120 protein-coding genes and 1 riboswitch (2 of these 121 only partly in view) are annotated in these 110334 nt (G+C 66.3%); of the genes, 67 read left to right on the forward strand and 53 right to left on the reverse strand.

Translation table 11 applies throughout. The features are described from left to right. Window positions 1-1353, reverse strand: partial view of a threonine--tRNA ligase gene (thrS, locus tag VIL42_04650; protein ID HEY8592140.1) — the 5' portion only. The gene continues 657 nt to the left of window position 1, outside the view; 1353 of the gene's 2010 nt are visible here — the first part of the coding sequence; it begins with the start codon at window positions 1351-1353; its stop codon lies off the left edge, out of view. Window positions 1354-1471: 118 nt separating this feature from the next. Between thrS and VIL42_04655 the strand changes: the two genes are divergently transcribed. The 3 genes from VIL42_04655 to VIL42_04665 are packed head-to-tail and all read left to right on the forward strand — an operon-like array spanning window position 1472 to window position 3061. Continuing rightward, complete coding sequence (locus VIL42_04655; GenBank protein HEY8592141.1) at window positions 1472-1885, forward strand: hypothetical protein; 414 nt, start codon at window positions 1472-1474, stop codon at window positions 1883-1885. After that, a complete protein-coding gene (locus tag VIL42_04660; protein ID HEY8592142.1) occupies window positions 1885-2100 on the forward strand; it encodes a helix-turn-helix transcriptional regulator in 216 nt (71 codons plus the stop codon). Before VIL42_04655 ends, VIL42_04660 begins: the two co-directional genes overlap by 1 nt. A 31-nt stretch (window positions 2101-2131) precedes the next feature. Next, window positions 2132-3061, forward strand: coding sequence for an alpha/beta hydrolase (locus VIL42_04665; protein HEY8592143.1), 930 nt, complete (start codon window positions 2132-2134; stop codon window positions 3059-3061). A 6-nt stretch (window positions 3062-3067) separates the two neighbouring features. Here VIL42_04665 and VIL42_04670 read toward each other — a convergent pair whose 3' ends face one another. Both VIL42_04670 and VIL42_04675 read right to left on the reverse strand, forming a co-directional pair. Then, window positions 3068-4039, reverse strand: a complete 972-nt coding sequence (locus VIL42_04670; protein HEY8592144.1) for an aldo/keto reductase family protein — start codon at window positions 4037-4039, stop codon at window positions 3068-3070. Between the two features lie 55 nt (window positions 4040-4094). Next, window positions 4095-4736, reverse strand: a complete 642-nt coding sequence (locus tag VIL42_04675) for an SGNH/GDSL hydrolase family protein (GenBank protein HEY8592145.1) — start codon at window positions 4734-4736, stop codon at window positions 4095-4097. 68 nt (window positions 4737-4804) lie between these two features. On the opposite strand from VIL42_04675, the gene VIL42_04680 reads away from it, so the two are divergent. From VIL42_04680 to VIL42_04700, 5 genes are read left to right on the forward strand one after another with little or no spacing between them, the layout of a single operon-like run. Next, the gene (locus tag VIL42_04680; GenBank protein ID HEY8592146.1) at window positions 4805-5560 is read left to right on the forward strand and encodes an alpha/beta hydrolase; all 756 of its coding nucleotides are present in this window, start codon (window positions 4805-4807) and stop codon (window positions 5558-5560) included. Next, window positions 5557-6243, forward strand: a complete 687-nt coding sequence (locus VIL42_04685) for a hypothetical protein (GenBank protein HEY8592147.1) — start codon at window positions 5557-5559, stop codon at window positions 6241-6243. The genes VIL42_04680 and VIL42_04685 overlap by 4 nt, the downstream gene beginning before the upstream one ends. A 5-nt stretch (window positions 6244-6248) precedes the next feature. Continuing rightward, window positions 6249-6668, forward strand: a complete 420-nt coding sequence (locus VIL42_04690) for a VOC family protein (protein ID HEY8592148.1) — start codon at window positions 6249-6251, stop codon at window positions 6666-6668. Beyond that, entirely contained in the window at window positions 6668-7387 is a 720-nt protein-coding gene (gloB, locus tag VIL42_04695) for a hydroxyacylglutathione hydrolase (protein HEY8592149.1), read from the forward strand. Before VIL42_04690 ends, gloB begins: the two co-directional genes overlap by 1 nt. A gap of 46 nt (window positions 7388-7433) precedes the next feature. After that, window positions 7434-7856 carry a hypothetical protein gene (locus VIL42_04700; GenBank protein ID HEY8592150.1) on the forward strand — a complete coding sequence of 141 codons (423 nt, stop codon included), beginning with the start codon at window positions 7434-7436 and terminating at the stop codon, window positions 7854-7856. Here the strand turns inward: VIL42_04700 and VIL42_04705 are convergent. Genes VIL42_04705 through VIL42_04715 form a run of 3 tightly spaced genes read right to left on the reverse strand, consistent with a single transcriptional unit; the run spans window position 7853 to window position 12336 of the window. Continuing rightward, a complete protein-coding gene (locus tag VIL42_04705; GenBank protein ID HEY8592151.1) occupies window positions 7853-9607 on the reverse strand; it encodes a long-chain fatty acid--CoA ligase in 1755 nt (584 codons plus the stop codon). The two genes, VIL42_04700 and VIL42_04705, sit on opposite strands and share 4 nt — an antisense overlap. Then, window positions 9604-11301 (reverse strand): gamma-glutamyltransferase, encoded by a 1698-nt coding sequence (ggt, locus tag VIL42_04710; GenBank protein ID HEY8592152.1) that lies wholly within the window; start codon window positions 11299-11301, stop codon window positions 9604-9606. Before ggt ends, VIL42_04705 begins: the two co-directional genes overlap by 4 nt. Window positions 11302-11310: 9 nt before the next feature. After that, window positions 11311-12336 carry a quinone-dependent dihydroorotate dehydrogenase gene (locus VIL42_04715; GenBank protein HEY8592153.1) on the reverse strand — a complete coding sequence of 342 codons (1026 nt, stop codon included), beginning with the start codon at window positions 12334-12336 and terminating at the stop codon, window positions 11311-11313. Window positions 12337-12420: 84 nt separating this feature from the next. Between VIL42_04715 and VIL42_04720 the strand changes: the two genes are divergently transcribed. From VIL42_04720 to VIL42_04760, 9 genes are all read left to right on the forward strand, one after another. Then, window positions 12421-12825, forward strand: a complete 405-nt coding sequence (locus VIL42_04720) for an SUF system Fe-S cluster assembly regulator (protein HEY8592154.1) — start codon at window positions 12421-12423, stop codon at window positions 12823-12825. Continuing rightward, a complete protein-coding gene (gene sufB / locus VIL42_04725; protein ID HEY8592155.1) occupies window positions 12822-14291 on the forward strand; it encodes a Fe-S cluster assembly protein SufB in 1470 nt (489 codons plus the stop codon). Before VIL42_04720 ends, sufB begins: the two co-directional genes overlap by 4 nt. Next, window positions 14291-14584 carry a DUF1330 domain-containing protein gene (locus tag VIL42_04730; protein ID HEY8592156.1) on the forward strand — a complete coding sequence of 98 codons (294 nt, stop codon included), beginning with the start codon at window positions 14291-14293 and terminating at the stop codon, window positions 14582-14584. The genes sufB and VIL42_04730 overlap by 1 nt, the downstream gene beginning before the upstream one ends. After that, the gene (gene sufC, locus VIL42_04735; protein HEY8592157.1) at window positions 14584-15414 is read left to right on the forward strand and encodes a Fe-S cluster assembly ATPase SufC; all 831 of its coding nucleotides are present in this window, start codon (window positions 14584-14586) and stop codon (window positions 15412-15414) included. Before VIL42_04730 ends, sufC begins: the two co-directional genes overlap by 1 nt. Window positions 15415-15499: 85 nt before the next feature. Then, window positions 15500-16246 carry a SufD family Fe-S cluster assembly protein gene (locus VIL42_04740; protein ID HEY8592158.1) on the forward strand — a complete coding sequence of 249 codons (747 nt, stop codon included), beginning with the start codon at window positions 15500-15502 and terminating at the stop codon, window positions 16244-16246. Next, window positions 16243-17436 (forward strand): cysteine desulfurase, encoded by a 1194-nt coding sequence (locus tag VIL42_04745; GenBank protein HEY8592159.1) that lies wholly within the window; start codon window positions 16243-16245, stop codon window positions 17434-17436. Before VIL42_04740 ends, VIL42_04745 begins: the two co-directional genes overlap by 4 nt. A gap of 7 nt (window positions 17437-17443) precedes the next feature. Then, on the forward strand, window positions 17444-17902 hold the full coding sequence (locus VIL42_04750) for a DUF59 domain-containing protein (protein HEY8592160.1): 459 nt from the start codon (window positions 17444-17446) through the stop codon (window positions 17900-17902). Continuing rightward, window positions 17902-18261 (forward strand): iron-sulfur cluster assembly accessory protein, encoded by a 360-nt coding sequence (locus VIL42_04755; GenBank protein ID HEY8592161.1) that lies wholly within the window; start codon window positions 17902-17904, stop codon window positions 18259-18261. Before VIL42_04750 ends, VIL42_04755 begins: the two co-directional genes overlap by 1 nt. 38 nt (window positions 18262-18299) lie before the next feature. Next, entirely contained in the window at window positions 18300-18572 is a 273-nt protein-coding gene (locus VIL42_04760) for a hypothetical protein (GenBank protein ID HEY8592162.1), read from the forward strand. A 57-nt stretch (window positions 18573-18629) separates the two neighbouring features. On the opposite strand, the gene VIL42_04765 is transcribed toward VIL42_04760, so the two are convergent. Continuing rightward, window positions 18630-20906, reverse strand: coding sequence for a S8 family peptidase (locus tag VIL42_04765; protein ID HEY8592163.1), 2277 nt, complete (start codon window positions 20904-20906; stop codon window positions 18630-18632). Between the two features lie 114 nt (window positions 20907-21020). Here VIL42_04765 and VIL42_04770 point away from each other — a divergent pair, with 114 nt between their 5' ends. The 3 genes from VIL42_04770 to VIL42_04780 all read left to right on the forward strand — a co-directional run bounded on the left by VIL42_04770 (window position 21021) and on the right by VIL42_04780 (window position 23593). After that, a complete protein-coding gene (locus VIL42_04770) occupies window positions 21021-21692 on the forward strand; it encodes a pyrimidine 5'-nucleotidase (GenBank protein ID HEY8592164.1) in 672 nt (223 codons plus the stop codon). Continuing rightward, window positions 21689-22513, forward strand: coding sequence for a 2,3,4,5-tetrahydropyridine-2,6-dicarboxylate N-succinyltransferase (dapD, locus tag VIL42_04775; GenBank protein ID HEY8592165.1), 825 nt, complete (start codon window positions 21689-21691; stop codon window positions 22511-22513). The genes VIL42_04770 and dapD overlap by 4 nt, the downstream gene beginning before the upstream one ends. Window positions 22514-22663: 150 nt before the next feature. Further along, window positions 22664-23593 carry a DMT family transporter gene (locus VIL42_04780; GenBank protein ID HEY8592166.1) on the forward strand — a complete coding sequence of 310 codons (930 nt, stop codon included), beginning with the start codon at window positions 22664-22666 and terminating at the stop codon, window positions 23591-23593. Here VIL42_04780 and VIL42_04785 read toward each other — a convergent pair. Beyond that, window positions 23565-24116 (reverse strand): TlpA disulfide reductase family protein, encoded by a 552-nt coding sequence (locus tag VIL42_04785; protein ID HEY8592167.1) that lies wholly within the window; start codon window positions 24114-24116, stop codon window positions 23565-23567. The two genes, VIL42_04780 and VIL42_04785, sit on opposite strands and share 29 nt — an antisense overlap. Window positions 24117-24162: 46 nt before the next feature. Between VIL42_04785 and VIL42_04790 the strand changes: the two genes are divergently transcribed. Then, the gene (locus VIL42_04790; GenBank protein ID HEY8592168.1) at window positions 24163-24492 is read left to right on the forward strand and encodes a hypothetical protein; all 330 of its coding nucleotides are present in this window, start codon (window positions 24163-24165) and stop codon (window positions 24490-24492) included. A 4-nt stretch (window positions 24493-24496) separates the two neighbouring features. Next, complete coding sequence (galU, locus tag VIL42_04795; GenBank protein ID HEY8592169.1) at window positions 24497-25357, forward strand: UTP--glucose-1-phosphate uridylyltransferase GalU; 861 nt, start codon at window positions 24497-24499, stop codon at window positions 25355-25357. Here the strand turns inward: galU and VIL42_04800 are convergent. After that, the gene (locus tag VIL42_04800; GenBank protein HEY8592170.1) at window positions 25354-25920 is read right to left on the reverse strand and encodes an HNH endonuclease; all 567 of its coding nucleotides are present in this window, start codon (window positions 25918-25920) and stop codon (window positions 25354-25356) included. The two genes, galU and VIL42_04800, sit on opposite strands and share 4 nt — an antisense overlap. A gap of 183 nt (window positions 25921-26103) precedes the next feature. Here VIL42_04800 and gluQRS point away from each other — a divergent pair, with 183 nt between their 5' ends. The 10 genes from gluQRS to VIL42_04850 all read left to right on the forward strand — a co-directional run bounded on the left by gluQRS (window position 26104) and on the right by VIL42_04850 (window position 33084). Then, window positions 26104-26952 carry a tRNA glutamyl-Q(34) synthetase GluQRS gene (gluQRS, locus tag VIL42_04805; GenBank protein ID HEY8592171.1) on the forward strand — a complete coding sequence of 283 codons (849 nt, stop codon included), beginning with the start codon at window positions 26104-26106 and terminating at the stop codon, window positions 26950-26952. Between the two features lie 9 nt (window positions 26953-26961). Then, a complete protein-coding gene (locus VIL42_04810; protein HEY8592172.1) occupies window positions 26962-27168 on the forward strand; it encodes an HIG1 domain-containing protein in 207 nt (68 codons plus the stop codon). A gap of 4 nt (window positions 27169-27172) precedes the next feature. Next, complete coding sequence (locus VIL42_04815) at window positions 27173-27733, forward strand: cob(I)yrinic acid a,c-diamide adenosyltransferase (GenBank protein HEY8592173.1); 561 nt, start codon at window positions 27173-27175, stop codon at window positions 27731-27733. A gap of 77 nt (window positions 27734-27810) precedes the next feature. Further along, complete coding sequence (locus VIL42_04820; GenBank protein ID HEY8592174.1) at window positions 27811-28434, forward strand: flavodoxin family protein; 624 nt, start codon at window positions 27811-27813, stop codon at window positions 28432-28434. Beyond that, a complete protein-coding gene (egtB, locus tag VIL42_04825; GenBank protein HEY8592175.1) occupies window positions 28431-29663 on the forward strand; it encodes an ergothioneine biosynthesis protein EgtB in 1233 nt (410 codons plus the stop codon). Before VIL42_04820 ends, egtB begins: the two co-directional genes overlap by 4 nt. Further along, window positions 29617-30606 carry an L-histidine N(alpha)-methyltransferase gene (egtD, locus tag VIL42_04830; protein HEY8592176.1) on the forward strand — a complete coding sequence of 330 codons (990 nt, stop codon included), beginning with the start codon at window positions 29617-29619 and terminating at the stop codon, window positions 30604-30606. Before egtB ends, egtD begins: the two co-directional genes overlap by 47 nt. A 24-nt stretch (window positions 30607-30630) precedes the next feature. Then, entirely contained in the window at window positions 30631-30933 is a 303-nt protein-coding gene (locus VIL42_04835; protein HEY8592177.1) for a YggT family protein, read from the forward strand. Next, window positions 30930-31817, forward strand: coding sequence for a bifunctional methylenetetrahydrofolate dehydrogenase/methenyltetrahydrofolate cyclohydrolase FolD (folD, locus tag VIL42_04840; protein HEY8592178.1), 888 nt, complete (start codon window positions 30930-30932; stop codon window positions 31815-31817). Before VIL42_04835 ends, folD begins: the two co-directional genes overlap by 4 nt. Further along, a complete protein-coding gene (locus tag VIL42_04845; GenBank protein ID HEY8592179.1) occupies window positions 31814-32455 on the forward strand; it encodes a hypothetical protein in 642 nt (213 codons plus the stop codon). Before folD ends, VIL42_04845 begins: the two co-directional genes overlap by 4 nt. Continuing rightward, window positions 32452-33084, forward strand: coding sequence for a MarC family protein (locus tag VIL42_04850; protein HEY8592180.1), 633 nt, complete (start codon window positions 32452-32454; stop codon window positions 33082-33084). The genes VIL42_04845 and VIL42_04850 overlap by 4 nt, the downstream gene beginning before the upstream one ends. On the opposite strand, the gene VIL42_04855 is transcribed toward VIL42_04850, so the two are convergent. Continuing rightward, on the reverse strand, window positions 33081-34904 hold the full coding sequence (locus VIL42_04855; protein ID HEY8592181.1) for an AcrB/AcrD/AcrF family protein: 1824 nt from the start codon (window positions 34902-34904) through the stop codon (window positions 33081-33083). The two genes, VIL42_04850 and VIL42_04855, sit on opposite strands and share 4 nt — an antisense overlap. Window positions 34905-34977: 73 nt before the next feature. Here VIL42_04855 and VIL42_04860 point away from each other — a divergent pair, with 73 nt between their 5' ends. Together VIL42_04860 and VIL42_04865 are read left to right on the forward strand one after the other, a co-directional pair. Continuing rightward, window positions 34978-35394, forward strand: a complete 417-nt coding sequence (locus VIL42_04860; GenBank protein HEY8592182.1) for a GtrA family protein — start codon at window positions 34978-34980, stop codon at window positions 35392-35394. Continuing rightward, a complete protein-coding gene (locus VIL42_04865) occupies window positions 35394-36122 on the forward strand; it encodes a class I SAM-dependent methyltransferase (GenBank protein HEY8592183.1) in 729 nt (242 codons plus the stop codon). The genes VIL42_04860 and VIL42_04865 overlap by 1 nt, the downstream gene beginning before the upstream one ends. On the opposite strand, the gene VIL42_04870 is transcribed toward VIL42_04865, so the two are convergent. The 6 genes from VIL42_04870 to VIL42_04895 form a co-directional block, all read right to left on the reverse strand. Continuing rightward, a complete protein-coding gene (locus tag VIL42_04870) occupies window positions 36056-37075 on the reverse strand; it encodes a glycosyltransferase family 2 protein (GenBank protein ID HEY8592184.1) in 1020 nt (339 codons plus the stop codon). The two genes, VIL42_04865 and VIL42_04870, sit on opposite strands and share 67 nt — an antisense overlap. Continuing rightward, complete coding sequence (locus tag VIL42_04875; GenBank protein ID HEY8592185.1) at window positions 37075-38628, reverse strand: hypothetical protein; 1554 nt, start codon at window positions 38626-38628, stop codon at window positions 37075-37077. The genes VIL42_04870 and VIL42_04875 overlap by 1 nt, the downstream gene beginning before the upstream one ends. An 80-nt stretch (window positions 38629-38708) precedes the next feature. Further along, the gene (locus tag VIL42_04880) at window positions 38709-40508 is read right to left on the reverse strand and encodes a hypothetical protein (protein ID HEY8592186.1); all 1800 of its coding nucleotides are present in this window, start codon (window positions 40506-40508) and stop codon (window positions 38709-38711) included. Window positions 40509-40587: 79 nt separating this feature from the next. Beyond that, a complete protein-coding gene (locus tag VIL42_04885) occupies window positions 40588-42102 on the reverse strand; it encodes a glycosyltransferase family 39 protein (protein ID HEY8592187.1) in 1515 nt (504 codons plus the stop codon). A gap of 10 nt (window positions 42103-42112) precedes the next feature. Continuing rightward, window positions 42113-42535 carry a GtrA family protein gene (locus VIL42_04890; GenBank protein ID HEY8592188.1) on the reverse strand — a complete coding sequence of 141 codons (423 nt, stop codon included), beginning with the start codon at window positions 42533-42535 and terminating at the stop codon, window positions 42113-42115. After that, window positions 42535-44052 carry an NAD(P)/FAD-dependent oxidoreductase gene (locus tag VIL42_04895; protein HEY8592189.1) on the reverse strand — a complete coding sequence of 506 codons (1518 nt, stop codon included), beginning with the start codon at window positions 44050-44052 and terminating at the stop codon, window positions 42535-42537. The genes VIL42_04890 and VIL42_04895 overlap by 1 nt, the downstream gene beginning before the upstream one ends. Before the next feature lie 151 nt (window positions 44053-44203). Here VIL42_04895 and VIL42_04900 point away from each other — a divergent pair, with 151 nt between their 5' ends. After that, window positions 44204-44773 (forward strand): calcium-binding protein, encoded by a 570-nt coding sequence (locus VIL42_04900; protein HEY8592190.1) that lies wholly within the window; start codon window positions 44204-44206, stop codon window positions 44771-44773. A gap of 30 nt (window positions 44774-44803) precedes the next feature. Here the strand turns inward: VIL42_04900 and VIL42_04905 are convergent, their stop codons facing one another. The 4 genes from VIL42_04905 to VIL42_04920 are packed head-to-tail and all read right to left on the reverse strand — an operon-like array spanning window position 44804 to window position 48667. Then, on the reverse strand, window positions 44804-46078 hold the full coding sequence (locus VIL42_04905; protein ID HEY8592191.1) for a cyclopropane-fatty-acyl-phospholipid synthase family protein: 1275 nt from the start codon (window positions 46076-46078) through the stop codon (window positions 44804-44806). 47 nt (window positions 46079-46125) lie between these two features. After that, complete coding sequence (locus VIL42_04910; protein HEY8592192.1) at window positions 46126-46974, reverse strand: oxygenase MpaB family protein; 849 nt, start codon at window positions 46972-46974, stop codon at window positions 46126-46128. 4 nt (window positions 46975-46978) lie between these two features. Next, window positions 46979-48154: a 23S rRNA (adenine(2503)-C(2))-methyltransferase RlmN gene (gene rlmN / locus VIL42_04915; protein ID HEY8592193.1), complete on the reverse strand. Its 1176-nt coding sequence runs from the start codon at window positions 48152-48154 to the stop codon at window positions 46979-46981. 18 nt (window positions 48155-48172) lie between these two features. Next, a complete protein-coding gene (locus tag VIL42_04920; protein ID HEY8592194.1) occupies window positions 48173-48667 on the reverse strand; it encodes a hypothetical protein in 495 nt (164 codons plus the stop codon). A 189-nt stretch (window positions 48668-48856) separates the two neighbouring features. Between VIL42_04920 and VIL42_04925 the strand changes: the two genes are divergently transcribed. From VIL42_04925 to VIL42_04950, 6 genes are all read left to right on the forward strand, one after another. Continuing rightward, window positions 48857-50227: a glycosyl transferase family protein gene (locus VIL42_04925; GenBank protein ID HEY8592195.1), complete on the forward strand. Its 1371-nt coding sequence runs from the start codon at window positions 48857-48859 to the stop codon at window positions 50225-50227. Beyond that, a complete protein-coding gene (locus VIL42_04930; protein ID HEY8592196.1) occupies window positions 50224-51087 on the forward strand; it encodes a hypothetical protein in 864 nt (287 codons plus the stop codon). The genes VIL42_04925 and VIL42_04930 overlap by 4 nt, the downstream gene beginning before the upstream one ends. A 253-nt stretch (window positions 51088-51340) precedes the next feature. Continuing rightward, window positions 51341-52255 carry a sulfite exporter TauE/SafE family protein gene (locus VIL42_04935; GenBank protein HEY8592197.1) on the forward strand — a complete coding sequence of 305 codons (915 nt, stop codon included), beginning with the start codon at window positions 51341-51343 and terminating at the stop codon, window positions 52253-52255. Between the two features lie 44 nt (window positions 52256-52299). Then, window positions 52300-53019, forward strand: coding sequence for a TIGR02186 family protein (locus VIL42_04940; GenBank protein HEY8592198.1), 720 nt, complete (start codon window positions 52300-52302; stop codon window positions 53017-53019). Window positions 53020-53095: 76 nt separating this feature from the next. Further along, window positions 53096-54778, forward strand: a complete 1683-nt coding sequence (locus VIL42_04945; GenBank protein ID HEY8592199.1) for a DUF87 domain-containing protein — start codon at window positions 53096-53098, stop codon at window positions 54776-54778. Window positions 54779-54898: 120 nt separating this feature from the next. After that, window positions 54899-57340: a DUF305 domain-containing protein gene (locus tag VIL42_04950; GenBank protein ID HEY8592200.1), complete on the forward strand. Its 2442-nt coding sequence runs from the start codon at window positions 54899-54901 to the stop codon at window positions 57338-57340. Here VIL42_04950 and VIL42_04955 read toward each other — a convergent pair. Beyond that, on the reverse strand, window positions 57337-58434 hold the full coding sequence (locus VIL42_04955; protein ID HEY8592201.1) for a M23 family metallopeptidase: 1098 nt from the start codon (window positions 58432-58434) through the stop codon (window positions 57337-57339). The two genes, VIL42_04950 and VIL42_04955, sit on opposite strands and share 4 nt — an antisense overlap. A gap of 85 nt (window positions 58435-58519) precedes the next feature. Between VIL42_04955 and VIL42_04960 the strand changes: the two genes are divergently transcribed. Genes VIL42_04960 through fdxA form a run of 3 tightly spaced genes read left to right on the forward strand, consistent with a single transcriptional unit; the run spans window position 58520 to window position 61652 of the window. After that, the gene (locus tag VIL42_04960) at window positions 58520-61024 is read left to right on the forward strand and encodes a DEAD/DEAH box helicase (GenBank protein HEY8592202.1); all 2505 of its coding nucleotides are present in this window, start codon (window positions 58520-58522) and stop codon (window positions 61022-61024) included. Then, window positions 61021-61317, forward strand: a complete 297-nt coding sequence (locus VIL42_04965) for an RNA-binding S4 domain-containing protein (GenBank protein HEY8592203.1) — start codon at window positions 61021-61023, stop codon at window positions 61315-61317. Before VIL42_04960 ends, VIL42_04965 begins: the two co-directional genes overlap by 4 nt. Beyond that, window positions 61314-61652 (forward strand): ferredoxin FdxA, encoded by a 339-nt coding sequence (gene fdxA / locus VIL42_04970; protein HEY8592204.1) that lies wholly within the window; start codon window positions 61314-61316, stop codon window positions 61650-61652. The genes VIL42_04965 and fdxA overlap by 4 nt, the downstream gene beginning before the upstream one ends. Window positions 61653-61815: 163 nt before the next feature. Here the strand turns inward: fdxA and VIL42_04975 are convergent, their stop codons facing one another. From VIL42_04975 to cysD, 3 genes are all read right to left on the reverse strand, one after another. Further along, window positions 61816-62592, reverse strand: a complete 777-nt coding sequence (locus tag VIL42_04975) for a MipA/OmpV family protein (GenBank protein ID HEY8592205.1) — start codon at window positions 62590-62592, stop codon at window positions 61816-61818. 72 nt (window positions 62593-62664) lie between these two features. After that, the gene (gene cysN, locus VIL42_04980; protein ID HEY8592206.1) at window positions 62665-64587 is read right to left on the reverse strand and encodes a sulfate adenylyltransferase subunit CysN; all 1923 of its coding nucleotides are present in this window, start codon (window positions 64585-64587) and stop codon (window positions 62665-62667) included. Continuing rightward, a complete protein-coding gene (gene cysD, locus VIL42_04985; protein ID HEY8592207.1) occupies window positions 64587-65510 on the reverse strand; it encodes a sulfate adenylyltransferase subunit CysD in 924 nt (307 codons plus the stop codon). Before cysD ends, cysN begins: the two co-directional genes overlap by 1 nt. Window positions 65511-65605: 95 nt before the next feature. Here cysD and VIL42_04990 point away from each other — a divergent pair, with 95 nt between their 5' ends. Continuing rightward, window positions 65606-66115, forward strand: coding sequence for an EF-hand domain-containing protein (locus VIL42_04990; GenBank protein HEY8592208.1), 510 nt, complete (start codon window positions 65606-65608; stop codon window positions 66113-66115). Window positions 66116-66122: 7 nt separating this feature from the next. On the opposite strand, the gene VIL42_04995 is transcribed toward VIL42_04990, so the two are convergent. After that, a complete protein-coding gene (locus VIL42_04995) occupies window positions 66123-66431 on the reverse strand; it encodes a hypothetical protein (GenBank protein ID HEY8592209.1) in 309 nt (102 codons plus the stop codon). A gap of 59 nt (window positions 66432-66490) precedes the next feature. Continuing rightward, window positions 66491-66599, forward strand: a riboswitch (TPP riboswitch). Between VIL42_04995 and thiC the strand changes: the two genes are divergently transcribed. Both thiC and VIL42_05005 read left to right on the forward strand, forming a co-directional pair. Next, window positions 66595-68481 carry a phosphomethylpyrimidine synthase ThiC gene (gene thiC, locus VIL42_05000; protein ID HEY8592210.1) on the forward strand — a complete coding sequence of 629 codons (1887 nt, stop codon included), beginning with the start codon at window positions 66595-66597 and terminating at the stop codon, window positions 68479-68481. Its footprint overlaps the riboswitch before it by 5 nt. Next, a complete protein-coding gene (locus tag VIL42_05005) occupies window positions 68478-69032 on the forward strand; it encodes a hypothetical protein (GenBank protein HEY8592211.1) in 555 nt (184 codons plus the stop codon). The genes thiC and VIL42_05005 overlap by 4 nt, the downstream gene beginning before the upstream one ends. Before the next feature lie 165 nt (window positions 69033-69197). Here the strand turns inward: VIL42_05005 and VIL42_05010 are convergent, their stop codons facing one another. Continuing rightward, window positions 69198-70832, reverse strand: a complete 1635-nt coding sequence (locus tag VIL42_05010; GenBank protein ID HEY8592212.1) for a sensor histidine kinase — start codon at window positions 70830-70832, stop codon at window positions 69198-69200. Window positions 70833-70956: 124 nt separating this feature from the next. Here VIL42_05010 and VIL42_05015 point away from each other — a divergent pair, with 124 nt between their 5' ends. Continuing rightward, entirely contained in the window at window positions 70957-71472 is a 516-nt protein-coding gene (locus VIL42_05015; GenBank protein HEY8592213.1) for a GNAT family N-acetyltransferase, read from the forward strand. 74 nt (window positions 71473-71546) lie between these two features. Here the strand turns inward: VIL42_05015 and VIL42_05020 are convergent, their stop codons facing one another. Beyond that, entirely contained in the window at window positions 71547-71981 is a 435-nt protein-coding gene (locus tag VIL42_05020) for a nuclear transport factor 2 family protein (protein HEY8592214.1), read from the reverse strand. Between the two features lie 323 nt (window positions 71982-72304). Between VIL42_05020 and VIL42_05025 the strand changes: the two genes are divergently transcribed. Then, window positions 72305-72787, forward strand: a complete 483-nt coding sequence (locus tag VIL42_05025; GenBank protein ID HEY8592215.1) for a cupin domain-containing protein — start codon at window positions 72305-72307, stop codon at window positions 72785-72787. A 3-nt stretch (window positions 72788-72790) separates the two neighbouring features. Here VIL42_05025 and VIL42_05030 read toward each other — a convergent pair whose 3' ends face one another. The 5 genes from VIL42_05030 to VIL42_05050 all read right to left on the reverse strand — a co-directional run bounded on the left by VIL42_05030 (window position 72791) and on the right by VIL42_05050 (window position 74454). Then, the gene (locus VIL42_05030; GenBank protein HEY8592216.1) at window positions 72791-73141 is read right to left on the reverse strand and encodes a DUF1810 family protein; all 351 of its coding nucleotides are present in this window, start codon (window positions 73139-73141) and stop codon (window positions 72791-72793) included. A 14-nt stretch (window positions 73142-73155) separates the two neighbouring features. After that, the gene (locus VIL42_05035) at window positions 73156-73500 is read right to left on the reverse strand and encodes a hypothetical protein (protein ID HEY8592217.1); all 345 of its coding nucleotides are present in this window, start codon (window positions 73498-73500) and stop codon (window positions 73156-73158) included. Between the two features lie 126 nt (window positions 73501-73626). Continuing rightward, entirely contained in the window at window positions 73627-73806 is a 180-nt protein-coding gene (locus VIL42_05040) for a hypothetical protein (protein ID HEY8592218.1), read from the reverse strand. Window positions 73807-73815: 9 nt separating this feature from the next. Then, window positions 73816-73950 (reverse strand): hypothetical protein, encoded by a 135-nt coding sequence (locus VIL42_05045; GenBank protein HEY8592219.1) that lies wholly within the window; start codon window positions 73948-73950, stop codon window positions 73816-73818. Window positions 73951-74082: 132 nt separating this feature from the next. Further along, window positions 74083-74454, reverse strand: coding sequence for a hypothetical protein (locus tag VIL42_05050; protein ID HEY8592220.1), 372 nt, complete (start codon window positions 74452-74454; stop codon window positions 74083-74085). Window positions 74455-74671: 217 nt separating this feature from the next. Between VIL42_05050 and VIL42_05055 the strand changes: the two genes are divergently transcribed. Then, the gene (locus tag VIL42_05055) at window positions 74672-75238 is read left to right on the forward strand and encodes a hypothetical protein (GenBank protein HEY8592221.1); all 567 of its coding nucleotides are present in this window, start codon (window positions 74672-74674) and stop codon (window positions 75236-75238) included. After that, complete coding sequence (locus VIL42_05060) at window positions 75235-75789, forward strand: DUF1993 domain-containing protein (protein HEY8592222.1); 555 nt, start codon at window positions 75235-75237, stop codon at window positions 75787-75789. The genes VIL42_05055 and VIL42_05060 overlap by 4 nt, the downstream gene beginning before the upstream one ends. Before the next feature lie 16 nt (window positions 75790-75805). Here the strand turns inward: VIL42_05060 and VIL42_05065 are convergent, their stop codons facing one another. Continuing rightward, on the reverse strand, window positions 75806-76000 hold the full coding sequence (locus tag VIL42_05065; protein ID HEY8592223.1) for a hypothetical protein: 195 nt from the start codon (window positions 75998-76000) through the stop codon (window positions 75806-75808). 252 nt (window positions 76001-76252) lie between these two features. On the opposite strand from VIL42_05065, the gene VIL42_05070 reads away from it, so the two are divergent. Then, window positions 76253-76660, forward strand: a complete 408-nt coding sequence (locus VIL42_05070; GenBank protein HEY8592224.1) for a MerR family transcriptional regulator — start codon at window positions 76253-76255, stop codon at window positions 76658-76660. Window positions 76661-76699: 39 nt separating this feature from the next. Here the strand turns inward: VIL42_05070 and VIL42_05075 are convergent, their stop codons facing one another. The 5 genes from VIL42_05075 to VIL42_05095 all read right to left on the reverse strand — a co-directional run bounded on the left by VIL42_05075 (window position 76700) and on the right by VIL42_05095 (window position 79163). Beyond that, entirely contained in the window at window positions 76700-77233 is a 534-nt protein-coding gene (locus tag VIL42_05075) for a peroxiredoxin (GenBank protein HEY8592225.1), read from the reverse strand. Window positions 77234-77312: 79 nt separating this feature from the next. After that, window positions 77313-77498, reverse strand: a complete 186-nt coding sequence (locus VIL42_05080; GenBank protein ID HEY8592226.1) for a PspC domain-containing protein — start codon at window positions 77496-77498, stop codon at window positions 77313-77315. 290 nt (window positions 77499-77788) lie between these two features. Continuing rightward, on the reverse strand, window positions 77789-78652 hold the full coding sequence (locus tag VIL42_05085; protein HEY8592227.1) for a glucose 1-dehydrogenase: 864 nt from the start codon (window positions 78650-78652) through the stop codon (window positions 77789-77791). 5 nt (window positions 78653-78657) lie between these two features. Next, on the reverse strand, window positions 78658-78870 hold the full coding sequence (locus tag VIL42_05090) for a hypothetical protein (GenBank protein HEY8592228.1): 213 nt from the start codon (window positions 78868-78870) through the stop codon (window positions 78658-78660). 53 nt (window positions 78871-78923) lie between these two features. Further along, window positions 78924-79163: a hypothetical protein gene (locus tag VIL42_05095; GenBank protein ID HEY8592229.1), complete on the reverse strand. Its 240-nt coding sequence runs from the start codon at window positions 79161-79163 to the stop codon at window positions 78924-78926. Window positions 79164-79270: 107 nt separating this feature from the next. On the opposite strand from VIL42_05095, the gene VIL42_05100 reads away from it, so the two are divergent. The 3 genes from VIL42_05100 to VIL42_05110 are packed head-to-tail and all read left to right on the forward strand — an operon-like array spanning window position 79271 to window position 83318. Then, the gene (locus VIL42_05100; protein HEY8592230.1) at window positions 79271-81091 is read left to right on the forward strand and encodes an ABC transporter ATP-binding protein/permease; all 1821 of its coding nucleotides are present in this window, start codon (window positions 79271-79273) and stop codon (window positions 81089-81091) included. 56 nt (window positions 81092-81147) lie between these two features. Then, on the forward strand, window positions 81148-82911 hold the full coding sequence (gene recQ, locus VIL42_05105; protein ID HEY8592231.1) for a DNA helicase RecQ: 1764 nt from the start codon (window positions 81148-81150) through the stop codon (window positions 82909-82911). Further along, complete coding sequence (locus VIL42_05110) at window positions 82911-83318, forward strand: TIGR01244 family sulfur transferase (protein HEY8592232.1); 408 nt, start codon at window positions 82911-82913, stop codon at window positions 83316-83318. The genes recQ and VIL42_05110 overlap by 1 nt, the downstream gene beginning before the upstream one ends. Here the strand turns inward: VIL42_05110 and VIL42_05115 are convergent. The 5 genes from VIL42_05115 to VIL42_05135 are packed head-to-tail and all read right to left on the reverse strand — an operon-like array spanning window position 83315 to window position 86194. Then, complete coding sequence (locus tag VIL42_05115) at window positions 83315-83521, reverse strand: DUF2007 domain-containing protein (GenBank protein ID HEY8592233.1); 207 nt, start codon at window positions 83519-83521, stop codon at window positions 83315-83317. The genes VIL42_05110 and VIL42_05115 overlap by 4 nt on opposite strands. After that, entirely contained in the window at window positions 83518-84060 is a 543-nt protein-coding gene (locus VIL42_05120) for a DUF924 family protein (protein ID HEY8592234.1), read from the reverse strand. The genes VIL42_05115 and VIL42_05120 overlap by 4 nt, the downstream gene beginning before the upstream one ends. Next, window positions 84057-85478, reverse strand: coding sequence for a metalloprotease TldD (tldD, locus tag VIL42_05125; GenBank protein ID HEY8592235.1), 1422 nt, complete (start codon window positions 85476-85478; stop codon window positions 84057-84059). Before tldD ends, VIL42_05120 begins: the two co-directional genes overlap by 4 nt. Next, the gene (locus VIL42_05130) at window positions 85475-85678 is read right to left on the reverse strand and encodes a zinc-finger domain-containing protein (GenBank protein ID HEY8592236.1); all 204 of its coding nucleotides are present in this window, start codon (window positions 85676-85678) and stop codon (window positions 85475-85477) included. Before VIL42_05130 ends, tldD begins: the two co-directional genes overlap by 4 nt. A 42-nt stretch (window positions 85679-85720) precedes the next feature. After that, window positions 85721-86194, reverse strand: coding sequence for a DUF4402 domain-containing protein (locus VIL42_05135; protein HEY8592237.1), 474 nt, complete (start codon window positions 86192-86194; stop codon window positions 85721-85723). Between the two features lie 163 nt (window positions 86195-86357). On the opposite strand from VIL42_05135, the gene VIL42_05140 reads away from it, so the two are divergent. From VIL42_05140 to VIL42_05150, 3 genes are read left to right on the forward strand one after another with little or no spacing between them, the layout of a single operon-like run. Then, window positions 86358-87284 (forward strand): ABC transporter ATP-binding protein, encoded by a 927-nt coding sequence (locus tag VIL42_05140; GenBank protein ID HEY8592238.1) that lies wholly within the window; start codon window positions 86358-86360, stop codon window positions 87282-87284. Continuing rightward, window positions 87281-88861, forward strand: a complete 1581-nt coding sequence (nadB, locus tag VIL42_05145; protein ID HEY8592239.1) for an L-aspartate oxidase — start codon at window positions 87281-87283, stop codon at window positions 88859-88861. Before VIL42_05140 ends, nadB begins: the two co-directional genes overlap by 4 nt. A 43-nt stretch (window positions 88862-88904) precedes the next feature. Beyond that, window positions 88905-89441: a phosphatase PAP2 family protein gene (locus VIL42_05150; protein ID HEY8592240.1), complete on the forward strand. Its 537-nt coding sequence runs from the start codon at window positions 88905-88907 to the stop codon at window positions 89439-89441. Between the two features lie 19 nt (window positions 89442-89460). Here the strand turns inward: VIL42_05150 and VIL42_05155 are convergent, their stop codons facing one another. Beyond that, window positions 89461-89895, reverse strand: a complete 435-nt coding sequence (locus tag VIL42_05155) for a hypothetical protein (GenBank protein HEY8592241.1) — start codon at window positions 89893-89895, stop codon at window positions 89461-89463. Window positions 89896-90028: 133 nt separating this feature from the next. On the opposite strand from VIL42_05155, the gene polA reads away from it, so the two are divergent. Together polA and VIL42_05165 are read left to right on the forward strand one after the other, a co-directional pair. Then, complete coding sequence (polA, locus tag VIL42_05160) at window positions 90029-92863, forward strand: DNA polymerase I (protein HEY8592242.1); 2835 nt, start codon at window positions 90029-90031, stop codon at window positions 92861-92863. After that, window positions 92860-94431, forward strand: a complete 1572-nt coding sequence (locus VIL42_05165) for a lipopolysaccharide biosynthesis protein (protein HEY8592243.1) — start codon at window positions 92860-92862, stop codon at window positions 94429-94431. Before polA ends, VIL42_05165 begins: the two co-directional genes overlap by 4 nt. A gap of 12 nt (window positions 94432-94443) precedes the next feature. Here VIL42_05165 and purH read toward each other — a convergent pair whose 3' ends face one another. The 4 genes from purH to VIL42_05185 are packed head-to-tail and all read right to left on the reverse strand — an operon-like array spanning window position 94444 to window position 99628. Continuing rightward, window positions 94444-96030 (reverse strand): bifunctional phosphoribosylaminoimidazolecarboxamide formyltransferase/IMP cyclohydrolase, encoded by a 1587-nt coding sequence (purH, locus tag VIL42_05170; GenBank protein HEY8592244.1) that lies wholly within the window; start codon window positions 96028-96030, stop codon window positions 94444-94446. 17 nt (window positions 96031-96047) lie between these two features. Continuing rightward, entirely contained in the window at window positions 96048-97700 is a 1653-nt protein-coding gene (locus VIL42_05175; GenBank protein ID HEY8592245.1) for a heparinase II/III family protein, read from the reverse strand. Next, window positions 97697-98359 carry a ribulose-phosphate 3-epimerase gene (rpe, locus tag VIL42_05180; GenBank protein HEY8592246.1) on the reverse strand — a complete coding sequence of 221 codons (663 nt, stop codon included), beginning with the start codon at window positions 98357-98359 and terminating at the stop codon, window positions 97697-97699. The genes VIL42_05175 and rpe overlap by 4 nt, the downstream gene beginning before the upstream one ends. Window positions 98360-98377: 18 nt before the next feature. Beyond that, window positions 98378-99628 carry an RsmB/NOP family class I SAM-dependent RNA methyltransferase gene (locus tag VIL42_05185; GenBank protein HEY8592247.1) on the reverse strand — a complete coding sequence of 417 codons (1251 nt, stop codon included), beginning with the start codon at window positions 99626-99628 and terminating at the stop codon, window positions 98378-98380. 28 nt (window positions 99629-99656) lie between these two features. Between VIL42_05185 and VIL42_05190 the strand changes: the two genes are divergently transcribed. After that, window positions 99657-99824: a DUF1674 domain-containing protein gene (locus VIL42_05190; protein ID HEY8592248.1), complete on the forward strand. Its 168-nt coding sequence runs from the start codon at window positions 99657-99659 to the stop codon at window positions 99822-99824. Here the strand turns inward: VIL42_05190 and VIL42_05195 are convergent. Further along, window positions 99821-100798 (reverse strand): NAD(P)H-dependent glycerol-3-phosphate dehydrogenase, encoded by a 978-nt coding sequence (locus VIL42_05195; GenBank protein ID HEY8592249.1) that lies wholly within the window; start codon window positions 100796-100798, stop codon window positions 99821-99823. The two genes, VIL42_05190 and VIL42_05195, sit on opposite strands and share 4 nt — an antisense overlap. Beyond that, window positions 100795-101826, reverse strand: a complete 1032-nt coding sequence (gene tsaD, locus VIL42_05200) for a tRNA (adenosine(37)-N6)-threonylcarbamoyltransferase complex transferase subunit TsaD (protein ID HEY8592250.1) — start codon at window positions 101824-101826, stop codon at window positions 100795-100797. The genes VIL42_05195 and tsaD overlap by 4 nt, the downstream gene beginning before the upstream one ends. A 51-nt stretch (window positions 101827-101877) precedes the next feature. Between tsaD and hemC the strand changes: the two genes are divergently transcribed. From hemC to VIL42_05225, 5 genes are all read left to right on the forward strand, one after another. After that, complete coding sequence (hemC, locus tag VIL42_05205) at window positions 101878-102792, forward strand: hydroxymethylbilane synthase (protein HEY8592251.1); 915 nt, start codon at window positions 101878-101880, stop codon at window positions 102790-102792. Then, on the forward strand, window positions 102789-103451 hold the full coding sequence (locus VIL42_05210; GenBank protein HEY8592252.1) for a uroporphyrinogen-III synthase: 663 nt from the start codon (window positions 102789-102791) through the stop codon (window positions 103449-103451). The genes hemC and VIL42_05210 overlap by 4 nt, the downstream gene beginning before the upstream one ends. Continuing rightward, window positions 103451-104242, forward strand: coding sequence for a hypothetical protein (locus VIL42_05215; protein HEY8592253.1), 792 nt, complete (start codon window positions 103451-103453; stop codon window positions 104240-104242). Before VIL42_05210 ends, VIL42_05215 begins: the two co-directional genes overlap by 1 nt. A gap of 122 nt (window positions 104243-104364) precedes the next feature. Further along, on the forward strand, window positions 104365-105462 hold the full coding sequence (locus VIL42_05220; GenBank protein ID HEY8592254.1) for a serine hydrolase: 1098 nt from the start codon (window positions 104365-104367) through the stop codon (window positions 105460-105462). Further along, a complete protein-coding gene (locus tag VIL42_05225) occupies window positions 105437-106075 on the forward strand; it encodes a 2OG-Fe(II) oxygenase (protein ID HEY8592255.1) in 639 nt (212 codons plus the stop codon). Before VIL42_05220 ends, VIL42_05225 begins: the two co-directional genes overlap by 26 nt. Before the next feature lie 54 nt (window positions 106076-106129). Here VIL42_05225 and aceB read toward each other — a convergent pair whose 3' ends face one another. From aceB to aceA, 3 genes are read right to left on the reverse strand one after another with little or no spacing between them, the layout of a single operon-like run. Continuing rightward, window positions 106130-107698: a malate synthase A gene (aceB, locus tag VIL42_05230; protein HEY8592256.1), complete on the reverse strand. Its 1569-nt coding sequence runs from the start codon at window positions 107696-107698 to the stop codon at window positions 106130-106132. Beyond that, complete coding sequence (locus tag VIL42_05235) at window positions 107695-107892, reverse strand: hypothetical protein (protein HEY8592257.1); 198 nt, start codon at window positions 107890-107892, stop codon at window positions 107695-107697. The genes aceB and VIL42_05235 overlap by 4 nt, the downstream gene beginning before the upstream one ends. A gap of 11 nt (window positions 107893-107903) precedes the next feature. After that, window positions 107904-109181, reverse strand: a complete 1278-nt coding sequence (gene aceA / locus VIL42_05240; GenBank protein HEY8592258.1) for an isocitrate lyase — start codon at window positions 109179-109181, stop codon at window positions 107904-107906. Window positions 109182-109307: 126 nt separating this feature from the next. On the opposite strand from aceA, the gene VIL42_05245 reads away from it, so the two are divergent. Continuing rightward, window positions 109308-110334: the 5' portion of a short-chain fatty acyl-CoA regulator family protein gene (locus tag VIL42_05245; GenBank protein HEY8592259.1), read on the forward strand. Its footprint extends 392 nt past the window's final position; the window shows 1027 of its 1419 coding nt (coding positions 1-1027); the start codon lies at window positions 109308-109310; its stop codon lies off the right edge, out of view.

Here is a 110334-nt window from a genome sequence, read left to right on the forward strand (position 1 = left end):
GTTGTCGGGGCGAAGCGCCAGCTTCACGGCATAAGTGAAGCCGAAATCCTTGTAGACGCGGTCGGCGAGCGCGCAGAAGGCCCGCACTTCATCGACGATCTGGTCCTCGCGGCAGAAGATGTGCGCATCGTCCTGCGTGAACTGGCGCACGCGCATCAGCCCGTGAAGCGCGCCGTGCGGCTCGTTCCGGTGGCAGCTGCCGTTCTCGTACAGCCGCAGCGGCAGGTCGCGATAGCTGGTGATGCCCTGCTTGAAGACCAGCACGTGCGCCGGGCAGTTCATCGGCTTCAGCGCCATCAGGTCGGCCTGGCCCGAAAGCACCGGCGCGTCCTCGTCCGTGCCCGGAATCTCGTCCGGCACGATGAACATGTTCTCGCGATATTTGCCCCAGTGGCCGCTCTTCTCCCACTGCCGCGCGTCCATCAGCTGCGGGGTCTTGATCTCCTGGTAGCCGGCCTCGTCGATGCGGCGGCGCATATACTGCTCGAGCTGGCGCCAGATCATGTAGCCGTTGGCATGCCAGAACACCGACCCGTGCGCCTCGGCCTGGAGGTGGAACAGGTCCATCTCCTGCCCGAGCTTGCGATGGTCGCGCTTGGCCGCTTCCTCGAGCCGGACGAGATGAGCGTCGAGCTGCTTCTTGTTGAGCCAGGCCGTCCCGTAGATGCGGCTCAGCATCCGGTTCTTGGGATCGCCGCGCCAATAAGCGCCGCTGACCCGCGTCAGCTTAAACGCCTGCGGGTCGAGCTTGCCGGTCGAGGCGAGGTGCGGACCGCGGCAGAGGTCGATCCACGCGGTGTCCGCATGTCCCGAACGGTACATGGTGATCGGCTCGCCCTCGGGCAGCTCCATCACCCATTCGGCCTTGAACCGCTCGCCCTGCTTCTCGAACAAGGCGCGCACGTCCTCGCGCTTCCACACTTCGCGGATGAGCGGCTCGTCGCGGGCGATGATCCTGCGCATCTCTTCCTCGATCGCCGGAAGCTCTTCCTCGGTGAACGGCCCATGCTCGGCGGTCGGGGCAAAGTCGTAGTAGAAGCCGTCGTCGGTCGCGGGGCCAAAGGTGATCTGCGTGCCGGGGAACAGGTTCTGCACCGCTTCGGCGAGGATGTGCGCAAAGTCGTGCCGCACCAGCTCGAGCGCGTCGGCTTCGTCCTTGGACGTGATCAGCGCCAGGCTCGCGTCGCCCTCGAACGGGCGCATGATGTCGCGGACCTCGCCGTCGACGCGCGCGGCAAGCGCGGCCTTGGCGAGCCCCGGCCCGATCGCCGCGGCGACATCCGCGGGCGTCGAACCTTCCGGCATCTCCCGAACCGACCCGTCGGGGAGCGCGATCTTGAACATTTTGGTCATCGCACCGGCATGTAGCGCTGCGGCCCGTTGGCCTCAACCTAAGTAGACGTGGAAAGCTCCCTTGACATCCGCAAGAGTATCAGTAAAGCTACCTTTACTTAGTGGAAAGGAAGCTTACGTGTCCAACTCGAACCCCGCCCAGCGGCGCTACACCATATCGGTGCTGCTGTTGTCCGTGGCCTACATGCTGATCCTGTTCGGGGTGATCACCTTCTTCAAGAACAGCAACCCGCGGGGCGCGTCAGCCTACGTCGCGGCCGTCCTGCCGGCGCTGCCGATCATCGGCATCTTCTTCGCCATGGGCCGCTACCTCATCGACGAGCAGGACGAATATGTCCGCATGCTCGTCGTCCGTCAGACTTTGTGGGCCAGCGGCTTCGCGCTGAGCATCGCCACGATCTGGGGCTTTCTCGAGAATTTCGATTTGGTCGGCCATGTCGATGCTTATTACGCAGCCGTGCTCTGGTTCGGCGGGCTGGGTATCGGCTCGCTGATGAACCGCCTGACCCTCGGCTCCAGCGGCCGCTGCTGATGGAAAATCGCCTCAAGGTCCTGCGCGCCGAGCGCAACTGGAGCCAGCAGGACCTCGCCGAACGGCTCCAGGTCTCCCGCCAGAGCGTGAACGCGATCGAGACCGGCAAGTACGATCCCTCGCTGCCGCTCGCCTTCCGCATCGCCGAACTGTTCGAGCTCGGCATCGAAGAAATCTTCGTCTCCCCCACCCGGCGAAGCTCCAAGGCCATCTAGGCCACTCAACCACTCACTACAGGAGGAACTTATGCGTCTTTGCGCACTGATGCTTTGCGCCCTCGCGGCGTCCACGCTCGACTGGTCCGCGCCTGCTCATGCAGCGGCCAAGGCAGCCGCCGCGAGCCAATTCGCACCGTCGCGGTTCAGCGTCGTCGTCGAGGGCAAGGGCCCCCACGTCATCTTCATCCCCGGCCTGTCGAGCACGCGCGACGTCTGGGCGGCGAGCGTCCAGGCCCTGAAGTCGAAATACCGCCTGCATCTCGTGCAGCTGAAAGGCTTCGGCGAGGAGGCCGGACCGAATGCGTCCGGACCGGTCCTCAAACCCTTCGTCGAAGAGCTCGCGGCCTATATCGAGGCCAACAAGCTGAAGTCGCCGGCTATTGTCGGCCATTCGATGGGCGGACTCGCTGCACTGATGCTGGCCGCGGAGCACCCGCGTGCCGCCGGCAAGCTGATGATCGTCGACGCCTTCCCGTTCATCGGCCCGGTGTTCGGCGCGCCGGATGTCGCGACGATCACCCCGCGCGCCGAGCAGATGCGCTCCATGGTGCTCGCCCAGGCCGCCAAGGTGACGCCGGCATTCGGCAAGCCGGCGGACTGCCCGGCGACACTCCCCGCACCCGCCAGGATCGTCGGCAACATGACCAACAGCGCGGTTGGCGCCTGCATCATGAAGCATGGCGCGACGGCATCCGACATGCGCGTCGTCGCTCAGGCCATGTACGACGACATGCTCACCGACATGCGCCCGCGCCTCAAGGACATCGCCGTGCCGGTCACCATGCTTTACCCGCAGGACGACCGCCTGGTGACGAAGGAAGAAGCGGACAAGCTCTATGCCGAAAGCTATGCCGGCACGCCAAAGCTGAAGCTGGTGCGGATCCCCGGCAGCTACCACTTCATCATGCAGGACCAGCCCGCATTGTTCGAAGAGCAGCTGAAGGCGTTCCTGCGCTAGTCGGCGCTACTGCCCGAGCGCTGCCCCGATGATCGCTTCGGCCCGGCTGAACAGCTGCGTGTCGACGGTCACGCCGGACGCTGCCGCATTTTCCCGCACCTGTTCGGGGCGCGACGCACCGATGATCGCCGAGGCGACGTTCGGCTCGCGAAGCACCCAGGCAAGCGCGAATTGCGGCAGCGTCAGGCCGGCTTCCTCGGCGATCGGCTTCAGCTGCTGCACGGCCCGAAGCACTTGCGGTTCGAGCAGCCGGTCCATGAAGCCGCTCATCTCGCTGCTGGCCGCGCGCGAGTCCTTGGGCGGCGGCGCATCGGGATCGTACTTGCCGCTCAGCACGCCCTGGCCGAGCGGCGACCAGACGATCTGCGAAATGCCGTTGGCCGCGCATAGCGGGATGACCTCGTCTTCCGGCTCGCGCCACAGCAGTGAATATTGCGGCTGGCTCGAGACGAACTTGGCAACACTTGTCCCGAGCGTCGACGAGGGGCCGGTCATCTCGATCGCCGCCTGGATGCGATCGGCGGGCCATTCCGAAAAGCCGATGTAGCGCACCTTGCCGCTGTCCACCGCCCGGGTCAGCGCCTCCATCGTCTCCTCGAGCGGCGTGTCCCAATCATAACGGTGACACTGATAAAGATCGATGACGTCGGTCTGCAGCCGCTTCAGCGACGCATCGAGCTGCTTTTCGACCTGCGCGCGCGATAGCCCGCGGTCGGTGTCGCTCATCGGGAAGAACAGCTTGGCCGCCAGCACGTAGCTGTCGCGCGGCCGCCCCTTCAGCGCTTCGCCGAGGAACGTCTCGGCGGCACCGCGGCCATAGACGTTCGCGGTATCGATGAAATTGATGCCCTGCTCGAAGGATTCGTCGAGGCAGGCGCGCGCCTTGTCCGCTTCGACGCCGACGCCATAGGTGAGCCAGGATCCCAGCGAAATCTCGGAAACTTCGAGGTCGCTGTCGCCGAGCTTGCGATATTTCATGGCCGTTCCTCCTGAACCTGTGGTCGACGCCAGCTAGGCCGCCTGCCGCACCGCATCAATCTCGGCTCGCCACGACAACCGACCGTTTGGGCAAGTGCGGAAGCTCCGCCGCCAAGGCGGCAATGGCGGCTGCGATCTTGTCGCCGCCCTGCTCCGAAGGTTCGATCGGGTTCGCATAGTCGCTCGGCTCGCTGCAGATCAGTCGCAGGTCGATCAGTGGCAAACCGCGGCTGAAGGCGGCGCGGGTAATCACATCGTTGAAAAGCGACAGGGCCGCCGTGATGACCGTTCCTTCGGGAGGCGGGAAATTCGCATCGTAGATCGTGCATAGGGCCGCCGGAACTCCGGTGGCGGCCAGTTGCTCGACCAGCCGCGCATAGCCATCGCGGAACGCGGCCTGCGCCTCGGCAAGCATCATCACCGCCTCGCCCACCGACGTGCTGCGCTTCTGTAGCAGGTGCGCTTCGCCCAGCGCGTCATTGCCGCCGGCGCTCACCACCAGCAATGTCGCATCGGCCGGCAGCCGCCCCAGCTGCGACGAGACGCCTGCGACCACCGCTCCGTCGACTGCGAGAAGGCTGGCACGCGAGTCGCTCGGCAGCTTCGAACGCAGCTGGCGGACCACGTCCGGCGCCCCGCCGACATAGGCGGCATTGTCGAAGATGGAATCGCCGAGAAGGATGATGTGACCTGACATGAGCAGTGCCTAACTCCTCAAGTGGTGCCCCTGTTCACCGCCGCCACGCCTTGGCCTAAGCGGGGCGCATGATCGCAAGTGCAGCCGACCCCGAGACCTTCAACGTGAATGGTCGATCGATCGCATACCGCGCGAGGCCGGGCTCTTCCCCGACATTGGTCTTCCTGCCGGGCTATGCCTCGGACATGGAGGGCACCAAGGCGCTCGCGCTCGACGGCTTTGCGCAAGAGCGCGGCTCGTCGATGCTGCGCCTGGACTATTCCGGGACGGGCTCCAGCGCCGGCCGATTCGAGGACGGCACCCTCGCGCTTTGGCTCGAGGAAGCGCTTGCCGCGGTGGACGAGCTGACCGACGGTCCGCTGATCCTGGTCGGCTCCTCGATGGGCGGGTGGATCGCGCTTCATCTGGCGCTGCTCAGGCCCGAGCGCGTCCAGGCCCTGGCCGGGATCGCCGCCGCGCCGGACTTTACCGAATGGGGCTTCGGCCCGCCGCAACGCGCGATGCTGGAGCGCGAAGGCCGGCTCGGCCAGCCCGATCCCGAAGGCCGCGCAACGCCGCATCTGATGACCCAGGCGTTCTGGCAATCGGGCCAGGCGCTCCGGCTCCTCGACGGAGAGATCGCTATCGACTGCCCCGTCCGGCTGATCCACGGCGAGGACGACCGCGACGTCCCGCTCGACGTCGCCTTCCGCACGATGCGCGCGCTGCGTTCATCCGATGTCCAGCTGAACGTCATCAAGGGCGGCGGTCACCGCCTGTCGGAATCGCATGAGATCGCTGCGATCCTGCACACCGTCGAAGGCCTGCTGGAGCGCCAACCTTGATCCTTCTTCTTGCCGCCGCCGTCGCCGCAGCCGCGCCGCAAACGGCCAAATGCCCGGACCTCGTCACTCCCGAAGCGCTCGTCTGCCGCGCCCTCAGCGCGCAGTCGGGCGGCGATCCCGCCGGCGCCGCACGCGCGTTCGAAGAAGCGGCGAAGGCTGCCTCCGACACCGACCCGGCCACGGCGCGCCTGTGGGCGGCAGCCGGCAATATGTGGATCGCGGCGGACCAGCCCGGGAAGGCGGCCGTCGCGCTGGACAAGGCGCTGGCGATGCGCGGCCTCGTTGCCGAGCAGCGCGGCGAAGCGCTTCTCGACCGCGCCCGCGCAGCCGAGGCGCAAGACGATCTCAAGACGGCCCGTGCGAAGCTCGACGAGGCGGGACAGACCATCTCCGCAGATCCCTTCTACTGGTATTTTGCCGCGGCGCTGGCGATCCGCGAAGGCGACGGCAATGCCGCGCAGACGGCGATCAACAAGGCGCTGGCGCTCGCGCCGGGCGATCCGACCATCTTGTTCGAAGCCGGCCACGTCGCCCATTTCCGGGGCGAGACCGACAAGGCGCGCAGCTACTGGATGCGTGCGGCGGGCAGCGACAATGGCGAGATCGGCAAGGCTGCGGCGAAGGCGGTCGAAATGCTCGGCGTGACGCCGGTCGTGAAATCCGGCGTGACGCCGCCTAAATAGGCGCGATGCGCTTCCTCCATTCCATGCTGCGGGTCGCCGACCCCGACGCCACCCTCCGCTTCTTCAACCTGCTCGGCCTCGAAGAGCGCCGACGCATGGAGAATGAAGCGGGCAAATTCACCCTCATCTTCCTCGGCGTCCCCGGCGACGAAGGCGGCGAGGTCGAGCTGACCTACAATTGGGGAAAGGACGAGCCCTACGGCGGCGGCCGCAACTTCGGCCATCTCGCCTATCAGGTCGACGACATCTACGAGACCTGCCAACGACTCATGGACGCGGGCGTGACGATCAACCGCCCGCCGCGCGACGGCCGCATGGCCTTCGTCCGCAGCCCCGATAACATCTCCGTGGAGTTGCTTCAGAAAGGCCAGGCGCTCGCCCCGGCCGAGCCCTGGGCATCGATGCCGAACACGGGCGAGTGGTAGTGCTGGAGATCGTCCCCGTCTCGGCATTTTCCGACAATTACATCTGGCTGGTCCACGATTCCGACAGCGGCGAGACCGCGGTGGTCGATCCCGGCGACGCCGCCCCGGCGCTTGCCGAGGCGGAGCGGCGCGGCTGGACCATCGGCCAGGTCTGGAACACCCACTGGCACCCGGACCACACCGGCGGCAACCTCGCGATGAAGGATGCGACCGGCACGGTCATCTCGGGACCTGCCGGCGAGCGGATCCCGGGGCGGGACGCGGTCCTGCGCGAAGGCGATGAAGTGCGGCTGGGGCAACATCGCGGACGGATCGTCGAAGTGCCGGGCCACACGCTCGACCACATTGCCGTCGTCTTCGACGAAGAGCGGGTGGCGTTCGTCGGCGACACCTTGTTCGCCATGGGCTGCGGCCGGTTGTTCGAAGGCACGCCGGAGCAGATGTACGGCTCGCTGCAGCGGCTCGCCGGCTTGCCGGACGACACGAAGCTCTATTGCGCGCACGAATATACGCTCTCGAACGCCCGCTTCGCCGCCCATGCGGAGCCGGAGAACACGGCCATTGCGGAGCGCGTCCGAAACGTCGAGCAACTGCGCGCACGAGGCGAAATCACGCTGCCGACCACGATCGCGCAGGAACGGGAGACGAACCCCTTCGTTCGTTCTTCCAGCGTCGCTGAGTTTGCGGCGCGCAGGGCCGCCAAAGACAGCTTCAGTTAAGCCTTAGCGGGGCTGGATGCGGCGGATCAGAATCGGGAGATTGGAGATGAGGAAGTTCGCGTTGCTCGTGGTCGGAGCGTCTCTCGGCGCGTGCACGGCGGCGCCGCCCTCGCCTTACCCCTATGGATATGCCGGCACTTCGCCGATCAACGACCCGCGTCTGGGCCAGCTGCTTGCCGGCCGGGTTGCGGGCCAGCCTCGCCAGTGCCTCAACGCTTCGCGATCGGCGGACCTCCTCCCGGTGGCAGGCAATTACGTCGCCTACCGCGACCTCGGCACCATCTACGTCAGCCGGACGGACGGGATCTGCGACACCCGGCGTAGCAGCAACACGCTGGTGACCAGGTCTGTCGGCCTGTCGTCGGGCCCCTGCCGTGGCGACACCGCTTATGTGGTGGATTCCGGTTCAGGGATGACCGTCGGCAGCTGCACGTTCGGCGATTTCGTCCCTTACGACCGCGCCCGCTAGCTCCGGTAAAGCGCGTCTAGCCTCGGCGCATATTGCTTCGAGATGACGTGCCGCCGGATCTTCAAAGACGGCGTCAGCTGCTCGTTTTCGATCGTGAAGCCCTCGTCGGCGAGCACGAAGCGCCGCACCTTCTCGATCACGGACAAGTCCGCGTTCACGCGGTCGACCGCTTTCTGGAGCCGCTGCTGGACGTCGGGCTTGCCGGCGATCTCCGGATCGGGAACCAGCAGGGCGACGAGGTGCGGGCGGCGGTCGCCATAGACCATTGCCTGGGCGATCTCAGGCTGCAGCGTCAGCATGCCTTCGACGCGCTGCGGCGAGACATTGTCGCCCTTGTCGTTGACGATCAGGTCCTTCTTGCGGTCGGTGATAACGATCCGGCCCTTGTCGTCGAAATGGCCGACGTCGCCCGTCGCAAGCCAGCCGTCGGGGCTTAGCACCCGCTCCGTTTCTTCCGGGTTGCGCCAATAGCCGTGCATGACCAGCTCGCCGCGGACCATGATCTCGCCGTCCTCGGCGATCCGCACTTCGGTGTCCTTGATCGGCGGCCCGACGGTCTCCAGGCGGATGCCGACGCTCGGCCGGTTGGCGCTGATCACCGGCGCCGCCTCGGTCTGGCCATAGCCCTGCAGGAAGGTGATCCCGAGCGACTGGAAGAAAATGCCGATCTCGGGATTGAGCGGTGCGCCGCCCGACACCCAGGCCTTGGTGCGGCCGCCGACCTTTGCGCGCAGCTTCTTGCGCAAGGTCATTTCGAGGATGCGGTCCATCGGCACGTTCCACGGCTTCAAGCGCCCTTCATATTTCTCGGCGCCGATCGCCATCGCCCGCTTGAAGAGATAGTTCGAAATGCCGCCGCTGCCTTCCAGCCCCTTGAGGATGCGGCTGCGAAGCATTTCGAACAGCCGCGGCACGACGATCATGATCGTCGGACGCGTCTCCTCGATGTTCGCGGCGAGCTTCTCCAGGCTCTCGGCATAATAGATCTCGGCGCCGAGCCCGATCGGGAACATCTGCCCGCCGGTATGCTCGAGCGCATGGCTCGCCGGCAGGAACGACAGGAACACCTCGTCGGCCCAGCCGAAATCGCTGGAGATGACGTCCGTCGCGCCCGCGACATTGTGCAGGATCGCGCCATGGTGCTGCATCACGCCGCGCGGCGCGCCGCCGGTGCCGCTGGTGTAGATGATGCAGGCGAGATCGCGGCGGCCGACGCTCTTCATCCGCTGGGCCAGCGCTTCGACATCGCTCTTGCCGCCGGCCAGCGTGCTCCAATCGTGGAATGCGACCCAATCAGGCGCCTGGATCGCCCGCAGCGGCTCCATCGACACCACATGGTGGCAGTCGGCGGAAGTCAGCACCGCCGGCACCAGATTCTTCGCCAGCTTCTGGTTCGACACGATGACCGCCCGCGCGCCCGAATCGCCGAGGATGTGCGCGTGGTCGCGGGTGGTGTTCGTCGTGTAGGTCGGCACCGTGACGCAGCCCGCGGCCATGATGGCGAGGTCGGCGATCAGCCATTCCGGCCGGTTCTCGCTGACCAGGCAGACTCGATCGCCCGGGTGGAGCCCCATCGCCTTGAGCGCATCGGCAAGCGACGCGACCTGCCGCGCCGCCTCGGCCCAGCTGATCGAGCGCCATTCCCGTTCGCGCTTCGCCCACAGGAAGGGCGCGTCGCCTTTCTCCCGTGCGCGAGTGAGGAACATCTCGACCAGATTGTCGAAATGCTCGAGCTGCCGAGCCTGCTTCATTGTGCGACCGCGACCCCCTCGCTGCGCGGGTCGGCACCGCCCGACCAGCTTCCATTGACCAGTCCCACCGCATTCGCCTTGAACGTCATCGGCGATTGCGTGCGCACGTCGGCATGGCCGAGCGCTCTGAGCTGCGGGATCATCGTTTCCAAAGTGGTGCCGCTCTCGACGAAGACCGTGTCCCCCGGCGCGAAGATCGTCGGCAGTGCGATCGCTTCCTGCGGCGTCATCTTGAAGTCCGTGTAGCCGATGATCGCCTTGATCACCTGCGCCGGAATGGTCGATCCGCCGGCAGCGCCCACGGTCAGCACCGGCTTGCCCTCAGGTCCATAGACGATGGTCGGCGCCATCGAGCTGCGCGGCCTTTTGCCGCCCTCAACCCGGTTGGCCACGGGACAGCCGTCCTTCTCCGGAACGAAGCTGAAATCCGTCAGCTCATTGTTGAGATAATAGCCGTTCACCATCAGCCCCGACCCGAACACGCTCTCGATCGTCGAGGTTTCCGACGCGACATTGCCCCAGCGGTCCACCACCGAGAAATGCGAAGTGCCGCGCTCCACCTGGGCCGGCGGCGGGCAGGTGGCCGGCGCGCCGGCAGGCACGCCTGCGACGACACTAGCCATCGTCGATGTCGGCGAGATCAGCGCCGAGCGCGCGGCGAGATAGGCAGGGTCCGCCAGTCCGGCGAGCGGCACGCGCACGAAGTCCGGATCGCCTATATATTTGTCGCGGTCGGCATAAGCGAGCCGCTCGGCTTCGGCGAGCAAGTGCCATGCGGTCGGCGACTGCGGCCCCAGCGCCGCGAGGTCGAACCGCTCCAGCATCTTCAGCGTAGCGAGAACGATAAAACCGCCCGACGAGGACGGGCCCATCCCGCACACCCGGTAGGAGCGATAGGTGCCGCACACCGGCGGCCGCGGCTTGGCCTCGTAGCTCGCGAGATCGCGCGCGGTCATCGGCGCCGGATTGTGCGCCGCGCCGGAGACGGCGGCAGCGACAGCCTGCGCATTCGGCCCGACGTAAAAGCTGTCCGGCCCCCGACGTGCAAGCTGCTCCAGGAAGCGGGCGAGCGCCGGGTTCTTGATCGTCGCGCCCACCGGCTTCGGGCTTCCGTCCGGCAGATAATAGATCGCCCGCGCCTCGGCCGTCAGGCCGCCGATTGCGCGCCCGCGCTCCAGCGTCGCGTGGAACCGCGGCGTGACCGTGAACCCGTCGCGCGCCAGCCGGATGGCCGGCTGGAACAAGGCCGCCCAGTCGAGCTTGCCGTAGCGCTTGTGGGCCAGCGCCATCATCCGGATGTTGCCCGGCACGCCGACGCTCCTGCCGCCCGGCTGCGCGTCGCTGAAGGCCATCGGCTGGCCGTTCACCAGCCACCAGTCGGGCCGCGCCGCCGCCGGCGCTTTCTCGCGCCCGTCGAAGGTGACCGGCTCTGCGCCGGCTTTCGAATATACCAGGTAACCGCCGCCGCCGATGCCGGAGCTTTGCGGCTCGACCACGGTCAGCGCCAGCATCGTCGCGAAGGACGCGTCGACAGCATTGCCGCCCTTGCGCAGGATTTCGGCGCCGGCCTCTGCCGCCCGCGGATCGGCCGCGCTGACCATCCCTGAAGCGGCAGTCTGCGCCGGCCGCGCCGAGGCATTGGTGCCCGAAAGTGCCAGCGCGCCGGCAAGCAGAAGCGAGTGAAGGGTCCGCATCAGGTGGCGCTACCTTGTGCCAACCGCCTCGGCAATGTTGGCCATGCCTTCGCGCTCCAGCCGCTCCGCCAGGCCGAGCGCGATCCGCCTCGCGATCCCCGACCCATGATAGACCATCGCGCTGTACAGCTGCACCAGGCTGGCGCCGGCGCGGATCCGCTCCCACGCGTCGTCTGCGGTGGCAATCCCCCCGACCCCGATCAGCGGAATCTCCCCGCCGCTCGCCGAGCGGAAAGCGCGCAGCGCCTTCACCGCCAGCGGCTTCAACGGCGCGCCCGAAAGCCCGCCACTCTCCCCGCGATGCTTGGACTTCAGCGGTGGCCGCGACACAGTCGTATTGGCGACGATGATGGCGTCGATTCCCTCATCGCTCGCCACCCGCACGATCTGCTCGGGTTCATGCTCTCCAAGATCCGGCGCCACCTTCAAAAAAATTGGCGGCCCACCGTTCCCCCGCGCCTCCCGCACCGCCGCAAGCAGCGCCTTCAGCGCCCCCTCGTCCTGCAGCTGGCGCAGCCCCGGCGTGTTCGGCGAACTGATGTTGATCGTGAGGTATCGCGCGACTGGGCTCATCGCCCGCACCCCTTCGGCATAATCGGCGATCCGGTCGGCGCTGTCCTTGTTAGCGCCGATATTGACGCCGATGAGCCCCGTCACCCGCCGCAGCCGCGCGAACGCTGCCTGCTGGCCCTCATTGTTGAAGCCCAAGCGGTTGATCACGGCCGCGTCCTCGACCAGCCGGAACATCCGCGGCTTTTCATTGCCCGGTTGCGGCCGTGGCGTCAGTGTCCCCACCTCGACGAAGCCGAAGCCGAGCCCCAACATCTGCGCCGGAACCTCGGCATTCTTGTCGAACCCCGCCGCAAGCCCGACCGGGCTCGGGAACTCGAGGCCCCCGACAACCGAGCGAAGGGACGCCGGGAAAGGCGCCGGGCGTCGCGCCGGTAGCCGCTTCAGCGTCGCGATCGTCGCGCCATGCGCACGCTCGGCGTCGAGCGCGAAAGCGGCGGGGCGGATGAGCGGATAAAGACGCATCGCCGAGCGCCTAGACTATTCCGGCGCGAAGGTTGAGTTTCCCGGTGCAACGCACTAAATCGGACTGGAAAGCTCCGAATAGCCATGCGTCTTACCCACCTCGCCGATTATGCGGTCGTGATGATGACCGCCGCCGCCCGCAGGGGCGAAGGCGAACGGCTGTCCGCGACCGAGCTCGCCGAGGAAACCGGCGTGCCGCTCCCGACCGCGCAGAAGCTGATGGGCAAGCTCGCCGCCGCGGGCCTGCTCGACAGCGTGCGCGGCGCCGGCGGCGGCTTCACGCTCGCGCGGCCCGGGCAGCAGATCAGCCTCGCCGACATCATCGAAGCGGTCGAGGGCCCGATCGCCATGACCCAGTGCAGCGGCTCGGACGAAAGCTCGGACTGCGCACTCGATGCGCACTGCCGTGTGAAGCCGCACATGAACATCGTCAGCAACGCCGTCCGCGGCGCGCTCGGCGCCGTCAGCCTCACGGAACTGGCACGATGACAGACGACGTCGCCAACGCCGAAATCCGCGAGAAGATCGCGCAGGATTACGAATGGGGCTTCGTCTCCGACGTCGAGCAGGAGTTCGCGCCCAAGGGTCTCAATGAGGACACCGTCCGGTTCATCTCGGCCAAGAAGAAGGAGCCCGAGTGGATGCTCGAGTGGCGCCTCAGGGCCTATCGCGCCTGGCTGGAGATGGAGGAGGTCAGCTGGGCCAAGCTCGACATCCCGGCGATCGATTTCCAGGACGCTTATTATTACGCCGAGCCCAAGAAGAAGCCGACGCTCGCGTCATTGGACGAGCTCGATCCGGAAATCCGCCGCACCTATGAAAAGCTCGGCATTCCGATCGAGGAGCAGAAGGTGCTCGCCGGCGTCGAAGGCGCGCGCAAGGTCGCGGTCGACGCAGTGTTCGACAGCGTCAGCGTCGCGACCACCTTCCGCGAGGAACTGTCGAAGGCGGGCGTCATCTTCCTGTCGATCTCGGAAGCCATCCGCGAGCATCCGGAGCTGATCCGCAAATATCTCGGCTCGGTCGTTCCGCAGCGCGACAATTACTTCGCCTGCCTAAACAGCGCGGTCTTCTCCGACGGTACCTTTGTCTACATCCCTGAGGGCGTCCGCTGTCCGATGGAGCTGTCGACCTACTTCCGCATCAATGCCGAGAATACCGGCCAGTTCGAGCGTACTTTAATCGTCGCCGACAAGGGCAGCTACGTCAGCTACCTCGAAGGCTGCACCGCGCCGATGCGCGACGAGAACCAGCTCCACGCCGCGGTCGTCGAAATCTTCGCGCACGAGGACGCGGAGGTGAAATACTCGACGGTCCAGAACTGGTACCCGGGCGACGCCGAAGGCAAGGGCGGCATCTTCAACTTCGTCACCAAGCGCGCGCTATGCAGTGGCGACCGCTCGAAGGTCAGCTGGACCCAGGTCGAGACCGGCAGTGCGATTACCTGGAAATATCCGAGCTGCATCCTCAAGGGCGACGGCAGCGTCGGCGAATTCTACTCGGTCGCACTGACCAACAACCGCCAGCAGGCGGACACCGGCACCAAGATGATTCACATCGGCGCCAACACCCGCTCGACGATCGTCAGCAAGGGCATCAGCGCCGGCCGCAGCGACAACACCTATCGCGGCCTCGTTCGCGTGCTCCCGAAGGCGGAGAACGTCCGCAATTTCACGCAGTGCGATTCGCTGCTGCTCGGCGACCAGTGCGGCGCGCACACCGTGCCCTACATCGAGGTCAAGAACCCGACCGCGACCATCGAGCATGAAGCGACGACGTCGAAGATCAGCGAGGACCAGCTCTTCTACGCGATGAGCCGCGGCCTCGATCAGGAAGCCGCGGTCGCGCTGATCGTCAACGGCTTCGCCCGCGAAGTGCTCAAGCAGCTGCCGATGGAATTCGCGGTCGAGGCGCAGAAGCTGCTCGGCATCAGCCTCGAAGGGAGCGTCGGCTGATGGCGCGCGCCCTTGTCGTCGCCAACATCCGCTTCAAGGATCGCGCTCGCTACGATGCCTATGCAGCGGCCTTCCCTGCCGTGTTCGCAAACAGCGGCGGGAAGATGCTCGCGGCGGACGAAGCACCGCAACTCGAAAGCGGCGACGGCTCGGGCGTCGACAAGATCGTCGTCATGCGGTTCGACAGCGAGGAAGCGGCGCGCTCCTTTCTCAACTCTCCTGAATATGTGCGGATCGCCGAAGACCGCGATGCCGGCGCGGACGTGACCGCGTGGATTGTGAAAGCTTTTTGATGCTCCAGATCAACAACCTCCAGGCGACGGTCGCTGACAAGCCGATCCTCAACGGCATCACCCTCGATGTGCCGGCCGGCGAAGTGCACGCGATCATGGGGCCGAACGGCTCCGGCAAGTCGACGCTGGCCTACGTGCTCGCCGGGCGGCCGGGCTATGAAGTGACCGGGGGGTCCGTGATGTTCACCACTTCCGTTCGCCCTGAGCCTGTCGAAGGGCTGTCCTTCCCTTCTGAAGGCAAGAGCGAGGACAGTGCTTCGACAAGCTCAGCACGAACGGTGGATCTGTTGTCCCTCGAACCGCACGAGCGCGCCGCCGCGGGCCTGTTCCTCGGCTTCCAGTACCCGGTCGAAATCCCCGGCGTGTCGTACCTGCAGTTCCTGCGCGAAAGCCTCAATTCGCAGCGCCGTGGGCGTGGCCAAGCGGAGCTGTCAGGCGGTGAGTTCATCAAGCTCGCGCGTGCGCAGGCTGCGGAACTCGGCATGGACGTCGAAATGCTCAAGCGCCCCGTCAACGTCGGCTTTTCCGGCGGCGAGAAGAAGCGCGCCGAGATGGTCCAGATGGGCATCATGGACCCGAAGTTCGCGATCCTCGACGAAACCGACAGCGGCCTCGACATCGATGCGCTGAAAGCCGTCGGCGCCGGCATCAACCGCATCATGCGCGCCCCCGGCAAGGGCGTGCTCCTCATCACTCACTATCAGCGCCTGCTCGACTATGTGCAGCCGGACCGCGTCCACGTCCTTCGCGCCGGCCGCATCGAACGCAGCGGCGGGCCGGAACTGGCGCTGGAGCTCGAACGCGAAGGCTATGCCGAGGTCGCGGCTTGATGAAACGCCTGAACAAGAGCGCTCACATTGAGCTTGTCGAAATGCGGGCGCTCGCCCTTCGACAAGCTCAGGGTGAGCGCGGTTGGTGCCAGTGACCGCACCCTTCCCTACCCACGCCCATGAGGACTGGCGCTACGCCGACCTCGACGCGCTGAAGCCCGTATGGGAGCAGTTCGCCGAGCCGGTGACGGTGGTCGTTGCGCCGGGAGAAAGCCTCGAGGAAGTGTGGCTGCCGGTCGCCGACGAGGTCCAGGTCCGGCGCGTCCAGCTCTCGCTCGGCGAAGGTGCGCGCGCTCGCATCTTTGCGCTGAACAACGCCCCGGTTTACGGCCGCGTCGAGCTTGAGGTCAGCCTTGCGACAAGCGCCGATTTCGAACTGTACGGCGCCAATATCGGCGGCGGGCTTTCGACGAACGAGTTCGTCACCAAGGTACGCCACCTCGGCCCCAACGGCCGCTCGCGCCAGACCATCCGCTCGGTGCTTAACGGCAAGGCTACCGGCTCCTATCTCGGGAAGGTCGAGGTCGCGCGCGGCGCCCAGCAAACCGACGGCGAGCAATCGATCAAGGCGATGCTCCTCGACCGCGGCGCCACCGCCAACGCAAAGCCCGAACTCGAAATCTACGCCGACGACGTGAAATGCGCCCATGGCGCCACCGTCGGCGAGCTCGACCCCATGCAGCTCTTCTACGCCCAGAGCCGCGGCCTCGACCCGGCAAGCGCTCGCGCGCTCCTGCTCGAAGGCTTCATCATGGGCCTGTGGGATAGCGCCGCGCACGCGGACGCGATTGCCGAGGCGGCCCGTGACGCGCTGCGCAAGGTGGTCGCATGAACGCGCCAAGCCGCATCAACGCGCGCCTGAACGTGCGCGACCAGTTCCCCGGGATCGGGGACTGGCATTATCTCGACAGCGCCGCGACCGCGCAGAAGCCGCAGGCGGTGATCGACGCCATCGCGCAGGCCTATGGACCCGATTACGCGACCGTCCACCGCGGGGTGTACCAGCGCTCGTCCGACATGACCGGCCGCTATGAAGCCGCGCGCGCCGCCGCAGCGTCGCTGATCGGCGGAAAGCCGGAAGAGCTGGTCTTCACTCGCGGTGCGACCGAGGCAATCAACCTGGTCGCCCAGTGCCTTCCGAAGAACGGCCGGACCCGGGTGCTCCTCTCGCAGCTCGAGCATCACAGCAACATCGTCCCGTGGCAGCTCGCCGGCTTCGAAGTGGACGTCGTGCCGCTGACCGCGGACGGGCAGATCGACCTCGACGCCGCGGAAGCGATGCTGACCGAAGAACATTCTATTGTAGGATTCGCCCACGTATCCAACGTCTTGGGTTCGATCCTCGACGCTCGCCGAGCGGCGGAGATCGCCCATTCCAAGGGCGCGCTGCTGTTGCTCGACGGCTGTCAGGCGGTGCCCCGATTGGCCGTGAACATCGCGTCCCTGGGCGCGGACTTTTACGCCTTCTCCGGGCACAAGCTTTACGGCCCCACCGGCATCGGCTGCCTTTGGGGGCGGGCCGAGCTCCTGGCGCAAATGGCGCCCTGGCAGGGCGGCGGGGCGATGATCGAAAAGGTCACATTCGAAGGCTCGACCTACCTCGACGGACCCGCGCGGTTCGAAGCCGGAACGCCGCACATCGTCGGTGCGATCGGCCTGCACGCAGCCATCGACTGGGCGAGCCATCTCGGGTTCGACGCCATCCATGCCCATGAATCGGCGCTCGTGTCGGAATGCCGCGCGGCGCTTTCGGCCATGGGCGGCGTGACGCTCTACGGTCCCGAGGACAGCGCCGGAATTGTCAGCTTCAACGTCGATGGCGTGCATCCGCACGACACCGCCACCATATTGGACGATGCGGGCGTCGCGGTCCGCGCCGGCCACCATTGCGCCCAGCCTTTGATGCGGGTGCTCGGCGTCGAGGCGACCGCTCGGGCGAGCTTCGCCGCGCATAGCGACGAGAGCGACATCGAGGCGCTCGTGCGCGGCATCGAGCAAGTAAAACGGATTTTCGCCAGGTGATTTCGAGATGAGTGAGGAACGGAAGATCGAAATTGTCGAAACCGACAAAGCCGACACACCTCCCCGGGCCCGCGTGTCGCCGGAGTTTGAGCGCAAGCGCGACTATCTCGCCGGCTTCCTCGCCGGCGAGACCGAGACTCAGCCTGCGGGCGAGATCCCGAACGAAGAGCTGCGCGACGCGGTCATCGAGGTGATGAAGTCGATCTATGATCCCGAGATCCCGGTCGACATCTACGAGCTCGGCCTGATCTACGACGTCGCGATCAGCGAGGATGGCGACGCGACAATCACGATGACGCTCACCACGCCGCATTGCCCCGTCGCCGAATCGCTGCCGCAGGAAGTCGAGCTACGAGCGCTTGCCGTACCGGGCATCCGCGACGCGGTCGTGAACCTCGTCTGGGATCCGCCTTGGGACCCGTCGAAGATGAGTGACGAGGCGCGGCTCGAATTGGGAATGCTGTGATGACGACCGAAGTGAAGACCCGCGCTCGTCCGGCCGCGATCAACCTCACCGCGGCGGCGCAAGCGCGCATATCCGACCTCATGGCCCGCGCACCCGAAGGCGCCATCGGGGTCAAGCTGTCGACCCCACGCCGCGGCTGCTCGGGCCTCGCCTATTCGGTCGACTATGTGACCGAAGAGCAGAAGTTCGACGAAAAGATCGAAACGCCCGGCGGCACATTCTACGTCGACGGCGCCTCGGTCCTTTACCTGATCGGCTCGACCATGGACTGGCGCGAGGACGATTTCACCGCCGGCTTCGTGTTCGACAATCCGAACGCCAAGGGCGCTTGCGGCTGCGGCGAAAGCTTCACCGTCTAGTCCTTGAGTGCTATTCTCCGCGCCACAGGAGGTAGGCCATGCGTATCGCTGCAATGCTCTTGGCAAGCGCACTCATCAGCGGCTCTGCCGTGGCGGAGCCCAGAAGCGCGCCGCCGCTCTCGAAAAGTCCTGAGTGTAAGAAGACGACCAGCTACCTAGCCGAACAGACGGGCAGCTATCGCGGGCAGCGCATTCAGCCGAAGAAGCTGACGGAGCTTCCGCCGCCAACCGCCTACATGGCCGTTCATCGCAAGATCGACGGCTGCGAAGCGCCGCTGACGATGGTCGATTACCGCAGCCCGCGCCGATGAAAAGCAGGCGCCGGAGCCGAAGCTCCGACGCCTGACCCTCTCCCCAACTTTGAGCGGCTAGAAACCGAGCGTGAAGCGGATCGCCGCGCCGACATCGTCGGGCGACTTTGCGATGTGACCCGGATCGCGGCGGTAGAAGAGGTTGCCGCCGACCCAGCCCTTGCCGCCGAACATCGCCGAGCCGTAGCTGATCTCACCGTCAAGCTCGCGCCCTGTCGGCCGCAAGGACATATGGGACCGCGAGTTGGTCACCGCGCCCGTCGTATAATCGTAAGCGGTTGGCAGCAGCATCGAGAAGCCGCCTTGCTCGACACGCAGCGGCTGGGCGATGCGCAGGCCGAGCTTGTCATTGCTGCCAAGCACGCCGGCCTTGGTCAGGTCGAGGCCATAGGCGCCGCTCTGGAACTTGCCGGCCGCAAAGCTGGTCCACCCGCGCCGCGCGGTCAGCCCTGCGCTCCAGCCACTGCCGAAGTCGCGGCGCGCTTCGGCGTCGATGAAGGTCGAGCTCGCACCACCGCCGCCGAGCACCTCGCTCATGCGCCCGCCGAGCAGCGACTGCTTCTCGTCGAGCCGGCTCATGCCGAGCTGCAGCCAATTACTGCCGAAGTGCCGGTCCAGCGCAACGCTGCTCCAGCGGTACGGCGAACCGGTCGCGCTGGTCGTGATCTCTTGCCAGACGTTGCCGCTCTCCGAGGACAATGTCAGCCCGGTGCCGCCGAACTCGCGGCGCAGTGCCACGCTGCCGTTGCGCCTCGCCGCGAAGCCAGGATTAGCCGCAACATCGCTGGCAATCAGGAACGCGCCCGCGGACGCACCGGACAGGCGCCGCTCCATCGCCTTCGCACCCTCGGCGAAGCCGAAGGCAATCGCGGTCCGCTTGTCGAGCCGAGCGACGGCGGAGCCGGCCATCAGCCGCGACTTGCGCGCGTCGTCCGGACCGATCCGCATCCGTTCGAGCCCGAAGCCCTGCGCAAGGTCGTGCCGCTCGCGGACCGTCATCGCAATGCTTAGCGGACCGGCGCGGCCGGCCGCGGTCTTCACGTCGTTCTGCAGCGACCGGCTGAGTGGACGGTCGACCTGCGCGCGGCGCAGCGTTGCCGCCAGGTCGAGCGCGTAAGCGCGGTCGTAGCCGTCGAGGATAATCGCACCCATGCCTTGGCTCGACGCAGCGTCGCCGGCCGCGCTCGGCAGGTCGCCGTTGCTGCCCGTCACCGGCGTCTGGGTGCCCGCAAGGCTCGTGGTACCGATCGGCTGCATCGCCTTGGTGATGTTCAAGGCGCCATGCCCATAGACGTCGTCGACGCCGGCCGCGCCGAGGTCGGTGCCGCTATTGAGCAGGATCGATACGATCTGCTTGCCGCTGAGGTTCGGGAACGCCTGCGCGAGCAATGCGGCCGCGCCGCTGATCGTCGGCGCGGAGAAGCTGGTTCCCGACCACAGATATTGCTTGCCCGTCTCATCGGGCGCCCGATTGTCGACGCCGAGCGCCGTCAGGTAATAGGCCGAGCCGGTCCCGGCCCGATTCGAAAAGCTTGCGATCGCCTTCGCGCTGTCGGTGGCGCCGGCGATAATCACCGAGCCGGGGAATTTCGTCGCTGGAGACAGCGCGAACGGATCCGGATTCGCGATGCCGTCGTTGCCCGCCGAGATCACGAGGACGATGCCCGCGTTCACTGCGCGCTGCATTGCGCCAAGAAGCTGCGAGTCGGGCGCCGACCCGCCGAGCGACATGTTGATCACCTTCGCACCAGCCACGCGAGCGGCATCGATCCCGACGGCGATGGCGTCGTCGTAAAATTGGCAACCATCTTCGGTAGGGCAGGTACCAGGGTCGTCGGCCCGCTGGCTGACGATCGTCGCATCAAATGCGACGCCCATGGTGTTCGATCCGTTGCGCGCAGCAGCGATCACGGCGCTCACTGCGGTCCCGTGGCCTCCCTCGTCGCTAACGCCTCGGCCCCCGCCTGCGGCATCGCCGCTGCTGGGGTCGATCCGACCCGCGAACTCGGGAAGGGCCGGGTTGATGCCGCTGTCGATGACACCGACTTTTACACCCTTGCCGGTCGCGCCCGCATTGTACGCGGTGATAGCACCGGCGAGCACCGAGTAGGTCGACGATTGGTACTCGCCCGTATTGTAGTTGACGCTGGTCGGCGTGGGCGTGGGCGTCGGTGTGGGGGTTGGAGTCGGCGTCGGTGTCGGCGTCGGGGTGGGGGACGGAGTCGGCGTCGAGCTGATGGGCGCGGGACCCCCGCCGCCGGCACCGCCGCACGCGCTCACGCTGAAGCCCAACACGACCGCCGTTGCAGTCGACACCAGGAGCCGTTTCGTCATCCCCAAAACCTCCGCTCAAGCCGTTGAAAACGCACGGCTTCCCGCCGCAGCTTATGGTTATTCAATCCTTTCAGTTTGCTTAAGCCGTTGAGTTCTCTAGGGCTCGCCCCGGCCATGGACCCGCGCTTCGCCCACATCCGGGACTGGATTTTCGACCTTGATAATTGCCTGTATCCAGCCAATTGCCGGCTCTTCGATCTCATCGACGAACGCATGACAGCCTACATCCAGCGCCTTCTCGGCGTCGACCCGGTCGAGGCGCGGCGGGTGCAGAAGATGCATTTCCACGGATCCGGCACAACACTCGCAGGGCTGATGAAGCATCATGATGTGGACCCCCATCATTTTATGGGCGACGTCCACGACATCCCGCTCGACCGCGTCGCCCGTGACGACCGCCTGATCGGCGCAATCGCGAGGCTCCCCGGCCGCAAGTTCATCCACACCAACGGCAATGCCGATTATGCGTGGAAGGTGCTCGACCGGCTCGGCATCGCCGCGGAGATCGACCATCTGCACGACATCTTCGCCGCCGATCTTACGCCGAAGCCGGAGGTGCACGGCTATCGCAAACTGCTCGACCAGTTCGGCATCGACCCGCGCTCCGCGGTGATGGTCGAGGACATGGTCCGCAACCTTGCGCCGGCCAAGCAACTCGGCATGACGACCGTGTGGGTCGACAACGGCTCGGAACGCGGCTCTCACGGCTATGACGACAGCATCGTCGACCTGCGCGTGACCGACACCGGCGAATGGCTGGGATCAATTCTGGGGGACGAAGAATGACTGACGAGCTGCAGCCGGTGATCGACCGGGCGTGGGACGAGCGGGATCAGGTCGGCCCGCAAACAAGCGGAGAGATCCGCAAGGCAGTCGGCCGCGCCCTAGCAGCCCTGGATAGTGGCGAGCTGCGCATCGCCGAGCAGCAGGACGGCGGCTGGACGGTCCACCAGTGGCTGAAGAAAGCCGTGCTGCTGTCGTTCCGCCTCAACCCGATGGAGGCAATCTCCGGCGCTCCGGGCGGCGCCCACTGGTGGGACAAGGTGCCGTCGAAGTTCGCCGGCTGGGGCGAAAAAGAGTTCACGGCTGCCGCGTTCCGCGCCGTCCCGGGCGCAATCGTCCGCCGCGGCGCTTATGTCGCGCCCGGCGCCGTGCTAATGCCCAGCTTCGTCAATATCGGCGCTTATGTCGGCGAAGGGACGATGGTCGATACCTGGGCGACGGTCGGTAGCTGCGCGCAGATTGGCCGCAACGTCCACATTTCCGGCGGCGCCGGCATCGGCGGCGTCCTCGAGCCGCTCCAGGCCGGGCCTGTGATCATCGAGGATGATTGCTTCATCGGCGCCCGTTCGGAAGTCGCCGAAGGCGTTATCGTCGAACGCGGTTCGGTCCTGTCGATGGGCGTGTTCCTCGGCGCCTCGACCAAGATCGTTGATCGAGCCACCGGCGAGGTCCACTACGGCCGCGTGCCGGCTTATTCGGTTGTGGTCCCCGGAAGCATGCCGGGGAAGGATGGGGGCCCGAGCCTTGCCTGCGCGGTCATCGTCAAGCGTGTCGACGAGCGCACGCGATCGAAAACCAGCATCAATGAGCTGCTGCGGGACTAATAAGCACGCCTTATCGGCAGGCGCCGAGCATTTGTTGGCGCAGGCAACAGCAGCAGCCTAGCTCAATGGGCCATGAAGCCCGTCGATCCGAAATCCTTTGAACGCAACCGGGCGGACGCTGGGACTGCGCTCGGCGCCGATAAAGCGCCGATGATCCGCACTCAGATGAACGGCCGCGACTGGCTCATCCTCTTGGCTCTGGCGTTCATTTGGGGCGGCTCCTTCTTCTTCATCGGCGTCGCCGTTCGCGAGGTGCAGCCGCTGACCTTCGTCTGGACTCGGGTGACGGTCGCCGCCGCGGCCCTGTGGTTCTACTTATGGGCGTCCGGTCAGTCGCCGCGGGTACCGCGGGCCGCGATCGCACCGTTCGCGTTGCTCTCGGTCCTCAACAACATCGTGCCCTTCGCGCTTTATGCCTGGGCGCAGCAGACGATCCCGAGCGGCCTCGCCTCCATCCTCAACGCGACGACGCCGATCTGGGGCGTTCTCGTCGCCCACATGCTGACCCGCGACGAGCCGCTGACCGGCCGCAAGCTCAGCGGCGTCATCCTCGGCTTTGCGGGCGTCGCGGTGATGATCGGCCCGGCTTTCCTCCACAAGCTGGACGGCGCCGGGCTGGCGATGCTCGGCTGCCTCGTCGCGACCCTTTGCTACGCTTTCGCCGGCGTCTGGGCGCGCCGCTTCCGGGCGATGGGCGTGACACCGACGCAGGTAGCGACCGGCCAGCTTACCATGTCCGCAATCGTCATGCTCCCTGTTGCGCTCGTCGTCGAACATCCATGGGCCGCCGCCACGCCTTCGCTCGGCGCGGTGGGTGCGATCCTCGCCATCGCTCTGCTTTCGACCGCGATCGGATACATCCTCTACTTCCGGCTGATCGACACGGCGGGCGCGACCAATGCGCTGCTCGTTACCTTGCTGGTGCCGCCGATGGCGATCGTCCTGGGCGCGGCCTTCCTCAGTGAAGTGCTGGCGCCGCGCGACTTCGCCGGCATGGCGCTGATCGCGCTCGGCCTGGCAGCCATCGACGGACGGCTGCTCCGACTCCTGGCTAGCCGCCGGCCTCGGCCAGCAGCTTAGCGGCTTCGGGCCCCGTCCAGTTGAGGTCGCCGACGTAGCGCCAGACCTCCTTGCCCCCCGCATCGTAGAGGATGGACGTCGGCAGGACTTGCGCCTGGAGCGCGCCGGACAGCGCCATCTTCGGATCCTGATAGGCACCGAGGTTCGAGATCTTGTGGCTGTCGAGGAATGCTTCGACCGACGCATGCGGCCCCGTGTCCTGGCTGATCGCGAGGACGTTCAGCTTGCCCTGCCTCTCGCGCGCTAGCCGGTCGAGCGTCGGCAGCTCCTTGACGCAGGGCGCGCACCAGCTCGCCCATAAGTTCACCAGCGTCGGCTTGCCGGCAAACTCTGCAAAGCTCGTTACCTCGCCTTCCGAATCGTTGAACGGCGTCGTCGGCGCGGCACTTCCCTTGTGGCTTCGGTCGACGCCCTTGACCGACTCAGCGGTCGCCGCTGCCTCCTCTTCGGCTGCTTGATTGTCGGCAGGATTTCCGCATGCGCCGAGCGCCAGGATTGCAAAGCCGATCGTCAATATCCGCATGCCGGCGCCGCTAGCCTAAGCGCGCCCGAGCGGCTAGTCGGCAGGCATGATCGCGCCGCGCATCCTTGGCCTCGCCGCCGTTCTGCTCGTGTCGGCATGCGGGCGCGTTGCCGATCTCGAGCCGGCGCCGGGGCAGCCGCTGCCGGTCAAGCCGCTGATGGCGCGAACCACGCCGACGCCGGAGGAACTGCTCGAAATCCCGACCTACGCCCGCGCCGATCGCGTTGACGAGCTGATGAAGCGCTCCGAACCGCGTCAGCAGGATCCGTTTAACCTACCGCCGCCGACCGGCGGTACGGTTCCCGGCGTCCCCGCCGGTTCCGACCCGCAGCCGGTGGACACCACCACCACCGGTCCAGTCCCGCCCGGAGCATAGACCCATGCCAAAACCCGTCCGCAAGGCGGTCTTCCCCGTCGCCGGCCTCGGCACGCGCCTCCTTCCCGCCACTAAGACGATCCCGAAGGAAATGATCACCGTCGTCGACCGGCCGCTGATCCAATATGCGGTCGACGAAGCGCGCGAAGCCGGCATCGAACAGCTGATCTTCGTCACCGGTCGCGGCAAGTCGGCGCTAGTCGATTATTTCGACCAGGCGTTCGAGCTCGAAGCGACGATGAGCAGCAAGGGCAAGAGCCTAGACGTGCTGCAGCCGTCGCGCGCGAGCTTCGGCGAGGTCGTGACCGTCCGCCAGCAGCAGCCGCTCGGCCTCGGCCACGCTGTCTGGTGCGCGCGCCACATCGTCGGCGACGAACCCTTCGCGGTGCTGCTCCCCGACGAGCTGATGTACGGCCAGCCCAATTGTCTCGCGCAGATGATCGAGGCATACGATCGCGTCGGCGGCAATATCGTCGCCGCGCTCGAAGTGCCGGAAAGCGAAACGCACAAATATGGCGTCATAGAGCCTGGAGCCGTCGACGGCCGGCTCACCGAGATCCGCGCCATGGTCGAAAAGCCCGCGCCCGGCACCGCGCCGTCCAACCTAATGCTGCCGGGCCGCTACATCCTCCAGCCGGAAGTCATGCGCGAACTCGATGCGCAGGAAACCGGCGCCGGCGGGGAAATCCAGCTGACCGACGCGATGGCCAAGGTGATCGGCAAGCAGCCGTTCCACGCCTATCGCTTCGAAGGCGAACGCTACGACTGCGGGAGCGCCGCGGGCTTTGTCATCGCGAATATCGCGATGGGCCTTCAGCGCCAGGATGTCGCGCCGGCCGTGCGGGAGTTCCTGGACGCCTCCTAGGGTTCCAGCTCGACGTCCCAGTAGAGGTAGTCCCGCCAGCTCTTGTGCAGATAGTTCGGCGGGAAGGCGCGGCCGTGTTCCTGCAATTGCCAGCTGGTGGGCCGGATCGGCTCGCGCTGGATATGCATGTGCGCTTCGGCCGGAGTCCGCCCGCCCTTGCGCAAATTGCACGGCGCGCAGGCGGTCGCGACATTCTCCCAGGTCGTTCGGCCGCCATAGGCCCGCGGCACCACATGGTCGAAGGTCAGTTCCCGCGCCGTCCCGCAATAAACGCAGCGAAAGCGGTCGCGCAGGAACAGATTGAACCGCGTGAACGCCGGATATTCGTTCGGACGCACATAGTCGCGCAGCGCGATGACGCTCGGCAGCTTCAGCGCCATGCTGGGGCTGTGCACTTCCCGATCGTAATGGGCGACGACGTCGACGCGTTCGAGGAACATTGCCTTGACCGCCGTCTGCCACGGCCACAGCGACAGCGGATAATAAGACAAGGGCGTATAGTCCGCGTTGAGGACCAGCGCCGGGCAGCTTTCGGGATGTCGGATCAGCTCAGGGTGATACATGCGAGCGCCACTAGCCTTTCGTTCGGTCGGTCCGAACTCCAGCTCTCCGGCCTCGTCGCACGCTCAATCGAGCCAAGGAGGAGAAGGCGCACGGCCCGCTTCCCTTGTTGCCAGCCGGATGCCAACCCGGCGTGACATGGCGGTGAATCGAAGATTGCAGACTCGCCGTCAAGGGGCGGAACGATGATCGCGACACGCTTCGCGCCGTCTCCGACGGGACGGTTGCATCTCGGCCACGCTTATAGCGCCGTGCTCGGCCATGGCGCCGCGCAAGCGAGCGCCGGCAAGTTCCTGCTGAGGATCGAGGACCTCGACCAGACCCGTGCCCGGCCCGAGTTCGTTGACGGCATCATCGAGGACCTGAAATGGCTGGGGCTGGACTGGGACGAACCCGTCCTCGTCCAGTCACAGCGCACCGCTGCCTATGAAACAGCTCTTGCCGAATTGCGCGAGCGGGGGCTCGCTTATGCCTGCTTCTGCACCCGCGCCGACATCGCTCAGTCGGTGACCGCTCCGCACGGCGATGCCGCCACCTCATACCCAGGCACCTGCCGCGATCTGCCGGACGATGCGTCGCGGCGCGCCTCGACTCCGCACAGCTGGCGCTTGAACGCGCCGCGCGCACTCGAACTGGCCGGCCTGCCGAGCTGGCGCGAGTATGACGGTCAGCACTTCCAGGCGTCGCCCGAGGAGATCGGCGACGCCGTCCTGGCGCGCAAGGACGCGCCGGCCGCTTATCACCTCGCCTGTGTTGTCGATGACGCGGCAAGCGGCGTGACGCTGGTCACCCGCGGCGCCGACCTACGGCCTTCGACCCCGACGCAGCGGCTGCTGCAAATCCTGCTGGGGCTTCCCGAACCGACCTACCTGCACCATCGCCTCGTGGCTCACGAAGACGGCCGCCGCCTCGCCAAGCGGGACCTTGCGCCGACGCTCGCCGCGATGCGCGAAGCCGGTGTCGACCCTGGGCAGCTCGTCGAGCAACTTTCCACCGGCCATGTGCCGTCTGGTTTTCGGCTTCAAGACGCCTAAATAGCCAGCATGAACATCCTCCTCATAATCCTGCTCGTCATCGCCATGGGCGCGACCGCTTACGTCCTCGTCCGCGGCGTCATGGCCATGGCTTCGGGCAAGGACATCAGCGGGGAGCAGCAGCAGAGCTACATGCGCAAGCGCGTGCTCTATCAGGGCGTCGCCATCATGATCATCGCCCTGATCCTTCTCGTGGCCGGCGCCGCCGGGCGCTGAGCCTTTGGTCAAGCTCAACAAGATCTACACGCGGACCGGCGACGGCGGCAGCGCCGGCCTGGTCGACGGCAGCCGCGTCAGCAAATCCGGGCTCCGCATGACTGCGATCGGCGAGGTCGACGAGGCCAATGCCGCGGTCGGCGTTGCGATCTCGGCGCTCGGGACCGACGATGTCGCCCAGCAACTCGTGCGCATCCAGAACGAGCTGTTCGACCTCGGGGCCGACCTCGCCACGCCCGGCGAGATGGAAGGCGCACTGCGAATCGTCGCCAGCCAGGTCGAGCGTCTGGAACGCGATATCGACGAGATGAACGGGACCCTCGAGCCGCTGACGAGCTTCATCTTGCCGAGCGGCCCCGCTGCGGTCTCCGCCCTCCATCTCGCCCGTGCCGTCGTCCGCCGCGCCGAGCGCGCCTGCGTCGCGCTTCACGAGGCCGAGCCGCTCAACCCCCAGCTCCTCGCCTATATCAACCGCCTGTCCGATCATCTGTTCGTCGCCGCTCGCTTCGTCGCGACGCGTCAGGGTGGGGATGTGCTGTGGCAGCCGGGCGCCACCCGGGCCTAGGCGAAAGGCGGTAGCGTCGAAGGCGGCACAAAGAGTCGAAACAGCCGTTCCAGACCCGTACCAGCGGGAGGTATCCAATGCCGCTCACGGCAGTCGCCATCAATTGCAGCCTCAAGAAATCCGCCGGGGAGGATAGCTCCACCGATGCCATGATCGGGCTGCTGGTCAGCGAGCTGAAGAAGCATGGCGTCGAAGTCCTCGAGACGATCCGCATCGCCGACTACAACGTCCCGCCAGGCGTCAGCTCGGACGAAGGCGAAGGCGACGACTGGCCGGACATTCGCCGCCGCATCCTCGCCGCTGATATCTTCATCTTTGGCACGCCGATCTGGCTCGGGCACATGAGCAGCCTCGCTCAGCGGGTGCTCGAACGGATGGACGCGTTCCTCAGCGAGACGGACGAGCGTGGCCGAATGCCGAGCTACGGCAAGGTCGCGCTGGCGGCAATCGTCGGCAATGAGGACGGCGCCCACCACGTCACCGCCGGCTTGTTCCAGGGCCTGAATGACGAAGGGTGGACGATCCCCGCCGGCGCCTCGTCCTACTGGGTCGGCGAAGCGCTCCACAAGACCGACTTCAAGGATATCCCGCAAATTCCCGACGCGGTCGAGCAAGGGGCGGCAATGCTCGCGTCCAATGCCGCTCATCTCGCAAATCTGCTAAAGGGAAGCGCTTATCCCGGGGTACCGCAGCAGCAGTGAACGCGCCCGCCGCCATTCGCCATTCGAGGCTTCAGGAACGCCTGCGCGCCACGCGCGAGCTGACGCTCGCTCTTGCCGAGCCGCTCAGCGACGCGGATGCGACCATTCAACCCTTCCCCGACGCCTCGCCCGCAAAATGGCATCTCGCACATACGACCTGGTTCTTCGAAACCTTCGTGCTGCGCGACCATGAATCGGCCTATCGACCGTTCGACGAGCGCTACGCTTTCCTGTTCAACAGTTATTATGAGGCCGAAGGGCCGCGCCACGCCCGACCGCGACGGGGCATGCTCAGCCGGCCTTCGCTCGACGAAATCCGCGCCTACCGCGGGCATATCGACGAAGCGCTCGACCGCGCGTTCCCGTCCTTGCCCCAAGCGGCGCTTGAGCTGGTCGAGCTCGGGATCAATCACGAGCAGCAGCACCAGGAGCTGTTCCTCACCGACATTCTCGCGACGCTGGCCGAGAACCCGCTCCAGCCTCCCTATGCCGAGCTGCCGCCAGTCGCCTGCTTCGCCACCGAGCCTCTGTCCTGGCACCAAGGCCGGACCGGCGTCGTGGAGATCGGCGCCGCCGACACCAGCTTTGCCTTCGATGCCGAGCGCCCGCGCCACCAGGTTCTGCTTTCTCCGCACGAGATCGCCGGCCGCCGCGTCACCAATGGCGAGTGGCAGGCCTTCGTCGATGACGGCGGCTATTCGACGCCATCGCTCTGGCTGTCGGAAGGCTGGGACTGGGTGCAGCGCGAAAGCATCGCAGCCCCGCTCTACTGGCGCGACGATGGCAAGCAGTTCACGCTCGGCGGCCTACGCGACATCGACTGGGCGGCGCCGGTGGCGCACGTCAGCTATTTCGAAGCCGACGCTTATGCCCGCTGGGCCGGCGCGCGGCTTCCGACCGAATTCGAGTGGGAGGATTTCGCCGCCTCCGCCGATCCGATGATTGGCAACCAGCTCGATGCCGCCGGCGCGGTCGTCCCGCGCCCGGGCGGCGGCATGTTCGGCGATGTCTGGGAGTGGACGCTAAGCGCCTTCGCTTCCTACCCCGGCTTCGCGCCCGCGCCCGGCGCGGTCGGCGAGTACAATGGCAAGTTCATGTGCGGCCAGTTCGTGCTGAAGGGCGCCAGCTGCGCCACTCCGCGCGGGCACACCCGCGCCTCCTACCGAAACTTCTTTCCGCCTCATGCACGCTGGCAATTCACAGGGGTCCGCCTTGCTCGCGACACTTGATCCGCAGACCCGCGCGTTTCGCGAGGACGTGCTCGCCGGCCTTTCGTCGCGGATCCCGGCGATCCCTGCGCGTTGGCTTTACGATCTGCGGGGGTCGGAGCTGTTCGACGAGATCACGCGGCTGCCCAGCTATTATCCGAGCCGCACCGAAACCGCCCTTCTCCACACCATCATGGCCGACGTCGCGGGGCGCGTGCCCAAAGGCGCCGCGGTGGTCGAGTTCGGCGCCGGCTCCGCGACCAAGACTCCGATCCTGCTCGAGGCGATCGCCCCCGCCGCCTATGTGCCGGTCGACATCTCCGGCGACTATCTCGAACAGAGCGCCGCCGAGCTTCAGGGCGGCTTCCCCTCGCTCCATGTCATCCCCGTGACGGCCGATTTCGCGCGGTCATTCACGCTGCCCGACGGGATCGCCGAACTGCCGAAGCTGGGCTTCTTCCCCGGCTCGACCATCGGCAATTTCGTGCCCCGAAGCGCAACCGACCTGCTGCGGCAATTCCGCGCTTTGCTCGGCCCCGGCGCGCAGCTGCTGATCGGCATGGACCGGGTGAAGCCCGTCGAGCGCCTCATCGCCGCTTATGACGACGACCGGGGTGTCACGGCTCAGTTCAACCTCAACCTCCTCCACCGCATCAACCGCGAGCTCGACGGCGACGTGCCGATCGACGCCTTCCGCCACGAAGCGCGATGGAACGACATCCTGTCGCGCATCGAAATGCACCTCGTCGCTACGCGCGACGTGAGCTTCTCGATTTCAGGCCGTCGCTTCCGCTTCGCCCAGGGATCCTCGATCCACACCGAGAACAGCCACAAATACGGCCCGCGCGGCGGCCGCGTGCTGCTGCTAGCGGGCGGCTGGACGCCGGTTGCCGAGTGGACCGACCCCGCCCATGACTTCGCCCTCATCCTCGCCGCTGCAGAGCCGGAGAGGTTTGCGCCCTAGAAGGCTCGCGGCTAAGCCCGCCTTATGGTCCACGCACTCTTCCAAGTCGCTCACATCCTGCTCGACGTCCTGTGGTGGATCGTCATCATCCAGGCGGTGCTGAGCTGGCTGCTGGCGTTCAACGTCCTCAACACAAGCTCGCAGGGCGTGCGCTCCTTCGCCAATGCGCTCGACCGCATTACGCGCCCGCTTTACCGGCCGATCCGCGCCATGCTCCCGGACTTCGGCGGCATCGACTTCTCGCCGCTCGTGGTCTTAATTCTCATCCAGATAATCGACACTCTTCTTACTGGCGCAGAAACGAGCCTCCTGACGGGGACGATGTGACCGCGCGGCGGATCGACGGAAAGGCAGCCGCCCAGGCGATCCGCGAGCGCGTCGCGGAGCTGGTCCCCGAGTTCGAGCGGCAGGCGGGCCGCGCGCCGGGCCTCGCGACCGTCCTTGTCGGCGAAGATCCCGCAAGCGCCGTCTACGTCCGGTCCAAGAACCGGGCGACTGCCGAAGTCGGCATGGCGAGCTTCGCCCACAACCTGCCCGACACGATCAGCGAGAGCGAGCTCCTCGACCTCGTCATCAGACTCAACGTCGACGAGCGGGTGGACGGGATCCTCGTCCAGCTTCCGCTGCCTCGCCAGATCAACGAGCGGCGCATCATCGAGACTGTCGACCCCTCGAAGGACGTCGACGGCTTCCACCCGGTCAACGCCGGGCGGCTGGCGAGCGGCCTTCCCGCGCTCGTGCCCTGCACGCCTTACGGCTGTCTCTATCTCCTCAAGCAGGAGCTCGGCGATTTGAGCGGCCTCGACGCCGTGGTGATCGGCCGCTCGAACATCGTCGGCAAGCCGATGGCCCAGCTGCTGCTCGGCGAGAATGCGACGGTCACCATCGCCCATTCCCGTACCCGCGACCTCCCGGAGGTTGTGCGCCGCGCCGATGTGGTCGTCGCCGCCGTCGGCCGTGCCGAGATGGTGCGCGGCGACTGGATCAAGCCCGGCGCTTGCGTCATCGACGTCGGCATCAACCGCGTGGCGAGCGACGACGGCAAGGGCGGGCTGGTCGGCGATGTCGCCTACGACGAAGCGGCTGAAGCCGCCGCAGCGATCACGCCGGTCCCCGGCGGGGTCGGGCCGATGACGATCGCCATGCTGATGCGCAACACCCTGGTCGCCGCGTACCGCCGCGCCGGCCTTAAAGATCCGGAGGGCCTATGATCGCCGCTCTTTTCCTTGCCGCCGCTGCACCGCTGCCGGCCGCCGTCCAGGCCGAGCTTGCCTTTGCCCGCGACTCCCAGCGCCTTGGCCAGTGGACCGCGTTCCGGAAATATGCCGATCGCGACGCGGTGATGTTCAATCCCCAGGCAGTGTGGGCGCGCGACTTCCTCAAGGGCCGCAAGGATCCGCCGAAGTCGGTGCGCTGGTGGCCGACCCACGCCTTCATGTCGTGCGATGGCCGAACCGCCGTGACGACCGGCCCGTGGATCGCTCCCGATGGGAAAGTCCATGGCTCATTCACGACCGTCTGGCAGGCGAGGGGCCGCAGCTGGCGCTGGGTCTATGATGCCGGCCAGGAAGCTGACGGACCGGCTCCCGCGCCGACGGCGGTGCGCATCCACCGCGCCAATTGCCGCAGGAAAGCGCCCGGCGTGCCGGCGCTTGCCACGCGGCCGCTGACGACCAGGGAAGCTCGCTCGACGCCCGAAGACAGCGGCTTCGGCCAGTCCGCCGACCGCACACTCGGCTGGGACTGGAAGGTCCAGGGGACCGGCGCACGCCAGTTCCGCGTTCTGCAATGGAACGGCTCCAACTATGCCCAGGTGCTGTTCAACGACGTGCCGCCCCGACCTAAATGATCGAGCTGTTCGGATCGGCGCTGGTCACCTTCCTGGTGATCATCGATCCGCCGGGCTGCGCGCCGATCTTCGCCAGCCTGACGCGGGGCACCGACGCGGCGCATCGCCGGGCGATGGCGATCCGCTCGAGCCTGATCGCCTGGGCCATCCTGATGTTCTTCGCGCTGCTCGGCCGGCCGATGCTCCACGCGCTCGGCATCAGCCTCGCCAGCTTCCGCATCGCCGGCGGCATCATGCTGTTCATGATCGCGCTGGACATGGTGTTCGAACGCCGCACCGAGCGCCGAGAGAAGCGCGCCGAGGAGATCGAGGGCACGCCGGAAGCCGAAGACATCAGCGTCTTCCCGATGGCCATTCCGATGATCGCCGGCCCCGGCTCGATCGCCAGCGCCATGCTGTGGGTCTCGCGCACGGAAGGCACGACCGAAACCCTGATCGTGCTCGGCGCAATTACCGTCGTCATCCTGCTGACGCTCATCTCGCTCCTTGCCGCCGGGCCGCTGATGCGGCTCGTGGGCGAGAAGGTTGAAGCGATGATCACCCGCATCCTCGGCGTCATCCTCGCCGCGCTTGCCGCGCAATTCATCGTCGACGGCCTCAAGCAGAGCTTCCCGCAGCTCCTCGCCTAGGGGACCACCTTCCACATCCGGAACGGGGAATCCTCCGGCATCGCGACCGGCTGGAGCCAAGGCGGAACCTGCCCGCGCTGCAGCTGACCGTAAAAGCCTTTCGGCGCTTCCGACATGAAAATGGTGGTGGTCGAGCTGTTCGGGCAGCTCAGCACATAATCGGCGCGATATTTGCCGGCGATGATTTGCCGCGCCTGCTCCGCGCTTCCCCGCCACGCCGTCATCACGTCGACGATCTGCTGATAGTTGCGGTGATATGGCCCGGCGATCGCATTGTGCGGCGTGACCGCGATCAGCCGCGGGCCGAGGTCGACGAAGGTGAAAACCGTGCCTTTCGGCTGCATGGCCACCGGGCGCAGACCCCACAGCGAAGCGCAGCGGCTGTTCGCCTGTCCGATCGCCCGGCTGAACGCGGTCGGCTTCTCCTGGGGCACGAAATAAAGCGCGAACTGCACCGCGGCGCCGGCGCCGAGAATAAGCGCGGGGATCGCCAGAACCACCGGCAGCCAAGCTCCTGTCGACGGAACGCTCCGCAGCCGCGCTTTCCAGGCGAGCGGCACCAGGATCCAGCTGAGCGCGGCGGCGCCCGGGATCGCCAGCATCTGCGCCGCCGGCCCGGTCCGGGTCTGCCACAGCAGCAGCGTCGTCGCGACCAGCGCGGGCACCGCTGCGGCCACGATCCGCCGCAGCGATTCGCGGTCCTGCCGCCGCACCCAAGCGAGCAGCGCCCAACCGATCAGGCCCGTGACCGGCAACGCGACGATCTGCAGCGCCGTGCGCCATCCATGGCGATAGACGGGCCGCGCTTCCTTGACGTGGCTCATCCACAGCTGCTGCGCTTCGGGCGAGATCCGCTCGGGCTTCTGCAGGCACTGCGGCCACATGCCGGCATGAAATGCGGCGATTACGATGGCTGCGACGGCCGCAAGCAGGAGCCGCCGCTTCCAGTCTGCCGGCGACAGCCATGCGATGCCGAACAGCAAGGCGCTGCCGAGCAGCGCGTCCGATAAATAGACCGGCGACAAGGCGTCGCAGACCGCCGCGCGATTGTCGTTCGAAGCGAACAGCAGATAGCCGAGCGCCACCGACGCGCTCAGCGACAGCGCGTAAGCGCGGAGCCTCGGCGTCTCGTCCCGGTCAGTGATCCAGAACAGCACCATCGCGGCTCCGCCGAGCGCGAGATAGATGATCATCTCGAGCCCGATCGACAGCGAGAGCGCCGAGCTGAGGCCGAGCACCAAGCCGCCACGCACCCTGTTCGGATCGGCGATCGCGGCGATGCCCGTCGCGAGCAGCGCCAATTGCCAGCCGTGGTGGTCGATCCGCTCCGGCATGAACATGCCGTTGGTCGATCCGGCGAAGAATAAGGCTAGTAGCGCCAGCGGATAGGCGCGCGGATGGACCAGTCGCCGGGTCGTCAGCGCCAGGGAGAAGAGCAGCAGCAGATAGGGCAGCAGCGGCGCGATCGCGACCGCCCAGCGCTCGGCTGCCGGCCCGCCAAGGAACGGTCGAAGCCCAAGTACCAGCCCGGCAATCGGCAGGTCGACCAGCCGCGACCAGTGAATGTTGGCGCCGAACGGCGGGTTCATCCGATACTGGCGAAGGTCGAACCAGCCCTGCCCATGAAGCAGGCCGCGGACCTCCATGATCCGCATGTTGTCGTCGGTATCCGGCAGCGCGAAATATGCGATCGCGGTCCACTTCTGGAAGATGTACCAGCCGGCCAGCGCCAGCCAGGTCAGCACCACCACCAGCTTCCAGTGTCGCTCGAGCAGCTCGAGGGATCGGCGCTCCAGTGCCTCGAACTTGCCTTCGCTCATTTTTCGCGCTCTAGCCGCTCGACCTCAAACGGCAAGCAGCCGCTCCTGGCGATTTTCCGAGCCTTCACCGCTTATGCTCAATCAGATCACCGCCGAACACCGGTCCATGCTCGGCCAGATCGTCCGTTTCGGGATGGTCGGCGGCTTTGTCACCGGCCTCTACGCCTTGGTCTATTCGCCGCTCGCCAAGTTCGGGATCACCTCTCCCCAGGTGGCAAATTTCTGCGGTTATCTGGTGGCGATGATCACCGGCTATCTGCTGCACAGCCGCTGGAGCTTCCGCGGTCACGGACGGCGCGACAATCCGGCCCGGACCACCGTGCGCTTCTTCATCGTTTCGATCATCAGCTATTTGCTCAACGCCGCCTTCGTGTTCGTCCTCACCAATCGCGCGATGCTTGCGGGACCCTGGTGGTGGCCGCTGGTGCCGATCCTGTTTGTGACTCCGGCGGTGACCTTCACGCTCAATCGGCAGTGGGTTTTCCGCTGATGGAACGCGTCGTTTATGAGCAGATGGCCGAGCTCGACGACCGCCATTGGTGGTACCGCGCCCGCCGCAAGGTGCTTGCCGACCTGATTCGCCGCGCCGTCCGCCCTGCAGCCAATGCCGCGGTCCTCGAAATCGGCTGCGGCACCGGGCACAATCTGCCGATGCTCGGCCAGTTCGGCGCGATCGACGCGCTCGAACTCGACGACGAGGCGCGCGCGATCGCCGAACGGCGGATCGGCCGCAAGGTGATGAGCGACCCCCTGCCGGAGCTCGCCGGGGTGCGCGACCGCCACTACGACCTGATCGCCGCCTTGGACGTCATCGAACATATCGACGACGATGCCGCCGCCCTTCGCTCAATTTCGACCAAGCTGAAGCCGGGCGGCAAGTTCCTGATGACCGTTCCGGCCCACCAATGGATGTGGTCGGCGCATGATGTCGTCAATCATCACAAGCGGCGCTATTCGAAGCGGCAGCTTCGCGCACTCGTCGACGCGTCGCCGCTGCGGCTGGAGAAGATCGGCTATTTCAACAGCCTGTTGTTCCCGATCGCGGCGGCGGAGCGTCTGTCATCCCGGCTGCGCGGCAAGGACGATGCCGACGTCAAGCTCCCGCCCGCGCCGCTCAACGCCGCGCTGGAGGCGGTGTTCGCCGCCGAACGTCACCTGGTCGGGCGCTTGCCTTTGACTCCGGGCGTTTCGCTGTTCGCGGTCGCGTCGGCGACATAGCCTAGCCGCGAGCCGCCCCGGCGTTCCCCGCCGGCGATCTCCTGCACGATGTACAGCGGCCGGCCCTTCGCTTCATTGTAGAGCCGGCCGATATATTCGCCGAGCAGCGCCAGCACGAACATCTGCACTGCGCCGAGGACGACGACCACCAGCATCAGTGAGGTCCAGCCGGGAATGCTCCGGCCCGCTAGCCAGGCATAAGCGATGTAGAGGACCAGGATCGCCGAGCCGATCGACAGCGCCAGACCCGCGAGGCTGGCGAGCTTCAGCGGCGCCGAGGAGAAGCCGGTCAGCGCATCGAAGGCGAAGCGCATCATCTTCTTCAGCGGATATTTGGTCTCACCGGCGAACCGTTCCTGCCGGTCGTACGTGAAGGCGACCTGCCGGAAGCCGATCCACGCGACCATGCCGCGGATGAACCGCGCCTGCTCGGGCATCGCCAGCAGCGCGTCGAGCGCTCGCCGGCTCATCAGCCGGAAGTCGCCGGCGTCGAGCGGAATGTCGACATCGGTTGCACGCGACAGCAGCCGGTAAAAGGCATGCGCCGTTGCGCGCTTGAACGCCGTCTCGCCCGCGCGGCTCTTGCGCACGCCATAGACGACGTCCGCCTGTTCCTCGCGCATCACCGCCATCATCTCCGGCAGAAGCTCCGGCGGGTCCTGCAGGTCCGCATCGATGATCAGGATTGCGTCGCCGCGGCAGACGTCGAGCCCCGCCGTCAGCGCCAGCTGGTGACCGTGATTGCGCGACAGGTTCACCGCGACGACATGGCTGTCGGCGGCTGCGAGATCGCGCATGATCGGCCAGCTGCCGTCGCGCGATCCGTCGTTGACCAGCACGATCTCGAAGTCCTCGCCGACCGCCTTGCGTGCGGCGGCGCTCAGCCGCCCGTGCAGCGCGGCAAGGCAGGCTTCTTCGTTGAAGCAGGGGACGACGATCGAAAGCGCGGTCATTATTGGATCTGATAGAGGATGCTGCCCGGCCCGCGCCAGACCGGTCGCAGCCCGATCACATTTTCCGGATCGTAGGGCGGCACATCGACCAGCCAGACGAAGTCGAAATCCTGCCGCGGCAGCGCGCCCAGGGACTCGCTGATCGTCCGGTGAATCGGGTCGCGGCAGCGGTCGGGGCGAACCAGCTGCGACGGATCGGCGGCGAAATAACCGGCGCGATTATATTTGAGGTCGAGGAGGTTGATGCCTTCGAGCACCCATTGGTCGTTCGAAAAGCCTTCGCGCCGCACCATGGCCATCGCGCCGATGTGGCTGTTGCGAAGCAGGGGCCAATGCCCGCCGCAGGTCATCCCCGTGAGCGTGATCACCCGCGCCCCGCGCGGCACATGGTCGAGCGCTGCCAGCTTCGCGGTTTGGTCGTCGGCCGCTCTCGCCAGGCTCACCGTGTTGGCAGCGGTCCGAGCGCCGAAGAAGATCAGCCCGAGGACCGCGAGGACCTGCGCGGTCCGGCGGTCCGGCGCGCCGCGGAAGCGGATCGCCAGCAGCATCACCGCCATCACAAAAGGCGCAAGGCGCATGTCGGCGTAAGCGGAACCGAACACGACACGCGGAACGACCGCGAAAGCCGCGGCAAGGACGATCGCCGAAAAGCCCAGCATCCGCGACAGCGTCAGTTTGCGGCTGACGATCGCGAACAGGAACACCAGCGCCGTGGCGACTAGGGAGCCCATGTCGAACAGCTTCCACTGGTCGCGGAGCGCCGACTTGATCCACATCCACTTCAGCTTCCAGTTGAACCAGTCGATGGTTCGCCCGCCGTGCGCCTCGCTGCGCCAGATCAGCATGATCAGGATCGGCAGGCTCATCACCGACGTGCGCAGCGCCGCCTCGAGCCCCGCCTTCCACCAGCTGCGGCCCTTGTCGTGAAGGCGCACAGCCTCGCCCGAGAAGCACAAAAGCCCCAGCAGCCCCCATCCGTAGGTGTGGCAGAAGAAGATGACGATCGAGATCGGCACGAACAGCCATTCGCGAAGCACCGTGCGCTCGAGCCGCCCGAGGCGCAGCCAAAGGCCGAATGCAAGGAACGCCAGCGCCACCGACAGCGCATAGTTCACGAACCCGAACATGAACGGGAAGCCGTAAATGAACGGCAGCGCGAAAAAGGCGGTCGGCGGGATTCGCCCGTGCACTTCGCGCGCCACCCACAGGAACCCGGCGGCGGTGAGCGGCGGGATGAGGACTACGATCAGCTTCACCGCAGCTTCGAGCCCGAACAGCTTCCCGAGCGGGAACATCAAAAGGTCGACGCCAAGGTTGCCGATCGCCGCCCAATGATAGTCGAAATAACGCTGCAGATAGGGCGAGTGGTGAAGGTCGAGCTCTACCCGGTAGCGGCCCATGTGCCCGAACAGGTCGACCAGCGGCGGGATCGGCGGATAGAGCAAGGGGATCGCGGTCGCGAAGATCAGCAAGGCGAGGAACAAGGGCGATTCCCACCAGGCGCGGCTCGCCGCACCTGCCTGATCGCCGCCGATGTTGCTGCCCCCGGTCATGAGGGGCGCGTCCTAGCCCTGTGGGGTCGATTGGCCAACCACCCGGCTGCCGCCGCGCATGCAGCGTCGAACGCCGGCGGTCAGCCTTTTGCCGTGACCGGGACGCGGGGCTTTACCTCCCACACGCGCAGGAACTTGAGCCCGTCGATCTTCACCGGCGCCAGCCAGGAAGGCGCCTTGCCCTTGCTCAGCGCGGCGGCGAGCCCCTTGGGGCCATTCCCGGCCCACCAGCCGGCCTCGGCCGTACCGGGGCAGAAGACGACATAGCGGATGTGCCGCCGGGCGATGATCTCGTGCTGGTTCTTCTCCGGCCCGACGAACAGCATGATCATGTCGCGGATGCCGGTGACGTTGCGATGGTGGCCGCTGCCGATTGCCGTATGCGGCGTCTCGGCGATGATCGCCGGCGTGATGTCGAGCGGCGATGCGATGATGCTGGCCGGCAGCGCATTCAGATGCGTGATCTCGCTCTGGCGCGCGCATTCGGCGCCGAAGTCGGGCTCGTTGCCGCTGTCGGGGTCCTGCGGCATCGTCGCCGCCGGCACGGCATAGGCCGGCGCCATGATGCACAAGGCTCCCGCAGTTGCGAGCACTCGCTTGGGCATGCGCGGGACGGCGCGCGCCCGCGACAGGGCGAAATCGCACAGGAAAGCGGTGCCCGGCAGGCTGACGACGCTCGCCAGCGTCGCTTCGCGAGTCACTGCGATCGAAACCAGGGTCGCGGCGCCCAGGAGGAAGGCGAACGCGCCCCACAAGCGCCGCTCTTCGCCCTCGGTCTTCCACATCGCGAACAGCGCCGCGGCCAGACCGACGACCTGCTGCGACATGGCCACCGCCATGTCCTTGAACGCCAGGTTCCAGACCGGCTGCCCCTCGTCGACGGCATTGTACCACATGCGCGTGACCAGCGGGTCGAGCGCGTCGAACGGCTTGATGAAGTGGGGATCGACCGAGAAGATCGCCGCGGTCGCAAGCACGGCGATCGCGGCCAGCGCGGCAAAGCGGCGGCGGATGGCCTCGAACCCGCTGCGGATCACCAGCAGCCCGCAAAGCGCCGCCGCAGCGAAGGCTGCGAGATGGCCGCCATTCAAGGAATCGTGGTGGATGACTCCCCAGGTCGCCGGCAGGTGCGTCGCGCCGAATAGCAACGAAGCCGAGGCCGCCAGCGACAGGAGATAGGCCTTCAGCCGCTCGGTCGCGGTGGCGTCCAACAGCCATTGGAGCGCGAACAGCGCCGCCACCGCAACGGCAAACGGCAGGGCCTCGACCGAGATGTTGAGCCACAGGCCGATGCCGACGCCCGCGAGCAGTCCCGACCGGCGCTTGTTCCCGTCGAGCGCGGCAAGCACCACGACCAGCGCCAGCACGATCTGCCACCCATGATGGTCGATCCGCATTGATCGCATCTGCGTCATTGCGCCGAGCGACGCCGGTGCGCCGATCGTCGCGAGCAGGGCCATGCGCGGCGTGCCGAGACGGAGCGCGATCCGGTAGACGAGGACCATCGCTGCGCCGAGCGTCAGCATAGGCACGATCACCAGCGCTGCGGTCTCGGCATGATATTGGCCGACGAACGGGCGGAACAGCAGGACCACCGCGGCGATCGGCAGGTCGACAAAGCGCGACCAGTGCATCGGCCCGCCGTAGGGCGGATTAAGCCGGTGCTGCGAAACGTCGAACCAGCTCTGCCCCGCCAGCCAGTCGCGCACCTGCAGCAGGCGCATGGCGTCGTCCGGATCGGGAAAGGTGCGGTCGGAAAGGTCCGGGAAGGCGCTGACCGTTTTGGCGAGCGCAACCACCAGCCAAATGACGAACAGCATCTTCAGCTCGCGCGAAAAAGTGCTGCGGGGCTGTGCTTCACCGCTCTCTTGCGAAGTCATTCTTGAACGAACCTTCCCCCACGCGGGCTGCGCCCGTCGATCGATGGGCGGATGGTGAAGAAGATTGGTTAGCGGACGGTTAAATCGCCGCGCGGCCGGACAGACGCACCGCGACGCAGCCGTCGAAGCCGACAGGCTCTGCGCCGACTGCGACCAGGTCTTTGGCGGCTTCGGAATTGCAGCTGACGGCAAGGCCGCCGCCGACAAGCTGTCCACGCCGTTCGACGCGCGCAATGTTCATGTCGCGCCGGCTCCAAAGCAGCGCGTAGAAGTCGAACTGGGGCGCGTAGGCGCGGATGCCGCTGACGTCGAAACCGGGCTCCACCACGGTCACTTGCCGGACGCCGCGGTCGTGAAGCGTGGTGAACAAGCTGCCGTAGCTCGCCTCAGGATAATAATCCTGCTGCGGCAGGAGCTCATAGCGAAGGCGGCCTGCCGTTACGCATGCGCACAGCACAGTGATCGCCAGCAAGGCGTTCGCCGGGTTGAGGAGGGCGCCCTTGTCCGAACCGACGAAGCGGGGAAGACGATCGGCCATGGCGATCGCGCAAGCGATGGCGAGCCACGGCAGCGCGGGCGCCATATATTGGATCAGCCGCGTTTCGGGCAGGCTGATCAGCACGATCTGGGTGACGACGCAGCACAGCGCGAACACCAAAGCTTGCCGCGAGCGGCCCTTGCGCCCGAGGAGGCCCAGCGGCGCCAACATCGCCAGCGGCCCGGCGCTGAACATCCAGTCGTCGGCAAGCTCCTGGAAGTAAAACCAGGGCGAACGCTGCATAGGCCCGAGCTGGGCCTGATATCGCCCGGCGAAATCGTTGAACCAAACCGCAGCGAGATAGCCGGGCGCCGCAAGCTCACGCGCGACGTAGAAGAGCAACAGCGGAAGGGCGGCCGCAACGACCATCAGCACGTACCGCGGATCGCGTAGCGCACGCCCAAGTCGGCGCGTCAGCAGCAGGTAAACGGCAACCCCGGCCCCGGGAACGAAGGCCGCGATCGTCTTGGTCAGCGCCGCTGCGGCGACGAGCGCGCCGATCAGGATGAGCAGCCGCGTCGAGGGCCGCCGCCGGTGCACGGCGAAGAACAGCAGCGCCAAATAGGATGTGGTGAAGAAGACGAGCAGCGCGTCAAAGTCAGCTGCGCGCGCGCCATGGCGTCCGAAGAAGGCGACGCTGGTGCTGAGCAGAAACACTGCGAAGGCTGCCGCGACCGTGGAGTGGGTCACCCGGCCGACGAAGGCATAAACGACCAGCAGTGTACCGAGCGCCCCCACCATCGACGGCACGCGAAGCGCGACTTCCGAAGGGCCGAATAGCCAGATCGAGGCATTCATCAGCCAGATCATCAGCGGCGGCTTGGTGTTCCACAGGTCCGGCGCGAAGCCGTAGGTCGTCACCAGGCTCCACCCGCTGTGGTACATTTCGAGCGCGTTCACCGCGAGGCGCGACTCGTCCCACAAATAGATGGGCGGCACCCGCGCATCGACGAACATGAACAGCGAGCACAGCAGCAGGAGTGCCGCCGGGACCGCCCAGCCGGGTAACGCGCGACCTTTGGCCGGCGCGGCTGCGATTGCTTGGGAAGCCTGCATGGCCTTGCGCTTAGTGAACGGCGAGCCGGTCGGACCGAAACACGATCCAGCGCCGCGCCAGCCAGGTCAGGGTAAAGCTCGCGCCGACCGCAACGGCCTTCGTTACGGCGAGGTTGATGCCGAGCGCGTCACCGGCGCTGACGATCCCCGTCGTCAGTGCAAGGCCGCCGAGCGCGGAAATGACGAACAGCATCTTCTGGCGCGTGCGCGCCGGCCCCCGTTCGGCAAGCTCATGCGCGAACACCGCGCGGCTGCTGATCAGCCAGTGCGCGGCAATGCCGATCGCATAGCCGACTGCCGCTGCAACGCCCGGCTGCGCGCCCGCGGCGACCAGCGAGAAGAAGCAGCTGGCGTCGACGCCGAGGGCAATGCCGCTCGCCGCGACATAGCGCAGGAACGTGTCGTTCCACAGCCGCGTGGCGACAAGCCGCATCAGGCGGCCTTCAGGCGCTTGGGCACCAGCCGCTCGGAAGCGAGCGCGGCCTGTTCGCCTTCATCGCCGCTCTCGTGATATTCGGCGTCTTCGTTGACCGCCCAGATATCGTACGTCTTCCGGCCGGCGATGATGTTCCGGACGGTCAGCATCGCCGTCATCATCGCATGGTCCTGGTTGTTGTAGCGGTGCATGCCGTTGCGGCCGATCAGGTGCAGCGTCGGATAGGCGGTCTCCAGCTCGTCGCGGATCGCCTCGACATTCTCGCGATACTGGTCGTCGTAGACGGGATAGGCCTTCTCCTGACGAACCACGACGCCGCCCACGACGTCCTTGGGATCGCACAGGCCGAGGATCGCCATTTCCTTCTTGGCGAGTTCGACGAGGTCCTCGTCTTTCGACGCCCACAGCCCGTCATTCTCGAAGCAGAAATATTCGAGGCCAACGCAGGCTAGGCTCTCGTCCGGCACCATTTCGGGCGACCAGCTGCGGTAGTTTTGGATGCGGCCGACCTTCACCTTCGAATCGTGGATGTAGATCCAATTGTCGGGGAAAATGTCTTCCGAACGGATCATCAGCGCGACGGTCAGGAAGTCGCGATATTTGAGGTCGTAGGCGCGCGGCATTGCCTTGGGCAGCGGATGGATGCGGCTGACGAGCTCGCGGATCGGCGCCGATGAAATCACGTGCGCGGCGCTGATGATGACGGTCTTGCCTTCACCCGTGGTGGCGGCAACGCGCCAGCGATCGAGCTTATGGTCGAACGACAGCTGCTGAAGCGCGTGGTTCATCAGCACCGTGTTGCCGTTCTCAACGACATAGTCGCGCGCTGCATCCCACATCATGCCGGGACCTTTCCGCGGATAGCGGAAGGTCTCGAGCAGGGTCTTCGTTTCCATGCCGTCGTTCGGCTTCTTGTTGAGGCCGAGCGAGCGCTTCATGCCGTCGAGCACCGCGCCCCCGAGGCTCAGCCCCTTGATGCGCTGGGCCGCCCAATCCGCGCTGATCTCGTCGCACGGCATGCCCCAGACCTTTTCGGTGTAGGTCTTGAAGAAGATGTTGAAGAGCTGCTGGCCGAACTGGTTGATCGTCCAGTCCTGGAAACTCTTCACGTCCTTGTTGGGGAACAGCTGGGCATAAGCGTAGGACGCCATGCAGCAGGTCGAACGCCAGATGCCGAGGTTGCGAAGCGCCTCGAACCCGCGCAGCGGATAAGAATAGAATTTGCCGTCGTAGAAGATGCGGCTCATCCGCGGGCGCTGGATGAAGTCGTCCGGCAGGATCTCGTTCCAAAGGTCGACCACTTCGCGCGACTTCGAAAAGAAGCGGTGGCCGCCGATGTCGAAGCGGAAGCCTTCGTGCTCGACGGTGCGGCTGATGCCGCCGACGTAGACGGGGTCTTTCTCGATGATGATGACCGAGTAACCGGCCTTGGTCAGCTGATAGGCGGCGGTGAGGCCCGCAGGTCCGGCACCGATGATTGCGACATCGGCCGCGGCTTCGCTCGTCTTTGGCATTGCTTTCCCCGTCGAAGTGACGGGAACAAGGTGAGCAGGAAGTTCTAAAAGCTGGTTAACGCCGCGGTCACTTCTTTGCCCGCGCTCCATTCAATCCGCCGACAGGTTCGCTCTGCTAGGAGCCGGTCAACGTTTTCCACGAGGTATCCTTATGAAAAAGCTACTGATCGGCGGTGCTGTTGCCGCTGCAATCCTGGGCGGCGGCGCCGCGGTCGCGCAGAACGCTGCGCCCGTCCGAGCCAATGCCAAGCCCATGGCCCGAGCCGATGTCCAGGCCCGCGTCGCGACCATGTTCGCGCGGGTCGACGTCAACAAGGACGGTTTCATCACCAAGGCCGAGGCCGAAGCGATCAAGGGCCAGGCGAGCGGCCGCAGGGCCGAGCGGATGCAGGCGCGCCAGGCTGGCAATCACGCCCGCCGGTTCGACCGCATCGACGCCAACCATGACGGCATGATCACCCGCGCCGAGTTTGACGCGGCGCACCAGGGTGCCGGCAAGGCGATGCACCGGCGCGCGATGCGCGGCGGCGCGGCAGGCTTCGGCGGCCGCATGTTCGACCGCGCCGACGCCAACAAGGACGGGCGGGTCAGCCTCGGCGAAGCGCAGCAGGGGGCACTTGCTCGTTTCGACCGAGCCGACCTCAATCGGGACGGCACCGCCACGCCTCAGGAGCGGCAGCAGTCACGCCAGCTGCGCAAGGCGCAGCGGACCGCGAGCTAGAAGGAAAGGCCCGGCACACGCCGGGCCTTTTCATTTTGAGGCCGTTGTGGCGCTCCGCTTCCGCTTCGCGGCGGTTTTCGCCGGCTGCGGAGCGGCCTTGCGGTAGCACGCTTCGGCTTCCGCAATATAGTCGCGGGTGATCGGGATCGCCCGGCGGTCGCGGATATATTGCACCTGGTAATTGCACATCGCGCCATTCTCGAACGCGACGATCCCGCCCGCGAGATAGAATTCCCACATGCGGAAGAAGCGGGCGTCGTACAATTTCTCGATCTTCGCGCGGTTCCTGGTCGCGCGCTCCAGCCAGGCGCGCAGGGTGTAGCCATAATGGAGCCGCAGCGTTTCCACGTCGCTGACGATCATCTTCACCTTCTGGCTCGCTTCGCACATCTGGGCGAGGCTCGGGATGTGATAGCCGGGGAATATCCACTTGTCGGTGAACGGGTCGGGGAGCCCGTGGCCGCCGAGCTTGCCGATGGTGTGCAGCAGCATCACCCCGTCGGGTTTCAGCAGCTCCCGGCATTTGGCGTAGAATTCGTCATAATGTTTCGCGCCCACATGTTCGAACATGCCCACCGAGACGATGCGGTCGAACTGTTCGGTGACGTTGCGATAGTCGATCAGTTCGAACTTCACGTGGTCTGACACGCCGGCCGCCGCGGCCCGCTCGCGCGCTTTGCGGATCTGCTCCTCCGACAAGGTGACGCCGAGCACATCGACGCCCGCCACCTGGTGCAGATAGATCGCCATGCCGCCCCAGCCGCAGCCGATGTCGAGCACGTGCTGTCCCGGCTTCAGGTCGAGCTTGGCGGCAATATGCGCCTTCTTGTCGAGCTGCGCCTGTTCGAGGCTGTTGTTCGGGTCGCTGTAATAAGCGCAGCTGTACTGCCAGTCCTCGTCGAGGAAGAGCTCGTACAGCTCATTGCCGATGTCATAATGGTGGGCGACATTCTTGCGCGCCTTGCCGGTGTCGTTCCGGCGGAAGAAGCGCTTCACCCAAGTCGCCTTGCCGCGCCCCAGCGCCTTGCGTCCGACGCCGGCTTCCCACGGCTTTGCGGCGATGATCATTTCGAGCAGGTCGAGGATCGATCCGTCCTCGACCGTCACTCGCCCGTCCATGTACAATTCGCCGAAGCGCAGGCGCGGGTTGCGGAAGATGTCGAAGGCGACGCGCTTGTCGTGAAGCTTCACCGTCACATGCTTGCCCCCGCCGGGGCCGTGCGTCGCCCGGCTTCCGTCGGGCGAGATGATCGTGATGCTTCCAACGGGAAGGATCTGGTCGATGAAGCGGCCGATCAGGGACATTGCGAACCTCTCCTCTGCGCCCGACCTGCCACGCGCACGGCCACGCCTCAATCCCCGCGGCGGTAACGCTCGCCGGCAAAGGCCCACCGGATGGTGCCGGCAATGCCGAATGTCGCGCCGCGTACCACCGGCTGGAGCAGCGGGCGCGAAAGGCCGTGCATGGCCCGGGCGAACGGCGGCAGCAGATCGACGGCGGCATTCATCAGCAGTGACTGAACCGGCGCAGCCGTTGCCGATTGTGGGGGCGCCCTGAGCACGAGGTCCCGAAATGCGCGCGTGCGGTCGTCGGCGACCAGCTCTGCTCGGAACTCGCGGATCAGCCGTTCCGCTTCCGCCCGCGTCCGCGGCACGGGATCGGCGTTGAGCAGCCGCGCGACCTCGCCGGTTTCGGCGAAATAGACATCCTGGTCGGCCATGCTCATCCGCGGCTCGGCGTAGCGCCGCCAACCGTCGAGGAAGTTGATGGCGCCCGCGACATGGACCCAGGCGAGCAGGCGCGGATCGGTTGCCCGATAGGGCCCGCCGCCGGGTAAGGTGCCGCTGACCTGCTCGTGAATCGCATTGACCTTGGCGATGGCCTTCAGCGCGTCGTCCCGATGTGCGTAAGTCGTCGTCGCGATGAACCGCGCCGTCCGCCGCAGCCGCCCGATCATGTCGTTTTGAACGTCGCTGTGATCCCAGACACCTGCAAGCGCCTGTGGGTGAAGCATCTGGGTGAGCAGCGCGGCGATACCGCCGACCATCATCGAGGTGACATCGCCGTGGACGCGGCGGATCACCGATCCCGGCGGGAACAGCGCCTGGTCCGACGCCGGTACCGGCCGCTCGCCCCTGGCCTTGTCGTTGAAGGTGTTGCGGACCTGCCGGACCAGCAAGTGGCGGACCGGCGACAGCATGCCCCTAGGCGGCTTCCCGGCTTCGCCGCCGCCGCTCGGCCGCGGTCTTCAGCTGGCCGCAAGCGGCATCGATGTCGCGACCGCGCGGCGTTCGCACCGGCGCCGAAATACCGGCTTCGAAAATGATGTTGCTGAACGCCTTGATCCGCTCGTCGGTCGAGCACTCATAAGGCGCCCCGCCCCACGGGTTGAACGGGATCAGATTGACCTTCGCCGGCAGCTTATAGTGACGGATCAGGCGAACGAGTTCGCGCGCATGCTCGTCGCTATCGTTCTTGTCCTTGAGCATCACATATTCGAACGTGATGCGGCGCGCGTTGTTCGCGCCGGGATAAGCGGCACAAGCCTCGAGCAATTGCTCGATCCCGTACTTGCGGTTGAGCGGCACGATCTCGTCGCGGATTTCCTTGGTCACCGCGTGCAGCGACACCGCGAGATTGACGCCGATCTCGGCGCCCGCGCGCTCCATCATCGGCACGACGCCGCTGGTCGACAGCGTGATCCGCCGCCGCGACAGGCCGAGCCCGTCGCCGTCCATCACAATCTTCAGCGCGTCGCGGACATTGTCGAAATTGTAGAGCGGCTCGCCCATGCCCATCATGACGATGTTGGTGAGCATCCGGCCTTCCGGCTGGCTCGGCCATTCGCCGAGCGCGTCGCGCGCCAGCATCACCTGACCGACGATTTCCGCCGGCTCGAGGTTGCGGACCAGCTGCATCGTTCCCGTGTGGCAGAAGCGGCAGTTGAGCGTGCAGCCGACCTGGCTCGACACGCAGAGCGTTCCCCGGTCCGCGTCGGGAATGAACACCATCTCGAAATCATGCCCGTCGTGAGTCTTGAGCAGCCACTTGCGGGTGCCGTCGGACGATACCTGGGCTTCCACCACATCCGGGCGCGAGATCACGAAATGCTCGGCGAACCACGGCCGCTGCGCCTTGGCGATATCGCTCATCGCGTCAAAGTCGCTGACCCCGCGATTGTAGATCCAGTGCCAGACCTGCTTGGCGCGAAGCTTGGCCTGCTTGCCCTCCAGCCCCGCCGCCTCGAAAGCGCCACGGATCGCATCCTTGGACAGGCCGACCAGGTCGACCCGGCCGTCGGCGCGCGCGGTCGCCGGCCTGGGCACGGGCACAGGGTCGATGGCGCCGGGGATCGGCATCAGGTTGGTGTCGGCACTCATAGCGAGGCGCCTATCTAGTTATCGCCGCTGGATTTTGCCAGCGCAGGCCGCGGCTGCCGCATCGATCGCCGTTGCCGCGCCTTCGAGGCCATAAGGGTCGATGAAGCGCCGCCCGTCGCCATCCCTCGCCTCGACCGTCATCCCCGTCGCATTGCGCAGCGCGGCAATGATCGCCTGGTCCTGCCGCGGGCTCTCGCTCCAGGCGTAATTGCCGCGGGTGGTGAGGAGGAATGGCTGGCCGCCGACACGCAGCATCACCGTCGCGCCGGCCCGCGGCATGCGCCGAAGCCGCGCGTGAAATTCGCCCCAGCGGCGGCGGTCGGCGGAAAACGTGAAACCGGCGACGGCCTGCACTTTACCCTTCGCCGCGACCCGCGCCGATCGCCCGATCGCCTCGCAGGTCGCGCCGCGGTCGATCGCCGCCCACGATCCTCGCGCCATGATGACGGTGCCGCGCGCCCCGGCGAACGCCGGGAGAGCCATCAAGAGCGAACAGGCGACAAGTGCGCGCATGTCGGGGACGCTAAACGCCGCGGCCGCCGACGCCAACTGCCAGCAGCAAGCGCCACTCCGGATGAATATTGTTGTTTAACTTTCGCTATGTCATTGGCGGTTCTGCTCGGTTTTGGATGATTCGCCAGGGGAGGCGTCATGAACCGGGTCCCATTCAGCCGCACCGCGCCCGAAGTTTAGCGCCTGACCATGGTGCTTGCCGAACTTGTCAGCCGCATTGCGGCCGAACTCGCCTTGTTCGCGGGAATCGGTTTCCTGCTTTTTGCGGTCAACGACCTGCTCGTGGACTTGATTTACTTCGGGCGGACGATCTGGCGCTCGCTGGCCATTTACACCCGCTATCCGCGAGCTTTCGCAACTTCGCTGCCCGGCAAGCAGGATCCAGGGTTCATCGCGATGTTCGTTCCGGCCTGGGACGAATCCGCGGTCATCGCGTCGATGCTGCGCGCCACGGCAAAGCGGCTCGACTATCCCAATTACCGAATATTCGTCGGTTTTTACCGCAATGATCCGGCGACGGAGGCGGCAATTGCCTCAGTTCGCGACAAAAGGATCGAAGCGGTGGAAGTCGAGCGGGACGGCCCGACCACGAAGGCGGATTGCCTCAACGCCCTGTACGATGCCCTGATCGCTTACGAGGTGGAGACCGGCAAATCCGCGGCTGCGGTGGTCCTCCACGATGCCGAGGACGTCGTCCATCCGCTCGAGTTCAAATTGTTCGACAGCCTCGGCGACCGCGCGGTCGTGATCCAGCTTCCGGTCCTGCCCCTGCCGGACCCGACCTCGCGCTGGGTCGCCGGACATTATTGCGACGAATTCGCCGAGGTTCACGTCAAGGAGTTGGTCGTGCGGGAGGCAGTCGGCGCCGCGATCCCGCTCGCCGGCGTCGGCTGCGCGATCAACCGCAATGCGCTCGCCCAGCTTGCCGCCATGCAGGAAGGGCGCCCGTTCGCCGGTGCCAGCATGACCGAGGATTATGAGCTCGGCCTTCGTCTCGGTGCGCTGGGCCTCAAGACCATGTTCGTGCGCCTGCCCGCCGCGCCCGGGCAGCGCGGCGTGGTCGCCAGCCGCGGCCACTTCCCGTCAACGCTGGGCGCGGCCGTGCGGCAAAAAGCCCGCTGGCTTGGCGGCATCGCTTTGTCCGGCTGGGACCGGCTCGGCTGGAGCGGCGGCATCGGCGAACGATGGATGCGCCTGCGCGACCGCCGCGGGCCCATCGCCGCGCTGCTGCTGGTCGCCGGCTATGCCGCCGCATTCCTATGGTCGCAGATCTGGGTCGCCGAAGCGCTCGGCGCGCCGATCGAGGCGCGGCTCGATCCGGCCATGGTGATGCTGCTGACCGTCACCGGCTGGCTGCTCGTCTGGCGGATCTTCATGCGCGCTTGCTTCACGGCTTATGCCTATGGGTGGCGCGAAGGCTTGTTCTCGATTCCGCGCCTCGTCGTCGGCAACGTCATCGCGATGCTCGCCGCGGCGCGCGCCATTTCGATCCACATCGGGGGCGGCGCCAAGCGCTGGGACAAGACGCGGCACATCTTCCCGGTAGAGCTTCCGCGGTGAGCCCGTCGCTCAGGTTCCTTGGCCTCGCCGTGATCGGCTGGGCGGGCTTGCGGGCAGCGACGCTCAGCGCGCTGCCTGGCGCCGAGCTGTTCCGCATCGACCAAAGCGAAGCCAAGGCGCCGGCGATCATGGCGACGCAATTCCCGCCCATCGAGCCGCTTGCCGCGGCACCGCCACAGCTCGACCCACAAGCATTCACCCCGTCTTCCGGCTCACCCGTCATCTATTACCAGATCGCGGCGCCGCCGACGCGCAGCGCTGCTTTCCCCGCGCTCGACAGCCTCCGTCCCACACCGCAGCCCAGCTTTTATGCGCCGATCCCGCGCCTCGACGAATGGCCGCTGTCGCGGATCGCCGCTTCCGCCTTGCCGCCGCTTCAATCCAGGGTAGTCGAGGCGCCGATCAGCATCCCCGAAGCGCTTCAGCCCAAGAAGCTCGACCGGCTCCAGCTGACCTCATGGGCGATGCTTCGCTCGCAGCGCGCCGGCGTCGCCGGAACCCCGTCGCTCTCCGGCGGCGGCTCGCTAGGCGCCAGCCAGGCCGGCGCACGGCTGATGTACAACTTCTCGCCGCAGGTCGCCGCGGTGCTGCGCAGCTCGTCCCAAGTCGGCCGGCGCGGCGGGGAACTGGCGGCCGGAGTCCGCGTACAGCCGCTGCGCAGCTTGCCCGTCTGGCTGACGGCCGAACGGCGCCAGCGCATCGGCCGCTATGGCGGCGGCACCAGCGCCTTCGCTATCTTCTTCGAAGGCGGGCTCTACGGCCAGTCGATGCCGATGGACTTCCTCCTCGACGCCTACCTCCAGGGCGGCGTCGTCGGCGCCCGCGGCGCGACAAGTTCATCGACGGCGGCTTCACCCTGACGCGCCCCGTCTACAAGCAATTCTCCGCGGGATTCGGCGTCTGGGGCGGCGCGCAGCCGGGCGTCTACCGCGTCGATGTCGGCCCGCGCGTCAGCATGCGCGTGCGCGACAATGTCCGCGTCCATGTCGACTGGCGGCAGCGCGTCGCCGGCAACGCTCTGCCCGGCTCCGGCCCCGCGCTGACGCTCGCCGGCGACTTTTAACCCCCGGCCTTGGCCGCGGCTCGGCTTTGCGGCTAGGCTCCCGGGCGCCGATGCACATCTACCTCCCCATCGCAGGTCAGTCGGTCAATGCGCTGCTGATCGTGCTGCTCGGCCTCGGCGTCGGCTTGCTGTCCGGCATGTTCGGGATCGGCGGCGGCTTCCTGACGACGCCCTTGCTCATCTTCTACGGCATCCCGCCGACGGTCGCGGTCGCATCGGCAACGACGCAGATCACCGGCGCCAGCGTGTCGGGCGCGATGGTCCACATGCGGCGCGGCGGCGTCGATTTGAAAATGGCCGCGGTGATGATCGTCGGCGGCTCGCTCGGCTCGGTCGTCGGCGCCGCAATTTTCCGAATGCTCCTCGCCAGCGGTCAGGTCGATGTCGTGATCGCCTTCATCTACGTGATCCTGCTGACCTTCATCGGCGGACTGATGCTGAAGGACGCGGTGATCGCATTGGGCTGGGTCGAGCGGCCTCCGCCGGAGACAGCCGAGCCGCGGCGACGCCACCGCTGGGTCACGACATTGCCGTGGCGCTGGCGCTTCGAAGGGTCCGGCCTGTTCATCTCGCCCGTCGCGCCGCTCGCCATCGGCTTCCTCGCCGGCATCCTCACCGTTCTTCTCGGCATCGGCGGCGGGTTCATCCTGGTGCCGGCGATGATCTACATCCTCGGCATGCCGGCCCGCGTGGTGATCGGCACCAGCCTGGTGATGGTGCTGGCGGTCAGTGCCGCGACGACCATGATCCATGCGGTCACCACCCGCGCGGTTGACATCGTCCTTGCCGGCCTGCTGCTCCTCGGCGGCGTCGTCGGCGCCCAATATGGCGCGCTCCTCACCACCCGCCTCAAGCCCGACTACCTCCGCCTCGCGCTCGCCATCATCATCCTGCTCGTCTCCCTCCGCATGTTCCTCGGCTTGTTCTGGCGGCCGGACGAAATCTTCTCGATCGAATATCTGTGACTGCGCGCTCGCTAAGCCTCCTTCTCGCCCTCGCCGCGCCGCTGATGGTCGGCGCGACCAAGCCGGTGCTGGTGCCGGACATCTCGGCGAGGCAGGTCCAGATCCGCTACAGCTTTTCCGGTGCTCAGCTGCTGCTGTTCGGCGCCATCGTTTATCCCGGCGGCCGCACCCCCGACCGCCCGGCGGACGTCGCGGTCGTTCTTCGCGGCCCCGTCCAGCCAATCCTGATCCGCGAAAAGCAGAAGATTGCCGGCGTCTGGATGAACGCCGATTCCAACCGCTTCCGCTCGGCGCCCAGCTTCTACGCCGTCGCTTCGTCCAGGCCGATCCCGCAGCTCGTCGACGAGCGCACCGCCTCGATCTACGAGCTCGGGATCCACAATCTCCAGCTTTCGCCCGGCGGCGGCGCGCTTCCGGAAAAGGAGCGGCGCTTCGAGGCCGGCCTCATCGACCTGCGGACCCGCTCCGGGCTGTTCGCCGAAAGCCCCCACGGCGTCGAGATCACCGACGGCATCCTCTACCGCGCCGTCATCACAATCCCCAGCCAGGTGCCGGTCGGGACCTACACCGCCGAAACCTTCCTGATCGACCGCGGTAAGGTGATCGCCGCCGCCACGCGCGAGATCCAGATCAGCAAGTCAGGCTTTGAGCGCGACGTCGCTTTGGCCGCGCGCCGCCACCGCTTCCTCTACGGCCTCGCCTGCGTCGCTTTGTCGCTCGGCCTCGGGTGGGCCGCCGCCGCCGCGTTCCAGCGCCGCTTCTAGACCCTTCCCCTAAGTTAATTTTAACCGCTCCTCGCTAACCCGCTCGCGAGCCGATTTGCTTTGGAGCGATACGAAGATGGACGAACAGCCGAACCTGCGCGAATTCCTGAACGAGGTGAGCAGCTTCACCGAGGAAGCGGCGCCTGCTCCGGCAAAAGCCCCGCCGGCCAAGGTGTCGGCGATCGGCAAGGTCCTCGAAATCGCCGGCTCCGGCTCGAAGATCCGGATGGAAGCACAGGCGATTTCGGCCCTTCAATCGCACAGCGACGCGTCGGTCGCCATGTCCGGCCAGGTCGGCAGCCAGGTGAAGATGGTCGTCGGCAATGCCTGGCTGGTCGCCAACGTCCGCACCCTTCGTGCCGATGACGACGGCCAGCTCGTCGCCCTCGTCGACTTCCTGGGCGAAGGCTCGAAGGACGCGGCCGGACGGATGAGCAACTTCCGCCGCGGCGTCACCCGCTATCCGATCCCGGGCGCCGAAGTGATGCCCGTGACCACCGACGACCTCCGGTCTGTCTTCGCTGCCAGCGACGAGCCGAATATCGAGATCGGCACCGTCTACCCGACCGACGACATCCGCGGCGCGCTCTACGTCGATCCGATGCTCTCGAAGCATTTTGCGATCCTGGGCTCGACCGGTACCGGTAAGTCGACCTCCGTGGCGCTGATCCTGCACCGGATCTCGCAGCTCAGCCCCGAGGGTCACATCCTGATGATCGACCCGCACGGCGAATATTCCGCCGCGTTCAAGAATTGCGGCGAGCTGTTCAACGTCGACAATCTGCAGCTGCCCTACTGGCTGATGAACTTCGAAGAGCATTGCGAAGTACTTCTGACGACCCAGGGGCAGGAGCGGCAGCGCGATGCCGACATCCTCGCCAAGTGCCTGCTCGCCGCCCGCACCAAGGGCAAGGACTTGAGCACGCTCGGCAAGGTCACGGTCGACAGCCCGATCCCCTATCTGCTGACCGACCTCAACGGCATCATCGTCAACGAAATGGGCAAGCTCGACCGCGCTGGCGATACGCTGCCGTTCCAGCGGCTGAAGACCAAGCTCGACGAGCTTCGCGCCGACCCGCGTTACACCTTCATGTTCTCGGGCATGCTGGTGTCGGATTCGATGCCGACGCTCATTTCCAAGCTGTTCCGCCTGCCGAGCAACGGCAAGCCGATCTCCATCGTCGACGTGTCCGGCGTCCCGTCGGAAATCACCTCGGTCGTGGTCTCCGTGCTCGCCCGGATGGTCTTCGACTATGCGATCTGGTCGCGGACCGAAGCGCAGCGCCCGCTGCTGCTCGTCTGCGAAGAAGCGCACCGCTACGTGCCCAAGGACGAACATTCGGGCGCCCAGGCGGTCCGCAAGATCCTCGAGCGCATCGCCAAGGAAGGTCGTAAATATGGTGTTTCGCTCGGCCTCATCACGCAGCGCCCGTCCGACTTGGCGGAAGGCGTGCTGTCGCAGTGCGGCACCATCGTCTCGATGCGTCTCAACAACGACCGCGACCAAGCCTGCGTGCGGGCCGCGATGCCCGAAGGCGCGCGCGGCTTCCTCGACGCCATCCCGGCGCTCCGCAATCGCGAATGCATCGTCTGCGGCGAAGGCGTCGCGATCCCAATCCGCGTCCGCTTCGACGATCTCGAGCCCGAGAAGCGTCCGGCATCGTCCGACCCAAGCTTCGCGCGCCTGTGGCGCGAGAGCGGAGACGAAGCCGGCATCATCAGCCGCACCATCAAACGTTGGCGCGGCCACGGCCGCTAAGCAGCCGAGCGACACGACTGACGTCACGCGGATTCACTCCGCGTGACGCAGCGTTTTCCCTAATCTTCCACCCCGCCCACCGCTGGTGTTATGACCCCTGTTAACAACAGGGGAATCATCATGGCTGCTCGCCTGCGTACGCTCGCTACCGCTCTCACCGCCTCCGCCCTCGTCCCGCTCGGCGCGGCAAGCGCCCAACAAGCGCCGATCGTGCAGCCTGGCGCGCCGGGGCAGCCGTCTCAGCAGCTGACGCCGGATCAGGCGATCCGGATCGCGAACACCCGCTACACGGCCGACGACGTTCGCTTCATGCAGGCGATGATCGTCCACCACAGCCAAGCCGTCGAAATGGCTGCGCTGGTGAAGGGCCGCACCAATCGCCAGGCGGTGATCGACGCGGCGCGGCGCATCGACGCGTCGCAGGACGACGAGATCGCCTTCATGCGCAAATGGCTGACCGACCGCGGCCAGCCGGTCGCCAACCCCGCGGCGATGCACGACATGCATGCGATGCACGCCATGCCGGCGGTCGCGCCGGTCAGCGGCCTTACCGACAATCTTGCGTCCATGGGCATGGCGACGCCCGAACAGATGGCCGCGCTCGCCGCCGCCAAGGGCTCGGACTTCGACCGCCAGTTCCTGGAGCGGATGATCAACCACCACCAGGGCGCCGTGACCATGGCGGACGCGCTGCTTCACCGCGGCGGTTCGGCCGCCGACCCGACCCTCTATGATTTCGTCAATGACGTGATCAACGAGCAGAAGGCGGAAATCCGCAAGATGACCGACCTGCTCGTCGGCCTTCGCGACGACCCGCGCTCGACGCTCAAGGCGGGCTTCACCGACGCCGGGCAGGCGGCCAGCAACATGCGCCTGCTCGCCTCGCTCCCCAAGCCGACCGGCTTCTTCGACCCGAAGAACCCGATGGGCACGCCGTTTCCGAAACCGGGCGCGAAGGGCAAGGCAGCAGCGCCGGCGGGCGACGACGGCCGCTTCCCGCTGCTCAGCTTCGCGCAGACCGACATGGCGTTCGCCGGCAATTTGCTGGCCGTCGGCAATTACCACGGCTTCAATCTCTATCGCCTGACCGCCGATCCCAAGCCGCAGCTGCTGAGCTCGGTGATCTGCCCGGGCGGCCAGGGCGATTTGTCGATCGTCGGTAACCTCGTGATCATGTCGGTCGAGCAGACCCGCGGCCGCGTCGATTGCGGGCGTGAGGGCGTCCGTCAGGACGTCAGCCCTGAACGCTTCCGCGGCATCCGCATCTTCGACATCAGCGACGTGACGCGTCCGCGCCAGGTCGGCATTGTCCAGACCTGCCGCGGCTCGCACACCCACTCGGTCGTGTCCGCCGACCCGCGCTCGATCATCGTCTATGTCTCGGGCACGGCCGGCGTCCGCAAGGGTGAGGAACTGGCGGGCTGCGTCGGCGAGGTCGCGAGCCCGCAGACGGCGTTGTTCCGCATCGATGTCGTCGAGATCCCGGTCGCCAACCCGGCCGCAGCCCGCATCATCGACAGCCCGGCGGTCTTCGCCGACCCGAATACGGGCGACCTCGCCGGCCTGTGGCGCGGCGGCACGCACGGCGAAGGAACTCAGGAAACGGGGCGCACGGACCAGTGCCACGACATCACCGTCTTCCCGGCTCGCCGAATCGCCGCGGGCGCCTGCTCGGGCAACGGCATCATCTTCGACATTTCGAACCCGCGTAAGCCGCGCCGGATCGACGCCGTGTCGGACCCGACCTTCTCCTACTGGCACTCGGCGACCTTCAACAATGACGGCACCAAGGTGCTGTTCACCGACGAATGGGGCGGCGGCGGCCGACCGCGCTGCCGGGTCCAGGACCCGCGCACCTGGGGCGCCAACGCCATCTACGACATCGTCGACGGCAAGCTTCGCTTCCGCAGCCACTACAAGCTGCCGGCCGCCCAGTCGGAGCAAGAAAATTGCGTCGCCCATAACGGCTCGATCGTGCCCGTTCCCGGTCGCGACCTGTTCGTCCAGGCCTGGTACCAGGGCGGCATTTCGGTGATGGATTTCACCGATAGCGCCCGCCCGGCGGAGATCGCCTTTTTCGATCGCGGACCAGTCGCCAAGGACAATCTGGTGATGGGCGGCTTCTGGTCGAGTTATTGGTACAATGGTCGCATCTACGGCACCGAGATCGCGCGCGGCCTCGACATTCTCGCGCTGACGCCGAGCGCGCAGCTGTCGGATAATGAAATTGCGGCTGCGTCGCTCGCTAGCCAGGGCGCGGTGTTCAACCCGCAGCAGCAATTTCCGGTCACCTGGCCCGACCATCCGGTCGTCGCGCTCGCTTATCTCGACCAGCTGGAGCGGAGCGGCGCCTTTACTGCCGCGGCAACCGCGCCGCTGCGCCAGGCGCTCACCGCAGCACGGGCGTCGGTCGACGGTCGCCAGCGCAACGGCGCGCTCGCGGCCCAGATCGGTGCGGCGGCAGGGACGCTCCCGCCGGTCGCGGCCAGTAACGTGATTGCGATGCAGCGGCTTGCGGCGCTCCGCCGGACGCTCGGCGGGATTGCCGCACAGCTCCGCTAGGCGCTCTTCCGGCCAACCTTCAGCAACGCCTGAAGCCGCGCCTTCACCGCGCTTGCCAGCTGCGGGTCGAAGGCCGGCGCGCTGACCAGGCGCACGCCGAGCGGGTTCACCGGCGTGCCGCCTTGGCGGACTTCGAAATGCAGGTGCGGCCCCGTCGATAGGCCCGAGGAGCCGACATAGCCGATCACTTGCCCCGCCCGGACATATGTGCCCGGCTCGGCCGCGATCGAGCTCATGTGGCTGTAGCTGCTGACCAGCCCGGCGGCATGGGCGATCTGGACCTGCCGGCCATAGCCGCCCGCCCATCCGGCGCCGATTACCCGCCCGTCGGCGGCAGCGACGATCGGGCTGCCCCAGCCCGCCCCAATGTCGAGCCCGGCATGGAATCGCGTGAATCGAAGGATCGGGTGAACCCGATAACCGAACGTCGATGTGATATGGCCGGCCGCCGGCATCATCATACCGCTCGGGACCGGCGCCGGCCGTTCGACATTGGCCGCGTCGATCCACTCGCTGCGCCCGTTCGCTTGCCATTTGACCAGCTGCATCGGCTTTTCGCCGAACTGCGTGATGCCGGCGTAGAGGAGCTCGCGGTTCTTGCCGAGCACCAGGTCGAAACTGTCCGAAACGCCGATTTCCCCGACGTCGATCTTGGTCGCGAGCGCCTGCAAATAAGCCGCCGCGACGTCCGGCGTCGCGCCGGCGGTGCGCAGCGACCAATAGAGACCATCATTCGCACGCCCGCTGATGCGGATCGGTCCGTTCGCCGGCGCCGGTGCAGTCGCCGGAGCGGGAGCAGGCTCAACCGGCGCCACATAGGGCCGCTGCGGCGCATAATCGATCGCTTCGGCAGCATCGGTCGGCGCCATCGCCATGCCGGTCGCGCCGCCGCTCGCCAGCGGCGCGACGCCCAGCGCCTCCCACTGGTGCGCATCATCGGCGACGCTGCTTCCAAGCCCCGGAAGCGAAGCCCAGGCGACGGTGCTGCACAGCAACGCCAGCGCGCCAGCGCTCTTCCACCCCGGCCGCGGCCAGGAGCGGGAAAGCGAGCGCCGCAACGGATGCGCCTTGGCGTGGAGCGTCAACACGCCCATCCGTCTGCCGAAACAAGGTTAAGGCCCGCCTAAAATCGCGCCTTGGAACCTTGCCTTCCCTTCGGGCGCTGCCACATTCGTCATGATGGCGCCGCGTTCAGACGCTCACGTCCGGGCAATCCTCGGGCCGACCAATACCGGCAAGACCCACTTGGCGATCGAGCGAATGTGCGCCCATTCTTCGGGCGTCATCGGCTTCCCGCTCCGTCTCCTCGCCCGCGAAGTCTACGACCGTGTCGTCGGCATGAAGGGCGAGGCGCAGGTCGCGCTGCTGACCGGCGAAGAGCGCATCGTGCCGCCGCAGGCGCGCTATTTCCTCTGCACCGCCGAATCGATGCCCGTCGGCAATGAAGGCGAGGAGAAGCGCGAATTCGCCTTCGCCGCGATCGACGAGGCCCAGCTCGGCATCGATCCCGAGCGCGGCCACGTCTTCACCGACCGCATGCTCCGCGCCCGCGGCCGCGAGGAGACGTTGATCCTCGGTTCCGACACGCTGCGCCCGCTGATCCGCGAGTTGCTGCCCGAGGCCGAGATCGTCACCCGACCGCGCTTCTCGACTCTTCGCTATGCCGGCAGCGCCAAACTATCGCGCCTGCCGCCGCGCTCGGCCGTCGTCGCTTTCTCCGCCGAGCAGGTTTACGCGCTCGCCGAAATGCTGCGCCGGTTTCGGGGCGGCGCCGCCGTCGTCATGGGCGCGCTTTCGCCTGCGACCCGCAACGCACAGGTGGCGATGTTCCAGCGCGGCGAGGTGGACTATCTCGTCGCCACGGACGCCATCGGCATGGGACTCAACATGGACGTCACCCATGTCGCCTTCGCCGGACTCGAGAAGTTCGACGGCCGCCGCGACCGCAGGCTGACCATCTCGGAAATGGCGCAGATCGCCGGCCGCGCCGGCCGCCACCAGAAGGACGGCACCTTCGGGACCCTCGGGCTCAGCGAAGAATCGGGCGGCTTCAGCGACGAGGAAATCAGCGCCATCGAGGAGCATCGATTCCGCCCGCTCGACTTCCTCTACTGGCGCAACGCTGCGCTCGATTTCACCGATGTCCGCTCGCTGATTGCCAGCCTGGAGATGAAGAGCGACGACCCCGTCCTTCGCTCCGCGCCCGAAGCGATTGACCTCGCCGTCCTGAAGCATGTCGCCGAGGACCCGGCGATCGCCGCCCGCAAGAGCGTCGCCGCCCGGCGCCTGTGGGCGGTTTGCGGCCTTCCCGATTTCCGCAAGGTCGGCCCGATGCACCACGCCCGCATGGTCCGCCGCGTCTTCAGCTATATCGAGGAAGGCGGCCACGTTCCCCACGAATGGTTCGCCGCCGAAGTGTCCCGCCTCGACAATATGAGCGGCGACATCGAAGCGCTCGCCGACCGCCTCGCGGGCATCCGCAGCTGGGCCTATATCGCCCACCGTTCGGACTGGCTGAAAGAGCCGGCGAAATGGGCCGAACGCACCCGCGAGGTCGAAGCGCGCCTGTCCGATGCCCTCCACGAGCGCCTCACCCAGCGCTTCGTCGATCGCCGCACCGCGGTGCTCGTCCGCGACATCGGCGCCCGCGGTGCCGATGCGCTTCCGGTCACCGTCGCCGCCGACGGCGAAGTCAGCGTCGGTCCCGAGCCGATCGGCCACCTGCTCGGCTTCGAGTTCCGCGTCGACCAAACGGCCCGACTCGCTGACAAGCGCCTGCTCCTGGCTGCCGCCGAGCGCCGCCTCGGCGATGAGCTCGACCGCCGCGCCAACGCGTTGATCGACGCGCCCGACCACGCCTTCACGCTCGCGGCCGATGACAAGGGCAGCCCGGCCCTGTTCTGGGATGGGCACCTGCTCGCCCGCCTCGCACCGGGCCGCTCCTTGCTGGAGGCCGCGATCCGCACCGCCCGCCCGCTTGACCGCCTGTCCGCCGACACCCGCGCCCGCCTGCGCGCCCGGCTCGAAACATGGGTGGACGCCCAAGTCGCCAGGCATTTAAAGCCGCTGCAGGTCCTCGCCGCTGCGGCCACCGATGCGGCAAGCTCGCCGGGCGTCCGCGCGCTCGCCGCAATGCTCACCGACGCGGGCGGCCTGCTCCCGCGCAAGGCTGCGCTCGGCGCGATCGCCCATCTCGAGCAGCCCGACCGCCAGGCGCTGCACGGCCTTCGCGTCCGCCTAGGCCCGCTCGACGTCTTCCTGCCGCCGCTGCTCAAGCCCGCCGCCCAGCAATGGCGCGCGGCGCTGCTGGCCGTTCGCCAGAACCAGCCAATGCCCGTGATCCCGCCACCCGGCGCCGCAAGCCTCGGCGGCGATGCCGATCCGCGCGGCGCCGCGCTCGCCTATCGCCGCGCCGGCCGGATGTGGGTGCGTGTCGACCTTGCCGACCGCCTCGCCAGCCACGCCCGTCAGGTCCGCTCCGCCGGCGGCGAGGATCCGGTCAATGCCGAGCTCGCAACATCGATCGGCCTTGACCAGGAGTCGCTCGGGCGGCTGATGAACGACATCGGCTTCACTCGCGCCGGCGAAGCCTGGAAATGGCGCGGCCGGCGGCAGCAGCGGCCGGACAAGCCGTCGCGCCATTCCCACGCTTTCGCCGAACTTGCGAAGCTCAAGAAGCCGTGAGGATCGACCGCTTCCTCCACTGCATCCGCCTCGTGAAGAGCCGCACGCTTGCCCAAGGCGTGGTCGAAGGCGGCTATGTCCGCATCGACGGCAGGCGCGTCGAGAAAGTCAGCGAGGAAGTGCGCATCGGCAGCGTCGTCGCGCTGCCCCTCCACGGCCAAGTCCGCATCCTCAAGGTCCTCAGCCTTCCCGAGCGCCGCGGCCCCGCCGCGGAAGCGCGCGCCTGCTACGAGGAATTGACGGAGGCAGCGCCGCGACTTAGCGAACCCGCAAAGGGAGCCGCTCACTCATGACCTATGTCGTCACCGACGCCTGCATCCGCTGCAAATATATGGACTGCGTCGAGGTCTGCCCCGTCGACTGCTTCTACGAGGGCGAGAACATGCTCGTCATCAACCCCAACGAGTGCATTGACTGCGGCGTGTGCGAGCCGGAATGCCCCGCCGAAGCCATCCTCCCGGACACGGAGAGCGGCCAGGAAAAGTGGCTCGAGCTCAATGCCACCTATTCGGCGGAATGGCCGAACATCACCCGCAAGAAGGACAGCCCCGCCGACGCCGACGAGCACAAGGGCGAGGAAGGCAAGTTCGACAAATATTTCACGCCCGACCCCGGCACCGGCGACTAAGTCAGCGCATCAGCTAGCGCCGTCATTGCGAGGCTCCGCAAGGAGCCGCGGCAATCCAGCGGCGCGACACTGGATTCCTTCGCTGCGCTCGCAATGACGCGCGATCCAGGGCTTTGGAAAAACCGCTCATCCTGAGTGGCCGCGCAAGCGGCGTATCGAAGAATCAGCGCTTGATCGTAAACGTATAATTTAGCCCGGCGCCGACCGACACCTGGTTGCGCGACCCCAGCTCGCGGACGATCGGCGACTTGGCCGCATCGCCGACCAGCCGCTCGTAGCGGGCGAAGCCGAACATGCCCCAGCGCGGGTTGAACTGCAGCGAAAGCCCGCTCGCCATCGCGACGCCATGGACTCCGCCGCCTGGCTGGTAAGCCGGCAGGCCGCTCGCCAGCGCCGCAACCGGAGTCACGCCGAAATAGGCTCGCTGATACTTCTTGTCCGAAAACAGCAGCCGCGGGCCTACCGAGAAGACATATTTGTCTCCGTCGCGCCACACGTGATCGGCGCCGATCTGGCCGACCAGCCCTTCATGGCCGCCGAGCCCCTTCACCAGCTCGCCCCGAAGATGAAGCGACCGGTTGATCTCATAGCTTGCGAACGCACCCGCTTCGAAGGTCCGCTTCACCTTGCCGAGCGGCGCGCCGACATCCGAGTCCTTGCGGGCGTTTGAGAGGCTGGCGGCGGGGCCGAACTTGAACCCGCCCGTCGAGACGACGGGGATGCCGAACCGGTAATCAGGCGCTTCGAAGCCAAACTCGTTGCTGCCGCGGTCGATGTCGACGTCCCATAGCGGGCCCACTTCCATCTTGTCGGAGCCGACGAAGTCCGGCCGCAGCTGCGCGCCGGCACCGACGCGAACGCGGATGTCCTTGCGTTCCTGCGCCAGGGCCGGGGTCCAGGCCGGCGCCAACGCCACGGCCGCGATCAAAAGCTTCTTCATCATCTCGCCCAAACAGCCTTTGTGGAACTTGGTTGCACCTGCGTATCGGTTTCTAGACCCAAAGACCACGCTTCAGCGCCGCTCCATCAGCTTTTCGACGATCAGCTCGGCCGCCTGTTCGGCGCTGAGCTTGGTCGTGTCGATATGGATTTCCGCCTGTTCGGGCGGCTCGTACGGGCTGTCGATCCCGGTGAAATTCTTGATCTCGCCGGCCCGCGCCTTGGCATAGAGCCCCTTCACGTCGCGCTTTTCGGCTTCGGCGATCGGCGTGTCGATGAACACTTCGATGAACTCGCCGTCGGGAAGCATCTGACGGACCATCTCCCGTTCGGCCCGGAAGGGCGAGATGAAGGCCGTCAGCACGATCAGGCCGGCGTCGGCCATCAGCCGCGCGACCTCGCCCACGCGGCGGATATTCTCGATCCGGTCGGCTTCGGTGAAGCCGAGGTCGCGGTTGAGCCCGTGGCGGACATTGTCGCCGTCGAGCAGGAAGGTGTGCCGCCCGCGCGCCGCAAGTTTGGTCTCGACGAGGTTGGCGATGGTCGACTTGCCCGCGCCCGACAGGCCGGTGAACCACAGCACCGCCGGCTTCTGGCCCTTGAGCGCCGCATGGGTGTCGCGCCCGACGTCGAGATGCTGGCGGTGGATGTTCATGGCGCGGCGGAGCGCGAAATGGAGCATGCCGCAGCCGACGGTGGCATTGGTCAGCTTGTCGATCAGGATGAAGCCGCCGAGCGCCTTGTTCGGGCTCGTGCCTTCCACCGCATAAGGTTCGAACACGATCTCGCGGTCGGTCGCGATCTCGGCGACGCCAATACCGTTCAGCGCCAGCCGCTTGGTCGCGAGATGTTCGAGCGTGTTGACGTTGATCTCGTACTTCGGCTCCTGGACCGTTGCCGTGACGGTCTGCGTGCCGATCTTCATCCAATAGCCGCGGCCCGGAAGCAGCTCCTCATCGGCCATCCACACGATCGTGGCTTCGAACTGGTCGGAAACTTCGGGCGGGTCGCCGGCGGCTGCAATGACGTCGCCGCGTGAGCAATCCACCTCGTCGGTGAAGGTGACCGTCACGGACTCGCCCGCGGTCGCCTCGGTGAGGTCGCCGGTCAAGGTGACGATCCGGTCGATATGCGTCGTGCGGCCGGACGGCAGGATCCGCACTTCGGCACCGGGGCCCATCGTGCCCGATGCGATCTGGCCCGAAAAGCCGCGGAAGTTCTGGTTGGGCCGATTGACCCATTGCACCGGCATTCGCAGCGGCTTGGCGGCGTCCGCCGCGGTGTCGAGCGGCACCGTATCGAGATGTTCGAGCAGGCTCGGCCCCTCATACCAGCCGGTGGCATCGCTGCGGCTCATGATATTGTCGCCGGCTAGGCCGGACACGGGAATCGGCACCCAATCGGCGATGCCGATCTGGTCTGCAAACCGGCGATAGTCGGCGCAGATCGCGTCGAACGCGCCTTGGTCGTAATCAACCAGATCCATCTTGTTCACCGCCAGCACAAAGCGGCGGATACCGACGAGCTTGGCGAGATAAGAGTGCCGCCGCGTCTGCGTCAGCACGCCCTTGCGGGCATCGACCAGCAGGATGGCAAGGTCCGCGGTCGACGCGCCGGTCACCATGTTGCGCGTATATTGCTCATGGCCCGGCGTATCCGCGACGATGAACTTGCGCCTCGCGCTGGAAAAGAAGCGATAGGCGACGTCGATGGTGATGCCCTGCTCCCGCTCCGCCGAAAGCCCGTCGACCAGAAGCGCGAAATCGATCTTCGCGCCTTGCGTGCCGTGCTTCTTGCTGTCCGCTTCCAGCGCGTCGAGCTGGTCGTCGAAGATCTGCTTGGACTCGTAGAGCAGCCGCCCGATCAGCGTGGACTTGCCGTCATCGACGCTGCCGCAGGTGATGAAGCGAAGCAGCTCCTTGCGCTCCTGCTCGGCGAGCCAGGCGCGGACATCGCGGCGGATCAGGTCCTGGTCGGAATCAAGCGGGCGGCTCATCAGAAATAGCCCTCCTGCTTCTTCTTCTCCATCGACGCGCTGCCCCCGTCCTTGTCGATGATCCGGCCCTGCCGCTCGCTGGTCTTGGTCAGCAGCATCTCGGCGACAATATCTTCTATGGTCTGCGCTTCGCTCTCGACCGCGCCGGATAGTGGGTAGCAGCCGAGGGTACGGAACCGCACCTTGCGCGGCTGCGGCGTTTCGCCGTCAAGCGGGAAACGCTCGTCATCGACCATCAGGATGAGGCCGTCGCGGACGACCGTCGGCCGGTCCGCCGCGAAGTAGAGCGGCACGATCTCGATGCCTTCGCGCATGATGTACTGCCAGACGTCGAGCTCGGTCCAGTTCGAGATCGGGAAGACCCGCATGCTCTCGCCCTTCGCCTTGCGCGCATTGTAGAGGTTCCACAGCTCCGGGCGCTGCCGCTTCGGATCCCAGCGGTGGTTGCGGTCGCGAAAGCTGAACACGCGTTCCTTGGCGCGGCTCTTCTCCTCGTCGCGCCGGGCGCCGCCGAACGCCGCGTCGAAGCCATATTTGTCGAGCGCCTGCTTCAGACCTTCGGTCTTCCACATGTCGGTGTGCATCGGGCCGTGGTCGAACGGGTTGATACCTTGCTCCATCGCCTCCGGGTTGCGGTGGACCAGCAGCTCGATCCCGTCTTCCGCCCCCACCTTCTCGCGGAGCGCATACATGTCCCTGAACTTCCACGTCGTATCGACGTGGAGCAGCGGGAAGGGCAGCGGGCTGGGCGCAAAAGCCTTCTTGGCCAGGTGCAGCATCACCGCCGAATCCTTGCCGATCGAATAGAGCATCACCGGCCGCTCGGCCTCGGCGACGGTCTCGCGCAGGATGTGGATGCTCTCGGCTTCGAGCCGGTCGAGATGGGTCAGCGCTTTCACGGCTGGGCTGATAGCATGCGGCAGCGTCGCGTCGAGTAGCGCAGCCGGTCGACGGCATGGCGCGAACCGGCTATTGCCGCTGCAAGGCCCGAACTCTTTGTCTTCGTTAGGGAATTGACATGACCATATTGCCCATTCGCTTCGCCGTAGCCGCCGTGATCGCCGCCGTCGCCGTCTCGCCGCTGGCCGCCCAGAGCGCCGCCGGTACGCAGGCCGCTCCGGCGGTGCCGACCCGCACGCAGCTCGTCACGATGCTCGACGCCGGCTTCAAGAGCCTCGACACCAACAACGACGGGACTCTGTCGCAAAGCGAGGTCGCCGCTGCCGAGACCAAGATCATCCAGACCCGCGTGGCGCAGATTCGCACCCGCCTGGAAGCCGAGTTCACGGCCGCCGACACCAACAAGGACGGGCAGCTCAGCAAGGCCGAGTTCATGGCGGCCGCGCCGCAGGCTCCGGCGACCGGCCCCAACGGCGCCGAGGCGCTGGCCCGCTACGACAGCAACAAGGACGGCAAGATCAGCGCCGCCGAGTTCCGCGCCCCGCGCGTCGCCGCTTTCGATGCGATCGACACCAACAAGGACGGCACCTTGAGCAGCGCCGAGCGCCGGGCCGGACAGAAGCGCTAAGGCGCGCCTACAGCCGCTCGGCCGCCGACGCGCGGATCATCACCTCGTCCTGCGCGAACCGCCGCTCGAGATCGCGGCGGTATGCGTCCCACCAGGCGCGGTCGAGCGCGTCGGCGATCACTTCGAAGATGACGATGGCGTCGCGGTCGACCTCTCCGCCTTCGCTTTCCCAAAGCCCCTCGGCCGGCGCGCGCGTGAACGCCGTCAGCCCGCCGAACCGCTCGACCAGCTCGCTTCGAACCTCGCCGAACAGCGCCGGCGGCTGGTCCGACCCATCGTTCCGCTTCAGCGGCAGGAAGACCTCGATCACGTGCATGCCCTACCAACTTTCGTCATGCCGGACTTGATCCGGCATCCGCCATACTCTCTAAGCTCAAGCTTCCCCGGGGGAGCGCCGGACCGCGCTTGAGAGGTAGGCAGGAGCCTACGACCCGCTGAACCTGATCCGGTTGAGACCGGCGGAGGAAGAGGAGTCGAACATGGCAGACGCACCCGCACGCACTGAGCTCAAAGTCACCACCGGCCCGATCCGCGGCAGCCGCAAGATCTACGTCAAAGGCCCAAATGACATCCAGGTCGCGATGCGCGCCGTGGACCTCGAGCCCTCGTCGGGCGAGCCGCCGCTCAATCTCTACGACACCAGCGGCCCCTACACCGACCCCGCCAGGCGCATCGACATCATGGCCGGCCTTCCCGAGCTCCGCCGCGACTGGATCCGCGCCCGCGGCGACGTCGAGGAAGTACAGCAGCGCGAGGTCCGCCCCGAAGACAACGGCCAGCTCGGCCCCGACCGCAGCGGCGGCGTCCAGCCCTTCCCCAACGTCCGCAAGCGCGTCCTTCGCGCCCGTCCCGGCGCCAACGTCACCCAGATGCACTACGCCCGGCGCGGCATCATCACGCCCGAGATGGAATATGTCGCGACCCGCGAGAACCTCGGCCGCGAGCAGGCGCTAGCCACGCAGCGTGACGGCGAGGACTTCGGTGCCGCCATCCCCGATTATGTCACGCCCGAGTTCGTCCGCGATGAGATCGCCCGCGGACGCGCCATCATCCCCAACAACATCAACCACCCGGAATCCGAGCCGATGGCGATCGGCCGCAACTTCCTGGTCAAGATCAACGCCAATATCGGCAACAGCGCCGTCGCGTCCGACGTCGCGTCCGAGGTCGACAAGATGGTGTGGGCGATCCGCTGGGGCGCCGACACGGTCATGGACCTGTCGACCGGCCGCAACATCCACGACACCCGCGAATGGATCATCCGCAATTCGCCCGTGCCGATCGGCACCGTCCCCATTTACCAGGCGCTCGAAAAGGTCGGCGGCATCGCCGAGGACCTGACCTGGGAAATCTACCGCGACACGCTCATCGAGCAGGCCGAGCAGGGCGTCGACTATTTCACCATCCACGCCGGCGTCCGCCTGCCCTACGTCCCGCTGACCGCCAAGCGCGTCACCGGCATCGTCAGCCGCGGCGGCTCGATCATGGCCAAATGGTGCCTCGCCCATCACCGCGAAAGCTTCCTCTACGAACGCTTCGACGAGATCTGCGAGATCATGAAGGCCTATGACATCGCCTTCTCGCTTGGCGACGGCCTGCGCCCGGGCAGCATCGCCGACGCCAATGACGAAGCCCAGTTCGCGGAACTCTACACGCTCGGCGAGCTGACCAAGAAAGCCTGGGAGCATGATTGCCAGGTGATGATCGAGGGCCCTGGCCACGTGCCGATGCACAAGATCAAGGCCAACATGGACAAGCAGCTCGAAGCCTGCGGCGAGGCGCCCTTCTACACCTTGGGGCCGCTGACCACCGACGTCGCGCCCGGCTACGACCATATCACCAGCGGCATCGGCGCCGCGATGATCGGCTGGTTCGGCACGGCGATGCTCTGCTACGTCACCCCCAAGGAGCATCTCGGCCTCCCCGACCGCGACGACGTCAAGGTCGGCGTCGTCACCTACAAGCTCGCCGCCCACGCCGCCGACCTCGCCAAGGGCCACCCCGCCGCCAAGCTGCGCGACGACGCCTTGTCACGCGCGAGGTTCGAGTTCCGCTGGCGCGACCAGTTCAACCTCTCGCTCGACCCCGACACGGCCGAGCAATATCACGACCAGACGCTCCCCGCCGAAGGCGCCAAGACCGCGCACTTCTGCAGCATGTGCGGCCCGAAATTCTGCTCGATGAAGATCACCGCCGAAGTGCGCGAGTTCGCGCGGCTGCAAGACGAAGGCCTCATCAATTCGACTCCCCTCCCGCAAGCGGGAGGGGCTGGGGGAGGGCCTGTCGAGGACGCAGAAGCAGGAATGGCCGAGATGTCCGAGCGCTACCGAGAGGGCGGCGACCTCTACCTACCCGCGGCGGAATGAAAGAGCTCGGCGAGCCCGATTATGCGTTCCACCGCAACGAAGTGGACCTGATCGTCGCGCGCATGTGGAGGTCCGCCGAGCCTTGGGTCCTGCTGCTCAATGCCTGGCAGGACCTCGTCCGGCGCGGCTATTCCGAGCATCGGGTGGAAACCGCCATCACGCGCTGGACCCCAAATCACGAAAAGGAGAAGCTGGCCCGCGACCGGGAATTCGAAGCTTGGGTCCGGCCCCGCATCGAGCGCCATTTCGCGTTCCGCGCGCTCAACCGCCATCTCGCCGGCCTCGGCATAGAGCCGATGCGACCGATCGGCTTCGCCGAATATTCGGGGCAATTCGGCACTTATGGCTATATCGTGCGCAAGGAGCATTTGCCGGTGCTAGAGCGGCGCGCGCAGGACGAGGCCGGTTTCACGTCAGACACCGATCGCGCAAAAGGCGCGGAGGAGTTCCGGATCTACTTGCGGCGTCATTACGACGAGGATTGGCAGGAAAATCAACGGACGCTCCCGCCCGTCGACCAGTCGCCCTACCGCATCCCTGGTCCGGACTGATCTGCGAGCTCCGCTGGAGCGAACAGTTCAAGCCTCAGCCTCGACCCACAACACCGCCGAGCAATATCACGACCAGACGCTCTCCGCGGAAGGCGCGAAGACGGCATTTCTGGAGCATGTGCGGGTCGGCGCGGGCATAGAGCACGACTGAGCGCGGCGAGCGCGTCAGGCCTCCAGTACGTCCAGCACGTCGGCTTGGCCCGGCGTAGCAAGGCGGCCGACCACTCGGCAGCGAAGGCCTTCCGGCAGGAAATCGATCGTCGCCGTGCCGTTCAGTTCTGTGGCGAGGCTCCGCTCGATCAGGCGAGTCCCGAAGCCCCTCCGCGCCGGCTCCGTCGCCGGCGGGCCGCCGCTTTCCGCCCACAGCAGTTCGAACGCCCTCGCATCCCCGCTCCAGCGGACCGTGATGTGGCCTTCGCGCACAGACAATGCGCCATATTTCACCGCATTCGTGGCCAGCTCGTGCAAGGCGAGTGCGAGGGTCACTGCAGTCTGCGGCGGCACGTGAATGTCCGGCCCTTCGCGGCTGCAGCGGTCGTCACTGCAAAATGGCGCAAGCGCGACCTGCACGATTTCGTCGAGCGAGGCGCTCCGCCACCGCTCGCGAGTGAGCAGGTTATGGGCCTGCCCAAGCGCCTGCAACCTTAACTCGAAGGCGCGGATCGATGCCCTCGGGTCGGCAGCCTCGCGAAAGGTCTGATGGGCGAGGCTCTGGACCACCGATAGCGTGTTCTTCACCCGGTGGTTCAGCTCGCCGATCAACATCTGCTGGTTGCGCTCGCTACGCAGCCTCGCATCCGACGCTTGCCTAAGGGCCGCTGCGGCCGCGTCGAACTCGGTGAAGCCCGTTGACCCGCCCCTGAAGTCAGCGTCCGGGTCAAGGACTTGCCCGAGTTGCTCGAGACCCCTGGTGAGGCGGCGGCCAAGGATCGCTGCCAGGGCACATCCAAGCAGGACGAGGATCAGCGCGAACAGCGAACCGTGCATCAGCGCGCCGAGCGAGCCCTTGTCGGCCGACTTCAACGGCATGCCGACAATGACCGACCAGCCGGAACGGGGAGAGCGCTGAAACGCGGTAAGCATGCGCACGCCTTCCAGGCTCTCACTTTCGAGCGATGCTGCATCGGCCGCCTGCATCCGCTCCCGAAGGACCGACGTCGTTGCTTTGCCGACGAACGCGTCGGGACGGATGTTGCGCCAGATTACAATGCCATTGCGGTCGACGAGGCTCGCCAGTTCGCCCGCCTCCTGGTTCTGCCGACGGACGATCGCTCTGAAGAATTCGGGCCGGAAGACGACACTTAAGGCATAGGCTGGGGGTCGAGAAAATTCGTCCCCGACATCGACACAGACGATCCTCGCCTGGATGGCGCCGGCGGATAGATCGCAGACATGCTGACGCCCGGCGTCCAGCGCCTGCCACATTTTCTGCGGCGGAGGTGCCTTCGGCAACGCCGCTCCGCGCGCAAGACGGGTGTTTACCCATTGCCGGCCGTCGCGGCTCTGGACCACGATCCACGCGTCTTTGGTCGTGAAGGCCGCCCGCGCCTGTCGGTCGACGGCAGACCAGTCGCGGTTGCGCATGGCGTCAGACGCCGAAAGCGCGCTCAGGACCCCCCGTGCACGCTCCAGCTCGGCATCGACGGCGAGCGACAGGACCTGCGCGGTCTCACGCCCCTGGGCTGCAAATTCACGCCTGCTGGTCTCGCGTGCCTGCCATAGCAGGACCCCGAAACCGATCGTGGAAAGCAGCATGCAAGTGACGACCAGGGCAATCAGATATGCACGAACAGATTTCACGTTGGACGCCCCGCCCGAGAAGATGGAAGGCTGTTAGCAGGTTTTTGCGGCGTGGCGACTGCCCCTCCAACGCTTCGGGAAACGCCGCCACTCGACGATCTCAATCGCAGGTTTGGAGCCGATGATGCTCAGCCGCTACACCGCTTCTGTGACCTACGATTTCCGCCCCGTCACCGCCGCCGACCTGCCCTTGCTCCGCTCCTGGCGCGCGCAGCTGCACTGGACCGAGTGGTGGGGCGACGCACAGGGCGACGAGGGGTTCTTCGAGGCTGCGTTGGCCGACCCGCATACCGCCTGCTGGCTGGTCGAGCTGGGCGGCCGCGCGATCGCTTACGCGCAGGATTATGACCCGCACGCCTGGCCCGGCCACCACTTCGCGCACCTGCCGCCGCGATCGCGCGGCGTGGACCAGTCGATCGGCCCTGCCGAGCTCGTTGGCCAAGGCCACGGCTCAGCCTTCGTGCGCGCACATGTCGAGCGGCTGTTCGCGGCCGGCGCGCCCGCCGTGGGAACCGATCCGGACCCCGACAACGCCCGCGCCATCCGTGCCTATGAAAAGGCCGGCTTCACCATCGCCGGCGGCCCGGTGGATACGCACTGGGGCCGGGCCTTGCTGATGGAGTGCCGGCCCTTCGCCTGACTGACACGCAGCTCGGCTCAGCGTCCACGTCGAAACGACCAAGTCGCGACTGATTCGTGAATCCGCCTCGCTTGTCAGAAGCGCGGGTTCGGGTTTGACTGGTCCTTCGGCGGCCCGGCCACGACGTCCCAATGTTCGACGATCTTGCAGTCCTTGAGCCGGAAGAAGTCGGCGATGGCATAGGGAGGCGCACCGGGTGCCGGCGTGAATCGCGCGTGCAGGGCGACAAGCTCACCCGCAGCGATGACGCGAAGGACCTCCCACCTCGCCTGCGGCACCGCCTTGATCAGTCCGGCCAGGAACGCCGCCGCGCCGTCGCGAGTGCCCTGCGGGACGTCGGGCTTATGCTCGATGAAGTCGGGCGAAACATATTTTGCGAACGCAGCCGCCGGCTGCTTCTGAATCAGAGCCTCGCGATAGAAGTTTGAGACGAGTTGCCGGTGCAGCTTCGCGCTCGGCTGGCATACGGCGGCGGCTTGGGCGAGCAGCGCCATGGTCGCGAGGATCATCGGCAATTCCCCCTTTTTTTGCGAAGCTGGCACTGCCTGGCGGCGACTGCAAACTAATCTGACGAAGTGCCGCTCGTCCTCACCACACGAGCGCGCGGCCAAGCTGCGCGGCGGGCCGGCGCTGTTAGCCTGCGGGCGAAAGGGGACAGGCGATGCGCGCAAGTTCGATGCTAGTCCTTTGCCTACTTGCCTCCTGCAGCGGCAGAGAGGCCCCGGATGCAGAACGCACTGCATTCTCATCCGCGGCGACTGGAACCATCCGCAAATCCAATGCACCGGCGGCCAGGCCGAGCCTCGCGCCGTTCGTCGCGATGAGCTCGGACGTGGAGGTATTGCACGGCAATCCCGACCTGCCCGGCCAGCCGTTCGTCATCCGCATCCGCGAGCTGCCCGGAACCATCGTTCCGCCGCACTCGCATCCCGTCGACGAGCATTTGACGATCGTCTCCGGCACCTGGCACTTTGGCTTCGGGGACAGGTTCGATCGCGCGCGCCTCGCCGCGCTCCCAACCGGCAGCTATGGCTATGCGCCGAAGGGCAGCACGATGTTCGCTTACGCGCCCGACGGCGCAGTGGTTCAGGTTCATGGCGTCGGCCCGTTCCACATCAATTGGAAGCATGGGATCGCCACACTCGACGATCAGCCGGCGCGCTTCCGCTTCCGCCGGGGCGAGCGGGTCTCCACTTCCCGAGGCTCCGGGATGATCCGCCAAGGCTATGTTTCAGGCCCGTTGGTGCAGTACGAAATCGAGGGTGGCCCCACCGGGCTGTTCATGGCGCAGGAACGAGACCTTCGCCCGAATTAGCAATCAAGCGGAGCCGAAAATCTCCACGCTGGACCTGAACTTCATCGCATCCAACTCGCCGAAGATCTCCTCAAGGCTCCGGCCCTTCTCCACCCACGACCGCACCGCCGCGACGCACTCGCGGTATCGCGACCCGAGCAGCGGATGCGCCAGATAGGCGCGCGCTTCTTCCTCGCCTGACAAGCCGTAGAACTTCGCCATCGCGCTCCGCCCCAGCTCCGCACTCTGCGGAAAGATGAACCACATCCAGTGGCTGCGCTTCTCGCCAGCGCGGATTTCCGCCAGCGCCTGCTCGTACACGCCGCCGCTCTGCGCTTCGAGGAAGCGCTGCAGGTTGAAGCAGTCCTCGGCCATGCCGCCCGTCTAGCTCAGCGGGCGCAACCCTCAACTGCGGCGGCGATCGTCGGGCCCGATCCGGGCCGCGCTTCGCCGCTCAGGCGGAGGCTCGTGCCCGAGCGGCTGCCGCGCATCGTCAGGAAATAGGGCGAGTCCGTCTGCGCGGCGGGTACGGTCGAGAAGGTGCCGCCGCCGCCTTCGTCCGGCACGAAGGCCCACGGGCGCTCAGCCTTGTCCTGGCTGGTGATGAAGCAGTCGCGGAATGATTCGAGGCTCCGCGCGCTGGTCCGCTGGACCTCGGCGGGCTGCGCCGCGGCACCGGCGGGGGCAGCCATGACGAAGACGGCGGACAGGCCGACCCAGATGCGGCAGGTCATGAAACACTCCAACCCGCGCGCGCAATCCAGGACGGATTGTCGAAAAAGCGTTGACGGTCAAAGGGTTAAACGCCGGACAACGGAAAAGGTCCCGCCGCTCATTTTTTGCGTCCTGAACTTGCGGCTTCAGCCGCCAAGCCTTGCGTTCAGCTCGGCCAGGCGGGCCCGCAGTGCATCGATATTCTCCGGCGTCGTCGCCTGAAGCTCGCGCAGGTTCTTTTCGTCGACGTGCGTGACCGTGCCGGACTCGATCGCCGCCAGCAGGCGCACCAGCCGATCGCGCTCGTCATGCCAGGTCTCGCTCACGAGCCGACTCTAGCGGTTCTTCAGATGCTCGAGCTTTTCCAGCCCGCCGCCGCCCTTGGTCGAAGGATTGGCGGCAATGGTCTTCACCTTCGCCTTCTTCGGCTTGCGTGCTTCCTTGTTGGACTTCATCTGCCCCTTGGCCATGGCCGTTCCTCTGCCGGGCGGAATGCCCCGGGCGCCGGCTTACACCATTGCGCCGCCGCGCGCGCCATGAAAGGCGGGCGCCCGCAGCGGAGCCGCGGACGCCCGAGTCCAGCGCGTGCTCTCGCCGGGGTCTTAGGGGTTGGTGCTGGTGTTGCCGGTCGTGCCGCCGCCGGTCGTCGTCCCGGTGCCGCCGCTCGTGCCGGTAGTGCCGGTGCCGCCCGTCGTGCCGGTGCCGCCCGTGGTCCCGGTCGTGCCGGTTCCAGTCGTGCCGCCGGTCGCATCCGTGCCGGTCGTGCCGGTCGCATTCATGTCGCCCGCATTCATGCCGGCGCCGGCATTCATGTCGGTGCCCATGTTCATGTCCGCGCCGGCGTTCATGTCGGTGGTCATGGACGGATCGCCCATCATATTGGCGTCGGCATTGTTCTGCTCGTTGCCGCCGCTGCTGCAGGCGGCCAGCGCTGCAAAGCCGATAACGGCCAGGCCGGTCTTGGTGATGTTCATGTCGCTTATCCCTCGCGTTGGTGAAGCTTGGGATCCAGCGAGCGGCCAGCCGTGCGCGTTCCCGCAACTAACTTGTGTTGGGAAGATTCTTTGCCGCGCCGGTCAGCGGCGCTCACCGTAGGACGATTTCACCGGCTTCTCACATCCTCCTCATGCCGCTCATGCCGGCATCTGCCACAAGTCGGCAGGCTTCAACTGACACGCACGGGAACGCGCCATGACGAACGTCGACATTGAACGGAATTCAAGCCGGATCCGCGCCGCGGCCTGGGGCGCGACCGCCGCACTGGTCCTGCTGCCTCTTTTTGCCCTTCGCATGGCGGATCCGGCGGCTTGGGACATCGCCGATCTGCCGTTTGCGTTCGTCATGATCGCGGCGGTCGGCATCGCATTCGAATTCGCGCTGCGCGTCCCCGTGCGCTGGGTCCGCACCGCGGGCACGGTCGCGGCATTGGCAACCGCTTTCATCCTGGTGTGGGGCAACCTCGCGGTGGGCTTTGCCGGTTCGGAGGACAACCGGGTCAACATCATCTTCTTCGCCGTCCCGGTGGGGGCGCTGGTCGGCAGCCTGGTTTCGCGCTTCCGGCCGTCCGGCGTCGCGATGGCGCTTACGGCGGCAGCAGTCGCGCAGATCCTCTGCGGCGTCGTCGCTCTCGCAGAGGGCTATTTCACGGGACCGCTGACGATTTCGTTCGCCGGCCTGTGGCTCGCCTCCGCGCTTCTGTTCGCCCGTTCGGCCGCGCGCTTGCCCGAGCTGGTGAAAGAGGCAACAGCGCCGCGATGACCCTCGCCGACCTTCTCGTGCCCACCTATCGCAACATGTTGGGAACGCTTCGCGGGCTCCTCGACAAGGCAGAGGCGCAGTTCGGCGCTCGCGCGGACCGGCTGATGTCCGCCCGCCTCGCGCCCGACATGTTCTCGCTGGCGACACAGGTGCGGTTCGCCTGCGTTCAGGCGCAGGAAGCCCCGCTGCGGCTGATGGGGCGATCGCTGGAGCCGCTCGATTCGTTGCTCAACGAAGGGCGCAACGCCGGCGAGCACCCCGGCTCACTCGCCGACGCACGTGGGCGGATCGACGAGGCGCTGGCCTTCCTCGACACGCTTGAGCCCGGCGCCATCGATGCCGATCCGCACGCCGCTCTGGAACTCACCTTGCCGATGGGCCTGACCTTCGACGTCACTCGCGAACAGTTCGCGCGCGACTGGGCGCTGGCGCAATTCTATTTTCATGTGATGGCCGCCTACGCGATCCTCCGCAAAGAGGGCGTGGAGATCGGGAAGGCAGACTATGTGCCGCACATGTTCGCCTACCTGCGCCCACCCGCGGACGCATGATATAGGGTCGAGCGCCTCAGGCGCTGACGCGGAACCTCTTCTTGAGGTCGGCCTTGATCGACGCGCCGGCAAGATGGGCGTCGACCTGGCTATAGCCTTCCTGACGCAGGACCCGGCGGATCTCGTCAATGCTGGTGGAGGTCGGCGCGAGTTGGAACGCGCGTTCGATGATGTTCTGAGTTTGCATGATGGTCCAACGGCTCGCGAGCAAGATCGTTCCGTCTCTGCAATGTTACTGCTGATGTTCGGCAATGCAAAAAAGGGCCGCGGCCCCGAAGGAGACGCGGCCCCGCGGGCTCAGCAGCCGCAGTTCTTGCAGGTGCAGGGCTTGCACTGGCAACCGCGGCGCGCGTCCAGCTCGGCCGCCTTGGTCTGAAGTTCGTTCTGCGTCGTCATTGGTCTTCTCCCTTTTGCCGCAACGGCATTGATTCGCCGCCGGTGAAGGGTCTATGACCTCCGTACCATGGTACAGGATCAAGCAAAAAGTTCGGACACCATCGGCGGTCTGGCCAAGGCTGCCGGCGTCGGCGTGGAAACCGTCCGTTATTACCAGCGCCGCGGCCTGCTTCCGGAACCGCCGCGCCCGCCTGGGGAGGTGCGCCGCTACAGTGCCCATGACCTCAAGCGGCTCCACTTCATCCGCTCGGCGCAGGCTGCAGGCTTCACGCTCAACGAGATCAAGGAGCTGCTCGAGCTCGACGCGTCCGACGACCGCGCCCGCGCCCGGGAGCTCGCCCGCGGCCGCGTCGCCGCGCTCGACGCGAAGATCGAGGAGCTGCGTGAGGCGCGCCAGGCGCTGGCTGGTCTGGCCGCCGCCTGCGCGAAGAAGGACGGCGGTCCCTGCCCTATCCTGTCGGCCTTCGACCGCTAGCCCGCCCGGCTCAACAGCCGATCAGGACGCCGCGGCGGGTTATTTTTTCAGCCTTTTCACTGCGGCGAGCGTCTGCTGGACATGCTCGCTCCAGTTCATGTCGGAGTGGACGAAGGCGACACGCCCGTTCGGCGCAATGACGTAGGAGGTGCGGTTGGTCATCGTCGCGAGCCGGTTCACCACCGGCATGGCGACGTCATAGCCCTTGATGATGGGACGGGTGGCGGTCGCCACTGGGAAGGCGTTGCGGCATTCCTCGACGGAGAAGCGCTTGAGGGTCGGCAGGTCGTCGGCCGACATGCCGATCACCTGGGCACCGGCTTTCTTGAAGTCGTCCGCGGCTTCGCTGAACGCATGTGCTTCCAGCGTGCAGCCTTTGGTGAAGGCCTTAGGGAAGAAATAGAGGACGACCGGCCCTTTGCGCAGCTGCTCCTTCAGGTGCAGCTTGAACGCCTTGCCGGCAATCGCTCCCGTGGTGACGAAGTCGGGCGCCTTTGCGCCGACCGGAAGTGCGGCAATGGCCGGCGTGACCGCAAGCGCGGCAGCAACGGCGGCGATGATCGTCTTGCGCATTGGTCTGGCCTCCTAAGGAGCAGACATTAGCGCGAACTGGAAAGGAGCGGAATTGGGAAGCGAGGTGAGGGGCTGGCGCCTATTTCGCAGGCGCCAGCAGCCCTGCCAGCACATAGAAAAGAAGCATCACGGGACCGGTGATCAGCGTCGCGGCGACAAAGCCGAGGCGGATCAGCGTCGCGTCGACACCGGTGTAGTCGGCGAGGCCCGCCGCGACACCCATGACCTTGCGATCGTCGCGGTTAATGAGGAAACGTCCGTTCATTGTCTTGGTCTTTCGTTTGAGCGCTTAGACGATCGGCAGCGAGGTTGCGGCCGAGACGAGAAGCATCGCGGAGACGAACGCGCCGGCGAACACGGTCGCGGTGTGGCGGGCGGAAGCGAAATTGGCGAACATTGAACTACCCTTTTTGTCGTTTGCGGGTCCCACCATTGGGCCCTGCAACTATCAATGCATGGGGCGTGCCAATTTGAGATTATCCAATAATTACAATGAAATGGCGCAGCGCAGCTTCTCGCCACGCCGCGCCCTGAGCCGAGAGTTGGGAAATTTTCCTAGCTCGACGTGGAATCGCCGCCGTCGGGATGCATGACCTGCCCAGTCATGTAGCTGGAATCTTCGCAAGCCAGGAACAGGAACGACGGCGCGACCTCGTTCGGCTGTCCGGCGCGGCCCATCGGCGTGTCCTTGCCGAACTCGGGGATCTTCTCCTTCGGCTGGCCCCCGAACGGGTTGAGCGGAGTCCAGATCGGTCCGGGAGCGACCGCATTCACGCGAATCCCCTCCTCGGCGAGGTTCAGCGCCAGCGAGCGCGTGAAAGCCGTGATCGCGCCCTTGGTCGAGCTATAGTCGAGAAGGATCGGCGCGCCCTTGTACATGGTCACCGACGTGCAGTTCACGATCGCCGCGCCCTTCTTGAGGTGCGGCCGCGCCGCCTGCGTCATGAAGAACATGCCGAAGATGTTGGTCTGGAAGGTGCGGCGCAGCTGCTCCTCGCTGATATCCTCGACCTTCTTCTCCCAATGCTGTTCGCCGGCATTGTTGACGAGGATGTCGAGCGCGCCGAGTTCGTCGACCGTCTGCTTGACCGCAGCCTCGCAGAACTCCTTGCTGCCGATGTCGCCGGCGATGGTGATCGCGCGGCGGCCTTCCTGTTCGACGATCTGCTTCGTCTTCTCGGCATCGTCGTGCTCGCAAAGGTAGAGGATCGCGACGTCGGCGCCTTCGCGGGCAAACAGCGCCGCCACGGCGCGGCCGATGCCGCTGTCCGCTCCGGTGATCAGCGCGACCTTGCCTTTCAGCCGGTCCGAGCCGCGGTAGCGCGGCTCCCAATCGGGCTTCGGGTCGAGCTGGCTTTCGTGACCGGGAAGCTGGTCCTCGTGGACCATCGGTTCGATCGTGTCGCTATCCTGGTTCATGGCAGCTACTCCTTGGCGGCCATGCCCATGCCGCGTTGTCCGAATTCTTCGGGCGTCGGCTGTTCCTGCGGATCGCCGGCTGCCGGCTTTTCGACCGCCGTGGCGCCATGCGCTTCAGGCTTGTCGGTGAGCCGATGCCCGTCGCGCGGGTCGTCGGACATTGCGTTGTTCTGGTTCTGGGTAGTCGGTTGTTCGCTGCTGTGGCTGTTCTGGCCCATGTCGATCTCCTTTGCCTGACTAACCGCCAGCCTCGGGAGCGGGTTCCTACGGCTCAACCGCGTTGCGGCTTGTCGTTCTTCTTCTGCGATTCAACCGCTTTCGTCTCGCCGGCGCGGCAGCGCGCGACCAGGGTCGGGTAGTCGAAGCCGTTGTTCTCGAGCAGCGCGGCGCTGGTGGCCGCTGCGCACTGCGCCTCATTCGCATATTGCGTCTGGAGCGTGGTGACGGGCGTGCACTGGCTGCCGCCGTCGGCGCAACCGAGAATGGCGATGACGAAGTAACCCGCACCCATGTGAAGCATCCCCTAAGATGCTGTTCTAACCGCCGAATTTTGCTTCGGTTCCCAACATTTACGGCGTCTTGTTTGCCGCTGGGCCTACCCGTTCCTACTTACGGGCGATGGCGGTTGCGGAAGCTCAGAAGCAGGAACAGCAGAACGGCGGCTTCCGCGCGCTGTGGCGGTTCCTGCCGATGCTGTGGCCCAAGGACGAACCGCAGCTGAGGTTCCGCGTGGTCGCGGCGATGGTGCTGGTGCTTGCCGGCAAGGCCGCGGTGCTGCTGATGCCCTTCGCGTACAAGGCGGTGGTCGATGGCATGTCGGAGGACAAGGCTGCGTTCGGCGTCGTTGCCATGCTCGTGGTCGGCTATGCCGGCGCCCGGTTCGCGGGGGTCCTGTCGGACAATCTGCGCAATGCGATTTTCGAGAAAGTCGGACAGGATGCGGCGCGGCGCCTCGCCGGCAAGGTCTTCCGCCACATCCACGATCTGTCGCTTCGCTTCCATCTCGAGCGGCGCACCGGATCGCTGACCAAGATCGTCGAGCGGGGGACCAAGAGCATCGACATGATGCTCTACTTCCTGCTCTTCAACATCGGCCCGACGCTGATCGAGCTTACCGCGGCCTGCATCATCTTCTTCGTCAAGTTCGGCGCCGGCCTCGTCGCCGCCACCCTGGCGATGATGACTGCCTACATCCTGTTCACGCGGCGGGTGACCGAGTGGCGGGCCGAGCTCCAGCGCCAGCTCAACGACGTCGATAACAAGGCGATCGGCCGCGCGGTTGATTCCCTGCTGAACTACGAAACGGTCAAATATTTCAACGCCGAAGAGCGGGAGGCCAAGCGCTACGACGACGCCATGACGTCGTTTGCCCGCGCGACCGTCAAGAACGAGCAGTCACTCGCGTGGCTCAACATTGGCCAGGCGCTGATCACCAACCTGATGATGGCAGGCGCCATGGTCTTCACGGTGTGGGGCTGGAGCCAAGGTCGCTTCACGGCCGGGGACGTCGTGTTCGTAAACACCATGCTCCTCCAGCTCTTCCGGCCCCTCGACATGCTCGGCTGGGTCTATCGCTCGATCCGCCAGGGGCTGATCGACATGGAGGCGATGTGGAACCTCGTCGACACCCATGCTGATGTTACGGATGCGCCGGGTGCCAGGCCGCTCGAGGTCACGACCGGCAGCTTGCGCTTCGAGAACGTGCGCTTCGGTTATGAGAGCGGCCGCGAAATCCTGAACGGCCTGTCGTTCGACATTCCGGCGGGCACCAGCTGCGCCATCGTCGGCCCATCGGGCGCCGGCAAGTCGACGATCGCCCGGCTGCTCTACCGCTTCTACGACCCGACCAGCGGCAGCATCGTCATCGACGGTCAGAACATCGCCGCCGTTACGCAGAAGAGTCTGCGCGGCTCGATCGGCATCGTTCCCCAGGATACGGTGCTGTTCAACGACACGATCGGGTTCAACATCGGCTACGGCCGCGACGGCGCGACGCAGGCAGAGATCGAAGGCGCCGCCAAGGGCGCCGCGATCGATCGCTTCATCGGGGCATTGCCGGATGGTTATGGTTCGATGGTCGGCGAACGGGGCCTCAAGCTGTCGGGAGGCGAGAAGCAGCGGGTGGCGATTGCCCGCACCTTGCTCAAGGACCCGCCGATCCTCGTCCTCGACGAGGCGACCAGCGCGCTCGACAGCCGCACCGAACAAGCGATTCAGGAGACGCTCGACCGCGTTGCGCGTAGCCGCACCACGATCATGATCGCGCACCGCCTGTCGACGATCGTCAACGCCGACCAGATCATTGTCCTGGATGAGGGGCGGGTGGCGGAGCGCGGCACGCACGACGAGCTGCTCGAAAAGGGCGGCCTCTATGCGGAGCTATGGCAACGCCAGGCGTCGGAACGGCTTGCCGAAGCGATTGCCGAAGCCGCGGAATAGCTCGGTTTTTCTTCGAACAGGCTGGACCCCTGCGTGCTGAGGGGTACGGAACCCGTGTGGCTGACCCTCACCTGATCCTCAAAGAAATCTTCGGTTTCGACCAGTTTCGCGGCGTGCAGGAACGGGTCGTGGACCGCGTCCTCGCCGGTAGTCACACGCTCGCGGTCATGCCCACGGGTGCGGGCAAGTCGCTTTGCTACCAGCTCCCGGCGCGTGTCCGCCAAGGCACCGCGCTCGTCATCTCGCCCCTAATCGCGCTGATGCACGACCAGATCAGAAGCGCCGATGCGATCGGCCTCAAGGCGGCGTCGTTGACGTCAGCCGATGCGGATCGCGACGCGACGCTCGAGCGGCTGCGCGCGGGCGAGCTCGACCTGCTCTACGTCGCTCCGGAGCGAGCGACCACGGACGGGTTCCGGCGCCTGATCGGCCGTATCGATATGGCGCTCATCGCAATCGACGAGGCCCATTGCGTGAGCGAATGGGGCCACGACTTCCGTCCCGATTACAGGCAGCTGCGCGGGCTTCTCGACGATAATCCCGACGTGCCGCGCCTGGCGCTGACTGCCACTGCCGACCGGCGGACCCGCGCCGACGTCTTGGCTCAGTTAGGTATCCCGCAAGACGGGCTAATCGTCGCCGGGTTCGACCGTCCGAACATCCGCTATCATGTCCGCCCGCGCGATCAGGGCAGCAAGCAGCTAAGCGCTTTGCTCGGCAGCCGCCCCGGCTCGGCGATCGTCTATGCGCCGAGCCGCGATAATTCGGAGAAGATCGCAGAAGCGATCGCTGGCAGCGGCCGCCCTGCGCTTCCCTATCATGCGGGGCTCGACCCGCAGGTCCGTGCCCGCAACCAGGCTGCGTTCGTCCAGTCCGAGGAAATGGTGATGGCGGCGACGGTGGCGTTCGGGATGGGCATCGACAAGCCGGACGTGCGGACGGTCGCCCACGCAGGCATCCCCAAGAGCATCGAGGCTTATTATCAGGAGACCGGCCGCGCCGGCCGCGACGGCGAACCCGCCGAAGCGTGGCTGTTCTGGTCGGCCCAGGATTTCGCCCGCGCCCGCCAGCGCATCGAGCAGGAAGTCGAAGTCGACCGGCGCCCGGCGGAGCGGGAGCGTCTCAACGCTCTTGCCGCCTTCGTCGAGGCCGCGACCTGCCGCCGGGCAATCCTGCTGCGTCACTTCGGGGAGGATCCACCGGAGCGCTGCGGCAATTGCGACAATTGCCTCGAGCCGCCGGCAACGGTCGATGCGACGGAGATCGCGCGCAAGCTGCTGTCCGCCGCCTTCCGCACCGAAATGCGGTTCGGCGTCGGACATCTCGCCGACGTGCTTGCCGGCAAGGAAACCGACAAGGTGCACAATTTCGGCCATCACCGGCTGTCAGTGTTCGGGATTGCCGATGCCGACGAGCTAGCGCTGATCCAGCCGGTGTCGCGCGCACTGATCGCCCGCGATGCCCTGCGCGCCGACGCTTATGGCGGGCTGAGCTTCGGCCCCGGCGCAAAGGCGATCCTTAAAGGTGAGGAGCAGGTGACGATCGCCGTGCCGCCACCGCGCGCTCGCCGCAGCCGCAACCGCGACACCGCCCCGTCGGACCCGCTGTTCGAAGCCTTGCGCGCGGCCCGCCGCGAACTGGCCGCGGAAGCCGGCGTGCCGCCCTATGTCGTCTTCCACGATTCCACGCTGCGCGAGATCGCCGCGCGCAAGCCGCGCACGCTCCACGAGCTCGCCGACGTTCAGGGGGTCGGCGCAAGCAAGCTCGAGCGCTATGGTGAGGCGATCATTGCCGTCCTCGCATCACGGGAAACTGCCTAATGATACGCCAGCTCGACGAACGAACCTGCGTCAGCGGACAAATCGCCGCGGACCACGTCGGCGATCTGGCAGCGCAAGGCTTCACGGTCATCGTCAACAATCGCCCCGATGGCGAGGAAGACGGGCAGCCGAGCGCCTCCACCATCGAGCAGGCGGCAGCGGCCGCCGGCCTCAAATATCACCACATCCCGATCGTCCGCGGCATCGGACCGTCGGACGTCGAAGCGATGGAGGAGGCACTTGCCGGTGCCGGGGACGGCAAGCTTCTCGCATTCTGCCGCTCGGGAACTCGCTCGGCTTACGCGATCGCGGTCGCAAGGCGGCGGTCCGGCGCGTCACCGGATGAGGTTGAACGCTCGCTCAGCGACGCCGGGTTCGACCCGGGCCCGATCGCGCACCTGCTTTAGCCGTCCTGTTCGAGTAGCTGCCGCGCTTGGTCCAGGTCCTCGTCGAGGACCATCAGCCGCACCGGCATGAACAGGCCGCCGTAGAAATAGTTGATCTCGGTATCGAACAGCACCGCCTCGACGCCTTCGCTTTCAAGGAACAAGCGCGCGAGGTCCGCTTCGACGCGGCTATTGTATCGGGCAGCTTCGACGAGCGCGGTCACCAGGACGGAATGTCGTCCGCCGCCTGCTCCTCGGCCCGCGGCGCGCGACCGAGCACCGCGTTGCGATGCGGGAAACGGCCGAAGCGGGCGATGACGTCGCGGTGCTCGCGCGCGAAGTGCAGCTTTTCCTCGTCGCCAAGCGCGGTGAAAAGCAGCAGCGACCGGTCCTGGTCTCCGAGATCCTCGCTGTGCATGAAGGGCATGTAGAGGAAGCCGCGCTCCTCCGGCTCAAGCTGGCCATCGAACTCCTTGTCCACCGCGCCCTTGGCGATCGCCAGCGCGAGATGATCGGTGGCGAACTGGTCGGCGTGGCCGCGGAACATGTTGCGCGGGAGCTGATCGAACAGGATCACGGCGGCCAGCGCGGTCAGCGGGTCATTGAGGAAGCTGCTTGCGGGCAGCTGCCGCTTCTCCGCCCATAGTTTGAGGAAGCGCTCGCGGCAGCGTTGGTCGAGCTCGTCGCCGCCCCCGAACCACTGGTCCTTGCTCAGACCGAACCAGAATTTGAGGACATCGGCGCGCCAGTCGCTGCCGGTCACGCGGCGGTGCCTCCAACCGTCAGCCCGTCGACCAGCAGGGTCGGCTGACCGACGCCTGCGGGCACGCTCTGCCCGCCCTTGCCGCACACGCCGACGCCCTCGTCGAGCTCGAGATCGTTGCCGATGCCCTTGACCCGGGTCAGCACCGTGGGGCCGTCGCCGATCAGGGTCGCGCCCTTGACCGGCTCGGCAATCCGGCCGCCGCGGATGCGATAGGCTTCGGTGCAGGAGAAGACGAACTTGCCGCTGGTGATATCGACCTGGCCGCCGCCGAAACTCTTCGCGTAAATGCCGTCCTTCACGCGTTCGACGAGCTCACCCGGATCGTCCTTCCCGGCGAGCATGAAGGTATTGGTCATGCGCGGCATCGGCGCATGAGCGAAGCTCTCGCGCCGGCCGTTTCCGGTCGGATCGACGCCCATCAGCCGCGCATTCAGGCGGTCCTGCAGATAGCCCTTGAGGATGCCATCCTCGATGAGCACGGTTCGGCCTGTGGGCGTGCCTTCGTCGTCGATGGTCAGGGAGCCGCGGCGGTTTTCCATCGCACCGTCGTCGACGACGGTGACGCCCGGCGCCGCGACCCGGTCGCCGAGCCGCCCGGAGAAGGCCGACGTGCCCTTGCGGTTGAAATCCCCTTCAAGGCCATGGCCCACCGCTTCGTGAAGCAGAACGCCAGGCCAGCCGGGCCCGAGCACGACGGGCAGTTCGCCGGCCGGCGCGGCGACGGACTCGAGATTGGTCAGCGCCTGCGCAAGCGCGATGTCGATCGCGCGGCTCCACTCCGCCTCGTTGAACAGCCTGCCGTAAAGGTGGCGGCCGCCGAGGCCGTGGCTGCCGGTCTCGCGGCGGCCGTTCTGCTCGGCGACGATCTGCACATTGAGCCGCACCAGCGGGCGAACGTCGGAGGCAGTGAATCCGTCGGCACGAAGGATGTCGATGACGTTCCAGCTTGCCAGCAGGTAGACGCTGACCTGCACGACGCGCGGATCGCGGGCGCGCGCGGCGGCGTCGATCCGCTGGCAAAGCTCGACCTTGGCGGCGAACGGAACTTCGGCGAGCGGATCGTCGGCGCCGTACATCGCCTGGTTGGTGCGCGCCGGCGGCGGCGCAGGCGAGGCGGTGCGGGGATCGAGGATCTTCAGGGTCGCTGCGGCGCGTTCGATCGCCGCCTCGCTGATCTCGTTGGCGTGGGCGAACGCGGTGGTCTCGCCACTGACGCCCCGCAGGCCGAAGCCCGAGGAGCTATGATAATCGGCAGTCTTCAGCCGGCCGTCGTCGAAGCCGAACGCCTCGCTGACGCCATATTGAAGATAGAGCTCGCCGTCGTCGTGAGCGGAGAGATGCGTGGCCGCGAGCCGGCGCGCCGCGTCGGGATCGAGGCTCCGGTAAAGGAAGCTACGCGGGTCGGCGACGGTCATGCCGCCTGGCTGTCCGCAGGTCCCCCTTCAAGAACGAAACGGCGATCGCAATAGCCGCACTCGACGAAGCCGGTATCCGGTTCGATCCTCAGGAATACGCGCGGATGCCCCAGGACCGGCGAGACCTCCCCAGAGCCGTCGCATGCGACCTGGACGCTGGAGACTCGGATCACTTCCGGCGGCGGGATTTCTGATGCCATGTCCGCCAATTAGTGCTGGACGCGGCGCCTCACAAGGTGCGGTCAGGGATATTGAACCGTGACCGTGAAGCTGCCGAGATAGCTGCCGTCCGCCTGTCCCGCCGCGACGTTGAGACGCGCGCCGACCGCGAAATCGAACGTCTGGGTGATCGGGAAGCGGCGGTTGCTCGGCCCGTCGAGGGTGAAATTGGTGACCGTCATCGTTTCCGTGCCGCCGACGCGCGTCAGGGTGACCGGCTGCTGCGGGAGACGGATGAGGACGATGGAATTGCGCGAACCGGTGGTGGTGAAGCTCGCCGGCTGCTGCGCCGATCCGACGACAGTGAGGGGCCCGGTGGTTGTCATCGTGCCGCTTACCGGGTCGATCACGGCAGTGCCTGCACCCGCGACGATGATCGAGCCGAAGTCGAGGTCGGCCGTCCTCACCACGGTCAATGGCCGGAGGATCGTCGTAGTGCCGGTCGCGTCGGTCGTTGCAGCGACACTCTGTGCGCTCGCCGTGCTTACGAGCAGCATTGGGCATGCTGCCGCGCCAAGGGCGAGAACAAGGGAAAGCTGCCGTTTCATCGACCCGCGGATTATTAGGTTAACCTGAAGATCACTCTAGCGGTTAGGGTAAACGGCTGATTCACCTTGCCGGTGCTTGTCGCTGCGCCGGGCGGCTCTTATGCCCGCGGCCATGATCGAGCCGGCAATCCGTATCGAAGCGCTGTCCAAGACTTATGCCGGCGGCAAGAAGGCGCTCGACGAAGTCACGTTCGACGTTCCCCGCGGGCAGATCTTCGGACTGCTGGGGCCTAACGGCGCCGGAAAGTCGACGTTGATCAACATCCTTGCGGGGCTGGTCGTCAAAAGCGGGGGCAAGGTCTCCATCTGGGGCTTCGATATCGACCAGCACCCGCGGAACGCCAAGCGCGCGATCGGTGTCGTCCCGCAGGAGATCATCTTCGACCCGTTCTTCACGCCGCGGGAGACGCTGGAGATTCAGGCGGGGCTGTACGGCATCCCGGCGGGACAGCGGCACAGCGACGCGCTGCTCGCCGCCATGCACCTCACGGACAAGGCCAATGCTTATTCGCGCACTTTGTCGGGCGGCATGAAGCGGCGGCTGCTAGTCGCCAAGGCAATGGTCCATTCGCCACCGATCCTGGTGCTCGACGAACCGACCGCGGGTGTCGACGTCGAACTCCGCCGGCAGCTGTGGGACTATGTCCGCGAGCTCCATGCCAAGGGTGTGACGATCGTCCTGACGACCCACTATCTCGAGGAAGCCGAGGAGTTGTGCGACCGCATTGCCATCATCAACCATGGCAAGGTCATCGCCAACGAGCCGACGCGGGAACTTGTCGCCAAGGCGCAGGAGAAAGCGGTCGTCGTCACCTTCGACCAGGACGTGAAGGAAGTGCCGCAGAACGTCTGCTTCCAGAACATCAAGCTGGTCGATGAGCGCACGCTCGCGATCACCTATCGCAAGGACCAGGCGAATGCGGGTGAGGTGCTCGGTGCCCTGACCGCCGACGGCCTGTCGATCGTCGATGTGACGACCCGCGACCCGGACCTAGAGGATGTGTTCCTGAGCCTGGTGTCGGAGCCGCAGGCCGCGTGAAGACCACGGCCGACGTCCTGATCGTCGGTTCGGGCGCGGCGGGGCTCACTGCCGCGCTCAACCTGGCCGAAACGCACAAGGTGGCGGTGATTGCCAAGGGGGCCTTAGGCGAGGGCGCGACGAGCTGGGCGCAGGGTGGCGTCGCCGCGGTGCTGGAGGAAGGCGACAGCTTCGAAGCCCATGTGAACGACACGATGGTCGCCGGGGCAGGTCTCAACGACCGCGCCGTGGTCGAACATGTCGTTGAGGCGGCGCCGCGCGCGATCCAGCACCTGATCGATCTTGGAGTGCCCTTCGCGCAGGACGGCAATGCGCTGCACCTGACCCGGGAGGGCGGGCACAGCCACCGGCGCATCGTCCACGTCGCCGACGCCACCGGTTATGCCATCCAGCAGGCGCTCGAAGGCGCGGCGGCCAAGCACCCGAATATCAAGCTGCTGCCCGACATGGTGGCGGTCGATCTGGTCACGGGACGGCACGCAAGCCAATTTTCCACCAGCGGCGCCGTCCACGGCCTTTACGCCTACAATCGAAAGAAGAAGCGGGTCGAAACGCTGACCGGCCGCGCAACCATCCTGGCGACCGGCGGAGCGGGGCGTGCGTACCTCTATTCGACGGCCCCGCGCGGCGCGACGGGCGACGGGATCGCGATGGCGTGGCGCGCCGGCTGCCGGGTGTCGAACATGGAATTCATGCAATTCCACCCGACCTGCCTCTACAATCTTCAGGTCAAAAATTTCCTGATCACCGAAGCGGTGCGCGGCGAAGGCGGGATCCTGAAGCACCCGGTGACCGGCCACCGCTTCATGCCGGACTATGACAAGCGCGCGGAGCTTGCGCCGCGCGATATCGTGGCCCGGGCCATCGACGCCGAGATCAAGCGGGATGGCCTCGATTACGTCTTCCTCGACATCTCGCACCGGGAGCCGGATTTCGTTCGGCAGCACTTCCCGAACATTTACGACAAGCTGATCGGCCTCGGCATCGACATCACTCGCGATCCAATCCCCGTCGTGCCGGCGCAACATTATACTTGCGGCGGCGTGGTGGTGGACCAGCATGGCTGCACCGACGCTCCCGGCCTTTATGCAGCCGGTGAAGTCACGCAGTCGGGATTGCACGGCGCCAACCGCCTGGCGTCGAACAGCCTTCTGGAGTGCCTGGTGTTCGGCGAAGCGGCCGCGCGCCATATCGCCGACAATTGGGACGCTCTTCCGCAGGTGCCGCTAATCCGCCCCTGGGACGAAAGCCGTGTCACCGACAGCGACGAAGAAGTCGTCATCACCCAGACCTGGGGGGAGATCCGGCGGATGATGTGGAATTATGTCGGCATCGTCCGCACCACCAAGCGGCTGGAACGGGCCAAGCACCGCATCGACATGCTGCGCCAGGAAGTGAAGGAATATTACGCGCATTTCCGCGTCACTCCGGACCTGATCGAGCTCCGCAACCTGGTCGAAGTCGCTGACCTGATCATCCGCAGCGCCCTTGCCCGTCACGAAAGCCGCGGACTTCACTTCACCCTGGATTATCCGAGGGCGGCCGCCGATCCGAAGGATACCGTCCTCGTTCCCTAATCAAATCATTGGCTTAGTCCGCCTTTGCCGATAGCATCCGCCGATGCGCTGGATTGCTCCTGTTGCGGCGGTCACGATCGCCTGCTCGTCACCCGCTGCCGCAGGTTCCAAGGAGGACTGGGACAAGGCGAGCTCGGTGGGCCGCAGCGCTCTGGTCGTTGCCGCGCTCGGCATCCCCGCCGTTCAAGGGGATTGGAAAGGCGACAAGCAGGCCGCCGTCGCGATCGGCGGGACATGGGTCGTGACCGAAGCGCTGAAACGAGCAACGAACGAGCAGCGGCCGGACCGCAGCGACGACAAGAGTTTCCCGTCGGGTCACACTTCGAGCAGCTTCGCGGCAGCCGCGACACTGGAGAAGCGTTATGGCTGGAAAGTTGGATTGCCCGCCCATCTGGTCGCTGCATTAGTCGGCGTCGCGCGCGTCAAGGCGAAGAAGCACTACGTCCATGACGTCGTGGCCGGCGCGCTGCTCGGCGAAGCGACCGGCTGGCTGGTGACGTCAAAGAAGGACCAAAAGGTTCAGTGGCTGCCGTACGCAAGCCGGCACGGCGTCGGCGCCAGCCTTGCGATGCGCTTCTGAACCCGGCGGCGGCCGATCCCTAACCGACAACAGCCGCGATGATCGCGACTGAGACAGCCCAGCCGAAAATCAGCAGCGGCAAGGCAAGGACCAAAGTCACCGCCTCGCGTGCCGGCGTGCGGCCGGTCAGCGTGTCGATGCCGTTGTCGAGGAACTCGTCCCAGCTAAGCGCCTTGGTGCCCTGGCCACGCGCAGCCTTCACGAAGATCGCCGGCAGCGCGAAGAAAGCGGTCAGGAAGGCGAAGACGACTGCATAGCTGATCGCCATGTCGGTCCGGAACGCGAAGGCGAGCACCCCCATCATCCCCGCGAACAAAGAGGCCATCGCGACGTAGATGCCCGCCGGCAATCCGAAGCTGTGGTCGGCGCATGCGCGCTCCAGCGGCAGTGCGGGCGGCGCAACGAGTTCGTCGCGGTGAAGCAGCTGGGCGTGGTCGAGGCGAGCGGTCATCATCAATCTCCCTGTTTGATGATGGGTGAATGCCTGCGGGGCGACGCTGCCAGCTATCCGTAGTTTTCCCGATGAGCAGTCCCCACATCGGCGGTCAGCTTCCCTCGCGCTGCGACCCTGCTAAACCGCCAAGTTCATGTCTGACGCTTCCCAGTCTGCTACCACTACGCCTGCCGCCACCCCGCACCTCTATCTGGTCGACGGGTCGAGCTACATCTTCCGCGCCTATCACCGGCTGCCGCCGCTGACGAACCGCCACGGCCAGCCTGCGGGCGCGGTCTACGGCTATACGACCATGCTGTGGAAGCTGGCCGACGGGCTCAGCAAGGCCGACGGGCCCACGCACATGGCGGTCATCCTAGACGCGTCTGAGCAGACGCACCGCAACCAGATGTACGACCAGTATAAGGCCCACCGGCCGCCCCCGCCCGAGGATCTGGTCCCCCAATTCCCGCTGATCCGCGTCGCCACTCGCGCTTTCTCGATCCCGTGCATCGAGGAAGAGGGGTTGGAAGCGGACGACATCATCGCCTGCTACGTCACGGAGGCGAAGAAGCAGGGCTGGAAGGTCACGATCGTCAGTTCCGACAAGGATCTGATGCAGCTGATCGACGAGGATGCCGGCATCGACATGCTCGACACGATGAACGACCGGCGCATCGGACGCACCGAAGTGCTCGAGAAGTTCGGCGTTCCCCCTGAGAAAGTCGGCGATGTGCTGGCACTGATGGGCGACAGCGTCGACAATGTGCCCGGCGTGCCGGGGATCGGGCCGAAGACGGCGAGCCAGCTCATCCAGCAATATGGCGACCTTGAGACGGTGCTGGCGTCGGTCGATCAGATCAGCAAGCCGAAGCTCAAGCAGAATCTCGTCGATTTTGCCGCCGATGCGCGGCTCTCGCGCGAGCTGGTGCGCCTGGTGTGCGACGCGAATTTGCCCGAGCCACTCGACGCGCTCGAATTGAAGAACATCCCGAAGGAACCGCTTGCCGAGTTCCTCCAGGACCAGGGGTTCAAGACGCTCTACGCGCGGCTGATGGGAGGCACCCCGACGCAGACCGGCGCTACCGTACGCAATGACGTCATGGCGGCGATGGACCGCAAGCCGAGCGAGCCCGCGCCTGCCGAACGCCAAGAAATCGACCGCTCGAAATATGAGACGGTGGCCGACGAAGCAACGCTCGACCGCTGGATCGCGGAAGCTGCGGCGCAGGGCTATGTCGCGGTCGATACCGAGACCGACTGCATCGACTGCATCATCGCGAAGCTGGCGGGCATCAGCATGGCGACCGCGCCGAACCGCGCCTGCTACATTCCGGTCGGCCATAGCGGCGCAGACCTGCTGTCCGATGCACCCGACCAGCTCCCGATGGATCTCGTCCTCGGCAAGCTGAAGCCGCTCCTTGAAGACCCGTCGGTCCTGAAGATCGGGCACAATTTCAAATATGATTGGGTGATGTTCGACAAGGCCGGCATCTGCGTCGCGCCGGTGGACGACACGATGGTCATGAGCTTCGATCTCGATGCGGGTCGGAGCTTCGGGCACGGCATGGACGAGCTCGCCAAGCTGCACTTCGAGCATGAGTGCATCAGCTACAAGTCGCTATGCGGGACCGGCGCCAAGCAGATTACCTTCGACAAGGTGCCGCTGGGTCCGGCAACCGAATATGCTGGCGAGGATGCCGACATCACGCTGCGGTTATGGCTGCGGCTGCAGCCGCGGCTGGCGCAGGAGAATGTCGCCCGTGTCTACGAGCGGGTCGACAAGCCTTTGGTGCCGGTGATCAGCCGCATGGAGCGGCGCGGGATCAAGGTCGACCGCGATTATCTGGCGAAGCTGTCGGCCGACTTCGGAACCGAGATCAAGGCGCTGGAGGAAAAGGTCTATGAGGCGGCGTGCGGGCCGTTCACGATCGGATCGCCGCAGCAGCTCGGCGAAGTGCTCTACGGCCGCCTTGGCCTCAAGGGCGGCCGCAAGGGCAAGAGCGGCCAATATTCAACCGACGTCAACGAGCTGGAGCGGCTTGCCGCCGAAGGCGTCAGCTGCGCGACCCTGGTGCTGGAATGGCGCCAGCTCACCAAGCTGAAGAATACCTACACCGACGCGCTGCAGCAGCAGATCAACCCGGAGACCGGCCGGGTCCACACCAGCTTCAGCCTGACAGGGGCGCAGACCGGGCGGTTGTCGTCGAACGATCCGAACCTGCAGAACATTCCGATTCGCACCGAGCTCGGGCGCAAGATCCGCGACGCTTTCGTCGCGGAAGCGGGGCACAAGCTCCTCTCCGCCGACTATAGCCAGATCGAGCTTCGCCTGGCGGCGCACATGGCCGACGTCCCGCAGCTCAAGGAGGCGTTCAACGCCGGCGCCGACATCCACGCGATCACCGCCGAGGAGCTGTTCGGCACCGTCGACCGCGACACGCGCGGCAAGGCGAAGACCGTCAACTTCGCCATCCTCTACGGCATTTCTTCCTGGGGGCTCGCGGGCCGGCTCGGCGTGCCGAAGGACGAGGGCAAGGCGATCATCGACCGCTACTTCGAGCGGTTCCCGGGCATCCAGGACTATATCCAGTCGACGCTCGCCTTCGTTCGGGAACACGGCTTCACCCGCACCTTGTTTGGGCGCAAGACCCACTTCGAGCCGAACATCCGCTCGCCCAACCCATCGATCCGCGGCGGCGCCGAGCGTGCGGCGATCAACGCGCCGATCCAGGGCACCAGCGCCGACCTCATCAAGCGGGCAATGGCGCGGATGGACCAGGCGCTGGCCGACGCCGGCCTGCGCGACGTCAAGATGCTGCTCCAGGTCCACGACGAACTCGTCTTCGAGGTCCCGGACGGCCGCGAGGAAGAAGCCGCAGCCGTCATCAAGAGGGTGATGAGCGACGCTGCGGGACCGGCGCTGAAGCTCGACGTGCCGCTCGACGTCGAGGTCGGCTGGGGCGAGCATTGGGGCGCCGCGCATTGACGAAGAGCGACGCCGCGCCCGCTGAGCAGCCCCAGGCACACGATGCCGACATGGCGACGCTCGCGCGGGGCGGCCGCCTCAATGTCTTCGGCTTCGTCCTTCGCCTGGTCGCCCGTATCCCGTTCCTGTTCATCGCCGGGCGGATGTACGGCGCCGCCGAACTCGGCCGGTTCGCCTATGCGGTGCTGGTCGTCGAGTTCGCAGCGCAGATCGCGGCTCTCGGGCTCAGGCGCGGCCTCGCGAAGATGCTTGCCGACGCGAAGAAGCCGCAGGCCTGCGTCGTTGCCGACGCGATGCTGGTTACGGCCATTGGCGCAGCGATCGGAATGGCGATCCTGATCGGCTTTCCCCGCGCCATGTACCCGACGACGCGCATCTCGGGCATGGACCATTTGCTGGCGATCACGGTCATCGCCATCGCCTGGACCGACATCGCGCTGGCGGCGCTTGCCTACCAGCACGACGTCGGGTCGACGGTCCGGGCTCGCTCGATCGTCGAGCCGTGGACGATCAGCATTGTCGCCTTTGTCTGGGCCTATATCTCGATCGATGACGGGCTGATCGTCTCCTACGTTTTCTCGATGGTAGCAGCGTTGATCGCGTCCCTCATCCCGCTGGTGAAATGCTACGGCCTCCCGCACGGGTGGAAACCCGACCTTGCCGGCGCTTCGCAGACCGCCTGGCGGAATATCCCGCTAGCGGCCGCGGACGCGGTTGAATGGGCCTCGCGCCGCGTCGATCTCGCCGTCCTCGGCGCCTTCCTGCCGGCGACGGTAGTCGGCATCTATTATGTCGCGCAGCAGGTTGCGACGCTGCCGGCCAAGCTCAAGACCAGCTTCGAGCCGGTGCTCGGCCCGGCGATTGCACGCAAGGTGAAGAGCGGCGACCTCGTCGGCATCGCCAAGCAGGTAAGGCAGGTGACCTACTGGATCCTTGCCGCACAGGTCGGCATCGCGCTGGCACTGGCGGTCCCGGGCCGTGCCGTCATGGGGCTCGTCGGTTCGGGTTTCACCGGCGGCACGGCGATGCTGGCCTTCCTGCTCGCCGCCGAAGTGATCGCCGCCACTGCCGTCGTCAGCGAAGCGGCGCTGATCTACGTCGCGCGCAAGCGGAACATGATGATCAGCCTGATCATGCTGGCGGCCGAGGCAGGGCTTGCGGCGGCGTTGATCCTCATCATGAAAGACCATGAATTGCCGATCGCTTACCAGGCAACCGGCCCGGCCATCGCTCTGTGCGTCGCGCTCGCCTTCGCCTCCGTGGCCAAGTCGTGGCTGGCGAAGAAGGTGCTCGGCGCATCGGTGTCTGGGTGGCGCTGGGATCTCGGCTGGGCGACCGCCGCCGCGGTGATCGTCGGTGCCGGCGTGCGGCTGTTGCTACCGGAGACGTGGCAGTTGATCGTGGGCGTTCCCGCGATCCTGATCGCCTTCTTCGCGATCCTGTGGACCAAGGGGCTGTCCAAGGAAGACCGCGAGCTGTTCAGCATGCGCGGCTCCGAAGTACGAGGCCTTCGCGAAGCCGAAGCCGCCGCTCGTGCCCGCGACCAGGTTCAGGACGACATCGTCTAGCTGGCGTCCTGCCTAATGCCGGAAGTGACGCATTCCGGTGAAAACCATTGCCAGGCCTGCCTCGTTGGCGGCGGCGATGACCTCGTCATCGCGGATGGAGCCGCCGGGCTGGATGACGGCGGTCGCCCCCGCCTCGGCGGCGGCGAGCAGGCCGTCGGCGAACGGGAAAAAGGCGTCCGAGGCCACTGCCGAGCCTACGGTGCGCGGCTCCGGCCAGCCATTGGCCTCCGCAGCTTCCTTCGCGCGGATGGCGGCGATGCGTGCGCTGTCGCGGCGGTTCATCTGCCCGGCGCCGATGCCTGCCGTGACGCCGTCCTTCGCATAGACGATGGCGTTGGACTTCACATGCTTGGCCACCGTCCAGGCGAACAGGCAGTCGGCGAGCTCCTGGCTCGTCGGCTGGCGCTTGGTCACACACTTCAGCTCTTCGCGCGTGACCATGCCACTGTCGCGGTCCTGCACGAGCAGTCCGCCGGTGATGAGCGCCAGGCTCTGCCCGCCGCGGCGCGGATCGGGGAGTTCGCCGAGCAGGAGGCGCAGGTTCTTCTTCTTGGCGAAAATCGCGCGCGCTTCCTCGTCGGCGTCAGGCGCGACCACCACTTCGGTGAAGATCTCGGTGATGGCAGCCGCCGTCTCCGCGTCCAGCGGCCGGTTGGTTGCGACAATGCCGCCGAACGCCGAGACGCTGTCGCAGGCGAGCGCTTCGCGCCAGGCGTCGATCAAAGAGGCGCGCGTTGCGACGCCGCAGGGGTTCGCATGCTTGACGATCACGATTGTGGGATCGCCGTCGCGGAACTCGGAAACGAGCTCGAGCGCCGCATTGGCGTCGTTCAAATTGTTGTAGCTGAGTTCCTTGCCCTGCACCTGGCGCGCTTGCGCGATGCCGGCCGCGGCCGGGCCGACCGGCACGTAGAGCGCGGCCTGCTGGTGCGGGTTCTCTCCGTAGCGCAGGCCCATCTTGAGCGTCGACGCGAGGGTCCACCTTTCGGGGAAGCGCTGCCCCTGGTCGGCGAAGGCGAACCATTGAGAGATGGTGGAGTCGTAAGCCGCCGTTAGCGCATAAGCCTTGGCCGCCAGCTTGCGCCGGAATTCGAGCGTCGTGCCGCCGTTCGCGTCCAGCTGGTCGAGCAAGGCCGCATAGTCCGCAGGATCTGTGAGGATAGCGACATCGGCGTGGTTCTTGGCCGCGGAGCGCACCATCGACGGCCCGCCTATATCGATATTCTCGATGATCGTGTCGCGGTCGGCGCCGCTCATCACTGTGTTGAGGAACGGATAAAGGTTGACGACGACGAGATCGATGGCGCCGATCCCATGCTCGTCCATGGACGCGACATGCTCAGGGTTGTCGCGCACGGCAAGAAGACCGCCGTGAACCTTCGGGTGAAGGGTCTTCACCCGACCGTCCATCATCTCCGGGAACCCGGTAAGCTCCGAAATGTCGCGGACATTCGCACCGCTCGTCCGCAGCTTGGCCGCCGTGCCGCCTGTCGAGACGATCTCGACATCATGCCGCGCGAGACCGGCCGCGAGCTCGTCGAGGCCGCTCTTGTCGGAAAGCGAGATCAGCGCCCTTTTGACGGGGACCACATCAGTCATCGATTGCCCTTTGCTGCTTAGCTGGCGCGGCGGAATTGCCAGCCGATTTCGCCGCCCAATGCCGACACTTCCCCGGTGATGACAAGCTGCATCGACCGCTTCGGCGCGCCGCCGCCGTCGATCCAGAGGCTTTCCTCGATCGCCAAATTGCCGCCGCGGCAGCGGAAGTTCCACGGCGGCGCCCCCTTCGACCTGAGGATCGCGCCCATGCCGTCCGCGGTGACCGTCGGCTCCACCCCCGGCGCGAGGTGGAAGCGCACGGCATAGGGCGCCGATTCGCGGATCTTCTTGCGGCCCTTCGGCTGCAGCTGGTCGGCGCCACGCAGCTCCTTGCCGTCATTACCGAGCATCAGGCTGCGCTTGTGGACCATGCCGAAGGCGCGAACGTAGCCGTCGTGGCTCGCCTCCAGCCGGCTGGCGTCATTGTCCTCGCTGCGGTCCGTCGCGACATCCTCGACACCTTTCCCGAGTGCCCCGTTTTCGAGGATGTTCGTGGAATTGGTGTCCGCGAGGACGAGGGTGCTGTGCGCCGCAGTCGTGCGCAGGCCCTGCACCAGTTCGTCGGGAAGGTTGGTCGGGATCGGCCCCGGCCCCCCGCAATTGACGACCAGCCGCTGGCCGCCGTCCGACATTTCGAATGCGAGCGTCGAGGCAGAACCCTGCTCCGCCATCTTCTGCGGCGGCGGGGGCGCGGCGTCGAGGACGACGATCGTGCCCAATGCCGACATGCGGTGATAGCCCCAACCGCGCGCCTGCCGCAGTGGACGGGCACGAAGGCCGCAGCCCTCAATAAGCGAGGTCAGGCGCGACGCACTGCCCGGATTGCAGCCCTGCCAGCTCGAGAGGGCGCCGTCGCCCATGGTGACGCCATGAAGCGCGGCGAGCGATGCCTGCGCCGCCGCGTCGATCCCATCGGGGATCGTCTGCTTCGCCGCCTGATAGCAGGAGCGGAGCAGGCCCATCCGGTCGACCAACTGCATCTGTTCGAACGGCGACCGGCTGATCAGCCCGCCATCGTCGAACTGGGCCGAGGCGAGCGCTCGAGCCAGTCCAGCCTCGCCGCGCGCGAGCCGGGGCACCCCGCCCTGGACCACCAGGCCGGCAGCAACAACGCCGCACCACGCCGTTACCCGGTCGATCCCGGCTGCGGCCTTGTCGGCATTGCTTTCCAGGTGCCGCGCGCCGCGCGCGAGCGTGTTGAGCAGCGCGGAGCGATAGCCGCTGTCGGTGCTCGACAGGATGTAGGGCGCATAGGCCGTCCAGAAGAGGATCCGCTCACCCCAGAGATGCGGCGCCCACGCTTCGTCGACCTTCGTGCCATGGGCCAGCAGCCACCTGCCGGCCACGGCCTCGCCAAGTCGCGCGCCTTTCTCACGCGAGGCGGCAGCGGCAAGGTCGCGAAGCCAGGAGAAGCCCTGCAGCGCCTCAGCCACGGCACCCGCTGCACCGACGCTCGCGAAATCCAGGTCTTTGAGCGGAAGCGTTTCGCTGCCGACGGTCAGGCGCGCCGCAAGCAGCGCTTCGCCGCGCTGCCGATCGCCCTGGACGTGATCGCGCGGGACCGCCGCCAGCTTGAGGCTCTGCTTGCCGCCGCGAAGCCGCGACAACAGCGAGCCGCGGGCGAGTTTGGAGACGATCGCGCGCTGCTCGGCCGCGCTCTCGCCGCTCATTCTTGGCCCCTGAGCGCCTTGATGTTGTTGGCGTAGGCGTCGGGCCCGCCGCGGAAGGTCGCGGAGCCCGCAACAAGCGCCGCAGCGCCGGCGGAGATGGCGAGTGGCGCAGTGTCAGGATCGATGCCGCCGTCGACTTCGACAATGACGTCCAGCGATTCCTTGGAAACGCGATTGGCGATCGCTTCGATCTTCTTAAGCTGGCTGGAGATGAACTTCTGGCCGCCGAAGCCCGGGTTCACGCTCATAACGAGCACCAAGTCGACCTCTTCGAGGACATAGTCGAGCATCTTGGCCGGCGTGGCCGGGTTCAGCGAAACGCCGGCTTTCTTGCCCAGCGCCTTGATGCGCTGGATCGTGCGGTGGAGGTGCGGCCCGGCCTCCGGATGCACGGTTATGATGTCTGCGCCGGCCTCGGCGAAGGCGTCGAGGAACGGATCGACGGGGGAGATCATCAGGTGGACGTCGAACGGCTTGTCGGTGTGCGCGCGAAGCGCCTTCACCACCGCCGGTCCGATCGTGATGTTCGGCACGAAATGCCCGTCCATGACGTCGACATGGATCCAGTCCGCGCCGGCCTCGTCGACCGCGCGCACTTCCTCGCCGAGCTTGGCGAAATCGGCCGACAGGATCGAAGGAGCGATGATGGTTTGAGGCATTGGCCCGATTAGACGGGATTATGCAGTGCGGACAAGGCGCGCCATGAAGAAGCCATCGAGACCGCCCGCATCGGCGAGCGTACCGGGCAGGATCCGCACCCAGCCCCTATCCTCGACACGCACGAAGTCGGGCAGACCTTCCGGCGCCGCTAGCTCGAAACCGCTGCTGCGCGACAGGAAGCTCTCAATGACCTGTTCCCCTTCCGCTGGCTCCAGCGAACAGACCGAATAGACGAGCGTGCCCCCTGGGTTCAGCCATTCGGCCGCGCGGTCGAGGAGCGCGCCCTGCAGCTCCGCGCCCTGGGCGATGATGCGCGGCCGGGCGCGGTAGAGGACTTCGGGGTGCCGCCGGAACGTGCCGGTCGCCGAGCAGGGCGCGTCGAGGAGGATGGCGTCATAGCTTCGCTCCGGCCGCCATTTCAGCGCGTCCGTCGTGACCAGCTCTGCCCTCAGCTTCGTGCGGTCGAGATTCTCCCGCAGTCGTGCGAGACGACTTTTCGACGAGTCCACGGCCGTGACCCGATGTCCCGCGGCAGCCAATTGCATGGTCTTGCCGCCCGGCGCGGCGCAGAGGTCGAGCACATCCTGTGCGCCTTCGGGGATGAGCCGCGCGGGAAGCGAGGCCGCGAGGTCCTGCACCCACCAGCCGCCGCCGCTGAACCCGGCGAGATCGGGAACGGCGCTGCTTTCGAGGCGGACGTGCCGCGCTGCAAACGACGTGCCGTCATGTTCCTCCGCATACGCCTGGGCCGCAGCATCGTCCGCAAAGGTCAGGTCAAGCGCCGGACGGCTGGCAATCTGCCGCCGCGCGGCCTCGACGATAGGTTCGCCCCAGGCTTCCGCCCAGCGCTGTTCTACCTCTTCAGGGAGGTGAGGGGCGTTCCCGGCAGGCAGGCCGCGCCTCAGCAGCGTCCCAAGGACACCGTGGACGAGCCTGCGCGGACCGCCGTCGACCAGCGGCAGCGCCGTCGCGACCAGCGCATGCTCGGGCGTGCCGAGCCCGATCTTCTGCCCGAGCGCAAGGCGCAGCACCATCCGCGCCTTGCTGTCGTCGGGCAGCCGCTGGCGTGTCGCGCTGTCGATCAGCGCATCGAGGTCGGGCAAGCGGCGCAGCGCTTCGCCGGCAATTGCGATCGCAAGCGCGCGGTCGACCGGCACTAGGTTGGTCGCTCGCGACGCGGCAGCGTCGATCGTCTGCCCGCGGCGAAGCACGGCATCGAGGATCTGAAGCGCCGCGCGCCGGGCGGGCACGCCTTCATCGCTTGGCATGGGGGGACGCGCTCTCCATCTTGGCGTCATGAAACGCCCCAAACATCTTCAGGCCCCCAAGCATCTCAGCCCGTCGCCGCCGGTGCCCGAGCCGGAGCCCTCGGATCCTGCCCAGCCGCCGGTCGGCGAGGAGCAGAGGCTCGACCCCACCCGCTACGGCGATTGGGAGAAGAAGGGCATCGCGATCGATTTCTAGACGCCTTCGTGGCGTGGCGGGCGCGTAAGCAAAGCATCCAGCACCTGGTTGACGTCGGCGCGGCCGGCGATCAGCGCGTCCACCGCTTCGACGATCGGCATGTCGATAGACTTCTTGCGCGCGAGGCGCGCAAGGACCGGCGCAGTGAACGCGCCTTCGGCCACCGTCTTGCGGTGGGACAGCAGCTCGGCCGCGGGACGGCCCTGACCGATGCCGAGGCCCAAGGAGAAGTTGCGCGAACTGGTGGACGAGCAGGTGAGGACGAGGTCGCCAAGGCCTGAAAGGCCGGCGAGCGTCTCCGGCCGAGCACCGTAAGCGCGGCCGAAGCGCGTCATTTCCGCGAAGCCGCGGCCGATCAAGGCAGCACGGGCATTCTGGCCAAGACCTTTGCCCTCGACCACCCCGCAGGCGATGGCGAGCACGTTCTTGACTGCGCCGCCCACCTCCGCGCCCGCGACATCGTCCGACAGGTAGATGCGGAAGGTGGAGCGGGCGATCCGCTGGCGCAGTCGTTCGGCCAGTTCCGCGTCCTTCGCGGCAAGAGTGACGGCGGTCGGCAGACCCTTGGCGACCTCATGTGCGAAGGTCGGGCCTGATAGCACCGCCACCCCGGCGTTCGGGCAGGCCTCGGCCGCGACATGATGGAGCAATTCGCCGGTCCGCTCCTCGATACCCTTTGAGCAGAGGACCAGCGGCCCGTCCCAGTTCGACAAGCCGGCAAGCACCGAGCGCATGTGCTGCGCCGGCGTGACGACCAACAGCGCATCGCAGCCGTCGAGATCGGCGAAGTCGTTGGTTGCGGTGATCGCCGGGGCCAGTGGGACGCTCGGAAGGTAGATTGAGTTTTCGTGCCGTTGGTTGATGGCGGCAGCGACCTCCGGCTCCATCGCCCACAGCAGCGTCTCGCCGCCCGCGGACGACACCTGCGCAAGCGCAGTCCCCCACGCGCCGCCTCCGACGATTCCGAGCCTCACGCCTTCACTCCCGCGCCGCGAACCTTTTCCGCCGCTTCATCCAGAGGCCAACGCGCCCGCGCCGGCGCATCGAGGCCGTCGACCAAGCCGGCGGCGAAACGCTCCGCCCCTGCCCAGGCGATCATCGCGGCATTGTCCGTGCACAGCCATCCGGGAGGGACGCTGAAGCGGCGGCTTTCCTCAGTTGCGAGACTTGCAAGCGCGGTGCGGATGGCATGATTGGCCGCAACACCGCCGGCGACCACCAGCGTCGGTGCTTCGCTCTTGCGCAACGCAAGTCGGGTGCGGTCGACGAGGCAGTCGACGACCGCTTGCTGAAAGCTCGCAGCGATATCGGCCTGCTTGTGCTCATCGGCCACGACAGCGCGCTGCACCGCGCTCTTCAAGCCGGCGAAGGAGAAATGCGGCTCGCCGGAGCCGACGAGCGGACGGGGCAGCGGCACTGCCAAGGGATCGGCGTCCTTGGCGAGCTCTTCGATCGCCGGGCCGCCGGGGTAGGCGAGGCCGAGCAGCTTCGCGGCCTTGTCGAACGCCTCGCCGGCGGCATCGTCGATGGTCGTCGCCAGCCGCCGGTAATCGCCCACGCCGCGCACCTCGAGCAACTGGCAATGCCCGCCCGAGACGAGCAGCAGAAGGTAAGGAAAGCCGAGGTCGGGATCGACCAACCGCGGCGACAGAGCATGGCCTTCGAGGTGATTGACGGCAATCAGCGGCTTCCCGGACGCAAGCGCAAGCCCCTTGCCGGCGAGCAGCGCGACCATCACGCCGCCGATCAGGCCCGGCCCGGCAGTCGCGGCGATCGCATCGACATCGGCAAGCGGCGTCTTGGCGTCATTCAGCACCTTTTTGATCAGGTCGGGAAGCACCTCGACATGGGCGCGGGCCGCAATCTCCGGAACGACGCCGCCAAACGGCTGATGGGCGCTATTCTGCCCCACCACCGCCTGCGCGAGAATCTCCCCTTCGCTGGTCACCAAGGCGGCAGCGCTGTCGTCGCACGAAGATTCGAGGCCGAGGATGAGACTCATTTCGTGTCCGGCCCTTTGCCTGATCATCCAGACTTGCACTAGGGGTGGGGCATGCAGGGACTTCGCCTCGGGACTCGCGGTTCGCCGCTGGCGCTGGCGCAAGCGCGCAAGGTTGCCGCAGCAATCGAGACCGCGCAGCGCTGGCCAGAAGGCTGGGTGCAGATCGTGCCCATCACCACCACCGGCGACAAGGTGAAGGACCGGCCGCTAGCGGAGATCGGCGGCAAATATCTTTGGACCAAGGAGCTCGACCGCGCACTGATGGAAGGCGAGGTCGATTTCTGCGTTCATTCGATGAAGGACGTCGAAAGCGAGCGGCCGGAGGGCATTCACATCGCCGCAGTGCGCCCCCGAGGCGATGCCCGCGACCGGATCATCGGCGCCAAGTCGATCGACGAGCTGAAGCAGGGCGCGGTCGTCGGCACATCATCTCCCCGGCGCAAAGCTCAGATGCTGCGGCTTCGCCCTGACCTGAAGGTGGTTTCGCTGCGCGGCAACGTCGAAACGCGGCTGAGAGCGGTCGAGAGCGGAGACGTCGACGCAACCTTGCTCGCTTCGGCGGGGCTCAAGCGGCTGGACATCGACGCCGGCACGTCGATCCCCACTGAAATCATCCTTCCCGCCCCAGCGCAGGCGGTGATCGGCATGGAGTGCCGGACGAACGACACGCGCACCCAGAGCGTGCTGACCACGGTCAACAACCAGATCACCTACGATTGCGTGATGGCCGAGCGGGCCTTCACCCGGGCGCTCGGCGCGTCCTGCTCGTCGCCGGTCGCGGCTTTCTGCGTCCTAGAGGATGGCGACCTGCGCATGCGTGGCCAGATCTTCAGCGATGACGGCAGCGAGATGGTCGAGGAGCGCACCGTCTTCGACTGCGGCGACGTCAACACGCCGGCGGGCCTGGCTCAGTCATTGCTCGACCGTGCACCGGATGCGGTGCGGAGATTGTTCTCGCCCGAATGAGCCGCGTGCTGGTCCTTCGGCCGGAGCCCGGCGCAAGCGCGACCGTGGCGAAAGCGCGCGAGCAGGGGCTCGACGCCGCAGCCGTGCCGCTGTTCGAGGTCGAGCCCATTGACTGGGAAGCGCCCGAACCAAGCAACTTCGACGGCGTGCTGTTCACCAGCGCCAATGCGGTTCGCCATGGCGGCGACAAGCTCAAGGACTATCGCGGGCTCCAGGCCTATGCCGTTGGTCAAGCGACTGCCGACGAAGCGCGCGACGCGGGTTTTGGGATTGCCTCGGTCGGAAATTCTGGCGTCGCCCGGCTGCTGCACTCGATCGACGCTGACCTGAGGCTTCTGCACTTGTGCGGCGAGGACCGGCGGGATCCCGAAGGCGCCAAGCAGGAGATCACGACCGTGGCGGTTTACCGGTCGAAGCCGATCGAGGCGCCGGACCTGAGTTGCGCGAACGGCGCGGTGGCGCTGATCCACTCGCCCCGCGCCGGGGCCCGCTTTGCCGAGCTGATCACGGAAAAGGGGCAGACCTCAATTGCCGCAATCAGCGAGGCCGCGGCGGAGGCAGCCGGAGACGGATGGGCCCGGGTCGAAGCAGCGCCCGAGCCGACCGACGACGCCCTGCTGGCCCTTGCCGCCCGCCTGTGCAACAAACCGGTCCTGTAATGAACGCGACACGTGACCGGATGGGGTGGGGCGCGCGGCTGCTGATCGCCTTCGTGCTGATCCTCGTCGGCGCCGCCGCCGCGGTATGGAGCCTTGCTCATTATCAGCCCGCCGCCCGGTTCCTGGGCGTGGCGCCGCCACCGGCCGCAGCAGCTCAGCCTCCGGTGCAGCGGATGACATCACAGCAGCTTGTCGCTCCGCCGCCGACCCAGCCGGACCCGCGGATCGCGGATTTGGAGAAGCGGCTAGCGCAGGTCGAGAATGCTGCGCAGCAGGCGGAGGGCTCTGCCGGGAGGGCCGACGCGCTGGTCGTCGCGTTCGCGGCCCGCCGCGCGATCGATCGCGGGGTTTCCCTTGGCTATCTCGAACGACTGCTGCGCGAGCGGTTCGCCACCACTCACCAGCATGCCGTCGCGACGATCATCACAGCGTCGCACCAGCCGGTCCGCCTCGAGGAACTGACGGCCCAATATGAAGCGCTCGGCCCCGAGCTTCGGCGCGGCGGCCCACAAGAGGGCTGGTGGAGCAATTTCCGCCGCGAGCTGGGGCAAGTGGTCCAGATCCGCGCGGCCGACCGACCTGCAGCCAATCCTGACGCGCGGTATCGGCGCGCGCAGCAGCGGCTTGAGCAGGGCGATGTCGACCAGGCGCTTGCCGAGACGATGCGGATGCCCGGCGCGAGCCGCGCCGGCGAGTGGATCGCCAAGGCGCGGCGGTACATCGCCGCCCATCGCGCTCTCGACGAGATCGAATCCGCCGCACTCCTTCCGACTCCCAATCAGAACGGCTGACCGCAAACCCTGCTTGGCAAGCGACTCGCCGGATGCGAATCTTCGCGCCGGCACAGGCGAGGTTCAGCCGCCGCCTGCTAAGCCTTTGTCGTGCTTCGTGAAGTCGGGGGAATTCTGAACTCATGACGTCATTCAAGACGGGCGTAGGGCTTGCGCTGGTGTTCGGCGCCGTGACGCAGGTCAGCGCTTCCGGTGTCCCGCAACCGCTTCCCGCCAAGCCTCTCCGCGCTGCCGTGGCTGCCCAGCCGGTCGTGCGCGCACCGGTAGCGCCGCAATATATTCGTGAACGCGTTACCCAGCTTGGCCGCGCCTTCGACGGCCAGGTCGGCATCGCCGTCAAGTCGATCGAAGACGGCTGGGAAGTGGGCTGGAAGGCCGACGAACTCTATCCTCAGCAGAGCGTCAGCAAATTGTGGGTGTCGATGGCGGCGCTCGACGCGGTCGATAAGGGTCGCGTCGCGCTCGATGACAAGGTCACTCTTCGGCGCGACGATCTAACCGTCTTTCACCAGCCGATCCGCAGCCTGATCCTCGGTCAGGGCCAATATACCACGACGCTCGGCGACCTGATGTTCAAGGCGATCACGACCAGCGACAATACCGCCAACGACAAGGTGATGCGGACGGTCGGCGGCGCCGAAGCGGTGCGCGACATGATCAAGGCCAAGCGGCTGGGTGCGATCCGCTTCTACAATGGCGAGCGGGCGCTTCAGAGCAAGGTCGCAGGCCTGGTCTGGACCCCAAGCTACTCGATCGGCAACGCCTTCTTCGAAGCCCGCGACGCGCTTCCGCTGTCGGTGCGCCGATCGGCATTCAACCGCTACATCGCCGACCCCTATGACGGCGCCTCGCCCCATGCGATTACCAATGCGCTGGCGCGGCTCAAGCGCGGCGAGCTTCTGTCGCCAGAGTCGACGCGACGCCTGCTCACCATCATGAGCAATACGAAAACCGGGCCGAACCGCCTGAAGGGCGGGCTGCTGCCGGGCTGGACGCTCAATCACAAGACCGGCACCGGCCAGGAATTCGGCGGCTACCAGACCGGCTATAATGACATCGGCATCCTGACCGCGCCAAACGGCAAGAGCTATGCGGTCGCGGTGATGATCAAGAAGACGTCCACTCCGCTGCCCGTGCGCATGACGATGATGAGCAACCTCACGAGAGCGGTGATCGCGCAGCACGACCAGCTGAATGGCGGAAGCGTCCAGCGCCGCTAGCCCGGCAGCGCGGCTCGCCGGAACGCCGGGTGTCCAGCGGGTGCCCACCCGTGAGCTGGAGCTGTTCATCCTCCGCCGCTTCCTCGACCCCGCCACCTGCATGGCGCTGGTCACCCTCATCGACGAACGCCGCCGGCCGTCTGACATTGCCGACGACGTCGGCGTGGCGAACTTCCGGACCAGCGAGACTTGCGACCTCGATTGGCGCGACCCGCTCGTCGCCAACGTCGACCAGAAGATCGCGGAGCTGCTCGGCCTTTCGCTGCAGGCAAGCGAACCGCTCCAAGGCCAGCGCTACGCCCCCGGCCAGGAGTTCAAGCCGCACACCGATACGTTCGAGCCGGGCGGCTACGATTATCTCGTCCACACGGCCGACACGGGGCAGCGGACCTGGACGGCGATGATCTACCTCAACGAGCCGGAGGATGGCGGCGCCACGCGGTTCAAGATTATCGGCAAGACGGTGCAGCCTGAGACCGGCAAGCTGCTCGCGTGGAACAACCTGCTGCCCGATGGACGCCCGAACCCGGCGACCCTGCACCAGGGCATGAAGGTGCGCCGCGGCACCAAATATGTGCTGACCAAATGGTTTCGGGAGCGCCCTGCCGGCTGAGCGCTTTCACCACGCTCAACTAGATGACGCTTCAGCGCGGTGACTGCTCTGCCGTCAGCCGAGCAGTTCGTAGGCGGGCAGGGTTAGGAACTCGACCAGCTCATCGCTCACGACCATGTCCCTGAAAAGCTCGGCGGCGTCCTGGATGTTCTCGACGTCCTGGAGCAGCCCGACTTCCTCGTCGAACAGCTGGTCGAAGAGGTCGCGGTCGAACGTTCGGCCGTCCTCGAGCTCGGCGCCGAAGTGGAGCCACTGCCACAGCTGGGTGCGGCTGATCTCCGCAGTCGCCGCGTCTTCCATCAGGTTATAGAGCGGCACCGCGCCTTTTCCGCCGAGCCAGGCAGCGAGATACTGGACACCGACGCGAATATTTTCGCGCGCGCCAGCCTCCGTGCGTGCCCCTTCGTGCATCTCTAGCAGCTGGTCCCGGCCGGGAAGATGCTCGGGCATCTTCGAGAGCTGGTTGGGGCCTTCCATCGTCTCGAACGCTTCCAGCGCGACCGGCACCAGCGCAGGGTGCGCGACCCAGGTGCCGTCGTGGCCGTTGCGGACCTCGCGCAATTTGTCCTGCCGCACCTTCTCCATCGCAGCCGCGTTGGCGGCTTCGTCACCCTTGACCGGAATGAAGGCCGACATGCCGCCCATCGCAAAGGCGCCGCGGCGGTGACAGGTGGCGATCAGCCGGAGCGAGTATGCGGCGAGGAACGCCTTATCCATGGTCATGCAGGAGCGGTCGGGCGTCAGCCGCTCACGGGTTCGGCCGAGCCGCTTGATGGCGCTGAAGATGTAATCCCAACGCCCGCAGTTGAGCCCGACGATATTCTCCTTCAGCGCGTAGAGGATCTCGTCCATCTCGAACGCCGCCGGCAGGGTCTCGATCAGAATCGTTGCTTTGATCGTGCCGCGCTCCAGCCGCAGCTTGGCCTCAGCCAGAGCGAAGACGTCGCTCCACAAGGCGGCTTCGTGGCGGCTTTCGAGCTTGGGAATGTAGAAATAGGGGCCGCTGCCCTTCGTCAGTGCCGCGCGCGCATTGTTCCAGACGTACAGGGCAAAGTCGAAGAAGGCGCCGGCGACTGGCCGGCCGTCGACCGTCACATGGTCTTCCGGCAAGTGAAGGCCGCGCGGGCGGACCATCACCACCGCGGGATCGTCGCTGACTTCATAATGCTTGCCGGTCGACGGATCGGTGAAGTTGAGGCGGCCCTGCCAGTAGTTGCGGAGGTTCACCTGGCCCTGGACCAGCTCGTCCCAAGTCGGGGAGGTCGCGTCCTCGAAGTCGGCCATGAACACCTTGGCGCCGCTGTTCAGCGCATTGATGATCATCTTGGCATTGGTCGGACCCGTGATCTCGACCCGGCGGTCGCGCAGGTCGGCCGGGATGCTGCCGACCGTCCATTCGGATTCGCGAATGTCCCGCGTCTCCTCGGGAAAGTCGGGCAGCTCGCCGGCATTGAAGCGCTGCTGGCGCTGCAGCCGAGCATCGAGCAAATCGCGGCGGCGACCGTCGAAGCGCTCGTGAAGCTCCATCAGCAGTTCGAGCGCGCCGCCGTTCAGCACCTCATCGGCGCCGCGGACGGCGGACGGCTCGGCGGCAATCGGCAGAAGGTCGAGGACGGTGCTCACTGGACGACAGGCTCCACGCAGATCGAATAACGCTCCGTCGCCGCACAACGGTCCCGGAAGGTTAGCCGCTGCCATTCCATCCGCGCCTTCAGCTCCTCGCTATACGGCCCATGGACGATTTCGGTGCCGGGCTTCAGGTCCTTGAAGTAGCAGTCCTGATATTCGCCGCCGATGACCCAATAACGCTGTCCCATCCGTTTTCTCCTCACTCAGCAGCCACGAACTGCGCGGATTCGGTCGATTCCTCGAGCGCGGTGGTGGAGGCTTGCCCGCCGGACACCGCATTGGCGATCGCGTCGAAATAGCCGGTGCCGACTTCGCGCTGGTGACGAGTGGCCGTGTACCCGGCAGCTTCGCTGGCGAATTCGGCCTGCTGAAGCTCGGAATAAGCCGCCATGCCGCGGTCGCGGTAATCGCTCGCAAGCTCGAACATCGCATGGTTGAGGCTGTGGAAGCCGGCCAGCGTCACGAACTGGAACTTGTACCCCATGGCGCCGAGTTCGCGCTGGAAGTTGGCGATCGTCTCGTCATCGAGCTTCGCCTTCCAGTTGAAGCTGGGCGAGCAATTATAGGCGAGCTTCTTGCCCGGGAAGCGGGCGTGGATCGCTTCGGCGAAGCGGCGGGCCTCGTCCAGGTTCGGGTGGCTGGTTTCGAACCACAACAGGTCGGCGTGCGCCGCGAAGGCCAGGCCACGGGCAATGCAATGGTCGAGGCCGGTCCCATCCTTGAGCCGGAAAAATCCTTCCGGCGTTCGCTCGCCGGTGATGAACTGCCGGTCGCGTTCGTCGACGTCGCTGGTGATGAGCTTGGCGCTTTCCGCGTCGGTGCGGGCGACGACGATCGTCGGGACGCCGCAGACGTCGGCCGCGAGGCGCGCCGCGTCGAGGTTGCGCACGGCCGCCTGGGTCGGGATCAGCACCTTGCCGCCGAGGTGCCCGCACTTCTTCTCGCTCGCGAGCTGGTCTTCGAAGTGAACGCCGGCCGCGCCCGCTTCGATATAGGCCTTCATGATCTCGAAGCAGTTGAGCGGACCGCCGAAGCCGGCCTCCGCATCGGCTACGATCGGGGCGAACCAGTCGCGCTTGGCGCCCCCTTCCATATGCTCGATCTGGTCGGCGCGGCTCAGGGTCTTGTTGATCTTCTTGCAAAGCTCGGGGCCCGAGTTCGCCGGATAGAGCGACTGATCCGGGTACATCGAGCCAGAGACGTTCGAATCCGCCGCGACCTGCCAGCCGGAAAGGTAGATCGCCTGCAGGCCGGCGCGGACCATCTGCATCGCCTGGTTCCCGCTGAGCGCGCCGAGCGCCCGCACCGGCTCGTCACGTTGGAGGAGCTCCCAGAGCTTGAGCGCACCGCGGCGGGCAAGCGTATGTTCGATCGGGATCGACCCGCGCAGTCGCTGCACATCCTCGACGCTGTAGGGCCGCTCGATACCGTCGAAGCGCCCTTCAGGAGCCGCAACTACCAGGCCGAAATCGCTCATTCCTCGTCCTCCCGATTGTGAATTATCGGGAGAGAACCAGGACATTTTGAGAAAGCTTCACGAAAAAGAGTCGCTGTGAGTAGGTGCTCGCTTGTATCTTTGTAGAAATCTTGACAAGCTCACCCGATGGCCCTGCAGCGCAAGCTCTTCCTCGGCGCGCGACTGAAAAGGCTCCGTCGCGAGCGCGGCCTGAACCAGAGCCAGATGGCCGAACAGCTCGGCATTTCAGGATCTTACCTCAACCATCTGGAGCGCAACCAGCGGCCGGTAACGGCGGGCATTTTGCTTCGGTTGGCCGAGGCATTCGATGTCGATGTGAAGGCGTTCGCGGCGGACAATGGCGAGGCGGGCGGGGCGACGCAGCTCAACGAAATTTTTGCAGACCCGATGCTCGCCGACTTGGGCGTGAGCCGGGCCGAGCTCGTCGAATTGACCGACAATGCGCCGTCGGTCGCCGAAGGCATCATGCGGATCTACACCGCGTTTCGCGACATGCAGCGGCACCCGCGCGAGGCGCAGACGGGCGGCGCCGACCCGCGCGTGCTGATCACGCCGGAAACCTGGGTGCGCGATTACATCCAGGCGCAGCGGAACCATTGGCCGGACCTCGAGGAAGCCTGCGAGACGCTGGGCGGCGCGCTGACCGATGGCCTCTCGGTTGCCGAACCGCTCCGCCATCGGCTGAAGGAAGCATGGGGCGTCGAGGTTCGCGTCGTCGAGCCGGAAATCCTCGAGGATGCGAGCCAGCATTATGATGCGCAGCGCCGCGTGCTGATGCTGTCATCGCTGCTTCGCCCGGAGAACCGCACCTTTGCGCTGGCGTACCAGCTGTCGCTGCTCGAGCTTGCGCGGCCGCTCGCGCGTATGCTCGACGAAGCGCGTCCGCCGGATCCCGGAAGCCGGCGGCTGCTGCACATGAGCTTCGCCAATTATGCCGCGGGCGCGATCATCACGCCCTATGGCAAGTTCCTCCGGGCCGCTGAGGAGCATCGCTACGCGCTCGACCGGTTGATGGCGCAGTTCGGCGCAAACGTCGAACAAGTCGCGCACCGCCTGACGACACTGAGCCGCCCCGGCGCGAAGGGCGTGCCCTTCTTCATGCTCCGGGTCGACCCGGCGGGAAACATCTCGAAGCGTTACGCGGGCGAGAGTT

Origin of the sequence: Sphingomicrobium sp. (assembly GCA_036563485.1) — a bacterium.
GTDB lineage: Bacteria > Pseudomonadota > Alphaproteobacteria > Sphingomonadales > Sphingomonadaceae > Sphingomicrobium.

Coding starts and splice junctions, on each gene's coding strand:
- sufB (HEY8592155.1), top strand. CDS start 12,822: ATGACAGACGACGTCGCCAACGCCGAAATCCGCGAGAAGATCGCGCAG.
- VIL42_04860 (HEY8592182.1), top strand. CDS start 34,978: ATGCTCAATCAGATCACCGCCGAACACCGGTCCATGCTCGGCCAGATC.
- VIL42_04855 (HEY8592181.1), bottom strand. CDS start 34,904: ATGAGCGAAGGCAAGTTCGAGGCACTGGAGCGCCGATCCCTCGAGCTG.
- VIL42_05075 (HEY8592225.1), bottom strand. CDS start 77,233: ATGCGCAAGACGATCATCGCCGCCGTTGCTGCCGCGCTTGCGGTCACG.
- VIL42_04955 (HEY8592201.1), bottom strand. CDS start 58,434: ATGGGCGTGTTGACGCTCCACGCCAAGGCGCATCCGTTGCGGCGCTCG.
- VIL42_04865 (HEY8592183.1), top strand. CDS start 35,394: ATGGAACGCGTCGTTTATGAGCAGATGGCCGAGCTCGACGACCGCCAT.
- VIL42_04885 (HEY8592187.1), bottom strand. CDS start 42,102: ATGCAGGCTTCCCAAGCAATCGCAGCCGCGCCGGCCAAAGGTCGCGCG.
- VIL42_04890 (HEY8592188.1), bottom strand. CDS start 42,535: ATGCGGCTTGTCGCCACGCGGCTGTGGAACGACACGTTCCTGCGCTAT.
- egtD (HEY8592176.1), top strand. CDS start 29,617: ATGCACGCTGGCAATTCACAGGGGTCCGCCTTGCTCGCGACACTTGAT.
- VIL42_04910 (HEY8592192.1), bottom strand. CDS start 46,974: ATGCTGTCGCCGGTCCGCCACTTGCTGGTCCGGCAGGTCCGCAACACC.
- VIL42_04765 (HEY8592163.1), bottom strand. CDS start 20,906: ATGACGAAACGGCTCCTGGTGTCGACTGCAACGGCGGTCGTGTTGGGC.
- VIL42_04760 (HEY8592162.1), top strand. CDS start 18,300: ATGCGTATCGCTGCAATGCTCTTGGCAAGCGCACTCATCAGCGGCTCT.
- tldD (HEY8592235.1), bottom strand. CDS start 85,478: ATGACCGTCGCCGACCCGCGTAGCTTCCTTTACCGGAGCCTCGATCCC.
- VIL42_04705 (HEY8592151.1), bottom strand. CDS start 9,607: ATGAAGCAGGCTCGGCAGCTCGAGCATTTCGACAATCTGGTCGAGATG.
- VIL42_04745 (HEY8592159.1), top strand. CDS start 16,243: ATGAACGCGCCAAGCCGCATCAACGCGCGCCTGAACGTGCGCGACCAG.
- tsaD (HEY8592250.1), bottom strand. CDS start 101,826: ATGAGTCTCATCCTCGGCCTCGAATCTTCGTGCGACGACAGCGCTGCC.
- VIL42_04945 (HEY8592199.1), top strand. CDS start 53,096: ATGGACGAACAGCCGAACCTGCGCGAATTCCTGAACGAGGTGAGCAGC.
- VIL42_04850 (HEY8592180.1), top strand. CDS start 32,452: ATGATCGAGCTGTTCGGATCGGCGCTGGTCACCTTCCTGGTGATCATC.
- VIL42_04720 (HEY8592154.1), top strand. CDS start 12,421: ATGCGTCTTACCCACCTCGCCGATTATGCGGTCGTGATGATGACCGCC.
- dapD (HEY8592165.1), top strand. CDS start 21,689: ATGACTGACGAGCTGCAGCCGGTGATCGACCGGGCGTGGGACGAGCGG.
- hemC (HEY8592251.1), top strand. CDS start 101,878: ATGCAGGGACTTCGCCTCGGGACTCGCGGTTCGCCGCTGGCGCTGGCG.
- VIL42_04690 (HEY8592148.1), top strand. CDS start 6,249: ATGCGCTTCCTCCATTCCATGCTGCGGGTCGCCGACCCCGACGCCACC.
- VIL42_05135 (HEY8592237.1), bottom strand. CDS start 86,194: ATGCTGCTCGTAAGCACGGCGAGCGCACAGAGTGTCGCTGCAACGACC.
- polA (HEY8592242.1), top strand. CDS start 90,029: ATGTCTGACGCTTCCCAGTCTGCTACCACTACGCCTGCCGCCACCCCG.
- VIL42_04870 (HEY8592184.1), bottom strand. CDS start 37,075: ATGACCGCGCTTTCGATCGTCGTCCCCTGCTTCAACGAAGAAGCCTGC.
- VIL42_04905 (HEY8592191.1), bottom strand. CDS start 46,078: ATGTCCCTGATCGGCCGCTTCATCGACCAGATCCTTCCCGTTGGAAGC.
- VIL42_05095 (HEY8592229.1), bottom strand. CDS start 79,163: ATGGGTGCGGGTTACTTCGTCATCGCCATTCTCGGTTGCGCCGACGGC.
- VIL42_04680 (HEY8592146.1), top strand. CDS start 4,805: ATGATCGCAAGTGCAGCCGACCCCGAGACCTTCAACGTGAATGGTCGA.
- VIL42_05110 (HEY8592232.1), top strand. CDS start 82,911: ATGATACGCCAGCTCGACGAACGAACCTGCGTCAGCGGACAAATCGCC.
- VIL42_04785 (HEY8592167.1), bottom strand. CDS start 24,116: ATGCGGATATTGACGATCGGCTTTGCAATCCTGGCGCTCGGCGCATGC.
- VIL42_05210 (HEY8592252.1), top strand. CDS start 102,789: ATGAGCCGCGTGCTGGTCCTTCGGCCGGAGCCCGGCGCAAGCGCGACC.
- VIL42_05235 (HEY8592257.1), bottom strand. CDS start 107,892: ATGGGACAGCGTTATTGGGTCATCGGCGGCGAATATCAGGACTGCTAC.
- VIL42_04845 (HEY8592179.1), top strand. CDS start 31,814: ATGATCGCCGCTCTTTTCCTTGCCGCCGCTGCACCGCTGCCGGCCGCC.
- VIL42_05225 (HEY8592255.1), top strand. CDS start 105,437: ATGGCGGAAGCGTCCAGCGCCGCTAGCCCGGCAGCGCGGCTCGCCGGA.
- VIL42_04700 (HEY8592150.1), top strand. CDS start 7,434: ATGAGGAAGTTCGCGTTGCTCGTGGTCGGAGCGTCTCTCGGCGCGTGC.
- VIL42_04990 (HEY8592208.1), top strand. CDS start 65,606: ATGACCATATTGCCCATTCGCTTCGCCGTAGCCGCCGTGATCGCCGCC.
- VIL42_04750 (HEY8592160.1), top strand. CDS start 17,444: ATGAGTGAGGAACGGAAGATCGAAATTGTCGAAACCGACAAAGCCGAC.
- VIL42_04920 (HEY8592194.1), bottom strand. CDS start 48,667: ATGCGCGCACTTGTCGCCTGTTCGCTCTTGATGGCTCTCCCGGCGTTC.
- VIL42_05155 (HEY8592241.1), bottom strand. CDS start 89,895: ATGATGACCGCTCGCCTCGACCACGCCCAGCTGCTTCACCGCGACGAA.
- VIL42_04670 (HEY8592144.1), bottom strand. CDS start 4,039: ATGAAATATCGCAAGCTCGGCGACAGCGACCTCGAAGTTTCCGAGATT.
- VIL42_04790 (HEY8592168.1), top strand. CDS start 24,163: ATGATCGCGCCGCGCATCCTTGGCCTCGCCGCCGTTCTGCTCGTGTCG.
- purH (HEY8592244.1), bottom strand. CDS start 96,030: ATGACTGATGTGGTCCCCGTCAAAAGGGCGCTGATCTCGCTTTCCGAC.
- VIL42_05215 (HEY8592253.1), top strand. CDS start 103,451: ATGAACGCGACACGTGACCGGATGGGGTGGGGCGCGCGGCTGCTGATC.
- sufC (HEY8592157.1), top strand. CDS start 14,584: ATGCTCCAGATCAACAACCTCCAGGCGACGGTCGCTGACAAGCCGATC.
- VIL42_04960 (HEY8592202.1), top strand. CDS start 58,520: ATGGCGCCGCGTTCAGACGCTCACGTCCGGGCAATCCTCGGGCCGACC.
- VIL42_05015 (HEY8592213.1), top strand. CDS start 70,957: ATGCTCAGCCGCTACACCGCTTCTGTGACCTACGATTTCCGCCCCGTC.
- VIL42_05140 (HEY8592238.1), top strand. CDS start 86,358: ATGATCGAGCCGGCAATCCGTATCGAAGCGCTGTCCAAGACTTATGCC.
- VIL42_04675 (HEY8592145.1), bottom strand. CDS start 4,736: ATGTCAGGTCACATCATCCTTCTCGGCGATTCCATCTTCGACAATGCC.
- VIL42_04950 (HEY8592200.1), top strand. CDS start 54,899: ATGGCTGCTCGCCTGCGTACGCTCGCTACCGCTCTCACCGCCTCCGCC.
- VIL42_04925 (HEY8592195.1), top strand. CDS start 48,857: ATGGTGCTTGCCGAACTTGTCAGCCGCATTGCGGCCGAACTCGCCTTG.
- VIL42_04660 (HEY8592142.1), top strand. CDS start 1,885: ATGGAAAATCGCCTCAAGGTCCTGCGCGCCGAGCGCAACTGGAGCCAG.
- VIL42_05035 (HEY8592217.1), bottom strand. CDS start 73,500: ATGACCTGCCGCATCTGGGTCGGCCTGTCCGCCGTCTTCGTCATGGCT.
- rlmN (HEY8592193.1), bottom strand. CDS start 48,154: ATGAGTGCCGACACCAACCTGATGCCGATCCCCGGCGCCATCGACCCT.
- VIL42_05130 (HEY8592236.1), bottom strand. CDS start 85,678: ATGGCATCAGAAATCCCGCCGCCGGAAGTGATCCGAGTCTCCAGCGTC.
- VIL42_05150 (HEY8592240.1), top strand. CDS start 88,905: ATGCGCTGGATTGCTCCTGTTGCGGCGGTCACGATCGCCTGCTCGTCA.
- VIL42_04875 (HEY8592185.1), bottom strand. CDS start 38,628: ATGACCGGGGGCAGCAACATCGGCGGCGATCAGGCAGGTGCGGCGAGC.
- fdxA (HEY8592204.1), top strand. CDS start 61,314: ATGACCTATGTCGTCACCGACGCCTGCATCCGCTGCAAATATATGGAC.
- VIL42_05190 (HEY8592248.1), top strand. CDS start 99,657: ATGAAACGCCCCAAACATCTTCAGGCCCCCAAGCATCTCAGCCCGTCG.
- VIL42_04770 (HEY8592164.1), top strand. CDS start 21,021: ATGGACCCGCGCTTCGCCCACATCCGGGACTGGATTTTCGACCTTGAT.
- VIL42_04835 (HEY8592177.1), top strand. CDS start 30,631: ATGGTCCACGCACTCTTCCAAGTCGCTCACATCCTGCTCGACGTCCTG.
- cysN (HEY8592206.1), bottom strand. CDS start 64,587: ATGAGCCGCCCGCTTGATTCCGACCAGGACCTGATCCGCCGCGATGTC.
- VIL42_04715 (HEY8592153.1), bottom strand. CDS start 12,336: ATGCGTCTTTATCCGCTCATCCGCCCCGCCGCTTTCGCGCTCGACGCC.
- VIL42_05220 (HEY8592254.1), top strand. CDS start 104,365: ATGACGTCATTCAAGACGGGCGTAGGGCTTGCGCTGGTGTTCGGCGCC.
- VIL42_05045 (HEY8592219.1), bottom strand. CDS start 73,950: ATGGCCAAGGGGCAGATGAAGTCCAACAAGGAAGCACGCAAGCCGAAG.
- VIL42_05050 (HEY8592220.1), bottom strand. CDS start 74,454: ATGAACATCACCAAGACCGGCCTGGCCGTTATCGGCTTTGCAGCGCTG.
- VIL42_05080 (HEY8592226.1), bottom strand. CDS start 77,498: ATGAACGGACGTTTCCTCATTAACCGCGACGATCGCAAGGTCATGGGT.
- VIL42_04780 (HEY8592166.1), top strand. CDS start 22,664: ATGATCCGCACTCAGATGAACGGCCGCGACTGGCTCATCCTCTTGGCT.
- VIL42_04820 (HEY8592174.1), top strand. CDS start 27,811: ATGCCGCTCACGGCAGTCGCCATCAATTGCAGCCTCAAGAAATCCGCC.
- VIL42_04935 (HEY8592197.1), top strand. CDS start 51,341: ATGCACATCTACCTCCCCATCGCAGGTCAGTCGGTCAATGCGCTGCTG.
- VIL42_04665 (HEY8592143.1), top strand. CDS start 2,132: ATGCGTCTTTGCGCACTGATGCTTTGCGCCCTCGCGGCGTCCACGCTC.
- VIL42_05005 (HEY8592211.1), top strand. CDS start 68,478: ATGAAAGAGCTCGGCGAGCCCGATTATGCGTTCCACCGCAACGAAGTG.
- VIL42_05085 (HEY8592227.1), bottom strand. CDS start 78,652: ATGAACCAGGATAGCGACACGATCGAACCGATGGTCCACGAGGACCAG.
- VIL42_05060 (HEY8592222.1), top strand. CDS start 75,235: ATGACCCTCGCCGACCTTCTCGTGCCCACCTATCGCAACATGTTGGGA.
- VIL42_05175 (HEY8592245.1), bottom strand. CDS start 97,700: ATGAGCGGCGAGAGCGCGGCCGAGCAGCGCGCGATCGTCTCCAAACTC.
- VIL42_05030 (HEY8592216.1), bottom strand. CDS start 73,141: ATGGCCGAGGACTGCTTCAACCTGCAGCGCTTCCTCGAAGCGCAGAGC.
- VIL42_05100 (HEY8592230.1), top strand. CDS start 79,271: ATGGCGGTTGCGGAAGCTCAGAAGCAGGAACAGCAGAACGGCGGCTTC.
- VIL42_04895 (HEY8592189.1), bottom strand. CDS start 44,052: ATGCCAAAGACGAGCGAAGCCGCGGCCGATGTCGCAATCATCGGTGCC.
- VIL42_05070 (HEY8592224.1), top strand. CDS start 76,253: ATGGTACAGGATCAAGCAAAAAGTTCGGACACCATCGGCGGTCTGGCC.
- VIL42_05055 (HEY8592221.1), top strand. CDS start 74,672: ATGACGAACGTCGACATTGAACGGAATTCAAGCCGGATCCGCGCCGCG.
- VIL42_04810 (HEY8592172.1), top strand. CDS start 26,962: ATGAACATCCTCCTCATAATCCTGCTCGTCATCGCCATGGGCGCGACC.
- thiC (HEY8592210.1), top strand. CDS start 66,595: ATGGCAGACGCACCCGCACGCACTGAGCTCAAAGTCACCACCGGCCCG.
- aceA (HEY8592258.1), bottom strand. CDS start 109,181: ATGAGCGATTTCGGCCTGGTAGTTGCGGCTCCTGAAGGGCGCTTCGAC.
- rpe (HEY8592246.1), bottom strand. CDS start 98,359: ATGCCTCAAACCATCATCGCTCCTTCGATCCTGTCGGCCGATTTCGCC.
- VIL42_05090 (HEY8592228.1), bottom strand. CDS start 78,870: ATGGGCCAGAACAGCCACAGCAGCGAACAACCGACTACCCAGAACCAG.
- VIL42_05185 (HEY8592247.1), bottom strand. CDS start 99,628: ATGCCAAGCGATGAAGGCGTGCCCGCCCGGCGCGCGGCGCTTCAGATC.
- VIL42_04900 (HEY8592190.1), top strand. CDS start 44,204: ATGAAAAAGCTACTGATCGGCGGTGCTGTTGCCGCTGCAATCCTGGGC.
- gluQRS (HEY8592171.1), top strand. CDS start 26,104: ATGATCGCGACACGCTTCGCGCCGTCTCCGACGGGACGGTTGCATCTC.
- VIL42_04730 (HEY8592156.1), top strand. CDS start 14,291: ATGGCGCGCGCCCTTGTCGTCGCCAACATCCGCTTCAAGGATCGCGCT.
- VIL42_04755 (HEY8592161.1), top strand. CDS start 17,902: ATGACGACCGAAGTGAAGACCCGCGCTCGTCCGGCCGCGATCAACCTC.
- VIL42_04880 (HEY8592186.1), bottom strand. CDS start 40,508: ATGACTTCGCAAGAGAGCGGTGAAGCACAGCCCCGCAGCACTTTTTCG.
- VIL42_05020 (HEY8592214.1), bottom strand. CDS start 71,981: ATGATCCTCGCGACCATGGCGCTGCTCGCCCAAGCCGCCGCCGTATGC.
- ggt (HEY8592152.1), bottom strand. CDS start 11,301: ATGCGGACCCTTCACTCGCTTCTGCTTGCCGGCGCGCTGGCACTTTCG.
- VIL42_04800 (HEY8592170.1), bottom strand. CDS start 25,920: ATGTATCACCCTGAGCTGATCCGACATCCCGAAAGCTGCCCGGCGCTG.
- VIL42_04940 (HEY8592198.1), top strand. CDS start 52,300: ATGGTCGGCGCGACCAAGCCGGTGCTGGTGCCGGACATCTCGGCGAGG.
- VIL42_04995 (HEY8592209.1), bottom strand. CDS start 66,431: ATGCACGTGATCGAGGTCTTCCTGCCGCTGAAGCGGAACGATGGGTCG.
- VIL42_04975 (HEY8592205.1), bottom strand. CDS start 62,592: ATGAAGAAGCTTTTGATCGCGGCCGTGGCGTTGGCGCCGGCCTGGACC.
- galU (HEY8592169.1), top strand. CDS start 24,497: ATGCCAAAACCCGTCCGCAAGGCGGTCTTCCCCGTCGCCGGCCTCGGC.